The organism is Mycolicibacterium tusciae, from assembly GCF_002086795.1.
GTDB lineage: Bacteria > Actinomycetota > Actinomycetes > Mycobacteriales > Mycobacteriaceae > Mycobacterium > Mycobacterium tusciae.
In genome coordinates this window covers 1-115,343 of record NZ_MVIM01000004.1, presented here as the reverse complement: position 1 = coordinate 115,343, position 115,343 = coordinate 1, and the positions used below count along the sequence as shown (strand labels likewise).

General features: G+C 65.7%; 89 protein-coding genes and 1 pseudogene (1 of these 90 running past the window's edge). 39 read left to right on the top strand and 51 right to left on the bottom strand.

Annotated elements, in window-relative coordinates:
• The 3 genes in view from BST47_RS09155 to BST47_RS09145 are tightly spaced (at most 14 nt apart) and all read right to left on the bottom strand, a layout consistent with a single transcriptional unit that may run on beyond the window.
• Positions 1-1,426, bottom strand: partial view of a vWA domain-containing protein gene (locus tag BST47_RS09155; protein ID WP_083125222.1) — the 5' portion only. The gene continues 23 nt to the left of window position 1, outside the view; the window shows 1,426 of its 1,449 coding nt (coding positions 1-1,426); it begins with the start codon at positions 1,424-1,426; its stop codon lies beyond the left edge, outside the window.
• A complete protein-coding gene (locus BST47_RS09150) occupies positions 1,426-2,301 on the bottom strand; it encodes an AAA family ATPase (RefSeq protein ID WP_083125221.1) in 876 nt (291 codons plus the stop codon). The genes BST47_RS09155 and BST47_RS09150 overlap by 1 nt, the downstream gene beginning before the upstream one ends.
• 14 nt (positions 2,302-2,315) lie before the next feature.
• Positions 2,316-3,563, bottom strand: a complete 1,248-nt coding sequence (locus BST47_RS09145; RefSeq protein ID WP_083125220.1) for a glutamate-5-semialdehyde dehydrogenase — start codon at positions 3,561-3,563, stop codon at positions 2,316-2,318.
• Between the two features lie 73 nt (positions 3,564-3,636).
• Between BST47_RS09145 and BST47_RS09140 the strand changes: the two genes are divergently transcribed.
• From BST47_RS09140 to BST47_RS09120, 5 genes are all read left to right on the top strand, one after another.
• A complete protein-coding gene (locus tag BST47_RS09140; protein ID WP_083125219.1) occupies positions 3,637-4,518 on the top strand; it encodes a ribokinase in 882 nt (293 codons plus the stop codon).
• Positions 4,515-5,339: an enoyl-CoA hydratase/isomerase family protein gene (locus BST47_RS09135; RefSeq protein ID WP_083125218.1), complete on the top strand. Its 825-nt coding sequence runs from the start codon at positions 4,515-4,517 to the stop codon at positions 5,337-5,339. The genes BST47_RS09140 and BST47_RS09135 overlap by 4 nt, the downstream gene beginning before the upstream one ends.
• A 92-nt stretch (positions 5,340-5,431) precedes the next feature.
• The gene (locus tag BST47_RS09130; RefSeq protein ID WP_083125217.1) at positions 5,432-5,761 is read left to right on the top strand and encodes an ArsR/SmtB family transcription factor; all 330 of its coding nucleotides are present in this window, start codon (positions 5,432-5,434) and stop codon (positions 5,759-5,761) included.
• A complete protein-coding gene (locus tag BST47_RS09125; RefSeq protein WP_083125512.1) occupies positions 5,761-6,372 on the top strand; it encodes a cation efflux transmembrane domain-containing protein in 612 nt (203 codons plus the stop codon). Before BST47_RS09130 ends, BST47_RS09125 begins: the two co-directional genes overlap by 1 nt.
• Positions 6,373-6,402: 30 nt before the next feature.
• Positions 6,403-7,005, top strand: a complete 603-nt coding sequence (locus BST47_RS09120) for a methyltransferase family protein (RefSeq protein ID WP_083125511.1) — start codon at positions 6,403-6,405, stop codon at positions 7,003-7,005.
• Here the strand turns inward: BST47_RS09120 and BST47_RS09115 are convergent.
• Positions 7,002-9,044 (bottom strand): NAD(+) synthase, encoded by a 2,043-nt coding sequence (locus tag BST47_RS09115; protein ID WP_083125216.1) that lies wholly within the window; start codon positions 9,042-9,044, stop codon positions 7,002-7,004. The two genes, BST47_RS09120 and BST47_RS09115, sit on opposite strands and share 4 nt — an antisense overlap.
• Positions 9,045-9,087: 43 nt before the next feature.
• Here BST47_RS09115 and BST47_RS09110 point away from each other — a divergent pair, with 43 nt between their 5' ends.
• From BST47_RS09110 to BST47_RS09095, 4 genes and pseudogenes are all read left to right on the top strand, one after another.
• Complete coding sequence (locus BST47_RS09110) at positions 9,088-9,627, top strand: cysteine hydrolase family protein (protein ID WP_083125215.1); 540 nt, start codon at positions 9,088-9,090, stop codon at positions 9,625-9,627.
• A 118-nt stretch (positions 9,628-9,745) separates the two neighbouring features.
• Positions 9,746-10,204, top strand: a pseudogene (locus BST47_RS09105) (Hsp20/alpha crystallin family protein); the annotation flags it as partial.
• 123 nt (positions 10,205-10,327) lie between these two features.
• A complete protein-coding gene (locus tag BST47_RS09100; protein ID WP_083125213.1) occupies positions 10,328-11,164 on the top strand; it encodes an NAD-dependent protein deacetylase in 837 nt (278 codons plus the stop codon).
• 8 nt (positions 11,165-11,172) lie between these two features.
• Entirely contained in the window at positions 11,173-11,835 is a 663-nt protein-coding gene (locus tag BST47_RS09095; protein ID WP_083125212.1) for a hypothetical protein, read from the top strand.
• 54 nt (positions 11,836-11,889) lie between these two features.
• Here BST47_RS09095 and proB read toward each other — a convergent pair whose 3' ends face one another.
• The 12 genes from proB to BST47_RS09035 all read right to left on the bottom strand — a co-directional run bounded on the left by proB (position 11,890) and on the right by BST47_RS09035 (position 27,495).
• Complete coding sequence (proB, locus tag BST47_RS09090) at positions 11,890-12,987, bottom strand: glutamate 5-kinase (protein ID WP_083125211.1); 1,098 nt, start codon at positions 12,985-12,987, stop codon at positions 11,890-11,892.
• Positions 12,984-14,429 (bottom strand): GTPase ObgE, encoded by a 1,446-nt coding sequence (gene obgE, locus BST47_RS09085; protein ID WP_083125210.1) that lies wholly within the window; start codon positions 14,427-14,429, stop codon positions 12,984-12,986. The genes proB and obgE overlap by 4 nt, the downstream gene beginning before the upstream one ends.
• Positions 14,430-14,512: 83 nt before the next feature.
• A complete protein-coding gene (gene rpmA / locus BST47_RS09080; RefSeq protein WP_083125209.1) occupies positions 14,513-14,779 on the bottom strand; it encodes a 50S ribosomal protein L27 in 267 nt (88 codons plus the stop codon).
• Between the two features lie 13 nt (positions 14,780-14,792).
• On the bottom strand, positions 14,793-15,116 hold the full coding sequence (gene rplU, locus BST47_RS09075; protein WP_083125208.1) for a 50S ribosomal protein L21: 324 nt from the start codon (positions 15,114-15,116) through the stop codon (positions 14,793-14,795).
• 177 nt (positions 15,117-15,293) lie between these two features.
• Complete coding sequence (gene rne / locus BST47_RS09070) at positions 15,294-18,149, bottom strand: ribonuclease E (RefSeq protein ID WP_234809627.1); 2,856 nt, start codon at positions 18,147-18,149, stop codon at positions 15,294-15,296.
• Positions 18,150-18,460: 311 nt separating this feature from the next.
• On the bottom strand, positions 18,461-18,871 hold the full coding sequence (ndk, locus tag BST47_RS09065; RefSeq protein ID WP_083125206.1) for a nucleoside-diphosphate kinase: 411 nt from the start codon (positions 18,869-18,871) through the stop codon (positions 18,461-18,463).
• Between the two features lie 99 nt (positions 18,872-18,970).
• Positions 18,971-19,372: a DUF4233 domain-containing protein gene (locus BST47_RS09060; protein ID WP_083125205.1), complete on the bottom strand. Its 402-nt coding sequence runs from the start codon at positions 19,370-19,372 to the stop codon at positions 18,971-18,973.
• Positions 19,369-20,793, bottom strand: a complete 1,425-nt coding sequence (folC, locus tag BST47_RS09055; RefSeq protein WP_083125204.1) for a bifunctional tetrahydrofolate synthase/dihydrofolate synthase — start codon at positions 20,791-20,793, stop codon at positions 19,369-19,371. The genes BST47_RS09060 and folC overlap by 4 nt, the downstream gene beginning before the upstream one ends.
• Positions 20,790-23,441, bottom strand: a complete 2,652-nt coding sequence (locus BST47_RS09050; protein WP_083125203.1) for a valine--tRNA ligase — start codon at positions 23,439-23,441, stop codon at positions 20,790-20,792. Before BST47_RS09050 ends, folC begins: the two co-directional genes overlap by 4 nt.
• A gap of 74 nt (positions 23,442-23,515) precedes the next feature.
• Complete coding sequence (locus tag BST47_RS09045) at positions 23,516-24,133, bottom strand: DUF937 domain-containing protein (protein WP_083125202.1); 618 nt, start codon at positions 24,131-24,133, stop codon at positions 23,516-23,518.
• A gap of 103 nt (positions 24,134-24,236) precedes the next feature.
• A complete protein-coding gene (locus tag BST47_RS09040; protein WP_083125201.1) occupies positions 24,237-25,490 on the bottom strand; it encodes a saccharopine dehydrogenase family protein in 1,254 nt (417 codons plus the stop codon).
• A gap of 10 nt (positions 25,491-25,500) precedes the next feature.
• Entirely contained in the window at positions 25,501-27,495 is a 1,995-nt protein-coding gene (locus BST47_RS09035; protein WP_083125200.1) for a S9 family peptidase, read from the bottom strand.
• 93 nt (positions 27,496-27,588) lie between these two features.
• Here BST47_RS09035 and BST47_RS09030 point away from each other — a divergent pair, with 93 nt between their 5' ends.
• Genes BST47_RS09030 through BST47_RS09020 form a run of 3 tightly spaced genes read left to right on the top strand, consistent with a single transcriptional unit; the run spans position 27,589 to position 29,703 of the window.
• Positions 27,589-27,987 (top strand): winged helix-turn-helix transcriptional regulator, encoded by a 399-nt coding sequence (locus BST47_RS09030; RefSeq protein WP_083125199.1) that lies wholly within the window; start codon positions 27,589-27,591, stop codon positions 27,985-27,987.
• A complete protein-coding gene (locus BST47_RS09025) occupies positions 27,984-28,514 on the top strand; it encodes a PaaI family thioesterase (protein ID WP_083125198.1) in 531 nt (176 codons plus the stop codon). Before BST47_RS09030 ends, BST47_RS09025 begins: the two co-directional genes overlap by 4 nt.
• A 22-nt stretch (positions 28,515-28,536) precedes the next feature.
• Entirely contained in the window at positions 28,537-29,703 is a 1,167-nt protein-coding gene (locus tag BST47_RS09020) for an FAD-dependent oxidoreductase (RefSeq protein ID WP_083125197.1), read from the top strand.
• A 14-nt stretch (positions 29,704-29,717) separates the two neighbouring features.
• Here the strand turns inward: BST47_RS09020 and BST47_RS09015 are convergent, their stop codons facing one another.
• The 6 genes from BST47_RS09015 to BST47_RS08990 form a co-directional block, all read right to left on the bottom strand.
• Positions 29,718-30,197 carry a transglycosylase family protein gene (locus tag BST47_RS09015; protein ID WP_083125196.1) on the bottom strand — a complete coding sequence of 160 codons (480 nt, stop codon included), beginning with the start codon at positions 30,195-30,197 and terminating at the stop codon, positions 29,718-29,720.
• A gap of 223 nt (positions 30,198-30,420) precedes the next feature.
• Complete coding sequence (locus tag BST47_RS09010; protein ID WP_083125195.1) at positions 30,421-30,741, bottom strand: transglycosylase family protein; 321 nt, start codon at positions 30,739-30,741, stop codon at positions 30,421-30,423.
• A gap of 1,048 nt (positions 30,742-31,789) precedes the next feature.
• The gene (gene mobA, locus BST47_RS09005; protein WP_083125194.1) at positions 31,790-32,380 is read right to left on the bottom strand and encodes a molybdenum cofactor guanylyltransferase; all 591 of its coding nucleotides are present in this window, start codon (positions 32,378-32,380) and stop codon (positions 31,790-31,792) included.
• Positions 32,381-32,390: 10 nt separating this feature from the next.
• Complete coding sequence (locus BST47_RS09000; RefSeq protein ID WP_083125193.1) at positions 32,391-33,461, bottom strand: 2-oxoacid:ferredoxin oxidoreductase subunit beta; 1,071 nt, start codon at positions 33,459-33,461, stop codon at positions 32,391-32,393.
• Positions 33,458-35,404 (bottom strand): 2-oxoacid:acceptor oxidoreductase subunit alpha, encoded by a 1,947-nt coding sequence (locus BST47_RS08995; protein ID WP_083125192.1) that lies wholly within the window; start codon positions 35,402-35,404, stop codon positions 33,458-33,460. The genes BST47_RS09000 and BST47_RS08995 overlap by 4 nt, the downstream gene beginning before the upstream one ends.
• A 313-nt stretch (positions 35,405-35,717) precedes the next feature.
• Positions 35,718-36,722, bottom strand: coding sequence for a LacI family DNA-binding transcriptional regulator (locus BST47_RS08990; RefSeq protein ID WP_083125191.1), 1,005 nt, complete (start codon positions 36,720-36,722; stop codon positions 35,718-35,720).
• Positions 36,723-36,794: 72 nt separating this feature from the next.
• Between BST47_RS08990 and BST47_RS08985 the strand changes: the two genes are divergently transcribed.
• The 4 genes from BST47_RS08985 to BST47_RS08970 are packed head-to-tail and all read left to right on the top strand — an operon-like array spanning position 36,795 to position 40,799.
• Positions 36,795-37,958 carry a phytanoyl-CoA dioxygenase family protein gene (locus tag BST47_RS08985; protein ID WP_207568576.1) on the top strand — a complete coding sequence of 388 codons (1,164 nt, stop codon included), beginning with the start codon at positions 36,795-36,797 and terminating at the stop codon, positions 37,956-37,958.
• Complete coding sequence (locus tag BST47_RS08980; protein WP_083125189.1) at positions 37,955-38,962, top strand: Gfo/Idh/MocA family protein; 1,008 nt, start codon at positions 37,955-37,957, stop codon at positions 38,960-38,962. The genes BST47_RS08985 and BST47_RS08980 overlap by 4 nt, the downstream gene beginning before the upstream one ends.
• Positions 38,959-39,840 (top strand): sugar phosphate isomerase/epimerase family protein, encoded by an 882-nt coding sequence (locus BST47_RS08975; RefSeq protein ID WP_083125188.1) that lies wholly within the window; start codon positions 38,959-38,961, stop codon positions 39,838-39,840. The genes BST47_RS08980 and BST47_RS08975 overlap by 4 nt, the downstream gene beginning before the upstream one ends.
• Entirely contained in the window at positions 39,837-40,799 is a 963-nt protein-coding gene (locus BST47_RS08970) for a Gfo/Idh/MocA family protein (protein ID WP_083125187.1), read from the top strand. Before BST47_RS08975 ends, BST47_RS08970 begins: the two co-directional genes overlap by 4 nt.
• On the opposite strand, the gene BST47_RS08965 is transcribed toward BST47_RS08970, so the two are convergent.
• Positions 40,796-41,986: a LuxR C-terminal-related transcriptional regulator gene (locus tag BST47_RS08965; protein ID WP_207568575.1), complete on the bottom strand. Its 1,191-nt coding sequence runs from the start codon at positions 41,984-41,986 to the stop codon at positions 40,796-40,798. The two genes, BST47_RS08970 and BST47_RS08965, sit on opposite strands and share 4 nt — an antisense overlap.
• A 125-nt stretch (positions 41,987-42,111) precedes the next feature.
• Between BST47_RS08965 and BST47_RS08960 the strand changes: the two genes are divergently transcribed.
• From BST47_RS08960 to BST47_RS08950, 3 genes are read left to right on the top strand one after another with little or no spacing between them, the layout of a single operon-like run.
• A complete protein-coding gene (locus tag BST47_RS08960; protein WP_083125186.1) occupies positions 42,112-43,347 on the top strand; it encodes a cytochrome P450 in 1,236 nt (411 codons plus the stop codon).
• Positions 43,344-43,751 carry a nuclear transport factor 2 family protein gene (locus BST47_RS08955; RefSeq protein ID WP_083125185.1) on the top strand — a complete coding sequence of 136 codons (408 nt, stop codon included), beginning with the start codon at positions 43,344-43,346 and terminating at the stop codon, positions 43,749-43,751. Before BST47_RS08960 ends, BST47_RS08955 begins: the two co-directional genes overlap by 4 nt.
• Positions 43,748-43,942, top strand: coding sequence for a ferredoxin (locus tag BST47_RS08950; RefSeq protein WP_083125184.1), 195 nt, complete (start codon positions 43,748-43,750; stop codon positions 43,940-43,942). Before BST47_RS08955 ends, BST47_RS08950 begins: the two co-directional genes overlap by 4 nt.
• On the opposite strand, the gene BST47_RS08945 is transcribed toward BST47_RS08950, so the two are convergent.
• The 8 genes from BST47_RS08945 to BST47_RS08910 are packed head-to-tail and all read right to left on the bottom strand — an operon-like array spanning position 43,943 to position 53,283.
• Positions 43,943-45,382, bottom strand: coding sequence for an MCE family protein (locus tag BST47_RS08945; protein WP_083125183.1), 1,440 nt, complete (start codon positions 45,380-45,382; stop codon positions 43,943-43,945).
• 1 nt (position 45,383) lies between these two features.
• Positions 45,384-46,499: a virulence factor Mce family protein gene (locus BST47_RS08940; RefSeq protein WP_083125507.1), complete on the bottom strand. Its 1,116-nt coding sequence runs from the start codon at positions 46,497-46,499 to the stop codon at positions 45,384-45,386.
• A 38-nt stretch (positions 46,500-46,537) separates the two neighbouring features.
• The gene (locus BST47_RS08935; RefSeq protein WP_083125182.1) at positions 46,538-47,854 is read right to left on the bottom strand and encodes a virulence factor Mce family protein; all 1,317 of its coding nucleotides are present in this window, start codon (positions 47,852-47,854) and stop codon (positions 46,538-46,540) included.
• Positions 47,851-49,203 (bottom strand): MCE family protein, encoded by a 1,353-nt coding sequence (locus tag BST47_RS08930; RefSeq protein ID WP_083125509.1) that lies wholly within the window; start codon positions 49,201-49,203, stop codon positions 47,851-47,853. Before BST47_RS08930 ends, BST47_RS08935 begins: the two co-directional genes overlap by 4 nt.
• A complete protein-coding gene (locus tag BST47_RS08925) occupies positions 49,200-50,225 on the bottom strand; it encodes a virulence factor Mce family protein (RefSeq protein WP_107528914.1) in 1,026 nt (341 codons plus the stop codon). The genes BST47_RS08930 and BST47_RS08925 overlap by 4 nt, the downstream gene beginning before the upstream one ends.
• A gap of 51 nt (positions 50,226-50,276) precedes the next feature.
• Positions 50,277-51,641: an MCE family protein gene (locus tag BST47_RS08920; RefSeq protein ID WP_083125181.1), complete on the bottom strand. Its 1,365-nt coding sequence runs from the start codon at positions 51,639-51,641 to the stop codon at positions 50,277-50,279.
• A 4-nt stretch (positions 51,642-51,645) separates the two neighbouring features.
• Positions 51,646-52,461 carry an ABC transporter permease gene (locus BST47_RS08915; protein ID WP_083125506.1) on the bottom strand — a complete coding sequence of 272 codons (816 nt, stop codon included), beginning with the start codon at positions 52,459-52,461 and terminating at the stop codon, positions 51,646-51,648.
• 48 nt (positions 52,462-52,509) lie between these two features.
• The gene (locus BST47_RS08910) at positions 52,510-53,283 is read right to left on the bottom strand and encodes an MlaE family ABC transporter permease (protein WP_083125180.1); all 774 of its coding nucleotides are present in this window, start codon (positions 53,281-53,283) and stop codon (positions 52,510-52,512) included.
• A 545-nt stretch (positions 53,284-53,828) separates the two neighbouring features.
• Between BST47_RS08910 and BST47_RS08905 the strand changes: the two genes are divergently transcribed.
• Positions 53,829-54,221 carry a limonene-1,2-epoxide hydrolase family protein gene (locus BST47_RS08905; RefSeq protein WP_083125179.1) on the top strand — a complete coding sequence of 131 codons (393 nt, stop codon included), beginning with the start codon at positions 53,829-53,831 and terminating at the stop codon, positions 54,219-54,221.
• A gap of 124 nt (positions 54,222-54,345) precedes the next feature.
• On the top strand, positions 54,346-55,575 hold the full coding sequence (locus tag BST47_RS08900; protein ID WP_083125178.1) for a TetR/AcrR family transcriptional regulator: 1,230 nt from the start codon (positions 54,346-54,348) through the stop codon (positions 55,573-55,575).
• Here BST47_RS08900 and BST47_RS08895 read toward each other — a convergent pair.
• The 6 genes from BST47_RS08895 to BST47_RS08870 are packed head-to-tail and all read right to left on the bottom strand — an operon-like array spanning position 55,536 to position 62,742.
• A complete protein-coding gene (locus BST47_RS08895; RefSeq protein ID WP_083125177.1) occupies positions 55,536-56,306 on the bottom strand; it encodes an SDR family oxidoreductase in 771 nt (256 codons plus the stop codon). The two genes, BST47_RS08900 and BST47_RS08895, sit on opposite strands and share 40 nt — an antisense overlap.
• 37 nt (positions 56,307-56,343) lie before the next feature.
• Positions 56,344-57,432, bottom strand: coding sequence for a 3,4-dihydroxy-2-butanone-4-phosphate synthase (locus tag BST47_RS08890; protein ID WP_083125176.1), 1,089 nt, complete (start codon positions 57,430-57,432; stop codon positions 56,344-56,346).
• Positions 57,429-57,947 (bottom strand): flavin reductase family protein, encoded by a 519-nt coding sequence (locus BST47_RS08885; protein ID WP_083125175.1) that lies wholly within the window; start codon positions 57,945-57,947, stop codon positions 57,429-57,431. The genes BST47_RS08890 and BST47_RS08885 overlap by 4 nt, the downstream gene beginning before the upstream one ends.
• A gap of 24 nt (positions 57,948-57,971) precedes the next feature.
• Complete coding sequence (locus BST47_RS08880; protein ID WP_083125174.1) at positions 57,972-59,027, bottom strand: alpha/beta fold hydrolase; 1,056 nt, start codon at positions 59,025-59,027, stop codon at positions 57,972-57,974.
• Between the two features lie 46 nt (positions 59,028-59,073).
• A complete protein-coding gene (locus BST47_RS08875; protein WP_083125173.1) occupies positions 59,074-61,602 on the bottom strand; it encodes an FAD-binding oxidoreductase in 2,529 nt (842 codons plus the stop codon).
• A gap of 30 nt (positions 61,603-61,632) precedes the next feature.
• Positions 61,633-62,742 (bottom strand): LLM class flavin-dependent oxidoreductase, encoded by a 1,110-nt coding sequence (locus tag BST47_RS08870; RefSeq protein WP_083125172.1) that lies wholly within the window; start codon positions 62,740-62,742, stop codon positions 61,633-61,635.
• Positions 62,743-62,991: 249 nt separating this feature from the next.
• Here BST47_RS08870 and BST47_RS08865 point away from each other — a divergent pair, with 249 nt between their 5' ends.
• Genes BST47_RS08865 through BST47_RS31590 form a run of 4 tightly spaced genes read left to right on the top strand, consistent with a single transcriptional unit; the run spans position 62,992 to position 69,412 of the window.
• Positions 62,992-63,888 carry an enoyl-CoA hydratase gene (locus BST47_RS08865; RefSeq protein ID WP_083125171.1) on the top strand — a complete coding sequence of 299 codons (897 nt, stop codon included), beginning with the start codon at positions 62,992-62,994 and terminating at the stop codon, positions 63,886-63,888.
• 3 nt (positions 63,889-63,891) lie between these two features.
• Positions 63,892-65,133, top strand: a complete 1,242-nt coding sequence (locus tag BST47_RS08860) for an acyl-CoA dehydrogenase (RefSeq protein WP_083125170.1) — start codon at positions 63,892-63,894, stop codon at positions 65,131-65,133.
• Position 65,134: 1 nt separating this feature from the next.
• Positions 65,135-66,220, top strand: a complete 1,086-nt coding sequence (locus BST47_RS08855) for an acyl-CoA dehydrogenase family protein (RefSeq protein ID WP_083125505.1) — start codon at positions 65,135-65,137, stop codon at positions 66,218-66,220.
• 21 nt (positions 66,221-66,241) lie between these two features.
• Complete coding sequence (locus BST47_RS31590) at positions 66,242-69,412, top strand: long-chain-fatty-acid--CoA ligase (RefSeq protein ID WP_420094024.1); 3,171 nt, start codon at positions 66,242-66,244, stop codon at positions 69,410-69,412.
• A 275-nt stretch (positions 69,413-69,687) separates the two neighbouring features.
• Here BST47_RS31590 and BST47_RS08845 read toward each other — a convergent pair whose 3' ends face one another.
• The 3 genes from BST47_RS08845 to BST47_RS08835 are packed head-to-tail and all read right to left on the bottom strand — an operon-like array spanning position 69,688 to position 72,560.
• A complete protein-coding gene (locus BST47_RS08845; protein ID WP_083125169.1) occupies positions 69,688-70,512 on the bottom strand; it encodes an ATP-binding cassette domain-containing protein in 825 nt (274 codons plus the stop codon).
• 3 nt (positions 70,513-70,515) lie between these two features.
• On the bottom strand, positions 70,516-71,574 hold the full coding sequence (locus tag BST47_RS08840; RefSeq protein WP_083125168.1) for an ABC transporter permease: 1,059 nt from the start codon (positions 71,572-71,574) through the stop codon (positions 70,516-70,518).
• The gene (locus tag BST47_RS08835) at positions 71,574-72,560 is read right to left on the bottom strand and encodes a substrate-binding domain-containing protein (protein WP_083125167.1); all 987 of its coding nucleotides are present in this window, start codon (positions 72,558-72,560) and stop codon (positions 71,574-71,576) included. The genes BST47_RS08840 and BST47_RS08835 overlap by 1 nt, the downstream gene beginning before the upstream one ends.
• A gap of 156 nt (positions 72,561-72,716) precedes the next feature.
• Here BST47_RS08835 and BST47_RS08830 point away from each other — a divergent pair, with 156 nt between their 5' ends.
• Positions 72,717-73,505, top strand: coding sequence for a TIM barrel protein (locus BST47_RS08830; RefSeq protein ID WP_083125166.1), 789 nt, complete (start codon positions 72,717-72,719; stop codon positions 73,503-73,505).
• A gap of 29 nt (positions 73,506-73,534) precedes the next feature.
• Here the strand turns inward: BST47_RS08830 and BST47_RS08825 are convergent, their stop codons facing one another.
• A complete protein-coding gene (locus BST47_RS08825) occupies positions 73,535-74,266 on the bottom strand; it encodes a GntR family transcriptional regulator (protein WP_083125165.1) in 732 nt (243 codons plus the stop codon).
• Positions 74,267-74,420: 154 nt separating this feature from the next.
• Here BST47_RS08825 and iolC point away from each other — a divergent pair, with 154 nt between their 5' ends.
• The 9 genes from iolC (at position 74,421) to BST47_RS08780 (ending at position 84,981) form a co-directional block, all read left to right on the top strand.
• Entirely contained in the window at positions 74,421-75,425 is a 1,005-nt protein-coding gene (gene iolC, locus BST47_RS08820) for a 5-dehydro-2-deoxygluconokinase (protein WP_083125503.1), read from the top strand.
• Positions 75,418-76,311, top strand: a complete 894-nt coding sequence (locus tag BST47_RS08815) for a Cgl0159 family (beta/alpha)8-fold protein (RefSeq protein WP_083125164.1) — start codon at positions 75,418-75,420, stop codon at positions 76,309-76,311. The genes iolC and BST47_RS08815 overlap by 8 nt, the downstream gene beginning before the upstream one ends.
• Before the next feature lie 2 nt (positions 76,312-76,313).
• Positions 76,314-77,207 carry a 5-deoxy-glucuronate isomerase gene (gene iolB / locus BST47_RS08810; protein ID WP_083125163.1) on the top strand — a complete coding sequence of 298 codons (894 nt, stop codon included), beginning with the start codon at positions 76,314-76,316 and terminating at the stop codon, positions 77,205-77,207.
• Between the two features lie 3 nt (positions 77,208-77,210).
• Positions 77,211-79,160 (top strand): 3D-(3,5/4)-trihydroxycyclohexane-1,2-dione acylhydrolase (decyclizing), encoded by a 1,950-nt coding sequence (gene iolD, locus BST47_RS08805; protein ID WP_083125162.1) that lies wholly within the window; start codon positions 77,211-77,213, stop codon positions 79,158-79,160.
• A gap of 12 nt (positions 79,161-79,172) precedes the next feature.
• Complete coding sequence (locus BST47_RS08800; protein WP_083125161.1) at positions 79,173-80,078, top strand: sugar phosphate isomerase/epimerase family protein; 906 nt, start codon at positions 79,173-79,175, stop codon at positions 80,076-80,078.
• Between the two features lie 8 nt (positions 80,079-80,086).
• The gene (locus tag BST47_RS08795; protein ID WP_083125160.1) at positions 80,087-81,106 is read left to right on the top strand and encodes a Gfo/Idh/MocA family protein; all 1,020 of its coding nucleotides are present in this window, start codon (positions 80,087-80,089) and stop codon (positions 81,104-81,106) included.
• A gap of 1 nt (position 81,107) precedes the next feature.
• The gene (locus BST47_RS08790) at positions 81,108-81,998 is read left to right on the top strand and encodes a sugar phosphate isomerase/epimerase family protein (protein ID WP_083125159.1); all 891 of its coding nucleotides are present in this window, start codon (positions 81,108-81,110) and stop codon (positions 81,996-81,998) included.
• 9 nt (positions 81,999-82,007) lie between these two features.
• Positions 82,008-83,519 (top strand): CoA-acylating methylmalonate-semialdehyde dehydrogenase, encoded by a 1,512-nt coding sequence (locus BST47_RS08785; RefSeq protein ID WP_083125158.1) that lies wholly within the window; start codon positions 82,008-82,010, stop codon positions 83,517-83,519.
• 76 nt (positions 83,520-83,595) lie between these two features.
• Positions 83,596-84,981: an aspartate aminotransferase family protein gene (locus BST47_RS08780; protein WP_083125157.1), complete on the top strand. Its 1,386-nt coding sequence runs from the start codon at positions 83,596-83,598 to the stop codon at positions 84,979-84,981.
• 8 nt (positions 84,982-84,989) lie between these two features.
• Here the strand turns inward: BST47_RS08780 and BST47_RS08775 are convergent, their stop codons facing one another.
• The 8 genes from BST47_RS08775 to BST47_RS08740 all read right to left on the bottom strand — a co-directional run bounded on the left by BST47_RS08775 (position 84,990) and on the right by BST47_RS08740 (position 91,598).
• Complete coding sequence (locus tag BST47_RS08775; protein WP_083125156.1) at positions 84,990-86,336, bottom strand: MBL fold metallo-hydrolase; 1,347 nt, start codon at positions 86,334-86,336, stop codon at positions 84,990-84,992.
• A gap of 20 nt (positions 86,337-86,356) precedes the next feature.
• Positions 86,357-87,130, bottom strand: a complete 774-nt coding sequence (locus tag BST47_RS08770; RefSeq protein ID WP_083125502.1) for a sulfite exporter TauE/SafE family protein — start codon at positions 87,128-87,130, stop codon at positions 86,357-86,359.
• Between the two features lie 36 nt (positions 87,131-87,166).
• Complete coding sequence (locus tag BST47_RS08765) at positions 87,167-87,580, bottom strand: DUF302 domain-containing protein (protein ID WP_083125155.1); 414 nt, start codon at positions 87,578-87,580, stop codon at positions 87,167-87,169.
• Positions 87,581-87,643: 63 nt separating this feature from the next.
• Positions 87,644-88,369 carry a peroxiredoxin gene (locus tag BST47_RS08760; RefSeq protein WP_207568574.1) on the bottom strand — a complete coding sequence of 242 codons (726 nt, stop codon included), beginning with the start codon at positions 88,367-88,369 and terminating at the stop codon, positions 87,644-87,646.
• Positions 88,370-88,379: 10 nt separating this feature from the next.
• Positions 88,380-88,559, bottom strand: coding sequence for a DUF8730 family Cys-rich protein (locus BST47_RS31035; RefSeq protein ID WP_083125154.1), 180 nt, complete (start codon positions 88,557-88,559; stop codon positions 88,380-88,382).
• 25 nt (positions 88,560-88,584) lie between these two features.
• Positions 88,585-88,947, bottom strand: a complete 363-nt coding sequence (gene trxA / locus BST47_RS08750) for a thioredoxin (protein ID WP_083125153.1) — start codon at positions 88,945-88,947, stop codon at positions 88,585-88,587.
• Between the two features lie 47 nt (positions 88,948-88,994).
• Positions 88,995-90,197 carry an NAD(P)/FAD-dependent oxidoreductase gene (locus tag BST47_RS08745; RefSeq protein ID WP_083125152.1) on the bottom strand — a complete coding sequence of 401 codons (1,203 nt, stop codon included), beginning with the start codon at positions 90,195-90,197 and terminating at the stop codon, positions 88,995-88,997.
• A 21-nt stretch (positions 90,198-90,218) separates the two neighbouring features.
• The gene (locus BST47_RS08740; protein WP_083125151.1) at positions 90,219-91,598 is read right to left on the bottom strand and encodes an MBL fold metallo-hydrolase; all 1,380 of its coding nucleotides are present in this window, start codon (positions 91,596-91,598) and stop codon (positions 90,219-90,221) included.
• Between the two features lie 206 nt (positions 91,599-91,804).
• On the opposite strand from BST47_RS08740, the gene BST47_RS08735 reads away from it, so the two are divergent.
• The 3 genes from BST47_RS08735 (at position 91,805) to BST47_RS08725 (ending at position 93,617) form a co-directional block, all read left to right on the top strand.
• Positions 91,805-92,392 carry a rhodanese-like domain-containing protein gene (locus tag BST47_RS08735; protein ID WP_083125150.1) on the top strand — a complete coding sequence of 196 codons (588 nt, stop codon included), beginning with the start codon at positions 91,805-91,807 and terminating at the stop codon, positions 92,390-92,392.
• A 5-nt stretch (positions 92,393-92,397) separates the two neighbouring features.
• Positions 92,398-93,273, top strand: coding sequence for a sulfite exporter TauE/SafE family protein (locus BST47_RS08730; RefSeq protein WP_083125149.1), 876 nt, complete (start codon positions 92,398-92,400; stop codon positions 93,271-93,273).
• A gap of 74 nt (positions 93,274-93,347) precedes the next feature.
• Positions 93,348-93,617, top strand: coding sequence for a metal-sensitive transcriptional regulator (locus BST47_RS08725; RefSeq protein ID WP_083125148.1), 270 nt, complete (start codon positions 93,348-93,350; stop codon positions 93,615-93,617).
• A gap of 116 nt (positions 93,618-93,733) precedes the next feature.
• Here BST47_RS08725 and BST47_RS08720 read toward each other — a convergent pair whose 3' ends face one another.
• Positions 93,734-95,908 (bottom strand): glutamine synthetase III family protein, encoded by a 2,175-nt coding sequence (locus BST47_RS08720; RefSeq protein ID WP_083125500.1) that lies wholly within the window; start codon positions 95,906-95,908, stop codon positions 93,734-93,736.
• A gap of 168 nt (positions 95,909-96,076) precedes the next feature.
• Here BST47_RS08720 and BST47_RS08715 point away from each other — a divergent pair, with 168 nt between their 5' ends.
• Complete coding sequence (locus BST47_RS08715; RefSeq protein WP_083125147.1) at positions 96,077-97,795, top strand: AMP-binding protein; 1,719 nt, start codon at positions 96,077-96,079, stop codon at positions 97,793-97,795.
• Here the strand turns inward: BST47_RS08715 and BST47_RS08710 are convergent.
• The coding region (locus BST47_RS08710) for a non-ribosomal peptide synthetase (protein ID WP_083125146.1) at positions 97,784-115,343 on the bottom strand (17,560 nt) is incomplete at its 5' end. The genes BST47_RS08715 and BST47_RS08710 overlap by 12 nt on opposite strands.

The window sequence follows — 115,343 nt, the reverse complement described above, 5'->3', positions numbered from 1 at the left end:
TGACCGAGGCCAGCTGCTTGGCGGACCGGCATTCGTGCATGGTGATGACGTCCTGATAGCGCGGCACCGCCGAATCACCGCTGCCCCACAGATGCCGCGGCTCGGGATTGAGCCAGTGTGCGTGCCTGCTGGAGTTGACCATGTGCGCCAGCAGATCGATCTCGGGGTTGCGGTAGTTGTTGCGCCCGTCGCCGAGCACCAGAAGGGAGCTGCGCGGCGACAGTACATTCGGCCAGGTGTTCATGAACGAGACGAACGCGTGCCCGTAGTCGGAATGACCGTCTCGGGTGTACACCCCGGCTTCGCGGGTGATGCGCTGCACAGCGACGGCCAGGTCGGCGTCTGGCCCGAACAACTCGGTCACCTCGTCGGTGGTGTCGATGAACGCGAAGACCCGAACCCGGGAGAACTGCTGGCGCAGCGCGTGCACGAGCATCAACGTGAAGTGGCTGAAACCGGCGACCGACCCGGATACGTCGCACAGCACCACCAGTTCGGGCCGCGCCGGATGCGGCTTCTTGAGCACCACGTCGATCGGCACGCCGCCGGTGGACATCGATTTGCGCAGTGTCTTACGCAGATCGATCTCACCTTGTCGCGCCCGACGCCGCCGGGCGGCCAACCGGGTCGCCAACGTGCGCGCCAGCGGCTTCACCACGCGTTGCATCTGGCGCAGCTGTTCGCCTGAGGCACGCAGGAACTCGACGTTCTCCGCGAGCTGCGGCACGCCGTACATCTGCACATGGTCGCGGCCCAGCTGTTCAGCGGTGCGACGTTTGGTTTCCGCCTCAACCATTCGACGCAATTGGTTGATGCGTTGCGCCGCCATCGCTTTGGCGATCTGCTCCTGGGTCGGCGTCGGTTCGTCGCCGTAGGGTGCGAGCAGGCCGGCCAGCAGCCGGCCTTCCAGGTCGTCAAGGTTCATGGCCTTGAGCGCCTGATACGACGAATAAGACGGGCCCCGGCTGGAGTTGTACCGCCCGTGCGCCTCGACGATCTGGGCGATCATTCGCTGGAGCCGCTCGTCCAGATTGGCCAGATCCTCGTTGGCTTCCAACAGGTCCAACAGCGCCTGCCGCATGGCGTCGACATCCTCGGGAGGCAGTCCTTCGGGGTCGCCGCCCGCTTCGTCGTCATCGTCGACGAAGACCGTCTTCGCGCCCAGCGCCGCGGGGAACCACAGATCGAACATCGCGTCGTAGGTCTCGCGGTGATCGGGGCGGCGCAGCACCGCGCATGCCAGACCCTCGCGCAGTTGTTCCCGACTCTGCAGGCCCAGTACCGACATCACCCGCCCGGCATCGACGGTTTCCGACGGGCCCACCGAAATCCCCTGCCCGCGCAGCGCTTCGACGAACTCGACCAGGTGGCCGGGAATTCCGTGCGGCGCCAATGGTTGCGGTGGACGGGTTCGGCGGACGGCCATCAGTTGAGCCTTAACTCTCCGGACGCCTTTATTTGATCGGACTGGTGTTTGAGCACCACTCCGAGAGTCGCCGCGATGGTCGCGTCGCTGATCGTGTCCAGCCCCAGTGCCAGCAGCGTGCGGGCCCAGTCGATGGTCTCGGCCACCGAGGGGAGCTTCTTGAGCTGCATACCGCGCAGCACGCCGATGATGCGAACCAGTTCCTCGGCGAGGTGCTCGGGCAGTTCGGGCACGCGGGACAACAGGATGCGCCGTTCCAGCTCGGCATCGGGAAAGTCGATGTGCAGGAACAGGCACCGGCGCTTGAGCGCCTCCGACAGTTCGCGCGTCGCGTTCGAGGTCAGCACGACGAACGGCTTGCGCTCGGCGACGATGGTGCCGAGTTCCGGCACGGTGACTGCAAAGTCGCTCAGTACCTCCAGCAGCAGACCCTCGATCTCGATGTCCGCCTTGTCGGTCTCATCGATCAGCAGGACCGTCGGCTCGGTGCGTCGGATCGCAGTCAGTAGCGGACGCGTCAGCAGGAACTCTTCGCTGAACACATCGGTTTTGGTCTGGTCCCAGTCACCGGAGCCGGCCTGGATGCGCAAAATCTGCTTGGCGTGGTTCCACTCGTAGAGCGCGCGGGCCTCGTCGACGCCCTCGTAGCACTGCAGCCGCACCAGACCTGAGCCGGTCGCCTGCGCGACCGCGCGAGCCAGTTCGGTCTTACCCACACCCGCGGGACCCTCGACCAGCAACGGCTTGCCCAGCCGGTCGGCGAGGAATACCGCTGTGGCGGTTGCGGTGTCGGGAAGGTAACCGGTCTCGGCGAGCTTCTTGCCGACATCCTCGATGTCGGCGAACAACGGTGCTGGGCGTGCGGGGACGCTCACTCGGCTACTCCTAATCAGGCGGGACGGGTCTGGCCGTCGCCCCACACAATCCACTTGGTCGATGTCAGTTCGGGCAGGCCCATCGGGCCCCTGGCGTGCAGCTTCTGGGTCGAGATGCCGATCTCGGCGCCGAACCCGAATTGCTCACCATCGGTGAACGCCGTCGATGCGTTCACCATCACCGCCGCGGCGTCCACCCGTTCGGTGAACCGTTGTGCAGCGGCAAGATTCGTCGTCACGATGGCTTCGGTATGTCCGGTGCCGTATTCGTTGACGTGCTCGATCGCGGCGTCGAGACCGTCGACCACCGCGACGGCGATGTCCATCGACAGGAACTCCATGCGGAGTTCGTCGTCCGAAGGATTCTCGTGCAGGGTGACGCCCGCGTCGCGCAGCGCTTTCGTCAGCCGCGGCAGTGCGGTGTCGGCGATCGCGGCGTCGATCAACAGCGATTCGGCGGCATTGCACACGCTGGGCCTGCGCGTCTTGGCGTTGAGCAGAATTCGTTCGGCGACATCGAGATCGGCCGATTCGTGCACGTAGACATGGCAATTGCCGACACCGGTTTCGATGGTGGGGACCATCGCGTCGCGCACCACCGCGTCGATCAGTCCTGCTCCCCCGCGCGGGATCACGACATCGACGAGACCGCGGGCCTGGATCAGATGCGTGACGCTGGCGCGGTCGGCGCTGGGAAGCAGCTGAACCACGTCGGATTCGAGCCCCTCACCGACCATCGCTGCCCGCAGCGCGGTGACTAGCGCTCCGTTGGACTGGGCCGCCGACGAGCTTCCGCGCAGCAGCACCGAATTGCCGGACTTCAGGGTCAACCCGAATGCGTCGACCGTGACGTTGGGCCTGCCTTCGTAGACGATGCCGACGACTCCGAGCGGGACGCGCTGCTGGCGCAATTGCAGGCCGTTGGGCAGCGTGCGCCCGCGCAGCACCTCGCCGATGGGGTCGGGCAGCCCGGCGACCTGTCGCAGTCCGGCGGCGATGCCGTCCACGCGCTGAGGGTTCAGCGCGAGCCTGTCGAGCATGGCGCCCGGTGTGCCCGCGGCTCTGGCAGTCTCGAGATCGCGCTCGTTGGCGGCGAGGATCTCGTGCACCCGCGCGAGCACCGCGTCGGCCGCGGCATGCAGCGCGCGGTTCTTGGTTTCGGTGGACAGCGTGGCCAGGGTGCGTGCCGCGACGCGGGCCCGGCGGGCGGCGTCGTGGACCTGCGAGCGCAAGTCGGAAAGCGCTGGGGCCTGCACACTCATTGAGCCAGCGTATCGAACCTCTCTGGACCGTTCGACACATGTCAGGTAGCGGGCCTGGGCTAGCTTGGCTGTTATGGCCGCACGGGTCTGTGTTGTGGGCAGTGTCAACGCCGATCTGACGTTCACCGTGAACGCGTTACCGCGGCCCGGCCAAACAGTGCTGGCGTCCTCGCTGCAGTCCTCACCAGGGGGCAAAGGCGGAAATCAGGCGGTGGCCGCGGCACGCGCGGGCGCATCGGTGCAGCTGGTCGCCGCGCTCGGCAGCGACGCGACCGCCGAGCAGTTGCGCGCGCACCTGTCCGCGAACGATGTGGGGCTCGACGGGGTGGTGTCGGTGGCCGGGCCCAGCGGCACGGCGGTCATCGTGGTGGACGCCGCGGCCGAGAACAACATCGTGGTCGCCCCCGGGGCCAACGCCAAGTTGTCCGTCGACTCCGCCGACATCCCTGCCTCCATCGCCGATAGTGACGTCGTCCTGCTGCAGCTGGAGATTCCGATCGCCACCGCGATCGCCGCCGCACGCATCGCCCGGGCCGCCGGCGCGACAGTCATCGTCAACGCCTCCCCGTCCGGCGCGCGGCCGCACGACCTGCTCGCGCTGTCCGAACTGGCCGACGTCGTCGTCGTCAACGAAGCGGAAGCTCGTGAATGGCACTGGCCCGTCGCCCATCTTGTGATCACCCGGGGCAGGCGGGGCGCCAGTTATCTCGGCGAGGACGAACGCTTCGATGTCCCAGCGCCGCGGGTCACGCCCGTCGACACCACGGGTGCGGGCGACGTCTTCGCCGGCGTGCTGGCCGCCGGCTGGCCGACCGGCCACGAGGTCGCGCTGCGCCGGGCATGCGCGGCCGGGGCCCTGTCCACGCTGGTGCCGGGCGCGGGTGACTGCGCGCCGTACACCGAGGCCATCGATGATGCGGTTTCCAACAGAAAAGCGAGCGAGGGACATCTATGACGAAGACCGGGCCACCGCGGCCACCCGAGGGCGACTGGCTGGGCACCCCGTACCTGCGCTTCACCCGTGAGGGTGCGTTCGGCGTGTGCACGCTGGATCGGCCCGAGGCACGCAACGCGATGACACCCGCGATGTACTTCGGTATTCGGTACGCGGTCAGGCACGTCGACGCCGACCCGGATCTGGCCGGCTTGCTGATCACCGGCACCGGTGATGTGTTCGCCCCCGGCGGCGACATGGGTGGCGGCGACGGCAGCGACAACTGGCTGACGTTCGGTTCGGCGCTCGGCATGGATGTGACGCCGTTCGAGACGCTGCGCCAGTCGGTGAAGCCTGTGGTCTCGGCGGTGAACGGGTTGTGTCAGGGCGGCGGTCTGCAGATCGCGCTGTGCAGCGACATGACGGTGGTGAGCGATCGGGCGACGTTCCGGGTGCCCGAACTGCTGCGCGGTATCGCCGACACGTACTACAGCCAGATGCTGGCGCGCCTGATCGGCCCGGTCCGCACCCGCGATCTGATGTTCACCGGCCGCACGCTGACCGCGCAGGAGGCCCACGACTGGGGCATGGTCGCGAGGATCGTCCCGCACGACGAGCTGCTCGACACAGCGCGCGAGGTGCTCGGTCAATGCTGCCGGACCGCACCCGCGGCCAGGGGCTTGGTCAAGTCCAGCCTGGACAACTACCTGGGCCTGTTCGACCGCATCGGCATGCAGGCCGGCCTGTCCGGGCCCGAGGCCCTGGAGGGGTTCCTGTCGTTCAAGGAGCGGCGCTCGCCGAGTTGGGTGCACCCGGACCTGCGCATCGACGGCCGCCTCTAGATGCGGTTTGTGCACGGTTTCTGGCGCTGAGCGCCGATCTTCGTGCACAGATCACTTTCTGATAGTACAGATTCTGATGTACTGTTCCTCGTATGCAGACGGTGACTCACAGCGATGCGCTCTCGCGGTTCGGATACGCACTGTCCGATCCGACCCGCGCCGAAATCCTGCTGCTGCTGCGCGACGCGCCGGGGTATCCGTCCGACCTGGCCGACAAGATCGGGGTGTCGCGCCAGATCCTTTCCAACCACCTCGCCTGCCTGCGCGGCTGCGGGTTGGTGGTCGCCCAGCCGGAGGGGCGGCGCAGCCGCTATGAACTGGCCGACAACCGGATCGCCCACGCCCTCACCGATCTGCTCGGTCTGGTCCTCGCTGTCGATCCGGCGTGCTGCCCCGCCGCCGAAACCGACGACTGCTGCTGATGACGGCGCTGACCGAGGCACGGCGGGCAGTGCTTACCCGTCGGATCCGACTTCTGGTGTCCGCCACCATCGCCTACAACGTGGTCGAGGCGGTAGTGGCGCTGGCCGAAGGCACCAGAGTTTCGTCGTCGGCGCTCATCGGGTTCGGCCTCGACTCCGTTGTCGAGATCTCGTCGGCGGCTGCGGTCGCGTGGCAGTTTTCAGCCGCCGACCCGGAAGCGAGGGAGAAGACGGCGCTGCGCTTCATCGCGTTCTCGTTCTTCGCGCTCGCGGCCTACGTCACCGTCGACGCGGTGCGCGCGTTGGCCGGCATCGGTGAGGCGCGCCCGTCGACCGTCGGCATCGTGCTTGCGGCGCTCAGCCTCGCGGTCATGCCGGTTCTGTCCTTGACCCAACGGCGCGCCGGCCGTGAACTCGGATCGTTCTCAGCCGTAGCGGATTCCAAGCAGACACTGCTGTGCACGTACCTGTCGGCGATTCTGTTGGCCGGCCTGCTGCTCAACAGCCTGCTCGGCTGGTCGTGGGCCGATCCCGTCGCAGCGCTCGGTATCGCCGCGATCGCCGTGCGCGAAGGCGTCAACGCCTGGCGCGGAGATCCATGCTGTTCATGAATGACCTGAAAGGACCCAACTAAAATGGTCATGCCCACGATCGCCCTGGTGCTCTTCGCGGCGTTCGCGTTACTCGGATTCGGTTGGCGCAGTTGGGAACAGCGGCGGCGCACCGGATCCACCGGATTCCGCGGCATCAGCGGCCGCCCGGGGTCGGTCGAGTGGTTCGCCGGGGTGGGATTCATCATCTCCATGGGTATCGCGGTCTTCGCGCCCATCCTGCAGATGCTCGGCGTGGTGGCGCCGGTGAGCTTCCTGCACGCACCGTGGATCCAGATCGCCGGCGCCGTCGTCGCCGTGATCGGTATCGTCACCACCGTTTACGCGCAGCTCGACATGGGTGAGTCGTGGCGGATCGGCGTCGACAAGAGCGAGACGACGACACTGCTGCGCACCGGCGTCTTCGGGTGGGTGCGTAACCCGATCTTCACCGCGATGATGACGTTCGGCCTCGGATTCGCTCTGATCACACCGAATCCGGTGGCCGTTATCGGATTCGTCCTGCTGATCGTCACGATCGAGCTTCAGGTGCGCGTGGTCGAGGAGCCCTACCTGCTGACCACGCACGGCGAGGCCTATCGCGATTATCTCGCTGGTGTCGGCCGGTTCATCCCCGGAGTGGGCCGCACTTAGTCCTCGGGGATTTCGCGTTCGATCTCGGCGAGCCAGATGCGCGCTGACATGTCCGACGGCGCCCGCCAGTCACCCCGCGGTGACAGCGATCCACCGTGGGACACCTTCGGCCCGTTGGGCAGCGCCGACCGCTTGAACTGAGAGAAGGAGTAGTACCGCTGCGCGAACACTTGTAGCCAATGACGGATCTCCTTCAGCGAGTATGCGGGCCGCTTGTCCAGCGGGAAGCCGGACGGCCAGTCGCCGCGCTCAGGATCACTCCACGCGTGCCAGGCCATGAATGCGATCTTCGATGGCCTGAACCCGTAGCGCAGCACGCTGAACAGCGAGAAGTCCTGCAGCACATACGGTCCGACTTTGGCCTCGCTGCTCTGAATCTCCTCGTCCTCACCGCTGGGCACCAGTTCCGGCGTGATCTCGGTGTCGAGAACCGACTGCAGCACGTCGTTGACGGTGTCGTCGAACTGGTTCGACGAAATGACCCACCGGATCAAATGCTGAATCAGTGTCTTGGGCACTCCGCCGTTCACGTTGTAATGCGACATCTGGTCGCCGACACCGTAAGTCGACCACCCGAGTGCGAGCTCGGAGAGATCGCCTGTGCCCAGCACGATTCCGCCGCGTTGGTTGGCCAACCGGAACAGGTAGTCGGTGCGAAGACCCGCCTGCACGTTCTCGAAGGTGACGTCGTAGACCTTTTCACCACGTGCAAACGGATGATCCATCTCCTTGAGCATCAACTCCGCCGTTGACTTGATGTCGATCTCGGCGAACGTGACTCCGAGTGCATCCGCGAGCCGGCTGGCATTTGTCTTGGTGTGCTCACCGGTCGCGAAGCCGGGCAACGTGAACGCGAGAATGTCACTGCGCGGCCGGTTTTCGCGATCCATGGCGCGGGCGGCGACGATCAGCGCGTGCGTGGAGTCCAGTCCGCCGGAGAGTCCGAGCACCACCTTGGGGTAGTCCAGTGCGCGCAGCCGCTGCTCCAGCCCGGCGACCTGGATGTTGTACGCCTCGTAGCAGTCGTGTTCCAGCCGTGTGGGATCCGCGGGCACGAACGGGAACCGCTCCACCTCACGGAGCAAACCGATGTCCCCGGCCGGCGGATCGAGCGTGAACTCCACTCTCCGGAACGACTCGGGGGTGATGCCCTGATTGATGCGGTTGTCGTCGAACGTGCCCATCCGGAGCCGCTCGGAGCGAATCAGTTCGAGGTCGACGTCGGCCGTGGAGCGGCGCTCTCCCTTGGGAAAGCGCTCGGACTGCGCGAGACAGACACCGTTCTCCCACACCATGGTCTGGCCGTCCCAGGCCAGGTCCGTGGTCGATTCGCCTTCACCGGCCGCGGCGTAGACGTACGCGGCGAGGCAGCGCGCCGACGCGGAGCGGGCCAGCAGGCAGCGGTCATCGGCGCGCCCGATCGTGATGGGGCTGCCGGACAGGTTGGCCAGCACCGTCGCACCCGCAAGCGCGGCCTTTGCGCTCGGCGGCACAGGCACGAACATGTCCTCGCAGATCTCGACGTGCAACACGAAGCCGGGCACGTCGATCGCGGTGAACAGCAGATCCGGACCGAACGGCACATCCGAATCGCTCATCCGGATCGCGCCGCGGATGGTATCGCCCGCCGCGATCTGGCGCTTCTCGTAGAACTCGCGGTAAGTCGGCAGATAGGACTTGGGCACGACGCCGAGCACACGGCCCCGGTGGATCACGACCGCGGTGTTGTAGATCCGGTGCGCGTACCGCAGCGGTGCGCCCACCACGAGGACGGGCAGCAAGTCAGCCGACGCCGCCGTGATGTCCAGCAACGCATCCTCGACCGCGTCCAGCAGTGTGTCCTGCAGCAGGATGTCCTCGATCGAGTATCCCGACAACGTCAGCTCCGGGAACACCGCCAGGCCGACCCCGTCGTCGTGACAGCCCCGCGCGATCCGCAGCGCCGACTCCGCGTTGGCCGCGGGGTCGGCAAGGGTCGTCTGGTGGGTACAGGCGGCAACACGGAAGAAGCCCTGCCCGTACGCCGAGTAGAAATCCATGCTTCATTGTTGCCCGAAAACAGATCGGGGTATGCAAGTCCCCATGAGTGAGACTGCGCTGCTGGTCATCGACATGATGAACACCTATCAACACGAGGATGCCGAACCCCTGGCCGACAATGTCGCCAAGATCGTCGACCCGTTGGCTGAGCTGATATCGCGGGCCCGCGGCCGAGACGACGTCGACGTGATCTTCGTCAACGACAACTATGGCGACTTCACCGCAGACTTCGAGGACATCGTTCGCGCCGCACTCGACGGGGAGCGCCCGGAGCTGGTGAAACCGATCGCGCCGGGAAAGGACAGTCTGCGAGTCACCAAGGTGCGCCACAGTGCGTTCTACGCCAGCTCGCTGGACTACCTGCTCGGCCGGCTCAAGTGCCAGCAGCTGATCATCACCGGGCAGGTGACCGAACAGTGCATCCTCTACAGCGCGCTCGACGCCTACGTGCGGCATTTCTCGTTCATCGTCCCCCCGGACTGCGTGGCGCATATCGATCCCGAACTCGGGGATGCCGCGCTGACCATGATGAACAAGAACATGCACGCCGAGCTCGTACCGGCTGAGAAGTGCCTGCGCTGACGCGTTGACCGGGTTGTTGGCCTTCCGTTCGCCCACCTGCACCACATCTGATCCGGCGATTTTTCCTGCGTCGCGCATCGTGAGTCGTCGACCTTTCGCCCGCGCGCCACCTGGAGGAATCGTGAATAAGCTTGCCGTGCGACGTCAGTCACACCCCTTGCTCCTCGAGCTGTCCGAACTCTTCAGGCCTTTTCCTGGCTTTCCGACCTTTTCCGGCCTGCCGTCGATCGCTGGTCTGCGGCCGTTCTTCGACAACAACCTGCTGCGCATGGAGGACGAGACCAGCGACGGCCGCTACGAGGTTCGTGTCGAACTTCCCGGAGTCGACCCGATCGAGGACATCGAGGTCACCGTCCGCGACGGAGAGCTGACGATCAAGGCCGAGCGCACACAGTCGGCGGGCACCGACGGTCGTTCGGAGTTCTCGTACGGATCGTTCGCGCGTACCATCCCGCTGCCCGTCGGCGCCGACGAGGACGACGTCCACGCCACCTACGACCGCGGCATCCTCACCGTCTCCGTCACCCTGGCGGACGACGCGCCGGTCGAGAAGTACGTCGAGGTCATCGAGACGATCCTGGTCGACGAGGACGAGGACGATGATGATGACGACGACGACGAGCACGACGACGATGCGCAGGCTGAGCTCCCGGCCAGCGAGAATCAGGAGCAGCCCGCCGGCTGAACTACCCTGGACGGGGTGGACGCGCCCGAGCTCGTAGGCCTGCTGAGAGGTCGTCGGGTCGCGGTGCTCACCGGAGCGGGGATGTCCACGGATTCCGGGATTCCCGACTACCGCGGACCCGATTCGCCGCCGAGCAACCCGATGACCATTCGGCAGTTCACGTCCGACCGCGGGTTCCGGCAGCGCTACTGGACGCGCAACCACATCGGCTGGCGCCGCATGCACGAGACGATGCCCAATGCCGGGCATCGGTCGCTGGCCGCACTCGAACGCGCGGGCGTCGTGTCCGGGCTGATCACCCAGAACGTCGACCTCCTGCACACCAAGGCCGGCAGCCGCAACATCGTCAACTTGCACGGCACCTACGCCGGCGTGATCTGCCTGGACTGCGGTTTCACGATGCCGCGCGCCGCGCTCGCCGAACTTCTGGAAGCGGCCAACCCGGGCTTCCTCGAGCGGGCCGAGGCGGTGGGCGGCATCGCGGTGGCCCCGGACGCGGACGCGGTCGTCGGCGACACCGCGACGTTCACGATCGTCGACTGTCCCCGCTGCGACGGCATGCTCAAGCCCGACATCGTCTACTTCGGTGAGAATGTGCCCAAAGAGCGAGTGGAACAAGCGTATTCACTCGTCGAAGAGGCGGATGCCCTGCTGGTTGCGGGGTCGTCGCTGACGGTCTACTCGGGTTTCCGGTTCGTTCGTCATGCGACGTCGCTGGGTATCCCGGTCGCGATCATCAACCGGGGACGCACACGCGGCGACGACCATGCGACGGTCAAGATCGACGCCGGCTGCTCGGAGCTGCTCGCGCTGCTGGCCGATGAACTGCCCACCGTCGCCAACTCCGCTTAGATGAGCTGGTGTCCACAGACACGCAAGACGACGACGCCTCCTGGCTGCAGTCGCTGCTAGAGAGCCACCGGCCCGATTCCGGACCCGTATCCGGCCGATGGGCCCTGGACGTCGGCGACATGATCGCGAATCACTCGTTGACGCCGAGCAAGCTGCGCGGACTGGTCCGCAAGCTCAACTACTTCGGTGGCGTCGCGATCAGCGAAGACACCGTCGAGTTCGACGGCGACAAAGTCGAGTGGGCCGACGTCGAAGAGGTGCGCACCCGCAGCCTCATCGAGTACATGTTCACCGGCGGCCTGGACAGCCAGATCGACAGGCTGCCGGTGCCGTGGTTCCCGTTCCGCAGAAAAGTGATCGGCGCCATCTCGCGCGCGGCGCTCACGCTGCTGCTGGCCGCCGCGAAACAGCAGCTCGAGGGCGGCGCAATGGACATTCGCATACCCGCCGAAGTGCAGTACCCCGGCATGTTGCGCTCCCGAGAGCTCGCGCCGGGCATGCTCGCCGCCTTGATACTGGCCGACCCCGCGGTGCGTGCGTGCTTCGAGGCGACGGCACAGGCAAACGGTGTGAACGTGGTGCCCGCGGAGGACGACGTCATTCAGGACGCCGACGAGCGGGCCGAGCAGATCAAGTCGATGCTGTCCAAGCTGCAAGCCCGCCTCCACTAGCGATTTGTGCACGAATTGGAGCGCTCACCGCTCCTGATCGTGCACAAATCGCAGTTAGACGGCGACTAAGTCGTCGGCGTGGACCGCGGGACGGCGCATCTCGGCGGGCAAATCCGACGTCGACCGGCCCAGCATCGTGGCCAACTCCGCGTGGTCATAGGCCACCACGCCCCGCGCCACCATCGTCGCGTCGTGTGACCGCAACTCGACGACATCGCCGCCGAAGAAGCGGCCTGACACCGCGGTGATACCCGCGGGCAGCAGCGACCGTCGCTGCTTGACGACGGCTCGCACCGCGCCGTCGTCGAGCGTCAGCGCCCCGGAAGCCTCGGCGGCGTAGCGGACCCAGAACCTGCGCGCCGACATGCGTTCGGGTCGCGGAGCGAACACAGTGCCGACCGATGCGTCGACCAGCGCGGTGGCGGCATCGCTCGCCGCGGCCAACAACACCGGAACTCCGGCATCGGCAGCCAGCAGCGCCGACGACAGCTTCGACGCCATCCCGCCGGTACCCAGATGGCTACTGCGTCCCGCGACGACCCCTTCGAGGTCGTCAGGGCCGGACACCTCGGAGATGAAGCGCGCGTTACCCTTTCGCGGGTCGGAGTCGTACAGGCCGTCGATATCGGACAACAGCACCAACGCGTCGGCCCCGACGAGGTGCGCGACCAGCGCGGAGAGCCGGTCGTTGTCACCGAACCGGATCTCGTTGGTGGCAACGGTGTCGTTCTCGTTGACGATCGCGACGGCATGCAGCGCGCGCAGACGGTCCAGCGTGCGCTGAGCGTTGGTGTGCTGCACCCGCATCGAGATGTCGTGCGCGGTCAACAGCACCTGTCCGACGGTGCGGTTGTAACGGGCGAACGCCGCATTCCACGCGTTGACCAACGCCACCTGTCCGACGCTGGCAGCCGCCTGTTTGGTGGCCAGATCGGCGGGCCGTCTGGACAGCTTGAGCGGTTCGATACCGGCGGCGATCGCACCCGACGACACGATCACCACGTCAGAACCGGCCTTCATGCGGGCCTCGATCGCGTCGGCCAGCGTCGCCAGCCGGGCCACGTCGAAGACCCCGGATGGCGTGGTCAGCGCGGTGGTGCCGATCTTGACGACGACGCTTCGTGCGGTCCGGATGCTCTCCCGGTGGGTCACGAATCACCGCCGGGTCTGCGTCGCTCGCGGCGGGCGGCCTTTCGCTCAGAGGCGCCTGGCCGATCCGTCTGCTCCAACCGCACGTCGGTTCCGCGACCGGACAACGGCAGGTCGACACCCGCGGGCGTCTGCGGTTCCCAATCGAACGTCATGTCGCCGATGGTGACCGCGCAGCCCGGCTTGGCGCCCAGGCGCAACAGTTCGTCCTCCACGCCGAGCCGTGCCAGCCGGTCGCCGAGGTAGCCGACGGCCTCGTCATTGGTGAAATCCGTTTGGGCGATCCACCGTTCGGGCCGCGCACCGCGTACGACGAAACCGCCCTCACCGTCGGACTCCACAGTGAAGCCGCTCTCGTTCACCGGGATCGGCCGGATCACCGGCCTGCGGGGCACGGCGGCAGGCTGCGCCTTAAGATATTCGGCCACCATGTCCCACAGCGCAAACGTCAACGGCCGCAATCCTTCTCGCGACACCGTCGACACCTCGAATACCGGCCAGCCGAACCTGCGGATGACTTCCTCGCGGACGAAGTCGGCGAGCTCGCGCGCTTCCGGCACGTCGATCTTGTTGAGCACCACCGCGCGCGGCCGGGACGCCAGGTCGCCCAGGGTCGTATCACCCTGCAGCGTCGGGGTGTACGCGGCCAACTCGGCTTCCAGTGCCTCGATGTCGGATACCGGATCACGGCCGGGTTCCAGCGTCGCGCAGTCGACGACGTGCACCAAGACCGCGCATCGCTCGATGTGCCGCAGGAATTCGAGTCCCAGACCACGTCCCTCCGATGCCCCAGGAATCAGGCCGGGAACGTCGGCGACGGTGAAGGTGTTCTCCCCCGCCGACACCACGCCCAAGTTGGGCGTCAGCGTGGTGAACGGGTAATCGGCGATCTTGGGCTTGGCCGCCGAGATCGCCGAGACGAGCGACGACTTACCAGCTGACGGGAATCCGACCAGCCCTACATCCGCAACCGTCTTCAATTCCAGGGTGAGGTCGCGGACCTGGCCCTTCTCTCCGAGCAGCGCGAATCCCGGCGCTTTGCGCGCGCGAGACGCCAATGCGGCGTTGCCGAGCCCGCCGCGCCCGCCTGCCGCGGCGTCGAAGCGGGTGCCCGCGCCGACCAGGTCGGCGAGCAGCCGGCCCTTCTCGTCGAGCACGACGGTCCCGTCGGGCACCTTGACCTCGAGGTCGGCGCCTGCGGCCCCGTCGCGGTTGCCGCCCATGCCCTGCTTGCCGGACGGCGCATCGACATGGGGGTGGAAGTGGAAGTCGAGCAGGGTGTGCACCTGCGGGTCGACGACCAGCACGACGCTGCCGCCGCGTCCGCCGTTTCCGCCGTCGGGTCCGCCGAGTGGTTTGAACTTCTCACGATGAACCGACGCGCAGCCGTTCCCGCCGTTGCCCGCCTTCGCGTGAATCACGACACGGTCGACGAACCGGGGCATCGGACTTCCTTTCCCTACGAGTGTGAAGCTACTGCGAGAATTCAGCCGAGAATTCGCAGTAGCTTCACATTCGCGGCAGGAAGTTAGGCCTCCGAAGCGACCGGTCGCACGACGCTGACCGTCTTGCGGCCACGCTTTGTGCCGAACGTGACGGCACCGGGAGCCGTGGCGAACAACGTGTCGTCGCCGCCCCGCCCGACGTTAGTGCCGGGGTGGAAATGAGTACCCCGCTGCCGCACCAAAATCTCGCCGGCCTTGACGATCTGGCCGCCGAAACGCTTGACGCCGAGCCGCTGGGCGGCTGAGTCGCGACCGTTACGTGAGCTGGAAGCGCCCTTCTTGTGTGCCATGTGTCGCCTCCTACTACTTGATTCCGGTGACCTTGAGGACCGTCAGCTGCTGACGGTGACCCTGCCGCTTGTGATAGCCGGTCTTGTTCTTGAACTTGTGGATGCGGATCTTGGGACCCTTGGTGTGCTCGAGCACCTCACCGGTGACGGCGACCTTCTCCAGCGCCTTCACGTCGGTGGTCACCTTCGCACCGTCGACCACCAGGGCCACGGGCAGCGACACGCTCGCGCCGGCCTCGGCCTCGATCTTCTCGACCTTCACCACGTCGCCAACCGCGACTTTGTACTGCTTGCCGCCGGTCTTGACGATCGCGTACGTGGCCTTATCGCCTGCCATCAGGTCCTTCTTCTTCTCGTCTCCGGGCGCGCGCTACTGGTGGCTGCGCATGTCTGGGTTGCTGGGTCTTTCATGGCCACCGGCCGTAGGCCTGGCGACAACTGCTCAAGATTACTTGAGTCGCGCGGCGAGGGTCAAATCACCGCAGGTCACGCCACCCCAGGTCAGCGCGTGCGGTCAGTCCTCGTTGATCGGCGGTCCCGCAGGCCTGGCGGCCGCGCGGCGACGGTGCCGACCGGCCGGAACGACGACGTGAGCCGGTTCGGGCTCGTCGAAGTCCTCGTCGTCCTCGTCATCGGAGTCCTCGTCATCCTCGAAGTCCTCGTCGTCGGAGTCCTCATCGTCGTCGTCCTCGAGTGAGTCGTCGTCCTCGGAATCGTCGGAGTCCTCGTCGTCGTCCTCATCGTCGTCGGAGTCAGAGCCGATGACCTCGATATCGTCGTCGTCCTCGTCGTCCTCGTCGTCATCCAGGTCGATGTCGTCCTCATCGGACTCGTCATCCGAATCTTCGTCGGTGTCGTCGTCCGTGTCGTCGAAGTCCTCTTCCGAATCCTCCCCGGGGGCCTCGGCGACGGCTTGACGGATGGTCTCCGAATCGACTTCGGCGACTTCCTCGGGAGAGGTCTCCGAGTCCGTCTCCTCCTCGTCGTCCTCATGCCGACCATTGGCTGCGGCCATCGCCTTGAACATCGGATGCTCGCCGGCGGGATGCGAAGGCACCTTGGCGACGGGGACGTCCTCGGTCTTAGCGCCGCGCTTGCCGCGCTTGCCCCGACGGCCGGACGTCTCCGCCTTGCGGCCGCCGTTGGAGGTCGAGTCGACGGGGTCGCCGTGCAGCAGGATTCCCCTGCCGGCACATTCCGTGCAGGTCGTCGAGAAGGCCTCGATCAGCCCGGTACCCAACTTCTTTCGCGTCAGCTGCACCAAACCGAGCGACGTCACCTCCGAAACCTGGTGCCGGGTGCGGTCGCGCGCCAGTGCTTCGGTCAGCCGCCGCAGCACGAGATCGCGGTTGGATTCCAACACCATGTCGATGAAGTCGATGACCACGATGCCGCCGATATCGCGCAGCCTCAGCTGGCGGACGATCTCCTCGGCGGCCTCGAGGTTGTTGCGGGTGACGGTCTGCTCCAGGTTTCCCCCCGAGCCGGTGAACTTGCCGGTGTTCACGTCGACCACCGTCATGGCCTCGGTGCGATCGATGACCAATGTTCCACCGGACGGCAGCCACACCTTGCGGTCCATGGCCTTGGCCAGCTGCTCGTCAATGCGGTGCACGGCGAACACGTCAGGGCCGTCGGGGGCGGCGGTCTCGTACTTGCTCATCCGCGGAACGAGCTCGGGCGCTACCGAATTCACGTATTCGTTGATGGTGTTCCAGGCCTCGTCGCCGGAGACGATGAGACCGGTGAAGTCCTCGTTGAACAGGTCGCGGATGACCTTCACGAGCACGTCGGGCTCTTCGTAGAGCGCGACGGCGGCGCCTGCCGCCTTCTTCTTGGTTTCGGTTGCTCGTTGCTCGATCTGCGTCCAGCGTTCCTGCAACCGGTTGACGTCGGTGCGGATGTCCTCTTCTTTGACCCCCTCAGACGCGGTGCGGATGATCACGCCCGCATCGGATGGCACGACCTCGCGCAGGATCTCCTTGAGCCGCTGCCGTTCGGTGTCGGGCAACTTGCGGCTGATCCCGGTGGACGATGCGCCTGGCACGTAGACGAGGTAGCGACCGGCCAGCGAAACCTGCGTGGTCAACCGGGCGCCCTTGTGCCCGACCGGGTCCTTGCTGACCTGCACGACGACATAGTCGCCGGGCTTGAGAGCCTGCTCGATCTTGCGGGCTGCGCCGCCGAGACCCGCTGCCTCCCAGTTCACTTCGCCTGCGTAGAGCACGCCGTTGCGACCGCGCCCGATGTCGACGAACGCGGCCTCCATCGACGGCAGCACGTTCTGCACGATGCCCAGATAGATGTTGCCGACCAGCGATGCCGACGCCGCCGACGTCACGAAATGTTCGACGACGACGCCGTCTTCGAGTACCGCGATCTGCGTGTAGCGCGCACCCTCGTGTGGTGGTTCGGTGCGGACCTTGTCGCGCACGACCATCATCCGCTCGACGGCTTCGCGCCGGGCGAGGAACTCCGCCTCGCTCAGGATCGGCGGCCTGCGGCGGCCGGCGTCGCGTCCGTCACGACGGCGCTGCCGCTTGGCCTCCAGCCGGGTCGATCCGTTTATGCCCTGAATCTCGCCGTCGCCGGACTTGCCTGACTTGTCGCCGCGGCCGGACTTACGCGGCTCGCGCTCGTGGACCACGGTGTTCGGCGGGTCGTCCGAGGATCCGCCGTCGCTGTCGTCCCCGGGGCCGGACTTGCGGCGCCGGCGCCGGCGACGGCGACGTGTGCCGCCTTCACCGCCCGCACTGTCGTCATCGCCGCTGTCGTCGTCGGAGTCATCGGAATCATCGGAGTCATCGGAATCGTCGCCGGAGTCCTGGCTGCGACCGTCGGACTCACCTTCGTCAGAGTCGTCACCGTTCTGTTCGCCGCGGCCCCGTCCACGGCCACGACGGCCTCGGCGTCGGCGGCGCGCCGCCGGCCGATCAGACTGCTCGTCGTCGGAATCCGAGCCGGAGTCGTCGCTGTCTTCGTCGTCGTCATCGTCGTCGTCTTCGGAGTCGTATTCGACCCGAATCGGCTGGGGCGCCATGAACAGCGGCTGGTAGTGGGCGCGCTCAGGCACGTGCTGCTGGGCGGCCTCCGGTATCGCCTCGTCGCCGCCGGTCTCGTCGCCGCCGGTCTCGTCGGACGGCTCGTCGCCGCCGGTCGCAGTAGGCGGCGCGGCCGCAGTGTCCTCGGACCCGCCGTCCTCGGACTCCTGCGCGTCGACGTCCTCAGGGGCAACGTCGTCTGCGACAGCGTCCGCACCGATGCCGGGATCGGCCTCAGCGGGCGGCTGGGCGGTCAGCCCCTGGGGCTGAGCGTCCTCCGCGGGCTGCGACTCTTCTGATAGGGCTTCGGTATGGGCATCGTCGGCCACGTATTCTCCTTTAGCCCCCGGGCGCGTCGTGCTTGACGCGGCCACGCGAGGGCTTCCGCTATTGACCCGGGTTCACTTCGCCCGGGCTTGTTATGGTCTCGCTCCGATCAATCCCCTGGTTGGGGACCGTCAGTGCCGGTCTGAATGATGGCTGGACGGTCTGCGCCGCACCGCGCGTGGCGATGGTCGCGCACGTCAAAGTCTTCATTCGGGTATTCGCCCACTGGTTAAACGGCCGATTACCCGTGCCCAGTATCCCACATCACGCCACCACACCCGACCAGGCTGGCCAAGCTGGTCATTTGCGGAGGTTACGCGCCGGGGAACCAGAGCTCGATTTCGCGGGCGGCGGACTCTGGCGAATCCGAGCCGTGCACCAGGTTGTCCTGGGTGATCAGCGCGAAATCCCCGCGGATCGTGCCCGGCACGGCCTTCTCGACCGGGTCGGTGCCACCGGCGATCTGACGAAATGCCGCGATGGCGCGCGGGCCTTCCACGATGGCCGCGACGACGGGCCCGGAGGTGATGAACTCCAGCAGCGACCCGACGAAGGGCTTTCCGTCGTGTTCGGCGTAGTGCTTGCGGGCCAACTCATCGCTGACGAGCTGCAGTTGCAGGGCGGCGACCGTCAGGCCTTTACGTTCGATTCGGCTGAGAATCTCGCCGATCAGCTGTCGCTTGACGCCGTCGGGCTTGATCAATACGAGGGTGCGCTCAGTCACGCGGGCCAGCCTAGCCGGGCGCCGATCAAGCGGCGACGAAGCGCCGCGTTGTGGGGGCACCCCCACGCGGAGCGTAGGGGGAAAGCCCGGCAATTCAACCTAGCTGGACTGGTCCGGGGGGCTCTGCTGGCCGGGCAGCAGTCCCCGCTTCTGCCTGCGCAACACCTCGAAGCGCAGGTAGGCGATCAACAGCCACACGCCGAGGAACACCAGGCCGATGAAGCCGATCGCGCCGTGCACGAAAACTCCTGCGATCACCACCAGCTGCAATGCCAGGTTGGCCCAGATGGCCCACGGCCGCCCCTGGATTCCGGCGAACAGCACCAACACCACGGCGAGCCCGACCAGATATCCGCCGCTGACGGCCGTCAGCCCGCCGCCGATACGCGCCACGACGGGCAACGCGAGCAGTACGACGATCGCCTCCAGGATCAGCGTCCCTGCCATCACGCCGCGAAAACTCTTCCAGGGGTCGGGCTGGCCCTGCGGCTGCCCGGTCATTCGGGGTCCCTGCCGAACAGCGTCCGCGCCGCGCCCGCCGTGACGACCGAACCGGTGATCACCATGCCCACTCCTCCGAAGCCGCCGAGGCCCTCGCCTTCATTTCCGGCCTCCTCGACAAGTGCCGTGGCGGTCTCGATCGCGTCGGGCAACGTCGGTGCGGCGATCACCCGTTCCGGGCCGAACCGCTCCTCGGCGCGCATCGCCAGCGCCTCGACCTCCAGCGCGCGCGGCGAACCATTGTGGGTCACCACGATCTGGTCGAGGACGGGCTCGAGCGCGGCGAGGATCCCGTCGACGTCCTTGTCGGCCATCACCGAGACGACGCCGACCAGGAACCGGAAGTCGAATTCGTCCTGTAGCGCCTGCGTCAATGCGACGGCGCCCGCGGGATTGTGTGCGGCGTCGATGAAAACCGTTGGCGCACTGCGCAGTCGCTCGAGCCGACCGGGGCTGGTGACGGATGCGAAACCGGCGCGGACCGTGTCGATGTCGAGCTGCCGGTGTGCGCCCGCGCCGAAGAAGGCCTCGACCGCGGCGAGCGCCACCGCCGCGTTGTGCGCCTGATGCTCACCGTGCAGCGGCAGGAAAACCTCGCTGTACACCCCGCCGAGGCCCTGCAGTTCGAGCAGCTGTCCTCCGACGGCGATCTGCCTGCCGAGCACCGCGAATTCGGAATCCTCGCGCGCGACCGCGGCGTCGGCCCGCACCGCCTGGGCCAGCAGCACTTCCATCGCCTCGGGGACCTGACGCGCGATCACCGCGACGGTGCTCAGATCTGCGCCCATAGGCACGGGGTCCTGCGCCTGTTTGGTGATGATGCCCGCCTTCTCGCCCGCGATCTCGGCGATGGTGTCGCCCAGGTAGTCAGTGTGATCCACGCCGACCGGGGTGATGACGGCGACGGGTGCGTCGACGACGTTGGTCGCGTCCCAACGACCGCCGAGACCGACCTCGACGACGGCCACGTCGACGGGTGCGTCGGCGAAGGCGGCGAAGGCCATCCCGGTGACGACTTCGAACTTGCTCATCGCGGGTCCGCCGGCCGCTTCGGACTGCTGGTCGACCATGTGCACGAACGGTTCGATCTCGCGGTAGGTCTCGACGTACTTCGCGGGGCTGATCGGCTTTCCGTCGATCGAGATGCGCTCGACTGCCGACTGCAGGTGCGGGCTGGTGGTGCGGCCGGTGCGGCGGCTGAACGCGGTCAGCAGGGCGTCGACCATCCGCGCCACCGACGTCTTGCCGTTGGTGCCCGCGATGTGGATCGACGGGTAGCTCCGTTGCGGTGAGCCGAGAAGTTGCATCAGCGCGGCGATACGGGCCGTGCTCGGCTCGAGCTTCGTTTCCGGCCAACGCTGATCAAGCAGATGCTCGACCTGAAGCAGCGCCGCGACCTCGTCCGGGGTGGGAGCGGTCATGCCAAGCTGGCCAGGCGCGCCGTGATCCGGTCGACCTCTTCGGAGGCCACCTGCTGGCGGTTGCGGATCTTGTCGACGACGTCGGCTGGGGCCTTGGCCAGGAACGCATCGTTGCCGAGCTTGCCCTCGGTGCCGGCGAGTTCCTTCTGCGCGGCGGCCAGATCCTTTTCGAGCCTGCGCCGCTCGGCGGCGACGTCGACGGTGCCCGACGTGTCCAGCTCCACCACGATCGTGGCCTGCGACAGTCTCACCTCGACCGCGGCCGACGGGCTGAAGCCGTCTTCGGCTTCGGTCAGCCAGGCCAGCGCGGCGATGGCGGGCAGTTGGGCCTCCAGATCCGCCTTCGCGACATCGGAGAGCCGGGCGGGCACCCGCTGGCGGTCGTTGAGGCCTTGGTCGCTACGGAACCGGCGGATCTCGGTGATCAGCTTCTGCATATCGGTGATCCGCTGTGTCGCAAGCTGATCCACCGCGAAACCCGACGGCTGCGGCCAGTCGGCGATGACCAGCGACTCGCCACCGGTCAGCGTCTTCCACAGCACCTCGGTGACGAAGGGCATGACCGGGTGCAGCAGTTTGAGGAGAGTGTCGAGGGCGGCGGCCAGCACGGCCGTGGTGTGGGTGATCCCATCGGCGAGCTGCACCTTGGCCAGTTCGACGTACCAGTCGCAGAACTCGTCCCAGGCGAAGTGGTACAGCGACTCGCACGCGCGGCTGAACTCGTAGTCATCCAACGACGAATCCACCTCGGCGCGAACCTCTTCCAGCCGTCCGAGGATCCACCGATCGGCATCGGTCAGCTGGCCGACGTCGGGCAGCGGCGCGGGTGCGGCGCCGTTCATCAGCGCGAATCGGGTCGCGTTGAACAGCTTGGTGGCGAAGTTGCGCGACGCGCGGGCGTGATCCTCACCGATGGACAGGTCGCCGCCCGGGCTCGCACCGCGGGCGAGGGTGAAGCGCAGCGCGTCGGCGCCGAACTTGTCCACCCAGTCGAGCGGATCGATACCGTTGCCGCGCGACTTGCTCATCTTGCGGCCGAACTCGTCGCGGATCAGCCCGTGCAGGAACACGTTCTCGAACGGCACCTGCGGACCGCGCGTCCCCCCGCTCGTGATGGCCGGATCGTCGGCGACGAAGGTGCCGAACATCATCATCCGGGCGACCCAGAAGAACAGGATGTCGTAGCCGGTGACCAGAACCGTTGTGGGATAGAACTTCTCGAGTTCTTTGGTGTGCTCGGGCCAGCCCATGGTGGAGAACGGCCACAGTGCCGAGCTGAACCAGGTGTCGAGCACGTCGGGGTCCTGCTCCCAGCCGGCCGGCGGGGTCTCGTCCGGGCCGACGCACACCATGTCGCCGTCGGGGCCGTGCCAGATCGGGATGCGGTGGCCCCACCACAGCTGACGTGAGATGCACCAGTCGTGCATGTTGTCCACCCAGGCGAACCAGCGCGGCTCCAGGCTCGGCGGGTGGATCACGGTGCGGTGTTCACGCACGGCATCCCCGGCCGCGGCGGCCAGCGATTCGACCTTGACCCACCACTGCAGCGACAGCCGCGGTTCGATGGGCTCGCCGCTTCGCTCGGAATGGCCGACGCTGTGCAGGTACGGCCGCTTCTCGGCGACGACGCGCCCCTGTTCGGCGAGCGCCTGACGGACCTTGACGCGTGCATCGAAGCGGTCCAGACCGTCGAATTCGGTTCCGGTGTCGGCGATCCGGCCCTTGGTATCCATGATCGTCGGCATCGGCAACTGGTGGCGCATGCCGATCTCGAAGTCGTTGGGATCGTGTGCCGGGGTGACCTTTACTGCGCCGGTGCCGAACTCGGGGTCCACGTGCGCATCGGCGACGACGATCATCTCGCGGTCGATGAACGGATGCGGCAGGGTTTTGCCGACCAGATCGCGATAGCGTTCGTCGTCGGGGTGCACCGCGATCGCGGTGTCGCCGAGCATCGTCTCGAGGCGGGTGGTCGCCACCACGATGTGCGGTTCGTCGTCGCGCAGCGAGCCGTACCGGAACGACACCAGCTCGCCTTCGACGTCCTCGTACTTGACCTCGAGGTCAGACACGGCGGTCTCGAGCACGGGCGACCAGTTCACCAGCCGTTCGGCGCGGTAGATCAGCCCGGCGTCGAACAGCCGCTTGAAGATGGTGCGCACCGCGCGCGACAGGCCCTCGTCCATGGTGAACCGGTCACGGCTCCAGTCGACACCGTCGCCGAGGCGGCGCATCTGCCCGGCGATCGTGCCACCGGAGTCGTGTTTCCAGTCCCAGACCTTGTCGATGAACAGCTCGCGGCCGAAGTCCTCTTTGGTCTTCCCGTCGACGGCGAGTTGCTTTTCGACGACGCTCTGGGTCGCGATGCCCGCATGGTCCATGCCGGGCAGCCACAACACCTCGTAGCCCTGCATGCGCTTGCGGCGAGTCAGCGCGTCCATCAACGTGTGGTCGAGCGCGTGGCCCATGTGCAGGCTGCCCGTCACATTCGGCGGCGGGAGAACGATCGAGTACGGCGGCTTCTCGCTGGCGGCGTCGGCCTCGAAGTAGCCGGCATTGACCCAGCCCTCGTACAGATCGCTCTCGACCGCGCCGGGATCCCAGGATTTGGGCAGGGCGTTAAGGCCGGGGCGGGAGCTGTCGGTCACCGCGCCATTCTATGAACTCCAGCGTGGTGGCCGTTCAGGTGGATTGCCGGGCGCACATGCGCCCGGTCGGCGGCCTACCTCTTGCCGCCGAGCAATCCGCCCAGAATCTCGCCAACCGGGTTGCTCTGACCGCCGCTGCCGCCCAGCACGCTGCCCAGGATGCTGCCCAGCGGGTTGTTGCCACCGCCACCGCCACCACCAGCGCCGCCGAGGATGCCGCCGAGGATGTCGCCGAGACCTCCGCCGCCGCCCGCGGGCGCCTGCTGGGCCTCACCCGGCACCGAACCCTTGGTGAGTTGCTTGCCGATGTAGGCCAGCACGATGGGCGCCAGGATCGGCAGCAGTTGCTTGATCAGGTCGCCGCCACCGGCGCCCTGACCGGCGAGCGCGGACGCGACTGCCCCGCTGTCGTTGCCGCCGAAAATCTTCGCGACGTATTGGTCGCCCTGCTTTTCGTCGACCTGGTCGACGCTGACGCCGCCGTCGAGCAGGCCGCTCGCGCCTTGCTGGGCCACCGCGGATTCGAGGTCGCTCGAGTCGATCTGATCGGCCTGCACGTTCTCGGCCAGACCACCGACCAGCGCGGGCACCAGGGTGCGGATCGCGTTGTTCACTTCGCCTTCATCGGCACCGATCTTCTTCGCGATGTCCTGTACCGGGATTTGTGCGAACAGTTCGTCAAGACCAGCCATTACCGCCCACCTTCGTCGCTGAAATATGCTCTGCCGCGGTCAAAACTAGTCCACACACTCTTGGCGCACAGGCGTTCGGTCAATGGGCGGAACAAGGACGAATTCAGGCTAGTCGCGTTGTCTCCAAAAGCACTTCGGCAGCGGGGAATCGCGCGAGCAACGCATCTCCCATCGCTGCCGCAGGTGTCAGGACGCCCCGTAAATCGGTTAGTCGGTCACGGTCGAAGGCCAGCGCCAACGCCGACTCGCCCAACAACACCGATGTGGCCTTGTAGCCCGGGTCACCCTTCTGCGACATGGTCGCCCGATAGCGCGCACCGGTTGTCGTCGTCGTATACGTCTCGACCGTGTAATGCCCGTTGTCACGCGCACGCTCGCTCGGTCCGGTGCCGGGTTTCGGGACGATGCGCTCGATGAGCTTGCTTGGCAGCCGGTTGAAGTAGCGGCTCCCCAGCGCCATCAGCACATTGTTCGCCCCTGCGCTCACTGCGGTCGTCACTGGTGCGGCGAAGGAGCGGCCCATACTCATCTGCTCGGCATACTCGAACCGCCGACCGTAGCCGTAATCCAGTAATGCATTGCTGCGGCGGACAATTCGCGTGTTCGCTGCGGCCATCACGAACGGCCCGGCCCAATAGCCGTCGAGCTCGGGAGCGATGTCACCGCCACGACGCCAGCGCAGGTCCGGCTGGCCGCCGAGTTCCGGTTCGGCGGCGCGATCGGGCGTCAAGGTGTAGGGGTCGTTCATCACACGCCTGGCCTCGGGGTCAGTCGAGGCCGCACGCATCAGCTCCAGCATCGATGCGACCGTGCCACCTGACACTCCTCCCGCGAAGGTTCGAACCACCAGGTTGGTTTCGGCGAGCTCACCCGATTTGTCCTGTTCTGCGCGACGGTGCAGTGCGAATACGGTGAGATCCGAAGGGATCGAGTCGAATCCGCATGAGTGGACGATACGTGAACCGGTGTCGATCGCCTGTTTGTGAAACAGGTCGATGCATTCGTGGATGAAGAGGCTTTCCCCGGTCAAATCGGCGTAGTCGGTTCCCGCAGCAGCGCACGCGGCCACCAACGGCAGCCCGTACTTCAGGTAGGGCCCGACGGTCGTCACCACGACCTGCGTCCGGGCTGCCATGGCGTCAAGTGACGACGGCTGTGAAGCGTCGGCCGCAATCAGCTCCCAGGATTGCGCCGACTCCCCCAACGACTCTCGTACCGCGAGCAGCTTGTCCTCTGACCTGCCCGCCAGCGCGATGCGGGCGTCGGCACCGGCTTTGGCCAGGTATGCGGCCGTCAGCTTGCCGACGAAGCCGGTGGCCCCGTACAGGACGATGTCGAATTCGCGATCGGTACCCATGGGCGCGACGCTACCCGAGCGTCTCCGGCAGCTCGACGTCCTCACCGAGCACGTGACGGCTGAGGAAAGCCAGTACCACCTGGTACCAGATTTTGGCGTGCGCAGGGGTGAGCACCCAGTGGTTCTCGGACGGGAAGTACAGGAATTGGTGCGGGCTGGTGCCGTCGTCGGCGGCGGGCAGCCGCGATTCGGTGAGCAGTTGATACCAGAGGCGCAGCGCTTCGCCGATGGGTACGCGATAGTCCTTGTCGCCGTGGATGACCAGCATCGGGGTGGCGATCTGGCCGACGTGGAGGTGTGGCGAGTTCGCCGCCGCCATCTCCGGGGTCATCTCCCGCACCCAGTAGTACGACGCGTCGGTGGTGGTGCCGAACTGCTCGAGCGCCCAAAGGCTCGCGTGCGTGACGATCGCATCAAACCGATCGGTGTGTCCGGCAACCCAATTGGCCATGTAACCACCGAAAGATCCGCCCATCGCCGCGGTCCGATCGGCATCGACACGCGGATGCTCACACGCCGCGTCCGTAGCCGCCATCAGATCCTCGTACGGCGCGCTTCCCCACGCACCCCACCCTCGCTGGATGAAGTCCTGGCCGTACCCCGTCGACAACCCAGGATCGGGCAGCAACACCGCATAGCCCCGCGCGGCCAACAACCAGGGATTCCATCGCCACGACCAGACATTCCAGCTGCCGAGCGGGCCGCCATGAATCCACAACAGCAGCGGCGCGGGCCTGTCGCCCTCCGGCAGCGCGAGCCATGAACGCACCCGGGTGCCGTCGGTCGCTGTCGCCTCGACCTCGGTCAGCGTGCCGGGAAGCGGCGGCAGGTCGACACAGGGCAACTCGGTGACCGACCCGTCGGGATCGATGCGCACCGGATGAGGCGGCGCCGAATAGGAGCTGCGCAGCGCGTAGATCACCCCGCCGGGCGCGGTGTTGACGTCGCTGTAGGTGTAGTCGTCGTGCGTCAGTTGCATGACGGTGCCATCGGCCGGATCGATCGCGAAGACCGGACCTCGGCCGTCCTGGTCCGCCGTGACGATCAGCGCTGCGCCGTCGCGTGACCACGTCATCGACGTCGCCCAACGGTCCCAGTCCGGCGCGATCTCGATCGGATCATCGCCGAATCTCAAGTGATGCAGTGTGATCCGTGGTGCCATCTCGGGCGTCGAATACCATTCGCGGACGTATACGACCGACGATCCATCCGGTGAGATCACCGGGCTCCACAAGTCACCGTCGGGGTCGTCGGCGATCACCCTTCGATCGCCGCTATCGGTGTCTATTCGCACCAGAACGGCATGTTTGGCAGCACCCGCGGCCGGCTGCTGCCAGCCGGTGACGACGAACCGGCCGTCGGGACTGACATCGAAGTCCGTGTCCCACAAGGCGCTTCCCGGCGCTTCGGTCAGGTCCCTCGGGGTGTCGTCATCGAGACCGGTGCCGAACAGGTGCGGCACGCCCGGTCCGAGGTCCTTGTCCCAGTGGCGAATCGGGTAACCGGTGTGCAGGATGGCCGTGACCTTGGTGTCCTTGCGTAGCTCCCGAAGACGGCGATCGTCGTCGACACTGCGGGCCGAGGGCATCGCCGGCGCGCGCACCACGGCGAGGTCCGCCTCGGCGGCGGTGCGCACGGCCTCGATTCCGCCGGGCAATGCGAGCGCCTCGAAAGCCTCACCGCCCGCCATGGGCAGGCGCCACAGCGCCGCGGGCGGCTTGTCGTCGCCCTCGGTGGGCCGGGAAGCCACGAATAGCACGTCGCCGTCGGCGGTGAACACCGGCGACGACTCACCCTTGGCCCCTCGGGTCAGCCGTCGCGCCGGCTGCCCGGCCGCGGGGTCGAGCTCCCAAATGGCACTGACGTACTCGGTGCGCTTCTCGTTGAGCTCGGCGACGGTGGTCACGACGCGGGTGCCGTCCGCCGACACCGCCAGGCCTGTGACACGGGGCAACGCGACGTAGGCGTCGAGGTCGTCGAACGGCGTCGGCTGCGTCATGCCCATGTTGGTAGCACACGCCGTCGCGTCCCGACCTCCACCAAGACCGCTGGGCACCGTAGGTTTGATTTTCAAACTGACTCGTGGCACGCTGGCGACATGACCTCGCCGCACGCACGTCCGTTGGCAGCACTCCCCGGTCGGCCATGCCCGATCGCCGCGGCGTTGGAGGTCGTCGGAGAACGCTGGGCGCTGCTCGTCATCCGGGAGATCGCGCTGGGCGCCAACCACTTCACCGACATCGTGCGCGGCACCGGCGCACCCCGCGACCGCATCGCGGCCCGACTGAAGGCGCTGGAGAACGCGAATGTCGTCACCCGCTCGCAGTACCAAAGCGCTCCCCCGCGATACGAATACCGTCTCACCGCGCCCGGTGAGGAGTTGATTCCCGTCCTGGACGCACTCCTGGAGTGGGGCAAGGCGCACGCCGTCGCCCTCGATGACCCCGACCGCCAACGCCGCTACCCGTCTATGACCAAATCGAAGGACACGCGATGACCGCAGACCTGACCGATAACGACGCCCGCACCGACTGGGGCCCGCAACGCTCGAAGACCATCACATGGCATGAGCCGGGCCCGAGCACCGCCAAGGGACTGACGATGGCGGGTCTGGACTACCTGCAGGCGATAGCCGAGGGCCGTCTACCGCAGGCGCCGATCAGCGGACTGATGGAGTTCGCCATAGCCGAAGCCCACGAAGGTCGAGTCGTATTCACCTGCCAGCCGGACGAATCCGCGTACAACCCGATCGGCGCGATTCACGGCGGGCTGATTTGCACGCTGTTGGACTCGGTGACAGGCTGCGCCGTCCACAGCACCCTTCCCGCGGGCAAGGGCTACACCTCGATCGAGATCAAGGTCAACTACCTCAAGGCGGTACGCCTGAGCAGCGGCGTCCTCACCGCGGTGGGCACAGTGGTGAAGACCGGATCGCGCGTCGGCTTCTCCGACGGTGTTGTGACGGACGAATCCGGCGCGATTGTCGCCACCGCGACCAGCACGCTCCTCATCTTCGATCTCTAGGCGCGCGCGCTACGTTCGACGGATGCCGAAGCGGATCCTGGTGATCGGGGCGGGCATCGCCGGACTGGCGACCGCCAACGCGCTCCAACAGCACGGCCACGACGTCTCGGTCATCGAGGAGCGCACCGACACCTCATCCGGCGCGGGCATCAGCATCTGGCCCAACGCACTGGCCGCCCTCGACGAAATCGGCCTGGGCGACGCGGTCCGCGGCGCGGGCGGCCGGATCACCGCTGGGGCGATGCGCTGGCGTGACGGGACCTGGCTGCGCCACCCGTCGCCGCAGCGACTGGTCGAGGCGCTCGGTGAACCGCTGGTGGTGATCCACCGGAATGTCCTGACGTCGGTGCTGGCCGGCCGGCTTGCCGAGGGCACCCTGCGATACGGGCTCGCGGCCCGCTCCCTGGTGGCCACCGCCGACGGTGTACAGGTGAGCCTCTCGGACTCGACCACCGTTCAGGCCGATGCGGTCGTCGGCGCGGACGGCACGCATTCGATGGTGGCGCGCCATCTGAACGGCCCGTTGGGTAACCGCTATGTCGGTTACACGGCGTGGCGGGGGGTGGCCGAGTGCACGATCGACCCCGACTTCGCAGGCGAGGTCCTCGGCCCCGCGGTCGAGTTCGGCCACGTGCCCCTCGGCGGGGACAGCACCTATTGGTTCGCCACCGAACGCACGTCCGAAGGACGCAGCGCGCCGCAGGGCGAGCTCAACTACCTGAAGGCCAAATTCGGTGCGTGGGCGGAGCCCATCCCCGCAGTGCTGGCCGCCACGGATCCGGCCCGTGTGTTGCGCAACGACCTTTACGACCGTGACCCGGCACGGCAGTGGGCCAGGGGAACCATCGTGGCGGTCGGTGACGCGGCTCATCCGATGCGGCCACATCTGGGTCAGGGCGGCTGCCAGGGGCTCGAGGACGCGGCAATCCTGGCTTCCTTCGTCGACAGGAGCGCCGATCTGAGCACCGCGTTCAGCCGGTTCGCGGCGTTCCGCAGCCCTCGGGTGCGCTCGCTGGTGCGGGAGTCCAAGACGATCGGCCGGATTGTGAACCTGCCGCCGCTGCTCAGCGCTGCGTTCGCCCGCGCGAGCGTCCTGGGCCCCGAAGCGCTGGTCACGCGGCACTTGGCCACGGTCGCGGCCCGCTCGGCGTTCGCGCTACCTACCGACCGCGACGTCCAGCCGGTCTGAGATCAGCCTCGAGGTCAGCCGCCGAGCAGCGTGGCGCACATCTGGCGCGGATTGAGGAAGCCGAGGAACGCGCTCGACGGCATCGCGGCGCACCCGCCCGCGGCCGCGGGCACAGCCGGCACCGACGGCGCGGAGCCCGGGGTTTTCCAGACGGCAGGCGAGGCTCCACGGGGGCCGCACTTCGGCCACGCCTTGAGGCCCTGGGTGCGCAGGACGTTCTCGGCCACGCGGATCTGCTCGGCGCGAGAGGCCGTCGCGGGGTTACCCCTGCCGCCGTTGGAGTTCCACGTCGCCTGCTTGAACTGCAGGCCGCCGTAGTGGCCGTTGCCGGAGTTGATGGACCAGTTACCACCCGACTCACATTCGGCGATGGCGTCCCAGTTGACCGAATCCGCATTCGCGGTGGCGGTGGACATGGCCATCGGCACGAGGGCGAGCGCGCCGGAGATGGCGGCGGTCAGCAGGCCCTTGGCGACAAGCTTCGAAAACTTCATTTCTGCGGTCCTTCCCCGACCGTTTGGAACTCAAGGCCCGCGCGAAGCGCTGTGCTTGCTTCGATGCGGCTATCCGGTGTTTCGGGTGAGGAAGGTCACGTGTTACGTAAGCGTCAAAAGTTTTAATCGTTACTTAATTGGCGTAAGAGGCCTCTGAGAAAGAAGAGGCGGTGTCCAGGCCTTTCGCCTGAACACCGCCTCAACGGGGGGTCCTACCCAATTACTAGCCGCGTCCGCCGCAGCTCGGCCATGCGCCGATGCCCTGCGACTGCAAAACGTTCTCCGCGACGCGGATCTGCTCTTCACGGCTGGCGTTGTGCGGCGAGCCGCTGCCGCCGTTGGAACGCCAGGTGCCCATGCTGAACTGCAGGCCGCCGTAGTAGCCGTTACCCGTATTAATCGCCCAGTTGCCGCCGGACTCACAAGCCGCGACCGCATCCCAGTTGACGCCCTCCGCATTGGCGGTTCCTGCCAGCGCCATCGGCGTCACGGCGAGCGCGCCGGCGAAGGTCGCCAGACCAATCGTCTTGCGGATGTTCTTCAACTTCGATCCTTTCGACGTGCGCGCGCCAACCAAACCCGTGCGAGGACGCACGGGGCACGTGCCTGATCACAGGCCGGGGTTTTGGGCCGCACCGTCTCGGGTAGGTGCAGCAGTGGGAAGCGGAAAGCGCCTCACCGGACGAACGCGTCCGGTGGCCGTCGGTTGCGTAATGACCGCTCGGCCCCACTCACACGCAGGTTTCGTGGTTTTTGAGTTATTTGCTCCCTGAGAAGCCGATTAGGACCGTACAAACCGATTGGGCGAAAGTAATTTCGGTCAAGATCGTGTCGCGGTCAGATCACGGACTGATCACGCTGGGCTAAGCCGAACGTCTGCGCAGGTCATCCGCACGTTTCCCGAAGCTGAGGATTTCACAGCTTCGGCTGATCACCGTGAGCCATCTCACTGGTAATTTGTGACCCAGCCCACCATCTCTGACGCTCAGAACCCCCACTTTCGCAGCGAAACATCCAGCATGAGTGGAGAAGTCGCTGGTGCACGCCATCATCGGTCGATCGGTTCGCTGGTATCACCGATGACGCGAGAGTGCAGCGCATTAGCGCCAATGCCCAGCCCCCCTTGACATTTGATGCACAGCGTCGTCTCGCAGCTGCACACACCAATCGATGGGCATTCCGGAATTGAAAGCGCTCGATAGCTTGAAAGTACTGTGCTACAGCACATTACGCGTGTCTCGGATGCCCAGCCTGGACCGCAATGTGCCGAGAACACCCTTACCGTTGCCCGCCGCCGGCGGGAAGGGCAAAGGGACGTCACGGGTAGCGACGTCCCATTCACCCACGGCGCTGCCCGAGAACGAAATTCGACCCGATCCGCGATCGAATTGGCGCGTACCGCCCAGTCGATGAATTCGAAAGTTCCTGTTGGACAAGATATCTGAGTTGCCGCCCGGCGATACTCGACTTTCCTCGGCTACCGGGTGCCACTGTCGATGGGGTCTATATCACGGAGAAATATCGACGCAATTCGGTGCACCGAATTGCTTCCGATAGGTGGCGAATTAAATGGACTTGAATTTTCGAATTTGCTAGGCGATTCGAGAGGACGCCGTGGCCCGAAGCTCGGCGACCGTGTTGACGTTGGTCAGCGACGCCTGCTCGGGCATGACCACCCGCTGGGTGTCGACGCTCTCGACCAGGGCGCGCATGCTGCGCTCCCCCGCGTCGACGAGTTCGGACACCCGCTCATGCAGGCTGGTGCGGTAGATCCCGGCGAGATAGTGGGTGCGACCGTCCCACGGCAGCACGACGTCGGCCCCGAGTCGGACGGCCGGACCGTCGAGTTCGTCGATCAGATCGGCCGACAGCAGGGGCATGTCGACGGCGCAGACGAAGGCGAGCTCGAGGCCGGCGTCCGCGGCGGCACGCAACCCGCGGCCTGTTGCCAGCAGTGGCCCCACGCCCCGGATGTCGTCCCGCAGGATGTGCGCGTCCAGGGTCGGCAACGCCTGACCCGGGGCGGCGACGACGAACACGGGTGCACATCTCGGGCTGACGGCTGACACCATCCGCTCGACGAGGGTTTGGCCGTCGAACATGACGGTGGCCTTGTCGCGGCCCATTCGACGGGAAGCCCCGCCGGCCAGAATGACCGCTGCAAGCGGTACGGGGGACGTCACGTCAGTGAGATTAGTCGACGGTCCAGGTGTCTTTGCCCCGGAGCAGCGACTGCAACGCGGCCGTGTCGTGCGGCTTGGCATCGCGCGCCGCGGCGACCTGCTGGCGGGCGGCGTCGTCGTAGGTCGGCTTGCTGACCTTCCGGAAGATCCCCATCACCATGTGGTCGAGGTTCTGCTCGGAGAGCCGCGACAGCGCGAACGCGTATGCCGGATCCTCCAGCTGCGCGTCGTGGACGACGATCTCGTCGGCCGACACATCGGCCGTCTTGGCGACCTCGAGCCCGTAGCCCGACTTGACGACGCAGTATTCGCCATCGCCGCCGAAGGTGATGGGCTCGCCGTGGGTCAGGTTGATGAGCCGCTCCTCGGCGCCTTCCTTGCGCAGCGCGTCGAACGAGCCGTCGTTGAAGATCGGGCAGTCCTGCATGATCTCGACGAGCGCGGCGCCGCGGTGCTCGGCAGCGCCACGAAGCACCTCGGACAGGCCCTTGCGGTCGGAGTCCAGGGCGCGGCCAACGAATGTCGCCTCGGCACCGAGCGCCAATGACACCGGATTGAACGGGTAGTCCAGCGAACCCATCGGGGTCGACTTGGTGACCTTGCCCGTCTCTGACGTCGGCGAGTACTGCCCCTTGGTCAGACCGTAGATCCGGTTGTTGAACAGCAGGATCGTCAGATTGACGTTGCGACGTAGCGCATGGATCAGATGGTTGCCGCCGATCGACAGCGCGTCGCCGTCACCGGTGACGACCCACACCGACAGGTCTTGGCGGGCCAGCGCCAGTCCCGTCGCGATCGTCGGCGCGCGCCCGTGGATCGAGTGGAATCCGTAGGTCTGCAGGTAGTACGGGAATCGGCTCGAGCAGCCGATACCGCTGACGAACGCAATGTTCTCGCGACGCAGCCCGAGCTCGGGCAGGAAGTTGCGGATCGTATTGAGGATGACGTAGTCGCCGCAGCCAGGGCACCAGCGGACTTCCTGGTCGCTGGTGAAGTCCTTCGACTTCTGCGGCTCGTCGGTCGTCGGGACCAGGCTGGTTCCAGCCGTCAGTCCGAGATCTGCACCAATTAGGTCGGTCATGCGATTGCTCCCACGCCAGTTTCGGTTTCGATGGTGGCCGCAGCGAGCCGCGCGAATTTGGCCTTGTCAATTTCCTTGTCGCCCAGCGTTCCGTCGAGCGCGGCATCGATGATGCCCTCCACCTCGTCGGCGAGGAACGCCATACCCTCCACCTTGGTCACGGACTGAATGTCGACCAGGTACTTGCCGCGCAGCAGCAGCGCCAGCTGGCCGAGGTTCATCTCCGGCAACACCACGTTGGGGTAGCGCCGCAGCACCTCGCCCAAGTTGGCGGGGAAAGGGCTCAGATTGCGCAGGTGCGCCTGGGCCACTTTGATGCCCTTACGCCGCGCGCGACGGCAGGCTTCGCCGATGGGGCCGTAGCTGCTCCCCCAGCCGAGCATCAACAGCTCCGCGTCGCCGGTGGGGTCGTCGACCTCGAGGTCCGGCACGGTGATGCCGTCGACTTTGGCTTGGCGCAGCCGCACCATCAGGTCGTGGTTCTTCGGCTCGTAGGAAATGTTGCCCGAGCCGTTGGCCGCTTCCAGCCCGCCGATGCGGTGCTCGAGGCCTGGAGTGCCCGGCACCGCGAACTGGCGGGCCAGCGTCTCGGGGTCTCGCGCGTACGGCTGGAAGGGCTCACCCGTCTTGGCGAAGGTGTGCTCGATCTTCTCGTAGGTGCTGACGTCCGGAATCTGCCACGGTTCAGAGCCGTTCGCGATCGCGCCGTCGGACAGGATGATCACGGGAGTGTGGTAGTTGATGGCGATGCGGACGGCCTCGACGGCGACGTCGAAGCAGTCCGACGGGGACCTCGGCGCCACCACCGCGACCGGCGATTCGCCGTTGCGCCCGAAGAGCACCTGAAGCAGGTCGGCCTGTTCGGTCTTGGTCGGCAGACCCGTCGAGGGGCCGCCGCGTTGCACGTCGATGACGATCAGCGGCAGCTCGGTCATCACCGCGAGACCCATGGCCTCCGACTTCAGTGAGATGCCGGGTCCGGAGGTGCTGGTGACGCCCAGCGCACCGCCGTACGACGCGCCGATGGCCGCACCGATGCCGGCGATCTCGTCCTCGGCCTGGAAGGTCAGCACGTTGAAGTTCTTGTGCTTGGACAGCTCGTGCAGGATGTCCGACGCCGGGGTGATCGGGTAGGTGCCGAGCACCACCTGCAGATCACTCAGATGACCCGCAGCCACGATGCCGTAGGCCAGCGCGGTGTTACCCGAAATCTGGCGGTACTCACCGCTCTTGAGCTTGGCGGGCGCGACCTCGTAGACACTGCCCGCGAACGCCTCGGTGGTTTCGCCGTAATTCCAGCCGGCCTTCAACGCCAGCACGTTGGCCTCGGCGATGTCGGGCTTGCGGGCGAACTTGTCGCGGATGAACGCCTCGCTGTGCTCGAGCTCACGGCCGTACATCCACGACAGCAGACCGAGAGCGAACATGTTCTTGGCGCGCTGGCCGTCCTTCTTCGACGCGCCGATCTCCTCGACCGCACCCAGTGTCAGCGTGGTCATCGGCACCGCCTGCACGACGTAGTCGGACAGGTCGTCGTTCTCCAGGGGATTGCCCTCGTAGCCGACTTTCGCCAGATTGCGCTTGGTGAATTCATCGGAGTTTGCGATGATCAGCCCGCCGCGGGGCAGGTCGGAAACGTTGGCCATCAGCGCAGCGGGGTTCATCGCGACGAGAACGTCGGGACGGTCGCCCGCGGTCAGGATGTCGTAGTCGGCGATCTGGATCTGGAAGGACGACACCCCGGGCAGCGTGCCCTGTGGTGCGCGGATCTCCGCGGGGTAATTCGGTTGCGTCGCAAGGTCATTGCCGAAGAGTGCGGCCTCGGAGGTGAAGCGGTCACCAGTGAGCTGCATGCCGTCACCGGAGTCGCCCGCGAAACGAATGACGACCTTTTCGAGCTTCTGTCTGGTGCCCGGGTTGGCCCCGTTGCCGTTGGCCCCCACTGCGACCGCCTTCCGTCCTGAGTCAAGCCGTTCCGGCGAACATCCTCGGAGTCGCGGTGCAAGCGTCGCGCCGTCGTTGGACGTCCACAGAAAATTGATGTCACTGGCAGTACCGATTATGGCACTTCTCTTAGGTGGCCCTTCACGCGACTCGCGGGGTACCCACAGGTAACCACCACGCGAACGCGCTGATCAGCGCGTATACCGATGCCCGCGGCGAGACAAAAATGTGTTTTGCGTCACGTGGCACTCAGTGTCATTAATAAGGAAATTGCTACCGATCAGTAGCCCGCTGCTAGCACTCGCGCGTCCCCTAGGGCGGCAAGTTGTAGGGCGTGATGACCTGGATCGGCACCGGGCGCGCCGGCTCGACCGGCAACGCGCCCTGCTGTTGGAGAATCAGCCGCATCGCCAGCCGCGCGTCGGCGCGAAGATCGTTGTGCAGGACGACCGAGATGCGCCCGTCACGCAGGAGCTGTCTGTTGTCGACGTCCAGATCATGGGCAACGAAAACCCTGCACACCCGCCCTAATCGTTCGAAGGCCGCGATCGTCGCGGTGTTGCCACCCCCGACCGAGTAGACCGCTCCGACGTCTGGATGGCGCTCGAGCGCCTGGAGAACCAACCGCTCGTTCGTCGAATCCAGCCCGTCGCTTTCGCTGACTTCCACGATCGTGCGGCCAGTACCGCGCATCGCCGAGCGGAAGCCGACCTCGCGCTCACCCTCGCCGCGGAACACCGCGCGGCTCAGCGTGATGAGGATGTCCGACGGCGCCGACCCCAGCCATTCCCGCATCAGATAGGCCGCCGTCACCCCGGCACCGTGGTTGTCGATGCCCACGTACGCACAGCGCGCGCTCGCGGGAATGTCGGTCGTATACGTCACCACCGGCACACCCCCTTCGACCAGGCGGTCGACGGCCTCGACCACCGCTGGGTCGTCCTGGGCCTTGAGCACGACGCCGTGGCTGCCCTTGATACGGCCGAGCGCCTCCACCATCTGTTCGGGTGACCCGGACTCCCACAGATGGAAGCGGGCGCGCAGCGCGGCGGGCGCGAAGGCGGGCAGCTCGGCCTCGATGGCTGCGCGAAACGCATCGGAGAACCGCTCCGGCGTCTGCATCACGACGTCGATGAGGTAGCGGCGGCCGTTGAGGCGCAGCTGGGCCCGCTGCTTGTCGAGATCCGCGATCGCCTGCTCGACTTCGGCCCTGGTGTTCGCGCGGACGCCGGGCCGTTGGTTGAGGACGCGATCGACAGTCGCCTCGCTCAGCCCCGACTGCTGGGCGATCTCGCGGACCTTGTAGCGGTGCGGCATCGATTTCCCTGAGGTGTTTTTGATGGATTTCTGGCGTTGATTGCGGCGACTGTCACAGCAAGACTAACTGGCATGACCGCATCAGTGAGGACCACAGACCCGCCGTGGATCGGCGAGTCCGAATGCCGGATCGACGACTTCCGGACACAGGTGCTCTGCGACACCGAACGCGCCGACTACCCGAACGCCACCGATGTGCGGAGCAACGTGCTGGTGTACTCGGCGGCCGCGGTGGCCGGCGGCAACCGGCGCGAGGTGCAGGCGGAGTTGATCCGCGCGCTCGCCGACGGGCCGGGCGTCGTGCTGTTCGAAAACGCCTTCTCCCCCGACCTCGTCGACCGCGCGAACGAGGGCTTCTTCGCGATCATCGCCGCTCAGCGCGAGGCGGGCACGGCCGCGGGCGACCACTTCGGCAGGCCCGGCGCCAACGACCGGATCTGGAACGCCGCCCAGAAACTCGCGCTGCACGCGCCGGATGTGTTTGCCGAGTACTACGCGAACGACACCCTCGCCATCGTCTGCCAGGCCTGGCTGGGTCCCCGCTACCAGGTCACCTCGCAGGTGAACGTCGTCAATCCCGGTGGCAACGCCCAGGTTCCGCACCGCGACTATCACCTCGGCTTCGTCCCCGACGAGCACCTTGCGCAGTATCCGGCGCATCTGCACCGGACCTCACCGGTGCTCACGCTGCAGGGCGCCGTCGCCCACTGCGATATGCCGGTGGAAAGCGGCCCCACGATGCTGCTGCCGCATTCGCAGCGGTTCGCGGGCGGCTACATCGCGTTCAATCGGCCCGACTTCGTGGAGTACTTCGCCGACCATCACGTGCAGCTGCCGCTGAACAAGGGCGATGCGGTGTTCTTCAACCCGGCGCTGTATCACGGTGCGGGAACTAATGTTTCGGGTGACATCCGCCGGATCGCGAACCTGCTCCAGGTGTCCTCGCCGTTCGGCCGGGCGATGGAGGCGCTGGACCGCACGGCGATGGTCCGCGCGATCTACCCCGCACTGCTGGCGATGAAGGCTGCCGGACGCCCGCAGCGCGAACTACACAATGCGGTGGTCGCCACCGCGGAGGGCTACGCGTTCCCCACCAACCTCGACAGCGATCAACCCATCGGCAGCCTCGCCCCACCGAGTCAGGTCGACTCGGTGCTGGCGGCGCTGGACTCGAACCTCAGCGCGGACGAACTCGACGTCGTACTGCGCGCCCAACAAGAACGGAGAATGCCATGACCACGCTCGGCGTCATCGGACTGGGCCGAATCGGCGCGTTCCACACCGAAACCCTCTCGGGCCTCGACAGCATCGACGGGTTGGTCATCACCGACGAGCGGACCGACGTCGTCGCGGCCGTCGCCGCCAAACACGGTGTGAAAGGCGTTGATTCGGTCGATGCCCTGTTGGCGTCCGGCGTGGACGGGGTCGTCGTGTCCGCCGCGACACCCGCACATGCCGAGCTGACGCTGGCCGCAGTCGAGCGCGGCCTGCCCACGTTCTGCGAGAAGCCGATCGCCTCGACGGCACTCGAGAGCGCGCGGGTTGCCGACGTGATCGCGCGGTCGGGTGTGCCGGTCCAGGTCGGATATCAGCGGCGGTTCGACGCCGCCTTCGCGGCGGCCAAGCGGGCGGTCGACGACGGCTCGCTGGGCGCCCTGCACACCGTGCGCAGCACGACGATGGACCCGGCTCCCCCGCCGATGGATTACATCGCCGGTTCGGGTGGCATCTTCCGCGACTGCGCCGTGCACGATTTCGACGTGATCCGCTGGATCACCGGTCAGCAGGCGGTCGAGGTGTACGCCACCGGCAGCGTCCAAGGAGACCCGAAGTTCTCCGAGTTCGGCGATGTGGACACCGCCGCCGTGGTCGTCACCTTCGAAGGCGGCACGCTCGGCGTGGTGTCGGCCGCGCGCTACAACGCACACGGTTACGACTGCCGCCTCGAAGTGCACGGCTTCCACGACACGGTGGTTGCCGGCTGGGATCAGGGAGTTCCGGTACGAAATGTCGACCCCGGCAACAGCTTTCCCGAGGGACCGGCGCACCACTTCTTCATGGACCGCTTCACCGAGGCGTTCCGTGCGGAGCTCAGCGCGTTCGTGGAGGTGGTCAACGGAAACGCCGCCCCGGCATGCACGGTGGCCGACGCGGTCGAGGTCGCGTGGCTGGCCGAAGCGGCCACCGAGTCGTTGCAGCGCCGCGTGCCGGTCAGCATCGAGGAAGTGAGATCACGATGAAATCCCTGAAGATCGCCGGTGCACCGATTTCGTGGGGCGTGTGCGAGGTGCCCGGCTGGGGTCACCAGCTCAGCGCCGAACGGGTACTCACCGAGATGCGGGATGTCGGCCTGTCCGCCACCGAGTTGGGCCCCGAGGGCTTCCTGCCATCGGACCCCGAGCAGTTGACCGCACTGCTCGCGTCGAACGGTCTCAGCTGTGTCGGCATGTTCGTACCGGTGCTGTTGCACGACCCCGGTTACGACCCGCTCGCCGATATCCAGGGTCCGCTAGACGCGCTGATCGCATGTGACGCCGACGTTCTCGTGCTCGCTGCGGCGACGGGTGCCGACGGCTATGACTCGAGGCCGACGCTCGACGACAGCCAATGGACCACGCTGTTGGCCAATCTCGACCGACTCACCGCTGCGGCCGCCGACCGCGGTGTACTCGCCGTCTTGCATCCACACGTCGGGACCATGGTCGAGACCCGCGGCGACGTCGACCGAGTGCTGCAGGGTTCGACCATCAAGCTGTGTCTGGACACCGGTCATCTGCTGATCGGCGGGACGGATCCCCTTGCCCTGACACTGCAGGTACCCGGCAGGATCGCGCACGCGCATCTCAAGGACGTCGATGCGGCGCTCGCCGCTCGCGTTCAGGCCGGGGAACTCACCTATACCGAGGCGGTGCGCGCCGGCATGTACACGCCGCTGGGCGCGGGCGACGTCGATATCGCGGGCATCGTGACTGCACTGGGCGCCAACGGATTCGACGGCTGGTTCGTCATGGAACAGGACACGATCCTCGACGGTGAGCCCGCCGACGAGGGACCCGTACGCGACGTGCGGACCAGCGTGGCTTTCATGCACGACGTCAGCGGCCGCGTGAGCGTGTGAGCCTGCGCATCGGCGTGCTCGGGGCTTCCCGCATCGCCGAACCTGCGATCGTCGGGCCCGCACACGAGCTGGGGCACCGACTGGTCGCGGTGGCCGCGCGCGATCCGCAGCGCGCGCAGGTGTTCGCCGACAAGTACGGCGTTGAGCGCGTCGTGCCGTCGTACCGGGACGTGATCAACGACCCCGAGGTCGACGTCGTCTACAACCCGTTGGCGAACGCACTGCATGCGCCGTGGAATCTCGCGGCGGTTGCGGCGGGCAAACCGGTGCTTACCGAAAAGCCGTTCGCCCGCAACCGGATTGAGGCAGAGAAGGTCGCCGAGGCCGCCGAGAGTGCGGGTGTCCCTGTGGTGGAGGCCTTCCATTACCTGTACCACCCCGTGACGCGGCGAGCCTTGGAGCTCGCGGGTGACGGCACCCTCGGTGACATCACACATGTCGAGGTCCGCATGACGATGCCCGAGCCTGCCGTCGGGGATCCGAGGTGGTCGCTCGAGTTGGCCGGCGGCGCGTTGATGGACCTCGGCTGCTACGGGCTACACGTCATTCGCCAGCTGGGGCGTCCGTCGATTGTGCGAGCGAGGGCGAAGGAGCACAGTGCGGGAATCGACGCACGGTTCGACATCGAGCTCACCTTCCCCAGCGGCGCAACGGGCTTGAGCATCAACTCCATGGTGGGCGAGAGTTACTCGTTCACTATCCAGATCTTCGGCACTGAAGGAGATGTCCTGGTGCACAACTTCATCAAACCTCAGGCGGACGATCGGGTCACCATTCGGACTCCTGTCGGCACCACCGTCGAACAGCTGGGCACGCGCACGTCCTACACCTATCAACTGGAGGCGTTCGCCGCGCACGTCCTGCACGGCGCACCACTGCCGGTGGACAACACCGACGCGGTGGAGAACATGGCTTACGTCGACGCCGCGTACCGAGCGGCCGGAATGGACCCCCGCTAGCCGCCGAGGGCCGGCACACTGGCCAGCCGCACGTACGCCGAGGCCGCCTCGGCGCGGTTGGTGGCGTGCAGCTTTCGCAGCACTCGTTTGACGTGGGACTTCACCGTGCCCGCGGAGATCACGAGTTCGTCGGCGATCTGCTGATTGGTGCGGCCGGCCGCCATCAGACGAAGGACCTCGATTTCGCGTCGGGTCAGGATCGCCATCACCCGCGTCTGCACCTCGGCGAGCGACTGCGCCGCCGGGCTGCGTTCGACCGGCTCGATCTTGGCGAGGTCCAAATCCGCGTCCTGCAGCGCACGGGCCGCCTCGTCCGCAGACGCCAACGCACGCCTGACCTCTGCGCGCTGACGGCGCATGCGCTCGAGGAGGACGGTGCGTTCGTACGCATAGCCGAAGCCTTCCGCGAACGCCCACACCGTGTCTCGATCGATCTCGTCGACGAGACGGCCCGAGTAGAGCCGGTCGGCGTGCAGGAACCCGATCACCTTGCCGGTCGGCATCACCGGTGCTGCCACATACGAATGAGTCAGCGAGAAATCGACGATCGGCCGATTGACGCGTGGATCGTTGCGGGCATCACGCACAATCGCCGGGGCCCGGCGGCGGATCATCTGCGTTTCGAGCAGCATGTGATTCAGCGGGGGCGCCACCGACTGGGCGAAAGTGACCATCTTCTCGGCCCCTTCGCTGTCGTCGCCGAAATAGGCTGCCTCCATCACCATCCGGCCCTCGTGGACGCGGAAGAGCACGGCACGATCGAAGCCACACGACTCAACGAGCTCGCGTGGCGCACGGTCGACGATCTTCGCGACGTCGTCCACGACGCGCAGCTTGCTCAGTGCCTCCTGCACAGCCAACAGCGCGAAGGTACGCCGCCGTGCCCCGTCCTCGATCAATTCGCGCTCGAGTGAGGCCAGGTCGAGCACCGCTTCGAGCGCATTGATTGCGTCCTCGTCACCGAGCCCCTCCAGCGCGTTGCGCACGAGGGTCGCCTTGGCATCGACCGCCTCTGCCACCACCGCGATGGGGTCCTCGGTCGGGTCGATCTCGCAGCCCGCAAATGCCTCTCGGTAACGGCGCGCAGCCTCGGTGTCCTTGGCGGGGCGCGACGCCCAGCCCGGGTGATCACCGTCGATCAGCGTTCCGAGCGCGGGCGTATCGGATTTCTCGCTGACAACACTCACAATGGAGACTGTCCTCCGATCGGCGCCCGGAAGGGGTCGGAACCGGCAATTCACCTCATAAGGGGGCAGGAGTCCTCCCCATCGGGGGATCGATTTGCTCCGATGGCTGGCAGAGGCTAATTGCCATGTCATCCACGACCGTTTCGGCCCTCGAACTGCTGACCACCCCCCAGGGCATCGCCAATCCGTATCCGCTGTATGACCAGCTCCGCGCGCTGTCGCCCGTGCCCGGCTACCGCGACTGGCCGCCGGGAACCATCCCCGGCGCCGACGAACCCGTCACAGCGTGGGCGCTGTTCCGCTACGACCAGATCTTCGAGGCAGCCAGGGATAGCGCGACGTTCTCGTCGCGGGATCCCCTGCAGGAGGCGTCGTCGGCGCCGAGTCTCATGCTCGTCAACACCGACCCGCCCAAGCACGAGGTCGAACGGAAACTGGTCAGCCAGGCGTTCTCACCGCGCCGGGTCAAGCGACTGGAGGGCTGGCTGGACGAACTGGTGCCACGCCTGCTCGACGACCTCGGCGACGGCGACGTCGAGGTGATGGAGTTCGCCGCCGAGATTCCCACGCGCGCGATGGTGCGGCTGTTGGGTTTGCCCGACGGCGACCACGTCCGATTCAAGAAATGGGCCAACGCGTTCATGCTCTCGTCGTCACTCACACCCGAGGAGCGCATTGCGAGCAATGAGGAAATGGTGACGACATTCGCCACGCGGCTCGCCGAGCACACGGCGCGGTTGGCGGAGCGCACGCCCACGGACGACGTCGAGGACGCGGAGGACCTCATCTCCGCGTTGCTGCGCGCCGCGGTCGATGGGCAGCGGCTCACCCCCGAGGAGATCGTCCGGTTCTGTGTGACGCTGGTGGTGGCGGGCAGTGAGACCACGACGTTCCTGATCGGCAATCTGCTGCATGCGATGGCGCGTGAACCCGAGATCACCGCGCGGATGCGCGCCGATCGCACACTGGTGAACGTCTTCGTCGAAGAGGCGATGCGGGTCGACGGACCGCCTCAACGCCTGTTTCGCATCGCCACCCGCGATGTCGAGGTCGGCGGCAAGCTGATCCGCAAAGGCGACTGGGTGGCACTGTTTTTCGGGTCCGCCAATCGAGACCCAGACGTCTTTGCAGACCCCAACAGATTCGACATGGACCGGCCCAACATCCGCCAGCAGCTGTCGATGGGACACGGTCTGCACTTCTGCCTTGGCGCGTCACTTGCCCGCCTGGAAGTCGTGGCGGTGGTGAACGCGGTGCTCGATCGGTATCAGACGATCACGCTTACCGACGACCCCGGCACCAAGCAGACCGCGAGCCTGCTGACCCACGCCTATGTCCGTCTCCCCCTTCACCTGTCATGACCCCCAACGAGTCAACCAATATCGCGACGACGAAAGCCATCTACGCCGCAGTGCCCGCCGGTGATCTCCAAACCGCCCTGGATCTCCTGGACCCCGAGGTGCGCATCACCTACTACGGAACCGACGGGATTCCCTACGCCGGTGACTACCGTGGCTTCGACGAGGCCGTGACGTTCTTCACCAGGGTTGGGGAGTCGATCGCCATCACCGAGATGGAGGCCTGGAAGTTCATCGCCCAGGGCGACGAGCTGGCGACGTGGGGCCGCCAAAAGTTCCGGCGCCTGGACACGGGATATGAATGGGAGTCGGAGTTCGCGCACATCATCACGCTGCGCGCCGGTCGCTGGCTCTACTTCCGCGACTTCATGAACTCGGCGCTGACCCTGCAGGCGTTCACCGCATGAGAATCGCGGGCGACCGCGAGATCTGCATGGCCGCAGGGGTTTGCGTGATGACAGCCGACAAGACCTTCGATCAGGACGAGGACGGCATCGTCATGCTCGCCTCCGATCATGTGTCCGCCGGCGAGGAGAGCATCGTTCGCAACGCCGTCAGGATGTGCCCGTCGGGCGCACTGCGCATCGTGACCGACTGATCAGGCTCCCGGTGGCAGCAGCATCGTCTGCCAGGTCTTGTCGGGCGCGCCCTCGGCGAGATCCGATTGCGTGTACCGGCGGCCGTCCGGCCCGATATAGCTACCGGTCGCGGGATCGTATTCGGCCGCAGCGATCGGCGGTGGCGCTGCGGGCGGCGGCGGCGCAGCTTCTGGCGGCAACTGTGGAATGGGCTGGCCCGACAGCGTCGCGTTGGGATCCCCCTTCCAGTTGAATCCGTCGTTGAGCGGGATGTAGGTTTCGTCGCTTTCGCACAACTTGACCGTGGGCGCGCGTTTTCCCGGCACCGTTTCGCACGGAATGTTGCGTGCGCCACGCACATTGAACGGCGAATCCTGCGGGGTCCGGCAATAGAGGTCACCGGGCGGCCGCTGTGGATAGTCCTCGAGCGCGGCGACGCGCTGCTGTTGGGCCGGCAAGAACCCTGTGGTGCAGGGTGGCGGCAGGTTGAGGTTCAGGTTGAAGCTCAGGTATTGGCCTTTGTAGTCCTGTTTGGTGTTGAGGTTGGCGAGAATGCCCGCCTGGTTCGCTGCGACGGATTGGGGAAACACCACGAGGATTTGTTCGATGTCGTTCTGATAGGTGAGCGCGACCTGTCCGACACTGACGAGGTTGGCCATCAGGATCGGCAAGGTGGGCTGCAGCCGCTCAACCAGTTGGCGCACCTGCGCGGCCGCCGGGCCACCTTTGACGATGACGCCGGCGACTGCCTCGTCGTGGGTCTTCAATTCGGCGGTCACCGTGGCCACCTGGGACGCCCACGCCTGGATCGCATCGGAGGTGTTCGTCTGCGAATCCAACACCGGATCGGCCTTGTCGATCAGCGTGGTCAGCGGATCGAGATTCTTGCGAGCGTCGATCGCCAGCGTGGATGCGCCTTCGATCACACGCGACAGTTCTGGGCCGAGCCCTCCGACTGCCGTGTAGGCCTCGTCGATCACGGTCTTGAGGTCGTCGCGGGGTATGGCCTGCAGACCGGTGTTCGCCGCGGCGAGCAGAGCGTTGACGTCCGGCGGCACCGACGAGTCAGCGAGGGTGATCACGTCACCGTTCTTCAGCGGCGCCGAGGTGCCGTTACGGGGCAACAGCAGGACATAGGATTCGCCGACCGCGGATTGGCTGTGCACCTCGGCTTTGAGGTCTGAGGGGATGTCGATGCCGGATTGCAGCGACAGCACCGCTTCCACGCCGGTATCGGTCAGACGCACCGATTCCACCCGGCCGACCTTGGTGCCGCGATAGGTCACGTTGCCCGATTCATAGAGCCCACCGGATCTCGGCAGTTCCACCGTCACCGTGTACCGGCCGACGCCGAACATGGCGGGCAGGTTGATGAAGTGCAGGGCCATCACCGCCACCGTCGCAAGGGCAACGATCGTGAAGATGGCCAGCTGAATTCTTACCCGTCGGGTCAAATGCATGCTAGCGGCCCTGATTCCACCGATAAGGGATCGTCAGGGGATTCCCGGGACCGTTCGGGCCACCAGACAAGCAGGGGCTGGGGAACTGACCGATGGTGCGGCCCCACTGCAACTCGAGCCAGGTCAGATCGCACTCCCATCGAGTGCCGGTGAAGATCCCTTGGTCGATACGGCTGAGCGTGAGGTCGACGATGGCGGTCAAATTGGCATAGTCACCGCGTTGAAAGTTTTCGAAGGTCTCGTTCGGAAACGGGAAGGTGGCAAGCAAGCTCAGGGATCGCGTCAGGCTGGGACCGGCGTTGGCCAGCGACTCCAACACCGGGCCGACTTGCCTCAACTCCTTCACGAGGTTTTCCTTCGTCTGATTCACCGTGTCCACGGTCAGGGCGCTGAACTTGCCGAGCTGATCGGCCGCCTGCACCAAGTTGTCTCGTTCGGAAGCGAGCACCGCCAACGCGTCGGGGACGGTGGCCAGTGCCCGGTCCAGAACCGGCTGCTGTGCACTGAATTTCCCGACCAGGCGGTTGAGGCTCTCGGTGGCCGCGATGATGTCGCCGGTCTGGTCGTTGAGGTGGCCGGTGAATTCCCTCAGCTGCGTGATCAAGCTCCGCACGTCCTGCTCGCGGCCCCGAAACGCGGTCGAAAATGCCTCGGTGATGTCCTGAACCTGGCCCAGCCCACCACCATTGAGCAACATCGACAGCGCGGCCAACGTCTGCTCGGTACTCGGGTAGGCGCCGCCGTCCGGCAGCGGGATGACCGATCCGTCGCGCAGCCGTCCTTGTGGCGCTTCGCCCGTCGGCGGCGCAAGCTCGATGTGCAAGGAACCCAGCAGACTTGTGGTGCCGATCTTGGCAGTCGCGTTGGCGGGCAGGTCGACGTCGCCGTTCAGGCGCATGGTCAGCAGCGCGTGCCAGCCCTGGCGCTCGATTTTGGTGACATGGCCGACCGTGACGTCTGCGACACGCACACGCGAGTTCGGCTCAATGTTGTTGACGTCAGGCATTTGTGCCTGGATCACGAAAGAACCGGCGCCGGCGCCCTGGGTGCCGGGCAGGGACAGTGAGTTCAGCCCGCGCCAACCGCAGCCGGGTATCGCGGCCACGATCAGTACCATCGTCACGTTCGCCGCGACATGTTGCCAGCGTCGCCGAGTCACGGGCCACCTCCGGGAGGCACCATCAAGCCCCGCAGACCGTGGGTGGGGTCCGTGGCCAGCGGCGCGGTGATTGCTGGGTCAGGCGCCGACGCTTCGGCGGCCAAGGGGACGCCCGGCGGCGGATCGACGGCAGGCGGTACGTAGTCGGGCCGCAGCCAGGGCTCGCTGTAGGTCACTTCGTTGGGCCGGGTCTGCGCGCCGACGAACAGGTTCTCTCCCAACGGCGGGAAGTTGTATTGACGGTTCTTCACGATGGGCGCCAAATACTGCGCGCACAGTTTCGCCGATTGCTCACCACCGCGGCGGGATGCGGACTGAATTGCACCGCACAGGAACGAGATCGGGTTCGCGAAGTTGTTGATGGCCAGGGCGCCGGTCAACGAACCGTTGGCCGGCTCGTAGATGTTGTTGTAGTTCTGCAACACCGTCGGGGCGATGTGCAGCGTTTGTTTGATGTCGTCGAGGCTCTCTATCAGCACGCGCGTGATCGAGGTCATCTTGTCCGATGCCGTACCGATCGCCTCCGTGTTGTCGGCGGCGAAGTCCTGCACGTCGCCGACGACCGCGTTGAGATCCTCGAATGCCTGACCGACTTTGTTCGGATCGTCGGCCAGCAGCGACGTCACCTCCGCCAGGTTGCGGTTGAGCGATTCGAGCAGATCGGCGCTGTCGCTCAGCGCAGATACCAGCGTCGAGAGGTTCTTGAACGTGGCGAAGATGTCGTTGCTGTGGTCACCGAGGATCGAAACCGCCTGCGACAGTTTGATGATGGTGTCCCGGATCGAGGGGCCCTGGCCGCGCAGGTTGTCCGCGGTGGTGTTGATGAGTGCACCCAACGTACTCACACCATCGGGCCCGGTGGGCTTGAGCAGGTCAGTCAGCCTCTCGAGTTGCGCGCGTAAGTCGTCCCATTCGACAGGCACCGCAGTGCGGTCCTCGGGAATCACCGCGCCGTCGGCCATCGTCGGTCCACCGGTGTACGGGGGCGTGAGCTGGATGGTGCGGCCGGTTACCAGCTGCGGTGACAGGATCACGGCCTTGGCATCGGCAGGAACCTGGTACCTGCCGTCGAACCAGAATGTGATCTTGGAACGCTCGGGCTGCGGTTCGATCGATTCGATCTTGCCGACGGGCACACCGCGAACAAGCACGTGGTCGCCGGCGAATACCCCTGTGCTGTTCTCGAAGTAGGCGACCACCACCGTCCGGGCGATCTGCGCGGGCATACGTGCCGCGACGATCAGGCCCGCACCCAACACCAGCACAAGCACCACCGCCAAGACGAGCCTCGCGGTACGTGGCGACCTCATCATGGCCGGGCTCCCGGTTGGAGGGGCGGCGCCTCGCCCGGCGCCGGCAGGAAGACCGGCGCTGGAGTCGGCTCGGGCACCGAGGCCATCGCCGGCGGCGGCAGCGCGGGCGGCCCCGGTGGCGGGCCGCCGGGCGGTGGTGGCGGGGGCGGCTCGCGGTAGGGGTAGCAGCCGGGGCCAGGCAACGCAATGCCCGGCGGCCCGCACGCCTGATCGCCGGGTTGGCCGGTGATCGCGTCGGGCAGATGCAATCTCGGTTCCCCACCCTGACCGGTCCGCGGGAAGGGCACCGGCAACGCGGGCGTCCCCGGTTGGCCGGTCTGCGGGTCCGTCAGCTGTGAGGGCAGCAGCGTGGCCGGATCCAACCCCAGATCCGAAAACGCTGCGTCGACGAACGGTTGCACGAACTGACCCGGAAAGAGGTTGACCACATAGGCTTTGAAGAACGGGCCGGAGGAAAGCGATTCACCGAGAGACATGACATACGTGTTGATCAGTTTGATGGACTGCGCCACACGCTCCTTGCGGTCATCGACTATCGCCAACACTCCGTTGAGCTTTTCCAACGCCGGCCGCAGCTGCTCACGGTTCTCGGCGATGAACGCGTGCAACTGTCGCGAGACCGCCGAGATGTTCGCCCAGATCTGGTCCAATGCCGCGCTTTGCGTCCGCAGCGCCGCCAGGAGTGCATTGGTGTCTTTCACCAGACTCACGATGTTGTCGGTGCGTTTGGCCAGCACCCCCGTCACTTGGGCCGCGTTGTCCAGCAACCTGCGCAATTCGGCATCGCGAGTGTCGAGCACTTGTGCAAACCGCGCCACGCCCGCCACCGCATCCTTCAGATCCGCCGGTGTGCCCGAAAAGGTCTGGGCCAAGGTGGCCAGCGAGTTCGAGAGCTGGTCGGTGTTCACGCCGCTGATCGTGGTGGCCAGGTCACCGAGGGCATCGGGCAGCTGGTAGGGCGAAACCGTACGGTCGAGCGGAATGGTGCCGTCGAGCTGCCCGCTACCGCGCGGCGTCACATCGACGATCTTGGCGCCCAACAGGCTCTTGGTCTTGATCGCGGCCTCGGTGCGGTCCCCCAGTCGCACATCGGTGTCGATCTCGAACGTGACGAGCACACCCGTCTCGTCGAGTTCGATGTCCGAGACGTTGCCCACCACGAAGCCGGAAACCTCCACGCCGGCACCGGTGTTCAGCCCGCCGGCGTCGGCGAAGTACGCCGAGTACTCCCTGCCCGAGTTGAGGAAGGGCAGGTTTTGGTACTGCAACGCGGCCAGCACCATCACGGCAACGGTCACGACGCCGACGGTGCCGATGACCAAGGGGCTGCGTTCGGAGAATGACTTCATTTGGGCGCGCACCGCCCCGTGCTCTGGCCGGCCACTTTGACGTACACCGGCTGGCCCCCTTTGCCGTTGAGCTTGAGCACGACATCGCACAGGTAGAAACTGAAGTAGTCGCCGTACATGCCCTGCCGCACGAGGGCCTGGTATCTGTCCGGCAGCGTGTTGAGCAGGTTGTCGAGATATTCGTGGTCAGCCACGGCGATGCCCGCCACCCGATCGGTCTGCGCGACCACCTCTCGAAACGGCGCCCGGGCTTGGGTCAACAGGTCGGCGAGCGAACCGGTGGCGGCGTTTGTGTAGGCCACCGCGTTGGAGATGTCGGTCCTGCGTTCGGCCAGCCCGCCGATCAGCTCCGAAAGTGATGTCACGGCTTTGTCCAGCCGCTCGCTCTGCCCGCTCAACGACCCCAGCACCACGTTGAGGTTGTCGATGACCTGCCCGATCAGCAGATCGCGGTCGGCCAACGTGTTGGTGACAACCGCGGCCTGCTGCAGGAAAGACCCGATTGCGGGGCCCTGACCCTCAAACGCCTCGATCAACTGCTGAGTCAGGTCGTTGACCTGCTGCGGGTCCAGCGCCCGAAACAGCGGCTTGAAGCCACCGATCACCGAGTCCAGATCCAGCGCGGGTTGCGTGTGAGTCAGTGGGATGGTCTGCCCGGGACTCAGCGTCTTGAGTCCGCCGGTGCCTTCCTCCAGGGCCAGATACCGGTCGCCGAACAGGTTGTCATACCGGATCACCGCCCTGCTGCCCTGCGTGAGCACGACCGACTTTTCGGCGAAAAACTGCACGCGCACAGTCGCATCCGGGTTGATGGAGATGTTCTCCACCTTGCCGACCTCGACGCCCGCGATCCGCACTATCGTGCCGTTCCTCAGGTTGGACACGTTGCTGAACTCGGCGTAGTAGCTGTTGCCCGCGCCAAAGCGAAACTGTCCGAAGATCGTCAGCGTCAGGAATGCGACGAACAGGCAGACAGCCAGGAAAACGCCCAGGCGCCAGATGGTGCCCCTGAAGTCAGCCACGGAGGCTCTCCTCCTTGTGCGGATCGTCGGCGGTGATGATGACCAGCGCGATCACGGGGGGCCCTGCCCGTTGTCGTCGAGCGGCGCCGGGGCCGCCGGGGGGACCCCCGGCCATAGCGGCACCCCGCCCGGCCCGTAGAGCGGCGCACCGTATGGTGGCGCCCCCGGGTATGGAACCGGCCCGATCGCCGGGCCCGGAAGGCACTGACGAATGCTCGGCGGCTCCGGCACGGCACGGGTCGTCGGGAAGTAGTTCGCCCAGCACGGATGTCCGATACCGGGGTTGGGCCGAATGTCCAGGCCGGTGCCCCAGCCGGTGTTGGTGATCAGCTGGCGCACCGGGAAGTTCTTGGTCGCATCCGGAAGCGAGCCGCACCCCGGCGCACCGCCGGGCCCGCCCTTGGCGGCCACTATCGGCAGATTGTTCGGGTAGGCGTAGGGATCGTTTCCCAGCAACAAGGCGACGTCGAGCTGAAGGGTGCGGCCATCGCCGCCCCACGCCGCATAGCCGCCGTTGTCGAGATACCACGTGGCTCCCTTCAGAAAGCACTCGTACACGGGGCTGTGCTGCAGCAGCAGGTTCGTCGTCGGTTCGAGGGTGTTGACCGCCTCGACGAGATCGTCCTTGCTCGTGGCAAGCAGGTTCGTGCCTGCCGTCGACAAACCGATGACGTTCAACAGCAAGCCATCTAGTGCGCTCGCCTGGTCGGTGATCGTTGTGCTGGTGGTACTGACGGCGTCCAGGATGGACACGATGTCGTCGGCTGCCGCGTCATACGTGTCGGCGACGTTCCCCAGCGAGCGCCAGTTCTCTCGCATGGTTTCGGCGCGCGCGTTCAATGCCAGCAGGACCTCATTGAGGTCCGTGGTGGCCTGACCCATCCGCTGGCCCTGTCCGCGCACGCCATCGGCGACTGCGGTCAGCACGGCGTTCAGCTTCAGCGGGTCGATCATCTTGAGCAGCTCAACGACGTTCTCGAAGACCGTGTTGATCTCTGTGCTGACGTTCTTGGATTGCAGCACGGCGCCCGCGGCCAGCCGTTTGGGGCTCGGATCCGGCGGATACACCAGCTCGACGAACTTGGTGCCGAACGCGGTTGTGGCACTGATCTGAGCGTCCACGTTGGCCGGGATGTAGCGGATCTGGTGGGGGTCGATCTCCAGCCTCAAGCTGGCTCGATCACCCCCGCCGCCGATCTGGCTGACCCTGCCGACTTGGACACCACGCATCATGACATCTGCGTTGGTCTCCATCACCAAACCTGCTCGATCCGATGAAAGCGTCACGGGCACATACGATCTGAACGTTTCCCCGAACGATGCCGCCGCCGCGGAAAGGAACAGGACGATTGCCGTCAACAAGATCAGCGTCCACCACCCAGTGGCGATGCGGTATGTACCAGCCCTGCGCTTCATGCCACTATCCGGCCAAATGGAAGTCGCCGGACTGGCCGTAGATGGCCAGCGTCATGATCACGATCAGGACCGATGCGACGACCATCGAGGCACGCACCGCCCGGCCCACGGCCTCACCTACGCCTGCGGGCCCACCGCGCGCGGTGTAGCCGTAATAGGTACACAGCAGCATGATCATCAACGCGACCGCGGCCACCTCGGCCAACGACCACAAGACGTCGGATGGACTCAGATAGGTATAGAAGTAATGGTCGTAGACACCTGACCCCTGGCCGTACACAGCGGTGGTGCCGAGACGAGCGGCCCAGAAAGCCGTCATCAGTCCGATGCAAAACAACGGGATCGCCACAATCACTCCGGCCACCACCCGGGTGGAGGCCAAGTAGCTCACACTGCGGATACCGATGGCCTCGAGCGCGTCGATCTCCTCGTTGATTCGCATCGCCCCGAGCTGAGCGGTACTGCCGGCGCCGACGGTGGCGGCCAACGCCACCATCACCGTGCCCGGCTGAATCTCGCGGGTATTGAAAAACGCCGATGCGAAGCCCGTGAGCGCCTCCACACCCACCGACGCCAATTGGTTGTATCCCTGCACCGCGACGATCGCACCCGTCGTCATCGTCAAGAACGCCACGATGACCACCGTCCCGCCGATCACCGCGAGCGCCCCGCTACCCAATCCCATCTGTGCGATCACTCGCAACAGCTCGCCGCGGTAGTTGACGACGGCATCCGGAATGCCAGCCAACGTGGTGGCGTAAAACCTTGTCTGCGAACCAATCTGGTCCCACCCGGCCACCACTGCATTCCTCGCCCGCAGTAAGCGGGGATGAAGTCCGCTCGGAACACTCGACGTCACGGCTGCACCTCAAGACACCATGAAGGGGACGCCGACAGCGGTGACGATGATGTTGATCAAGAACAACACAAGGAAGGCGAACACCACCGTTTCGTTCACCGCCCTGCCGACACCGGCGGAACCACCATCCACCGAAATACCTTGGTAGCAAGCGATCAAGCCCGCCATCAACCCGAACAGGGTCGCCTTGACCATCGAGATGACGACGTCGGCCATATGGGTCAGCGTGGTCAACCCCGCCACCCAGGCGCCCGCCGAAACGTCCATGAGGTACACCGAGCAAACGAATGCCCCGACCAGGCCCGTCATGATCACCACCGAGCTCAGCGCCAGCGACACGGTCGTGGCCGCCAGCACGCGAGGGACGACCAGCGCCTGAATCGGGTTGATACCCATCACCCGCAGCGCATCGAGTTCCTCGCGAATCGTTCGCGCGCCCAGATCGGCGCACATCGCCGTGGCACCCGCACCCGCCACCACCAACACCGTCACGATCGGACCGCTCTGAGACACCGTGAAGATCGCAGCGCCGGTACCGGAAAAATCCGCCGCACCGATATCGGCCAGCAAGACGTTGAAAAGAAACCCTGAAATCACTGCCCACGGAATCGTCATCAGTATCGCGGGCAGCGTCGAAACCCTTGCCACGAACCAGCACTGAGCCAAATACTCGCGCCACGCGAACGGCGGCTTGAACATCAACACCAAGGTGTCCAGCGACATGGCCAAGAACCCGCCGACCGCACGCACGGGCCTGGTCGCCGCTTGCGCGGAGATCACCATGCTGGGCCCAACCGAGCGGCTGCCGGGAGGCGGCGCTCCGGCAAACAACCGGCCGAGGCTCCGACCGCCGGTGCCCTGTGCGTTTGCGGGAAATCGCCATCGATGGAGGGCATAGACGGAACGCTATCGACCCCTGCGGCCCGATTGCTGCTTCCAAAAAGAGGTATAAGTCTCTCCCTTACGAGGCATGAGCGGCTGTAGACGACGGTCAGCGAAGTTTGCTGTGGTGCCCGCGCGGCCACTGCGGCAACGACTGGCAGCACCCGCGCGACCCGCATGGGTTCGGCGCCGCGGCGACGAGTGGAGCTGCTCATGTTGGCCATCCCGACAGGTCGAAGTTGGGCGGTGACAACGGAGAGGGTACGCGGCCGACGTCGTTTATGTCCATAGTCAATACGCCGATTAGAGATCGTTATGTAGACAAAAAACGATTACAACTGCGACTTGTACTCATAGATGTATCTTGATAGTACTGTTCTGTATGTCACACTGGAGATGGTGGGCGTGGGGGCGACCTCGCGCAGTGATACCCGAGGAGGCAACTGATGACCGATACCAAAGAGGCCAGCGAGAAGCTTGTCCGCGACTTCCTGGGCTCCTGGGAGGGCCGTGATCTTGAAACGATCTGTGGTGCTTTCGCCGCCGACGCCGTTTACCACAACACGCCGGTGAAGCCGATCGAGGGCATCGACGGTATCCGGGCGATCTTCCGCGCCTTCCTCGACGCGTTCTCGTACGCCAAGCTCGACGTCGTGACGCTGGCGGCCGAACCCGGCCTGGTGCTTGCCGAACGGATCGACTACTTCACCATGAACGACGGCCGCAAGGTCGAGTTACCCGTCACCGGTGTTTTCGTCGTCAAGAACGGCGAAATCACCCGCTTCACCGACTATTTCGACCTTGCCGACTTCGAGCGCCAGAGCGGATTCAAGCTGTAGGTCCGCGGCAACCGACATGGTCAGCGACTCGTCCACCCCTCTGCCGCAGGTCACCTCCGCCGCAAAGCAGGGGCGTCTGGCAGGATTTGGTGGTTCGAGAAAGCAAGAAGGGGGGCGGCGGGCGGTGGAGACCGCGGTTTCAACCGTCAAGCGCAGGCCCAAGGATCGGAAGCAGCAGATCCTGGAGCAGGCCGTTCGGCTGTTCATCGAACGTGGCTTTCACTCGGTCAAGCTGGAGGACATCGCCGAGGCGGCGGGTGTCACCGCCCGCGCGGTCTATCGGCACTACGACAACAAGCAGGCCCTGCTCGCTGCCGCTATCCGCACCGGCCAGGAGCAGTACCAGAGCGCCCGGCAGCTCTCCGACGGCGAGACAGCGTCGGCACCGCGGCCGTTGAGCGTCGAACTGCCCGACCTGACGGCGGCCGCCGTCGCATCGCGGTCCTTGACGGTGCTGTGGCAGCGCGAGGCCCGCTACCTCGACGATGTCGAGCGGTCCGAGGTGCGCCATCGCATCAACGCCATCGTGGCAGGCATTCGCGACAGTGTGCGGCTCGAGGTGACCGAGCTCAGCCCGCAGCATCTCGAACTGCGCGCCTGGGCGGTGTCCAGCACCATCACCAGCCTGGGTAGACACAACCTGAGCCTGCCGGGCGATGAGCTGTCCGAACTGCTGAACCGGGCCTGCATGGCGGCTGCGCGGACTCCTGTCGTCAGCGCGCTGAAACCTCTCGACCCGACGCCCGATGACGGGCGCGCATTGTTCTCCCGGCACGAAACCCTGCTGGAAACCGGTGCGCGTCTCTTCCGCGCTCAGGGCTATCCGGCCGTCAGCACGAGTGAGATCGGCAAGGGCGCCGGCATTGCGGGTCCGGGCTTGTATCGCACGTTCTCGTCCAAGCAGGCCATCCTCGACGCCCTCATCCGGCGTCTGGACGACTGGTGGAGCCTGGAAACCATTCGCGCATTGCGCAGCGACAAAGACACGGCGGACTGCCTGCGCACGCTGGTCGCCGGACGGGTCCGCATCAGCCTCGACGATCCCGACCTGGTGGCGGTGTCGATCACCGAACTTTCCCACGCTTCGGACGAAGTCAGCGAGACATACACGCGCAACCAGGCCGACCGCGAAGCGGTATGGATCGACCTCATCTGCAGACTGGTGCCCGAAACCACGGCTGCGCAGGCTCGACTCCTCGTCGCCGCGGCCATCAGCTTCATCGACGACACCGTGCGCACGTGGCACCTGACCCGGTATTCGGGCGTGGCGGAGGAAATCACCGCGATCGTGTTGTCGATCCTGACCAGCCGCGGTCACCAGAGCGCGGAAATGGTTCCGCCGTCCGCGATCTGAGCTGTCCCGTTCACCATCGACGCGTCGTCGGACAGCAGGAAGGCGACGACTCCGGCGATCTCCTCGGGGCCGGCCATGCGGCCCTGCAGTCGGGCGATCATGTTGTCCGCGCCCCCAACGCCCAGCACCTCGTCGAACGTCGCCATCGCGGTCTGCTGCATCGGTGTGTCGACGAACGCGGGCAACACTGCATTGGAACGCACGTTGGCCGAACGTAATTCGGCGGCGGTCACGCGGCTGAGATGGATGATCCCCGCCTTGGACATGCCGTACGCCGCCGACCCGGCCGCCGCGACCTGACCAGCCAGCGACGACATGTTGACGATCGCTCCGCCACCGCGCTCGATCATCTTCGGTGCGGCATGTTTGGTGCACAACCACGCGCCGCGCAGGTTGATCCTGATGACCCGGTCGAAGTCCTCGACGGTCGTTTCGGTCAGCGGCGCGAAATGGACGACTCCGGCGTTCGCGACGAGTTTGTCGACTCCGCCGAACTCGGTGGTACAGGCCTCGACCATCCCGATCACCTGTTCCTCGTCGCTGACATCGGCCCGGAAACCGACCGCGCCGCAGCCGATTTTCATCGCCGCCGCGTCGGCGGCAGCGCCGTCGATATCCGCGCACAGCACGTGACAGCCCTCGTCGGCGAGGCGCGCTGCGATCGCGAGACCGATGCCGGCGCCCGCGCCGGTGACAATGGCGGCCTTGCCCGCAAGGTCCGGATGCGTCATGTGACTCCTCGTGAGTGTGTTTGAGCCATAACGATTCTCACCCCGCGACCGCAAGAACCCTGCGCTGCCCGGCGACCAAACCGTGTTCGCGGATCGCCCCGAACATCACCAGGCCGAACCCCGGAGCATCATCGGACAGCCGGACCGAATGCACGCCCAGATCGCGCAGTATCCATGCCACGATCTGCGAAACCCGCTCCGAACCCAACGCGCCGCGGGTCGACAGGCCGCACGCGCCCACCGGGCCCGGTGCGCGCAGGTACACGATCATGCCGCTGCCCCGAGCAGTCATCGTCGTCACCGCGCGATGGAGATCCTCGCCGCAGCGACAACCCAACGACCCGAACACGTCTCCGGTCAGACATTCGACGTGCACGTGCAGCGGCATCGGGCGATCCGAATCTGCGGTGCCGATGATCGCCACGAGATGTTCGCCGCCGCCGTGGGTGTCACGAAAACCGATGGCGCGCGACGTCCCTGCAACCAGGGGCAGCAGGGTTTCGGCCGACCGGACGACCTGCGGTTCGGTGCGCCGCCGGAACTGTGCGAGATCGGGGATCGAGATCACGCCGAGCCCGTGCCGCTCGGCGAACTCGATCGACTCGGCCTCGTCGGCGATCGCCCCGATGCGCTCGCCCGAGACGATCTCGCAGAGGACACCGGCGGGTCGCCGGCCCGCAAGCCGGGCGAGGTCCACGGCCGCCTCCGCCACTCCCGGTTGTGCCAACACGCCGTCCGCATCGGCCAGGACGGGCACGACGTGGCCGGGACGCCGGAAATCCGAGGGCGACGACGCCTGCGCGGCGAGGGCCACGATGGTCGCGGCGCGGTCGGTCGCCGAGATGCCGGTGCCAACCCCGAACCAATCGACCGCGACACGTTGCGTGGCGCCGAGGCGGTCGCCGTTGCATACCGGCGGCAGGTCGAGCCGATCGCACTCGGTGCCCGGCAATGCAACTCGGACGTAGCCGGAGGTGTGCCTGACGGTGAAGGCGAGCAGTGTGGAGGTCGCGCTCTCGGCGGCGAAGACCAGGAAGCCCTGCGCGGCATCGTCTGTCACCACGACGGGACGGCCCGCACCCACGGCCGCGATCGCGCGCCTCACCCGTACATCTGCGGTTCTCATCCGCGCTCCCCCGCTGTTGCCGCGACGGCGAGCCGACGAAACCGGCTGCCGTGAAAAACAAGTGGTGGGGTGTCCGGATCGGCGCTGAGTTCGCAGATTTCCAGCAGCGCGATGGTGTGGTCGCCCGCGGGGAGCTCGGAGTGCAGGCGGCAGTCCAGCCACGCCGTGGCCCCGTGGACGAACACCACCCCCTTGGACAGTTCCGTCCACCGCACCCCGGCGAACCGGTCCCCGACCTTGCGTGACAGCGAAAGGCAGGCGTCACTGTGGTGCTCGGCCAGCACACTGACCCCAAGCCTCTCGCGCCCGCGCAACCTCGGCCATGTGGTCGAGGTGTTCTGCACGCAAATCGACACCAGCGGCGGGGCCACCGAAACCGTGGTGAACGAGCTGGCCGCCATGCCGACCGGTTCACCGTCGATGCTCGCGCAGACGGCGATCACCCCGGACGGGAAACACCCGAAGACGCGACGCAATGTCGCGTCGTCGAGTTGGCGTGAGTGGACGGGATGCATGTCTTTTTTTTCCGTGCCTTGCCCTTAACGCAGCCCGTGCACGAAGTCGAGCAGCAGCCGGTTGATCTCCTTGGGCTCTTCCTGCTGAATCCAGTGTCCGACCTCGGCCACCATGTGGGTGCCGCAGTAGTTCGGCATCATTTCCTCGGCCCGTTCGGTCGCTTCGGCTCCCCATGTGGTGCCGACGTCGTACTGCCCACCGATGAAGACAGCGGGCGGGGTGAGTGGCTTGCCGGCCTGCTCGGCCAGGTCGTGCCAGTCGTTGTCGATGTTGTGATAGAAGCTCAGCGGCCCGCCGAAGCCGGAATGCTCGAATTCGCCTGTGTAGAAATCGAGATCCTCATCGGTGAACCAGTCCGGCATCTTCTCCGGATACACGAAGGCGTCCTTGAGGCGCGCCCCCTCGGGCATGCACAACGGGCCGGCGCGGATCACGTCGAGCGGATCCATGGCCGCCAGATCGATCCCTTCCGCCTCGGCAGCACGGGTGGCGGCGCTCACGGCATCGCCGGACACCGTGTAGGTGAGTCCGAGAAGCCAGGTGCGCAGGTCCTCTTCGATCTCCGCGATGATGCCGTCCTGCGCTGAGAAGTAATCCTGGTACCACACCCTGCCCGGCCCGGCGATCTCGAGGTGATAGTCGTTCGGGCGTTGCTCTCCGAAAGGACTGCCCGGCAGGGCAATAACACCACGTCCGGCGAAGGGGCAACTGAGCCCGGCAACTCCGGCACATCTGTCTGGGTGCAGCCAGGCGAACGTCCACGCGACCGGGGCGCCCCAGTCGTGTCCGACCACGATCGCCTGCTTCTCGCCGTACGCATCGATCACGCCGAGGATGTCGCCGACGAGTTCTTTGATGCGGTAAGCGGACTGCACGCGGAACTTCGACGATTGGCCGTAGCCTCGCTGATCGATCGCCACCACGCGGTACCCGGCAGCCGCGAGCGCGGGAATCTGATGGCGCCACGAGTACCACGACTCCGGAAATCCGTGGACCAGCACCACCAACGGACCCTCACCCTCTTCCACGGCGTGGATCCTGGTGCCCCGGCAGTCGAGCATCCGATGAATCTGCGGCATGCGAGTCGCCTCTCCTTGTTGACGTTCAGTGTGTGGGCGTTACTGCCTACCCGACGGCGATTTCCTCGGGACGGTCCAGCCGATCGGCGACGGGCACGGTCCGGTCGGAGTAGTTGCGGGCGATCAGCGTCTGCTGACCGGACAATCTCGTGCGCGCCCATTTGCCGAGCACACGGCCTGCGACCTTCGGCATCATCAGGGCCGCGGGCGGCTTGACCAGGTGAACGACCGCGAGGAACTCACGATAGGTATCCAGGTCGTCGTGAACCAGCTCGAGGACGCGGTCCATGTACCAGGTGAGCGCACCGAAATAGAACGGGCGTTTGTCACGCACGCCTTTGATCCAGTCGAAGCGCAGGTTCTGCTCGCGGATCACGAACCAGGCCGTATCAGCCATCTTGCTGATCTTGCGGTAGTAGCGGCGCGGCAGGTCGTGATGTCCCGCGCCGTATTTGGCGAGCAACAGCTGCATCTCGCGGACTTCCTTGAGCGCCAGGCTCATTCCCAGCCCCGACACGGGGTCGGCGCTGGTGTAGGCATCGCCGACCACCAGCAGGGCACGCGGGAGGTTGCGCATCTTCTCGTACCGCAGCCGCAGCATGTTGGGGTAGCGGAAGTTGTAGATCGGCGACGCGGGCTCCAGCCCGTCGATGTTCTCACCCACGACCGGTGAGGGCATCAGGTCGGCGAACTCGCGGAACTCGCGTGCGGTACGTGGTGGCGAGTAACAGTTGTAGGCGACAAGAGACGTGGACAAAATGGTGCGTGAGCTGTCCGTGTAGTACTGCGCGGCGTAGGTGTCCTCGTAAGGCCGGTACGCGTAGCAGATCACCATCACCTTGTCGTCCCACTGCCGTTCCGGCGGGACGTGGTGGTGCATGGTGGAGTAGAAGCAGTTGATGATGTCCTGCTCGACCTCAGGGGCGCCGATCCCCATGTGTTCCAGGAACTCGGGTATGCGCGTGTTCTTCCCGGATGCGTCGACAACGAACTCGGCAGGCACCACATCCAGTACGCCGTCACGGTCCACCGCGACACCGATGACGCAATTGGCGTCGCGATCGTAGACGAGGTCACCGACCTCGGCCTCGTAACGGAACTCGATGCGGGGTTCGTCATCGAGCCGACGCCGCACACACCATTCGAGCAGCGGGCGCCCGGCGCACACGATCTGAATGTCACTGGTGCCGGGCTTCTTCCAGGTGCCACCGAGTCGGATGCGGTATTGGTCGGCCATGTCGACCTTGAATGCACCCTCGGCCACCATGTCATCGACGATGCCCGGAAAAATCCGTTCCAGCTCGATCTGTCCCGCGGTGAGCAGATGATGGAGGTGCCAGCCTTGGGCCGCGCCAGGCCGGCCCTCGCGGCGGGAGTGACGGCCGTCCTTCTCCAGCACGATCACCCGGTCGAACGTCTCGGTCAGCACCTTGGCCGCCGCGATACCGGCGATGCTACCGCCGATGACAACGGCGGTGCCGCGACCGTCACGTCGCACCTGCGTCAGGTCGAGCTCGGCGTAGTCCAGGCGCGCCGGGGTACGCCTACGCGCGGCCCCACTCGCCACGAACTTCTCGTAATACAGACCGATACGATGAATACCTTTGTTGTCTAGCCAGTTTCGCGTCGCCTCGACCATCGGTGCAGGGCCGCATAGGTAGACGTCGGCGTCGCCAGCCCGACCATCATCGCTCAGCATGGATTCGTCAAGCAGATCGGTGACCAGCCCGACGGGACCGTCCCAGCCGGCGTCGGATCGGGACACGATGGTGTGCAGCTGAAGGCCGGGGATGCGTCGCGTGAGTTCGTCGAGTTCGTCTTGCTTGCACAGGTCCTCGGCGGCGGTCACGCCGTACAGCAGGTGCACCGGTTGCCCGATGTCACTGTCGAGGCTCTGAGCCATTGCCAGGATCGCCGACAGCCCGGTGCCGCCGGCAACGAGGATGACGGGCCGCACGATCGGCCGCAGATAGAAGCCGCCCTTACTGCACCGCAACGCGATTCGGTCACCCGGTTTGGCGCGGTCGCGCACATAGTTCGACATCACGCCGTCAGGCAGCAACCGGATGATGAACTCCAGCTCGGTGCGGCCGTCGTCGGGATGCGCGAAGGAGTAATTTCGCCACGCATCGGTTCCCGGCACCTGCAGCTGCGCGAATTGGCCCGCCTTGAACGTGATCGAGTCGTCGATGCCTGAGACATCGATCCGCAGAATCGCGGTGGTGCCCGACAATCGCTGCACGCTGGTCACCACACCCTCTCCGGTGACCAGTCGCGCCGCGTTGTCATCGGCCGGGTACTGCAGATCGATGACGCAATCGGTATCGGCGAACGTCTGGCACGTCAAGACCTTTCGGGCTGAGCGCTCGACGTCCGACAGGCCTTCGGTGCGCCCCATCTGATAGTCACCTGAGGCGCACGTGGCGACGCACGTTCCGCAGATGCCGCTCTGGCACTCGTTGACGATCGAGACGCCGTGCTCTTCCGCCACATCGAGAATCGACTGGTCCGGCCGTCCCGGCATCGTCTTCTGCGTGCCGTCCGAAAATCGGACCGTGATCTGATGAGCTTCCACGCCAGTGCCCTTTCCTACCCGTGCTCGACGTCAGACGACCGCGCCCGCCGGCTTTTTCGCGATGCGCGCGTTCAGCCGTGGCATGACTTCCTCCGCGAGTAGCCGCATCGAGTCCTTCCACGGTCCTGGGTCCTCGCTGTAGTCGAACCCGAGGACGAGCAGGTGACCGAAGCCGCCGACCTGGTCGTAGGTGGCCTCCAGTTTGTCGACGACGGTCTCGACCGAACCCACCACAAATGTGTTCTCGGCCAGGTATTCCGGCGTGACATCGGCATCGGGCACCGCGGGGTCGTGCTTGTAGAACTTCGTCATGCCCATCGTCTTGAAGGTCGGCAGCACGTACTCGCGCATGTTGCGGCCGAGCATGCCGTCGACGGCGTAGCGGAACGCCTTCTCGTCCGTCTCCGCCACGATGACCTCGCGCACCAGTCGCCAATCACGGCGATCGGGAGTACGCCCGCTGCGGGCCGCCCCTTCGAGCACGGCATCCCAGTGCGTGGCCACGTAATCGGTGTTCAGATCGAGGCTCATCGGTATGTAGCCGCGTTCGCCCGCGAGTTTGAGGGTTTCCGATCCGGCGCTGAAGCCGGTGACGCCGATCGGCGGGTGCGGCGACTGGAACGGCTTGATGTGGCGGCGCATCAGACCGTCGTACATCGGCGCAATCCCGTTGGCGTTCCAGTACTTTCCGCGGTGCTCCCACGGTCCGTCCTCGGTCCAGATTCGCAGCATGATCTCGAGCGCCTCACGCGTCATCTCGCGATGCTCACCGTTGTGGCCGTCCACGTCGAACAGGGCCCAGTCCCCTGGGATACCGCTGGCGCCCACGCCGAGCATGAACCTGCCCTGCGCGAGATGGTCGAAGTATGCGACGCGATGCGCCAATTCCACGGGGTGGTGGTACGGCAACAGGTGCGCACCCGGCGCGAGCTTGATCCTCTTCGTGCGCTGTAGCGCCTGCGCCAGCAGCAGGTCCGGCGCACAGATCGGCTCCCAAGGCACGGTGAAGTGCTCACCCACCCACGCCTCGACGTAACCCAGCTGGTCGGCGAGCTCGATGATGTCGAGATCCCATTGGGTGGCGTCGAACAGGCTTCGTTCCGGCGGGTGTGCCGGCATGAGGAAAATTCCGATCTCCATCTTCAACCCTTCTGGGATGCTTCGGTACCGCCGACTGCGATGTACAACACAGTACTAGCAAGATACATCATTGAGCGCAAGCATCAGTTTGCATCGTGATTTACGTCTCTGAAGTTTTCTATAGCGCGTATTGGCTATGGACATATTGCGGTCGCGCCGCGTAATCTCGCCAACGTCAAGCACCCAAACGCCTGGTCACCGCGATCGAGCGGCCGCGCGGCCTGATGCACCGAAAGAAGGGAGTGATCCGTGTCGGATTTCGACTACATCGGATACGAGGTCATCGACGGGGGGCAGATCGCCGTCATCACCCTCGATCGGCCCAAGCAGCGCAACGCGCAGAACCGCGGAATGCTCGTCGAGCTGGGCTGCGCATTCGAGCTGGCCGAATCGAACGACGAGGTGCGGGTGGTGCTGCTGCGGGCCGAGGGGACGTCGTTCTCCGCCGGTCACGACCTGGGCTCCACCGACGATGTCCGGGAACGCTCCCCAGGCCCCGACCAGCACCCCTCCTACCAGTGCAACGGCGGAACGTACGGCGGAGTCGAGTCACGCAACCGCCAGGAGTGGCACTACTTCTTCGAGAACACCAAGCGCTGGCGCAATCTGCGCAAGATCACTGTCGCCGAGGTCCACGGCATGGTCCTGTCGGCCGGACTGATGCTGGCGTGGTGCTGTGACCTCATCGTCGCCGGTGAGGACACTGTTTTCGCCGACGTCGTCGGCACCCGGCTCGGCATGTGCGGGGTCGAGTACTTCGGCCACCCGTGGGAGTTCGGGCCCCGCAAGGCGAAGGAACTGCTGCTCACCGGCGACTCACTGGACGCCGACGAAGCCCACACCATCGGCATGGTGAGCAAGGTGTTCCCCAACGACGAGCTGGCCGAGCGCACCCTCGAGTTCGCCCGCCGCATCGCCAAGTTGCCGACGCTCGCGGCCCTCCTGATCAAGGAATCGGTGAACCAGACCGTCGACGCGATGGGCTTTTCGACGGCGCTCGACGCCTGCTTCAAGATCCACCAGCTCAATCACGCGCACTGGAGCGAGGTGACCGGCGGCGAGTTGTCCTACGGGACGGTCGACTACGGACTCGAGGACTGGCGCATCGCACCCGAGATCCTGCCCGCGGCCAAGCGTCGGCCCTGATCGATGGACGTCGAGTACCCGCAACAAGCCGAGGCGTTCCGGGACCGGATCCGCACGTTCCTCGCCGAGAATCTTCCGCAGAGCTGGCCAGGCGGCGGTGCGCTGCCGCCGGAAGAGCGGGAGACTTTCGCACATCGTTGGCGCCAGATCCTCGCGGATTGCGGACTGGTCGCCGTGTCCTGGCCGAGGGAATATGGCGGAGCCGGCCTGTCCGTCATCGAACAGGTCGTGCTCGCTGAGGAGTTCGCCCGCGCCGGCGCACCCGAACCTCCGGAGAACGACCGGTTCGGAATCGAGCTGATCGGCAACACGCTGATCGCCCTTGGTTCCGAGGAGCAGAAGAGGCACTTTCTGCCGCGCATCCTGTCCGGCGAGGACCGTTGGTGTCAGGGTTTCTCCGAGCCCGAGGCGGGCTCCGACCTGGCGTCCGTGCGGACGAGGGCCGTGCTCGACGGCGACGAGTGGGTGGTCAACGGACAGAAGATCTGGACATCCGCAGGCGCATGCGCGAACTGGATTTTCGTTCTGGCGCGCACAGATCCGGATGCGCCGAAGCACAAGGGACTTTCACTGCTGCTGGTGCCGATGGACCAGCCGGGCGTCGACACGCGCCCGATCGTCAATGCGGCCGGGCATGCCTCGTTCAGCGAGGTCTTCCTGACCGACGCACGAACCCCGGCAGCCAACGTGGTCGGCGGGATCGGCCGCGGGTGGCCGACCGCGATGACCCTTCTCGGCTTCGAACGCGGCGCGCAGATCACCACCGCGGCCATCGACTTCGGGAGGGACCTCGAGCGCTTGAACGACCTCGCCAGAGCGCGTGGGTTGCACACCGACCCGCATATCCGCGACGGTCTGGCGTGGTGCTATTCGCGGGTCCAGATCATGCGTTACCAGGGCTACCGCGGTCTGACGCAGCTGCTGGGCGGCCGGCGTCCCGGCCGCGACGCCGCGATCAGCAAGGTCATCTGGAGCGAGTACTTCAGGCGGCACACCGAGCTGGCCGCCGAGATCCTCGGCGTCGAGACGCTCGGGCCGGAAGGTCCGGGCAACGGTGCGGCGCTGATAGTTCCAGAGGCGGGCACACCCAACTCGGCGGCCTGCTGGATGGACGAACTGCTCTACGCGCGCGCCGCCACCATCTACGCCGGCAGTTCTCAGATCCAGCGCAATGTGATCGGTGAGCAGCTCCTCGGACTACCCAAAGAACCACGGCCTCATGCGGCCGCAGGCGGGAACCGGTGACATGGACTTTCGTTACAGCACAGAACAAGACGACTTTCGCGCATCACTGAACGGTTTTCTCCGTGACGCCGCACCGCCGGTCATGGTCCGCGCCGCTGCGGGCCATGACCCGCAGCTCTGGAAGCGCGTGTGTAACGAGCTGGAGCTGCCGGGGCTACACGTTCCGCTCGACTACGGCGGTGCGGGTGGCACCCTGATCGAATCGGCGATCGCGTTCTCCGAGCTCGGCCGGGCCCTGACGCCGGTTCCGTTGGCGGCCACGACCTTTGCGATCGAAGCGGTGTTCCGCGCCGGCGACGAGGAGCAGCGTCGCAGGTTGCTGAAGGGAATGCTCTGCGGAGACCAGGTCGGCGCACTCGCGGTGGCAGCCCATGGCGACACCGACCCCGCGACGGCACGGGTGCGCGCCGACCGGAAGGGGGGCACCGTCCTCACCGGCGTATGCGGGCCGGTCCTGCACGGTTCGGTCGCGGACCTGTTCATCGTGCCCGCGGTGGCCGACGGTGTAGTCGCCCTGCACGTGGTGGCGGCCGATGCGCCGGGCGTGACTCTCGTGAACCTGCCGTCCTTCGACGTCACCCGACCCGTCGCCAGGCTGGAGCTGGCACAAGCCCCCTCCGAAGCGCTGTCCGCGGGGTCACCCGAGGATATCGAACGGGTGGTGGACATCGCACGGGTGCTACTCGCCGCGGAGATGCTCGGCGGCGCCGAGGCCTGTCTCGCGATGGCGGTCGAATACGCCTGCACCCGAAAACAATTCGACCGCCCAATCGGCTCCTTTCAGGCGGTGAAGCACGCCTGTGCCGAAATGATGATCGAGATCGATGCGACGCGCACCGCCGTGATGTACGCCGCAATGAGCGCAGCGGACGAGGCGGAACTGCGGATCGTCGGCCCGCTGGTGAAGGCGCAGGCCGCCGACACCTTCGCGCTGTGCGCCGGTTCCGCCATCCAGGTGCACGGCGGTATCGCATTCACCTGGGAGCACGACCTGCACCTGTACTTCCGACGCGCCAAGACGACCCAGGCGCTGTTCGGTGGAAGCACACATCATCGCCGGCTGCTCGCCGACCGCGCGGGCCTTTGATTCCACACTCGCAAAGGAGCAATGATGACCACGCTCGTATCCCCCTGCACCGGCATCACGCTCAGCGATGTCCTGCGCAGGCATGCCTGTGTCCGGCCGGACAAGGTCGCGTTCGTCGATCCGCGACGACGGTGCACCTTTTCAGAGCTGGACGACCGCGTGACACGGCTGGCCAACGCGCTGTCCGCCCGCGGAATCGGCCACGGCGATCGGGTGGCCGTCCTCGGATACAACAGCATCGAGCTCGTCGAGTCCTGGCTTGCCGTATTGCGTCTCGGCGCCATCGCGGTTCCGGTGAACTTCCGGATGGTGGCCGACGAGATCGCGTACGTGCTCGCGGACAGCGGTGCGGCCGCCGTGTTGGCGGACGTCGCGCTCGCGCCGACGGTGGAAGAAGCGTGTGCCAAGGCTCCGTCGGTGGACACCGTGATCACGATCGGCGGCGATATGGACGACATCATTGCCGCCGCGGACAGTGCTGTCACTGAGCTCACGGTCGAAGACGAGGCGCCCGCGTTCATCATGTACACGTCGGGCACGACGGGCTTCCCCAAGGGCGCTGTGCTCACCCACCGCAACCTGTATCTGCACGCCTTCAGTTCGATCGCCACCCTGGGAAACCGCGATGACGACGACTGTTGGATGGCGGTGGCGCCGCTGTTTCATACGGCCGGCGTATCCGGGATGCTGCCGATGTTTCTCAACGGCGGCAGCGCGGTCATACCGCCCTCGGGTGGGTTCGACCCCGCCGCGATCGTCGCCACGATCGTCGAGGAACGCGTCACCTCGTGCTGGATGACGCCGGCTCAGTGGCAGATCGTTTGCGCGATGCCCGATCTCGGTTCCCGGGATCTGTCCCGCTTGTGCCGCGTGTGGTGGGGCGCCGCACCCGCGTCGACGACGCTGCTGCGAACCATGATCGACGCGTTCCCGCACGCCGAGATCATCGCGGCGTTCGGTCAGACCGAGTGCAGCCCCATCACCTGTCTGCTCCGTGGCGAGGATGCGCTGCGCAAGATCGGGTCGGTGGGCACGCCGATGCTCAACGTGGAGACGCGGATCGTGGACGACCAGATGAATGATGTCGCCCACGGCGAGGTCGGCGAGATCGTCTACCTGGGCCCACTGGTCATGAAGGAGTACTGGAACAAGGCCGACGAGACGGCAGAAGCGTTCCGCGGCGGATGGTTTCACTCCGGCGACCTGGTCCGCCAAGACTCCGATGGCTACATCTATGTGGTCGACCGCAAGAAGGACATGATCATCTCCGGTGGGGAGAACATCTACTGCGCCGAGGTTGAGAACGTGCTGGCCACCTGTCCCAAGGTCGCCGAGGTGGCGATCATCGGGGTACCCGATGTGAAGTGGGGCGAGACGCCTGTGGCCGTGATCGTCCCGCGCGACGCTGCCGATCCCCCGACCGACGACGACATCGAAGCGCACTGCCGGCAGCACCTCGCGCCCTACAAGCGCCCGCGGCGCGTCGCGATCGTCGACGCGTTGCCGCGCAATGCAAGCGGCAAAGTGCTGAAGACCCGGCTGCGCGAGGAACACGGTGCCGCCGCGTCCGATACCCAGGCGTATGCCCTGGGACCGACCGACACTCCCCTGCTTGATGAGACGATCGGGGCGAACTTCGAGCGCACCGCCGCGGCGTATCCCGACGCGGAGGCTCTGGTCGACGTCGCCGGCGGCCGCCGCTGGACCTATGCCGAACTGAACGCCGAAATCGACGTGGTCGCGCGGGCGTTGATCGCCAGCGGTATCGAGCGCGGTGATCGCGTCGGTATCTGGGCGCCCAACTGCCCGGAATGGACCATCCTCCAGTACGCGACCGCCAAAATCGGCGCCATCCTGGTCGCCGTCAACCCCGCCTACCGGACCCACGAGCTGGCCTATGTGCTCCGTCAGTCAGGAACGCGACTCTTGGTGTCAGCGAGCGCGTTCAAGACCTCCGACTACCTCAGCATGGTCGCCGAGGTGCTGCCGGAAACACCCGACGTGACCGGGGTCGTCTTCCTGGACACCAGCGACTGGGACGCCCTGCGGGCCCGCGCCGGTCAGGTGTCGGCGGCCGACTTGCGGACGCGAATGGACAGCCTGCAGCCCAGCGACCCGATCAACATCCAATACACCTCGGGGACAACGGGTTCACCCAAGGGCGCCACCCTGTCACACCGCAATATCCTCAACAACGGGTTCTTCGTCACCGAGCTGATCAACCTCGGCCCCGGCGAACGGCTCTGCATACCGGTGCCCTTCTATCACTGCTTCGGCATGGTGATGGGCAATCTCGGGTGCACCACCCACGGCGCCACGATGGTCATTCCCGCAGCAGGATTCGACCCGGCCGCGACGTTGGAGGCGATCGAAAAGGAACGCTGCACAGCCCTTTACGGCGTACCGACGATGTTCATCGCGATGCTCGGCCACCCCGATCTCGGCGAGCGTGACCTTTCGTCGCTGCGGACCGGGATCATGGCCGGGGCGACCTGCCCGATGGAGCTGATGAAGCGGTGCGTCAACGAGCTGAACATGTCCGAGCTGGCGATCGCCTACGGCATGACGGAAACGTCGCCGGTGTCCTGCCAGACGTTGATCGACGACGACCTGGACCGCCGCACCTCCACGGTGGGGCGGGCGCATCCGCACGTGGAGATCAGGATCGTCGACCCCGAGACCGGCCACACCGTGAAACGTGGTCAGCCGGGCGAGTTTTGCACCAGGGGCTATTCGGTGATGCTGGGCTATTGGAACGACGACGACCGCACGCGTGAGGCCGTCGACGTCGACGGCTGGATGCACACCGGTGATCTGGCGGTGATGCGGGACGACGGGTACTGCATGATCATCGGTCGCATCAAGGACATGGTGATCCGCGGCGGCGAAAACGTCTATCCGCGCGAGGTCGAGGAGTTTCTGCACACCCACCCCGACATCGACGACGCGCAGGTGATCGGCGTTCCCGACGAGAAGTACGGCGAAGAGATCTGCGCCTGGATCAGGATGCGGGCCGGCCGCACACCACTGGACGCCGACGCCGTGCGGGCGTTCGCATCCGGAAAGCTCGCGCACTACAAGATTCCGCGCTATGTACGCGTCGTCGACGATTTCCCGATGACGGTGACCGGCAAGGTCCGCAAGGTCGAAATGCGGGCCGAGACGGTACGGCTGTTGGGGTTGGAAACCTAGTTCGAAGGCTGCTGCGGCTGGGCAGGCGCGTCGCGGCGCGCATGCCAGCGCAACCGGAGCATCAGCAAGCCCCGGTGCGCACGCCACCCCGCAGACAGCGGGTCGCGCCAAACCGGCGCGTGCCGTTTCGGATCGGGTTCGATGTGCACGAATCCATTGTGCCGTCTGGGTCCGCAGCCGTCATTCGCGGCGCACTGCCTTCCAGGTGAACAGCGACCGAACTGTAATCCGAGCAGCGCCCCGCGACCTCGGCCGCGGGGCTCTGCTGAGCGCGGTTATGCGCCTTTACCGCGCAGTTCGTGCGACAACGCCTCGAGCTCGTCACCGCCGGCCATCTCCTGTGTGAGGTGCTCGAGCGTGATGTCGTCGTATGTGCAGTCCAGCTTCTGGCGACCGCGGTTGAGCAGCACGAAGTGGTCACCCACCATGTGCGCGTGGTGCGGATTATGTGTGATGAACACCACGCCGAAACCGGCCTCTTTGGCCGCGGTGATGTACTTCAGCACCACCCCCGACTGCTTGACGCCGAGGGCGGCGGTCGGCTCATCGAGGATCAGCACTCGCGCGCCGAAGAACACGGCCCGCGCGATCGCCACGCATTGCCGCTGACCACCGGAGAGCGAGCCGATCGGCACGTCGACGTCGGGCAGTTCGATGCCCATCTTCGCAAGTTCGGACAACGTGGTGGCACGCATCGCGTTCGAGTCCAACGAAAACGGAAAGGACTTCTTCCGAAGCTCTTGGCCGAGGAAGAAGTTGCGCCACACCGGCATCAGCGGCACGACAGCCAGATTCTGATAGACCGTCGCGATCCCCTTGCCCAGTGCGTCTTTCGGTGATGCGAGGCGGGCGGGCTCACCGTCGACGAGCAATTCGCCCTCGCTCGGCGGATGATACCCGGCGATGATCTTGATCAGCGTCGACTTGCCCGCGCCGTTGTCGCCGAGAATCCCCGTCACCTCACCGGCGTGCACACGCAGCGAGATGTCCTTCAGCGCAGTGATGTTGCCATACATCTTGCCGACGTTCTTCAGCTCGACCAGCGGAACCTTGCCTCCGGACGGAGCTTCTTCGACATGATGATCAACAGTTGCGGTCATGGGTCACCTCTTTGCGGCGTAGTTGCGGAATGCGTTGTTGGCGATGACCGCGAACAGCAGCATCACGCCCATGAAGAACTTGAACCAGTCCGGTTCCCAGCCCGCATAAACGATGCCCTGCTGCACCATGCCGAAGATGAACGCGCCGATCGCGGCGCCGATGGCCGTGCCGTATCCGCCCGTCAGCAGACACCCGCCGATGACGGCGGCAATGATGTAGATGAACTCCTGCCCCACGCCCTGGCCAGACTGAACAGTGTTGTACGAGAACAGAAGATGCATGCCGGAAAACCAGGCCGCGAACCCGACGAACATGAAAAGCCCGATCTTCACCGCGGTGACGGGCACGCCGACCGCACGCGCACTTTCCGCGTCGCCGCCGACGGCGAAGATCCAGTTACCGATCTTGGTCTTGAACAGCACGTAGGTCGCGATCAAGGTGAACAGCAGCCACCACAGGACCGTGATCCGCACAGGCACCCCGAAGATCGTCAGCGTCGACGCGAACACGGCGCGGGCGGACTCCCAGCCCTGCATATCGCTCACGCTGGGCGTGGCGACGGCCCCGGAAACCCATTTGGTAACGGCGATGTTCGCACCGGTCAACATCAACAGGGTCCCGAGCGTGATCAAGAAGCTCGGAATCTTGGTTCTCATCACCATGTACCCGTTGAAGAATCCGACGGCGAGCGACAGGATGAGCGCCAAACCCGCTCCGGCCCAGAGGTTCAGATGAAAGTTCCAGGCCAGCATGGACGCCGCCAGGGAACCTGTGGTGACCGCGACGCCGGCCGACAGGTCGAACTCACCGCCGATCATCAGCAGGGCGACTGCGCACGCCATGATTCCGATGGTCGAGCTGCCGTAGAGCACTGTCGCCAGCGATTCGGCCGACCTGAACGGCGGCGCCATGATGAAGAAGAAGATGAAGATGACGACCGCGCCGATCAGCGCACCCATCTCGGGGCGAATCAGCATTCGCTGTATGCGGTTTCGCTCTTTGACGCGTTCGTCGTGAACGACCTTGCGTTGGCCGAGGTCGACTTCGGTACTCGTACTCATCAGCGCGTTCCACCCTTCGCATACTCGGCCACGGCGTCGACGTTCGTCTTGTCGATGAACGCCGGACCGGTCAGAGTCTCCTTGCCGCCCCCGATCACGTTGCCGTTGTTCAGGTACAGCCACAGCGAGTCGATCGACAGGTAGCCCTGCAGGAACGGCTGCTGGTCGACGGCCCATTGCACGCTGCCGTCCTGGATCGCGCCGACGAGGGCGGCGTTGGTGTCGAAGGTGCCGATCCTGGCGTTGCTGCCCGCGTTCTTCGCCGATTGCACAGCGGTCAACGCGAACGGAGCCCCCAGCGTCACCACGTAATCGACGCTCGGGTCCTGTTGCAGCTTCGCGGTGATCGTCGACTCGACCGACGGCATGTCCTTGCCGTTGACGTTGAGGTTCTCGGTCGCGGGGAAATTGCTCTTCACACCGGCACAGCGGTCTTCGAGGCCGACGTGCCCTTGTTCCTGAATGACGCAGAGCGCCTTCTTCGCGCCGTCCTGCTTGAGCCGGTCCCCGGCGGCCTGGCCAGCGATGAACTCGTCCTGCCCGAAGAACTCCTTGACGCCCATCTGCTGCCATGCGTCACCGCCGGCGTTGAAGGCGACGACGGGGATGCCCTTGGCCTCTGCGGCCGCGACAGCGGCCCGCATCGCATCGGGCTTGGCAAGCGTGAGCGCAATGCCATCGACGCCGCTGTCGATCGCGGTCTGTACGAGGTTGGCCTGGTTGGGCGCTTCAGGGTCGTTCGAATAGCGCAGCTCGATGTTGTCCTTCTTCGCCGCGGTCTCTGCGCCCTTGCGGATCAGATCCCAGAACGAGTCACCCGGCACTTCGTGGGTGATCATCGCGATCGTCGCGCGCGGCGTGTCGACGGTCCCGCCGCCCATCCCGCCTTCGCTCTCCCGCGGCTTCCCGCCGGTGGACGAGCACGACGCGATTCCCAGTACGAGCACGGTCACCCCGGCGATCGCCGCGAGCCGACTAATCCTCATCACTTCTCCTTGCCCTTTGCGTGCGACGCAGCACACCTCAAGGATCGATGTAATACGCCTCACAGCAGAAAGTCAATAGTTTGTCCTGACATTAGGACTGCACATCAAATGTTAGGGTTCCGGTCGTGGTGCCCACAGCGAGGAGGCGAGGTTGCCATGGCGGAGTTTGAGCTTGCGGTCTGTTCGGAGATGGTCTTCACGGAGCTACCGATCCTCGAACGGGTGCGCCGAATCCACGAGATGGGCTTCGCCGTCGAGATCTGGAGCTGGCACGACAAAGACCTCGCTGCGCTCGCCGCCACCGGCGCCCGCTTCACCTCGATGACGGGCTATCTGCGCGGCGATCTGATCGATCCCGCCAGCGCCGACGAGGTGGTCCGCACCGCGGAGCTCTCCATCAAAGCTGCTGCGATACTGGGCGTTTCGCGACTCAACCTACATACCGCCGAACTCGACGGCGAAGGAAACGCCGTGCGACCGCGGCAGCGCGCGACCGGCGAGATGTGGCTGACCGCGCTGCGCACCCTCGAGCGCATCGGCGATCTCGGAGCTGAGGCAGGCGTGCAGTTCTGCGTCGAGAACCTCAACACGATCGTCGACCATCCCGGCATCCCGCTGGCCCGCGCCAAGGACACGTTGGCGCTGATCGAGGGTGTGGCGCATCCGAACGTGAAGATGATGCTCGACCTCTATCACGCACAGATCGGCGAGGGCAATCTCATCGAGCTGATTCGGCGCTGCGGCGACGCGATCGGCGAGATCCAGGTCGCCGACGTCCCGGGACGCTGCGAGCCCGGAACCGGCGAGATCAACTACCCCGCCATCGCGAAGGCGCTGTGCGAGATCGGCTTCGCCGGCACCATCGGCATGGAGGCGTGGGCATCCGGAGATAGCAGCGAAGGCGGTGAAACGGCGCTGGCAGCCTTTCGGGCGGCGTTCAGTTAGTCGCGAGACGGCCCATGCGCAGCCGGGGACTAGCGGTCGACCAGGGTCGTGTCGAAGTAGTACCGCGACGCGCGGTAGCAGTGTGTACCGAACTCGACCGCGGTGCCAGAGTCGTCGAATGCGGTCCGCGCCATGGTCAGAAGGGGAGCGTTGAGTTTCTCGTCGAGCAGGCGAGCCTCGGTCCGCGTCGCACCCCTTGCCCCGATGCGCTGGCGCGCCAGGCGGATGTGCACGCCGCGCGACCGCAGCGACTGATACAGGCCGACGCTCTCGAGCTCGTCCGCTTCGGGCGCGATCTCCACGGGCAGATGGTTGATCATCACCGCGAGCGGTTCACCGTTGGCGCAGCGCAACCGCTGAATCGAGACCACGTCGCGATCCTCGGAAATGCTGAGCTCGCGCGCGACCTCCTCGTCGGGGCGCCCGACCGTGTAGTCCAACAGCTGCGTTGTCGGTTCCTGGCCGGCGCGGGCGAGATCGTCGAAAAGGCTTGTCAGTTCGACACGCCTGTGCACGGGATTCTGTACGACCTGGGTACCCACGCCGCGCTTGCGGACCAGCAGACCTTTGTCGACGAGTTCCTGTATCGCACGCCTCGTCGTCGGCCGCGACAACGTCAATCGCTTCGCCAATGCGAGCTCGTTCTCAAACCGGTCACCGGGTGAGAGTTCGCCATCGCGTATCGCGGCCTCGATGGCCTGGGCGAGCTGATAGTAGAGGGGAACAGGGCTTGACCTGTCGAGCTCCACCGTCAGGGGCACGTCGTCTCCGATCTCCTCATGGACCAGTCAAAGAGTAGCTGAATACTAACACTCTATGATCGAAAGATAGAATGTCAGGACAAACTATTGACATGGTCGACCGGCGGCAGGCACAGTCATAGACAGCCGTCCCCTACTCGTGGAGAGCCGACCCTTGACGACTACACAGCCACATGACGTACTCGCCATCGGGCGCTGCGGCGTCGACGTCTATCCCCTACAGGTGGGGGTCGGACTCGAGGATGTCGAGACTTTCGGCAAGTTCCTCGGCGGCAGCGCCGCCAACGTGGCGGTGGCCGCCGCGCGGCTCGGAAATCGCTCGGCCCTGATCTCCGGTGTCGGCGCCGACCCGTTCGGGAAGTTCGTCAGCAACGAACTGGCCCGCCTCGGCGTCGACAACCGCCACGTGGTGACCAACGACGAATACCCGACGCCCGTTACCTTCTGCGAGATTTTTCCACCCGACGACTTCCCGCTGTACTTCTACCGTCGCCCCAAGGCACCGGACCTCCAGATCAGCGCCGACGACATCGATGCCGACGCCGTACGTTCGGCGCGGCTGTACTGGTCGACCGTGACCGGGCTGTCCGAAGAGCCAAGCCGCAGCGCGCATTTCGCGGCATGGTCGGCTCGCGATGAGCGCTCGCGCGAAGAGGATCAGCACCGCGACAGGGCACCGCTCACGGTCCTCGACCTCGACTACCGCCCGATGTTCTGGGACTCCCCCGCCGCCGCCACCGAGCAGGTCCAGCGGGCCCTGCAGCATGTCACCGTCGCGGTGGGCAACCGCGAGGAGTGTCAGATCGCGGTCGGGGAATCCAACCCGCACAAGGCCGCCGATGCGCTACTGGACCTCGGCGTTGAGCTGGCGATCGTGAAGCAGGGGCCGCGCGGTGTCCTCGGCAAGACCAAGCACAGCTCGGTGACGGTGCCACCCAACGAGGTCGACGTCGTCAACGGCCTCGGCGCCGGGGATGCGTTCGGCGGCAGCCTGTGTCACGGCCTGCTACACGACTGGCCGCTGGAGAAGACCCTGCGCTACGCCAACGCCGCGGGCGCCATCGTCGCGTCCCGGCTGGAGTGCTCGACCGCGATGCCGACCGCCGCCGAGGTCGCCGAGCTCGCCGAACGAACAGCGGCGGAGGCGGTCAATGTCTAGGTCACCGTCTGGCGCACTCTGCACCGACTATGCGGCGATCACCGAGCTGCGTGCCAGCGATCCCGGGGCGATAGCCCGCGCCTGGCAGAACCGCAACACGCGGCCGACCATCCGGGGCAACGGTCGCCTGATGATCGTCGCCGCCGACCACCCCGCCCGCGGCGCTCTCGCCGTCGGCACCCGCCCGACCGCGATGAACAGCCGCACCGACCTGCTCGACCGGCTGCGCGCGGCGCTCGCCGATCCCGGCGTCGACGGCGTCCTTGCCACCTCCGACATCCTCGACGACCTGGTGTTGCTCGGCGCGCTCGAGGACAAGGTCGTGTTCTCGTCGTTCAATCGCGGCGGGCTGGCCGGCGCGTCCTTCGAACTGGACGACAGGATGACGGCCGCCACAGCGGCGTCCACCGCCGCGGCGAAGATGAACGGCGGAAAGATGTTGTGCCGCATCGATCTCGATGACCCTGGCACCGTCGCGACCATGGCGGCGTGCGCACGCGCCGTGGACGAGCTGGCCGCAAACGGACTAATCGCGATGTTGGAGCCGTTCATGTCCGCCCGCGTCGACGGGAAGGTCCGCAACGACCTGTCCCCAGACGCGGTGATCAAGTCGATCCACATCGCCCAGGGCATCGGTTCGACCTCGGCCTACACCTGGATGAAGCTACCGGTGGTCGACGAGATGGACAGAGTGATGGACTCCACCACACTGCCCACGCTGCTGCTCGGCGGCGATCCCACGGACCCCGACGAGGCCTTCGCCGGTTGGGAGAAGGCCCTCGGACTGCCCTCGGTGCGCGGACTAATTGTCGGGCGCACGCTGCTCTATCCCCCGGATGACGACGTCGCGTCTGCCGTCGCCGCCGCGGTTTCAATGGTGAGGTGACGATGCACAGCAAGCTCTACATTCCGGCCCGCAGCGCCGTGCCGCCGTACACGGTCGACATCACGCCGGAATCCGCGGGTTGGACCGAATCCTCGCTGCAGGTGCTCGAACTGGACAACAGTCAACGCGCCGAGCTCACCACGGGCGGCACCGAGGTGATGATCCTGCCGCTGGCGGGCGGCGGCGCCGTTGCGTGCGACGGCACGACGTTCGCGCTGACGCCGCGCGCGTCGGTGTTCGACGGACCGTCCGACATGGTGTACATCGGCATCGACAAGACGTACGTGATCGAGGGCGAAGGCCGTTTCGCGATCTGCGGCGCCCGGGCCAAGACGTCGTTTCCCAACCGCCGCGTCGCCGCCGCCGATGTGTCGGTCGAACTACGCGGGACCGGCAACTGCAGCCGCCAGGTCCACAACTTCGGCACCGCAGGGGTTTTCGAGGCGGATTCGCTGATCGCCTGTGAGGTCATCACGCCCGGCGGCAACTGGTCGAGTTATCCGGCGCACAAGCACGACGAAACCACCCCCACCGAAACCGAACTCGAGGAGATCTACTACTTCGAGATCGCCGGTGGTCCCGACCGTTCGCGCGGCTTCGGGTACCACCGGGTGTACGGGACACCGGACCGTCCGATCGAGGTACTCGAAGAGGTGCGGACCGGCGACGTGGTGCTGGTGCCGCACGGATACCACGGACCGTCGGTCGCGGCGCCGGGGTATCACATGTACTACCTCAACGTCATGGCCGGACCCGGCGCCGAACGTGCCTGGAAGATCGTCGACGACCCGGAGCACGCCTGGCTCCGCGGCACCTGGGAAGACCAGGCCGTGGATCCCCGCCTGCCCCTTCACAACCCAATTGCCGGCTCAGCCGGCGCGCCGACAGGAGGCTGATTCGTGGTTTCCACCGCACCCAAGCGGGCCGAGAAGGCCGCCGACACCGAAGGCACCGTCCGACTCACCGTGGCGCAGGCGACCATTCGCTTCCTGGCCGCCCAGTACGTCGAGCGCGACGGCGAGCGCACCAAATTCTTCGCGGGCGCCTTCGGCATCTTCGGGCACGGCAATGTGGCCGGCCTCGGCCAGGCGCTGCTGCAGGACGAGATGGAGGCAGCCGAAGCCGACAGAGACCCCGGAGTGAAGTACGTACTCGGCCGCAACGAACAGGCCATGGTGCACAGCGCCGTCGCGTACGCGCGGCAGAAGGACCGATTGCAGACCTGGGCCGTGACCGCGAGCGTCGGACCAGGGTCGACGAACATGCTCACCGGCGCTGCGCTCGCCACGATCAACCGCCTGCCCGTGCTGCTGCTGCCCGCCGACACCTTCGCGACCCGCGTGAGCGCACCCGTGCTGCAGGAGCTGGAATTGCCGTCGTCCGGCGATGTGACGGTCAACGACGCCTTCAAGCCGTTGTCCCGCTACTTCGACCGGGTGTGGCGCCCTGAGCAACTGCCCGCCGCGCTGCTCGGCGCGATGCGCGTGCTCACCGATCCCGTCGAGACCGGCGCGGCGACGGTGTCCATCCCCCAGGACGTGCAGGCCGAGGCCCACGACTGGCCGGAATCGCTTTTCGCCGAACGCACCTGGCATGTCCCGCGGCCGCTGCCCGAGACGTCGGTCATCGCACGGGCGGCCGAGGTGATCCGTACGGCCCGCAAGCCGCTGATCGTCGCGGGCGGTGGCGTCGTATATTCCGGTGCGACAGAGGCGCTGGCCGCGTTGTGCGAGCAGACCGGCATCCCCGTGGGCATGAGCCAGGCCGGCAAGGGCGCGCTGTCGTATGACCATCCGCAATGTGTCGGCGCCATCGGATCGACCGGCACGACGGCGGCCAACGCACTGGCCACCGAGGCGGATGTCGTGATCGGAATCGGCACGCGCTACAGCGATTTCACGTCCGCATCGCGTACCGCGTTCAACAACCCCGATGTCAGGTTCGTCAACATCAACGTGGCGTCGCTGGACGCGGTGAAACAGGGCGGAATCAGTGTGGTGGCCGACGCCCGCGAAGGCATTGAGGCACTCGGCCCGGCGCTCGGCGACTACCAGGTGTCCGACGATTATCGGACTCGCGCCGCGGCACTGGCCAAGGAGTGGGACGACACCGTCACGGCCGCGTACGCGGTCGAGGACGGCGCGACGCTCAATCAGAGCCAGGTCATCGGTTTGGCGAACACGCTGAGTGACCCTCGCGACGTCGTCGTCTGCGCCGCCGGATCGATGCCCGGTGACCTGCACAAGCTCTGGCGGACAAGGGATCCCAAGGGATACCACGTCGAGTACGGCTACTCCTGCATGGGCTACGAGGTCGCGGGAGGCCTCGGCGTGCGGATGGCCGACGAAACCCGCGACGTGTTCGTCATGGTCGGCGACGGCTCCTACCTCATGATGGCCACCGAGTTGGTCACCGCAGTACAGGAGGGCATCAAGGTCATCGTCGTTCTGGTCCAGAACCACGGCTTCGCTTCGATCGGATCGTTGTCGGAGGCATTGGGATCTCAGCGCTTCGGTACGGCGTACCGTTACCGCACCGGTGACGGTCGTCTCGACGGCGACAAGTTGCCGGTGGATCTCGCGGCGAATGCGGCCAGCCTGGGCGCCGACGTCATCAAGGTCGGCACCGCCGCGGAGTTCGCCGATGCCGTGAAGGTGGCCAAGGCCAGCGAGCGCACCACGGTGATCCACGTCGAGACCGATCCGCTGATCGGCGCACCGGACAGCGAGTCCTGGTGGGACGTACCGGTATCCGAGGTATCCACTCTGGAATCCACCCAGTCCGCCTACCAGACCTACGCGGACTGGAAGAAGATTCAGCGCCCCCTCATCCGCCCCTCCGATTCCTGAGAGCCGAAGTCCATGAGCACAATTCTTGTCGGATCTGCCCCCGACTCCTGGGGCGTATGGTTCCCCGACGATCCAGGCCAGACGCCGTACACCCGATTTCTCGACGAGGTCGCCGAGTCCGGCTACCAGTGGATCGAACTGGGACCCTTCGGATACCTGCCGACCGATCCGAAGCAGTTGTCGGACGAGCTGGCCAAGCGCAACCTCAAACTGTCGGCGGGCACGGTGTTCGAGCATCTGCACCAAGACGGTTCGTGGGACGCCGTGTGGAAGCAGATCGAGGACGTCGCCAAGCTGACTGCGGCAGTCGGCGGCAAGCACGTCGTCGTGATCCCCGAGATGTGGCGCGACCCGTCCACCGGCGCTGTGCTCGAGGACCGCAACCTCACGACCGAACAGTGGCGCAAGAAGACCGAGGGCATGAACGACCTCGGTAGGGCGATGTTCGAGAAGTACGGCGTGCGTGCGCAATACCACCCGCACGCGGACAGCCACGTCGATACCGAGGAGAACGTCTACCGCTTCCTCGACGGCACCGACGGCGAGTTCGTCAACCTCTGCCTGGACACCGGCCACATCAGCTACTGCGGCGGCGACAACATCGCGATCATCCGACGTGCCCCGGAGCGCATCGGCTACCTGCACCTCAAGCAGGTCGACCCCGAGGTCCGCGCGAAGGTGGAGGCCGAGGACCTTCCGTTCGGCGAAGCCGTCAAGCTCGGCGCGATGATCGAACCACCACTCGGCATTCCGGAGATGCCGCCGCTGCTGGCCGAGATCGAGAAGCTCGGCATCGACGTGTTCGCGATCGTCGAACAGGACATGTACCCCTGCGAGATCGACGCACCCCTGCCCATCGCCCAGCGCACCCGGTCCTATCTGGGTTCGTGCGGCGTCCCGACCGTTCGATTCAGCTAGGAGAACCGGTGTCAGACTTGCGTGTGGCCGTCCTCGGGGTCGGCGTGATGGGTGCCGATCACGTCGCCCGCCTCAGCAGCAGGATTTCAGGGGCCCGCGTCTCGGTGGTCAACGACTACATCACCGAGAAGGCCGAACAGATCGCGGCGGGCATCCCAGGGTGCCGTGCCATCGTCGACCCGCTCGACGCGATCGCCGACCCGGACGTCGATGCTGTCGTCCTCGCCACGCCGGGTCCGACGCACGAGAAACAACTGCTGGCCTGCCTGGAGCACGGCAAGCCCGTGCTGTGCGAAAAGCCACTGACCACGGACATCGAAACCTCGCTGGCCGTCGTGAAGCGCGAGGCCGAGCTCGGCAAGCGGTTGATCCAGGTGGGTTTCATGCGCCGGTTCGACCACGAGTACGCCCGGCTGAAGGCACTGCTCGACGGCGGCGAACTCGGCCGCGCACTGGTACTGCACTGCGCACACCGCAACCCGGCTGTACCCCCGACGTTCGACAGCGCCATGGTGGTGCGTGACTCCCTTGTCCACGAGGTCGACGTGACGCGCTTTCTGTTCGACGAGGAGATCGCGTCCATCCAGATCGTCAAGCCCGCGGCGAACCCCGCTGCGCCACAGGGGCTTGCCGATCCGCAGATCGCGATCATGCGCACCGCGTCCGGCAAGCACGTGGACGTCGAACTGTTCGTCACGACCGGGGTGGCCTATGAGGTGCGCACCGAGGTCGTGGCCGAAAAGGGCAGTGCCATGATCGGACTCGATGTCGGGCTGGTGCGCAAGAGTGCACCCGGCCATTGGGGCGGCCACATCACCCCCGGGTTCCGGGAGCGGTTCGGACAGGCCTACGACACCGAGTTCCAGCGCTGGGTCGACGCCGTGCATTCCGGAGTCAACGTCGACGGGCCTGGCGCTTGGGACGGCTATGCCGCCGCCGCGGTATGCGAAGCCGGCGTCGAGTCGCTCGACAGTGGGCTGCCAGTCGAGGTCAAGATGGTCGACCGCGCGTCGATTCCGGGAGCCTGACATGAAAATCGCGCTCGACCCCACGCCGTTCCACCACGACTATGAACTGCTCGACTTCCCGAAGCTGGTCGCGGATTTGGGCTATGAGCACCTGCAGCTCACGCCGCACCGGGATTTCATCCCGTTCTTCAATCATCCACGCGCCGACGACGATCTGGTCGCGAAGTTTCGCAAGGCCTGTGCGGCCGCGGGAGTCGGAATCGCTTCGGTGCTGCCGGTGCTGCGGTGGTCGGGGCCCGACGAGGACGCCCGCGAAGCTGCGGTGCGTAATTGGAAGCGCGTCGTGCAGATCACCGTCGACCTCGGGGTCAACGTGATCAACACCGAGTTCTCCGGCCGTCCCGAGAAGCCCGAGGAATCCGAGCGGGCGTTCTTCCGATCGATGGAAGAACTCGTGCCGATCTTCGAACGCGAAGGCATCGACGTCCGAATCGACCCGCACCCAGACGATTTCGTCGAGGACGGCATGGAAGCGCTCCGGATCATCCGTGGCGTCAACTCGCCGAACATCGGATTTGTTTTTGTAGCGTGCCACGCATTTCACATGCAGGGCACGATGGGTTCCAGCATGACCGAGATCATGCGCGCCGCCGGTGACCGCCTGCGACTGGTGCACGTCGCCGACACGATGGACCACCACCGCAGCCACGGCCTGCGCTACATCACGAATCCACCGGGCAATCCGGTGCGGGTGCACCAGCACCTGAAAATCGGCGACGGCGACATCGACTGGGACGAGTTCTTCGGCGGTCTGGCCGAAATCGGCTTCTACGACCGGCCAGACACCGTGATGGTGTCGTCGGTATTCGCCGAGGACGAGGCCGCCCACGAAGTCTCGCGCTACCAACTCAAGACCATGACCGAATACGTCTCCAAAACCACGGAAAGATAGTTCGCAGAAATGACACAGCGCAAGAACATCAGCCACTGGTTCAACAACGAGGCCTTCGCAGGCGCAAGCACCGCCATCGCCCCGGTGACCAACCCGGCCACCGGAGCCGTCACCGGCGAGGTCGCTCTGGCCACCATCGAGGACGCCCGCACGGTGATCGACGCCGCAGCCGCGGCATTCCCCGCGTGGCGCGATACGTCGCTGGCCAGACGCACGCAGATTCTCTTCAACTTCCGCGAGTTGCTCAACGCGCGCAAACAAGAACTGGCCGAGATCATCACCAGCGAGCACGGCAAGGTCGTCTCCGATGCGCTCGGCGAGGTCAGCCGGGGCCAGGAGGTCGTCGAGTTCGCCTGCGGCATACCGCATCTACTCAAGGGCGGTTTCACCGAGAACGCGTCGACCAAGGTCGACGTCTTCTCCATCCGCCAGCCGCTGGGTGTCGTGGGTGTGATCAGCCCGTTCAACTTCCCCGCTATGGTGCCGATGTGGTTCTTCCCCATCGCGATTGCGACGGGTAACACCGTCGTGCTCAAGCCGTCGGAGAAGGACCCGAGCGCGTCGCTGTGGATTGCCGAACTGTGGGCCGAAGCCGGTCTGCCGCCCGGTGTGTTCAACGTGCTGCAGGGCGACAAGACAGCGGTCGACGAGCTACTGACCAATCCGAAGGTCAAGTCGGTGTCGTTCGTGGGCTCCACGCCGATCGCGAAATACGTCTACGCCACCGGCACCGCACACGACAAGCGTGTGCAGGCCCTCGGCGGCGCGAAGAACCACGCCGTCATCCTGCCGGACGCCGATCTGGACCTGGCGGCCGACGCGATGGTCAACGCGGGCTTCGGTTCGGCAGGCGAACGCTGTATGGCGATCTCCGCGTGCGTCGCCGTCGGGCCGATCGCCGACGACCTCGTCGCCAAGATTGCCGAGCGCGCGGCAGGTATCAAGACCGGCGACGGCACAAAGGATTCCGATATGGGACCGTTGGTCACCAAGGCCCACCGCGACAAGGTGGCGTCCTACATCGACGCCGGCGAGGCCGATGGCGCGAAGATCGTGGTCGACGGCCGCAATGTCGGGAGCGAGGTAGGTACCGAGCGGGATCCAGCCGGGTTCTGGCTGGGCCCCACCCTGATCGACAACGTCACACCCGAGATGAGCGTCTACACCGACGAGATCTTCGGCCCGGTGCTGTCGGTGATCCGCGTCGAGAGCTACGACGACGCAATGGAGCTGGTGAACTCCAACCCGTACGGCAACGGCACGGCGATCTTCACCAACGACGGTGGGGCCGCGCGGCGATTCCAAAACGAGGTCCAGGTCGGGATGGTGGGCATCAATGTGCCGATCCCGGTGCCAATGGCGTACTACAGCTTCGGCGGTTGGAAAGCGTCGCTTTTCGGCGACAGCCACGCGCACGGAATGGACGGTGTGCAGTTCTTCACCCGGCAGAAGGCGATCACCAGCCGCTGGCTCGACCCCAGCCACGGCGGGATCGAGCTGGGCTTTCCGCAGAACCAGTAGTCAGTGACGCCGAACGGTGCAGGCGCCGGGCTAGGCTTCCCGCAATACCTACGGGGATACAGAGACAGGCACAGCCATGACAGGGTCCACCGCGCCGGAACAGCTACCCAACGGGCAGGATCTCGCCACAGCGATCGCCGAGGGCGTGCGCGCACACGAACTCGACCGCGCCCATGTCTTCCACTCGTGGTCGGCGCAGGCCGCGCTGAAACCGATGACCGTGCTCGCCGCACAGGGCTCCTACGTCTGGGACGGCGACGGCAACAAGCTGCTGGACTTCTCGTCGCAAATGGTCAACACCAACATCGGTCACCAGCACCCGAAAGTCGTTGCCGCCATCGCCGAACAGGCCGCGAAGCTGTGTACTGTCGCGCCCGCGCACGTCAACTCCGCCCGCTCGGAGGCGGCACGGCTCATCGCGGAACGGACGCCCGGCGATCTCAACCGGGTGTTCTTCACCAACGGCGGAGCCGACGCCGTCGAACATGCGGTTCGCATGGCCCGGCTGCACACCGGCCGCTTTAAGGTGCTGGCCCGCTACCGGTCGTACCACGGCGGCACCGATACCGCGGTGAACCTGACCGGCGACCCACGCCGCTGGCCCAATGACTACGGCACCAGCGGTGTCGTGCACTTCAACGGCCCCTTCCTGTACCGCTCCTCGTTCCATTCGGACAACGAGGAGCAGGAGACGCAACGAGCACTCGAACACCTCGAGCGGCTGATCCAGATGGAGAACCCGCTGTCGTTCGCGGCCCTGATCCTGGAATCGGTGCCCGGCACCGCGGGCATCATGGTGCCGCCACCCGGCTACCTGAAGGGTGTCCGCGAGATCTGCGACCGATACGGCATCGTCTTCATCGCAGATGAGGTGATGGCCGGGTTCGGACGCACCGGAAAGTGGTTCGCCATCCAGCATTTCGACGTCGTGCCTGATCTCATCACGTTCGCGAAGGGAGTCACCTCCGGCTACGTGCCGCTCGGTGGCGTGGCGATCAACGAGTCGATCGCCAAGACGTTCGCCGACCGTCCCTATCCGGGCGGCCTGACCTACTCCGGTCATCCGCTGGCGACGGCCTGCGCGGTCGCCACCATCAACGCGATGGAGGACGAGGGCATGGTCGGCAACGCCGCGCGCATCGGCGGCGACGTGCTCGGCCCGGGCCTGCGTGAGCTGGCGGCCAGGCACCCGTCGGTCGGCGAGGTGCGCGGCCTCGGCGTGTTCTGGGCGATCGAGCTGGTCACCGACCGGGAGACCCGCGAACCATTGGCGCCGTACGGCGGGTCGAGCCCCGCGATGGGCGAAACGCTCGCGGCGTGCAAGGCCAATGGCCTGCTCCCCTTCGCGAACTTCAACCGAATTCACGCGGTGCCGCCGTGCAACGTCAGCGACGCCGAGGTGGCGGACGGGCTGCGCATGCTCGACGCGGCACTGACCGTTGCCGACGGCCACACCACCTGACTGGACGATCAGGTGGTGAGCTGGAGCTTCTCGGCGTTGTCGTACTCGTCGTCGACGAGCACGACGGTGCGCCCCGGCCGGTCGATCAAGGAGGCCGCGATAGAGGACCGGTAGCCCGATGCGCAGTGCACCCAGACCTCGCCTTCGGGCACGTCGGAGATCCGCTCGATGAGCTTGTGCAGCGGGATGTTCACCGCGCCGGGGATGTGGCTGGTTTCGAATTCCGGTTGCTGACGGACATCGAGGATGGTGAGGTCGGCGGAGTCGACGACCTCGGCGAGGTCGGCGAAGGACGCGACGCGGTAGGAGCGCAGCTCGGCCCCGGCGCTCAGGCTGCCGACTTCCCCGACCGCTGCACCTTCGAGCTCGTCGATACCAATACGCACGAGTTCCCTTCTGGCCTCAGCGATCTGGTCGATGCTCTCACCTATCAAGGTGAGCGGTTCGCCCCAGTCATATAGCCAGCCCAGGTAGGCGACGAAGGAGTCCGACAGCTCGAAGCCCCGGGTGCCGGCGAGATGACCGGCAGCGAACGCCGTGCGGTTGCGTAGGTCGACAACCCACTCTCCTGCCTCGATGCGCCCACGCAGTTCGTCAGGGTCTACCGGGTCGGGCAGCGACAGGTCCACCGGCGCTGGCCCGGCCTTGTTGATGACACCCATGTGCGCGTAGTAGGCGGGGTAGTCGGTGAGTCCCGCGAGCAAATCGTCGACGTAGGTCTGCTCGTCTTGGGTCAACGCCGGGTTGGTGACGAGCTCGTCGGCGATGGTGGAGTCGTCACCACTGGCCGGTGTGGCGGAACAGAAGCTGCCGAAGCCATGGGTCGGGAACACCTTTGTCTCCGCTGGCAACTCATCTGCGAGGCGCCGGACCGAGTGGAACTGCGCACGGGTCAGCGCATCGGTGTGTTCGGCGCCGAGCAGGTCGGTGCGACCGGTGGTGCCGTGCAGCATCGATCCGCCGGTGAACACACCGTGGACGTTCCCGGTGGTGTCACGCAACACGTAGCTGACGTGGTGGTGGGTGTGGCCCGGAGTATGCATGACCTGCAACTGAATTGGCCCGGCATCGACGACATCGCCGTCGCGGACGGGCCGGCGGTCGTAGGCGACGTCGTCACCGGCGGGAACCACGTACTCCGCCCCGACAGTGCGCGCCAACTCCAGTCCGCCGGTGACGTAGTCATTGTGGATATGGGTCTCCACCACATGGGTGATCGTCACCCCGCGGTCGCGGGCCAGCGACAGGACTCGATCGATGTCCCGCTGGGGGTCGATGACGACGGCGGTGTCACCTTGGTCGACCAGATAACTGCGGTCGCCCAGCCCAGAGGTTTCGATGATGGATATTTTCATGGGATCTCCTTTCAGAGGTCTCAGCGAAGAACGATGGTGTCCAGCAGCACGTAGGCCGCCACAACGAAAACGAGGTAAGCGAACCAACGCTGGAGTCGGGCCGTTTCTAGCTTGGTGCCGAAATGGCCGGCGACGAGCGAGCCGACAATCGCGGTGCCGACGAACGCGGCAGTGATCGACCAGTCGATGCCGGCCCCGCCCAGATGGGAAATCACACCGGCGGCGGAATTGGCGACGATGATGAGGAGTGAGGTGCCGATGGCGATCGGCATCTCCACACCGAGCATCAGCACCAACGCCGGGATGATCAGGAAGCCACCCCCGACACCGAACAGCCCTGTCAACAGACCAACGGCGAATCCGGCGGGGATCGACCGCGGTGCGCAGTGACGCCAGTTGATTCCGGATTCACCCACACTGCAGGCGGTTCCGGTGTCCCCCGCATCCTTCAGCATCCGAACTCCGGCCACGACCATCACCGACGCGAAGCCGATCAGTAGGACCGACTGCGGTGGGTGCTTGCCGATCGCGGTTCCGATGAACGTTGCCGGGATACCCGCAGCCGCGAAGATTCCTGCCAGTCGCCACTGCACCTGGTGCGCCCGGATCTTGGGTAGCGCACCTACCGCGGAGGCGATGCCGATCACTATCAGGGACATCGGAATCGCCTGTTCGACACCAAGTCCCAGTACGTAGACCAGTGCCGGTACCGCGAGGATGGATCCGCCGCCGCCGAGCAGGCCCAACAACACACCGATCACGGCGCCGAGCGCGAGGGCGATCCCGATGCTCACTTTGTCGGCCTTTGCCCGCACATCGCGGGGCCCCGATTATTTCGCGGGCGCGGTTTGCGACAGCGCGTCGATCGCGGCGTGCAGCTTTCCGGCGGCGTCATCGGCGACCTCACGCAGGCCCGGCTCATCAGCCACCTGAACCATGATCTGGGGGTCCATCGCGTCGACGATCACGGTGCCGTCGTGGGCGGGGTCAGAGCGAACCACGACGTTGCAGGGCAACAACAAGCCGATCTTTCGATCGACGTTGACCGCACGGTGTGCCAGTGGCGGGTTGCACGCCCCGAGAATCAGATAGTTCTCCATGTCCTCGCCGAGCTTTTCTTTCAACGTGGCCTTGACGTCGATCTCGGTGAGAACTCCAAACCCCTGATCAGAAAGTGCCTTTCGGGTCATCTGTACCGCATCTTCGAACGATGCCCGCAGCGTGGTCGATATGGCCAGCGTCATCTATTGCCTCCTTTCGCAGCTTGCACCCACGTTACCCATGGGGGTATTCGATGTCCAGCCTGCCTATTGGTTACCCCGAATGGCGGCCTCGACTTCCTGCGCGGAGATCTCCTTGGTGCAGAAGAACCAGTCCTCGCACTCGACACCGTCGACGTGACCGTCCATCCGCTCCTTGGCGGTTCCGCAAGAGCCGGCAGGCGGCACGATGACGCGGTCGCCCGGGCGCCAGTCGGCCGGTGTTGCGACCGAGAAGTGGTCGGCTGTCTGCAGGGCCTGGATGACGCGCAACAACTCGTCGAAGTTGCGGCCCAGGCTCAGCGGGTAGTAGATGACGGCGCGGATCGTGCCCCTGGGGTCGATGACGAACACCGCGCGCACGGCCTTGGTCGAATCCTCGCCCGGCATGATCATCCCGTACTTGCGCGCGACCTCCATCGAGACGTCCTCGATCAGCGGGAAGGTGACCTCGACGTCCTTCATGTCGCGGTAGGAGATCTTGTCCTTGATGGTCCGCAGCCAGGCGATGTGGCTGTAGAGCCCGTCGACGGACAGGCCGACGAGTTCGGTGTGGTAGGCGGCGAACTGCTCCTGCATGGTGGCGAACGTCATAAACTCGCTGGTGCAGACCGGGGTGAAGTCGGCTGGGTGGGAGAACAAGATGACCCACTTGCCGGCGTAATCGTCGGGGAATTTGATTTCACCCTGGGTGGTTTGGGCGGTGAAGGCCGGGGCCGGATCACCGATGCGCGGCATGGTGGTCACGGGAGCGGGGGTCTCGATGGTGGTCATGTCGGTTCCTCTACCTTGGTCGGCGGTGAAATGGCGAGTCGGTGATGGTGGATCTCGGCTTGAACGCGGAATCGCCGTCGCAGGTGCATCGTTGGGCCGCGGGCACCGAGCGCATCACCTCGTCGACGTGTTGACCGCAGCCGGCCCAGCCCGTCTTTCCGCAGCGGGGGCACTTCTCGGGGTAGCACATTGGTTCGTCCTCCTTGTGAATGCGATCAGGGCTTCGTCGCGGCGATCTTGGCGCGGACCTCGGCCATGTCGAGCGCCTTGACCCGGGTGATCAGGTCCTCGAGCGCGGCCGCAGGCAGGGCGCCCGGCTGGCGGTAGACGAGCACGCCGTCACGGAAGGCCATGACGGTCGGGATCGACTGGATCTCCAACGCCGCGGCCAGGTGTCCCTCCGCTTCGGTGTCGACCTTGGCGTGCACGACGTCGGGATGCGACTGCGCCGAGCGGTCGAAGACCGGGGCGAAGGATCGGCACGGTCCGCACCACGAGGCCCAGAAGTCGATCAACACGATCGGGTTGTCGGTGATCGTGGACTCGAAGTCGGCTCCGGATAGGTTCTTGATTGTCATTGCAGTGTCCCTTCTTATTCGTCTTTACGAGTGGCACAGTCGAATTGCTAGGCAAGTCCCTTGAGCATCAGGTTCCAGTACATGTACGGGAGCCCGTACTTCTTGAGGTACCAGTACGCCCGGTGCGGCTTCGTCGGGTCGAGCACCGGGAACGAGGGTTCGAGGTTTAGGTCGTAGTCGAACTCGGCGAGCAGCATCGCGTGCGAAGAGGTGACGATCGGGCACGACGAGTAACCGTTGTACGACGCCCGCAGCGGCTGGTTCTTCAGGAACGAGTCGACGTTGTCGACCACGACTGGGGCCTGCTTGCGAATTGCGGCGCCCGTCTTCGAGTTCGGCGACGAGCCTGCGTCACCGAGGCTGAACACGTTGGCGTAGCGCACGTGCTGCATGGTGTGCTTGTCGATCTCCACGTAGCCCGCCGCGTCCCCCGTCGACAGCGGGCTGGATTTGATCCAGTCCGGCGCCGACTGCTGCGGGACGGCGTGCAACACGTCGTAGGGCAGCATTATGTCGGTGCCGCCGGGGCCGACGCTGGTGATGCCGACCTTGTGTGACGCTGCGTCGACGGAGGTCACCTCGGAGCTGCTGTGCAGATGGATCCCGTAGTCAGCGATGACGGCATCGAGGCTGTCGGCGATCGCGGGGATGCCGAAGGGCCGCGGTCCCGGCATGACCAGGTGGACGTCGATGTCCTTGAGCACGCCTTGTTTTCGCCAGTAGTCAGCAGCCAGGTACGCGATCTTCTGTGGGGCGCCCGCGCACTTGATCGCCCCGGAGGGAACCGTGAACACCGCGGTGCCCGACCTCAGGGTGCGGATGTAGTCCCAGGTGCGCGGCGCGAGGTCGAACCGGTAGTTCGACGACACGCCGTCGCGGCCCACGGCTTCCTCCAGTCCCTCGGTGGCCTTCCAGTCGAGCTGAATGCCGGGACAGACCACGAGCACGTCGTAGCCGTAGGTGGCTCCGTCCGCGCACGTAACCGTGTTGTTCTCTGGATCAAAGGCGTTGGCGGCCTTCTTGATCCAAGTCGCGCCCTTCGGCATGACCGAGGATTCGGCACGCTCGGTGGTCGAGGCCTTCGCCTGTCCACCGCCCACCAGCGTCCACAGCGGCTGGTAGTAGTGCGTGCTCGACGGCTCGATCACCGCGACGTCGCGGTAACCCTTGCGCATCAAGCGGGCCGCGACGGTGATGCCCGCCGTTCCGCCGCCGACGATCAGAACCTGGTGCTTGGCGGTGGTGTTCATGGTGCTCGTCTCCTTTGTCGCTCAGGCGTTCTGGTGGGATTCGTCCCAGGCGCCGAAGCCGCCCAGGATGTCGCTGACGTCGGCGAAGCCGTTGTGCCGCAGCAGGCTCGCCGCGACCGACGACCGGTAGCCGCCTGCGCAATACACGACGGTCGGCTTGGCGGCGTCGAGCTCCCCCAGCCGACCAGGCAACTGGCCCACCGGAATCGGGATCGCGTTCGGGATCGTGCCTGCCTCGACCTCGCCCGGGTTGCGGACGTCGACGATCTGCAGATCGGTGAGCTCGGATGCCCGCTCGTCGAACGCCTTCGCGGTCAGCCGAGAGGCCACCTGGACGTCGTCCTGGTGGGAGAACATCACTTCGAACGGGTCGGCCAAGTAGCCGATTACGCGGTCGAACCCGATCCGGGCGAGCCGGTTCTTGCCTTCGAGCTCCTGGCCGGGTTCGGTGAACAAAACGACGTCGACATCGGATGGAAGAACCGATCCGGCGAATTCGGCGTAACGGCCTTCGAGTCCGATGTTGATCGCGCCGCGCAAGTGGCCTAGGGCGAACTCTTCGGGGGTCCGCCCGTCAACCAGGACGGCGCCGTCGTCGATCGCGCTGCGGACCTGCTCATAGGTCATCGCCGCCGGCATCTTGGTTTCGTCGAGCAGTTCGCGGTCCTTGCGGTTGAGGATCGCGTCATAGACGAAGTAACCCGGCGCGGGCGGCTGACCCTCGGTGACGAGGTTCATGAAGGTTGCCTTGTCGGGAGCCCGCAGAGCGTAATTCGTCGCCTTCTGATCGCCCATCGTCGACCACAGGTCGGTCGAAAGATTCTTACCGCACGCCGAGCCCGCGCCGTGTGCGGGATACACCCGGGTGGCGTCAGGCAGCGTCATCAACTTGTTGTGCAGCGAGTCGTAGAGCTTGTCCGCCAGTTCCTCGCGGGTGAAGCCGATCGAGGCCAGCAGGTCCGGTCGGCCGACGTCGCCGATGAAGAGGGCGTCGCCGGTGAGGACGCCGTACGGGATCTCGTCGTCGGCGCGCTCGTAGACCACGATCGACAACGACTCGGGCGTGTGGCCAGGGGTGTGCCGGAACTCCAGTGTGACGTCACCGAGCGAATAGCGTTCACCGTCGGCGACCCCCATCGACTCGAACTCGGTTTCCGCGACGGAGGAGAACACGATCTTCGCGCCTGTCGCCTTGGCCAACTCGAGGTGGCCGGACAGGAAGTCGGCGTGGAAGTGGGTTTCGATGACGAGTTCGATCGTCAGACCCAGTTCCTTGGCATCGGCCAAGTACTCGGCGATGTCGCGTTGCGGGTCGACGACGACTGCGCGGCCTGTTGTTTCGTCGGCCACCAGATATGAGGCGTGGGACAGACAATCCAGGTAGTACTGGACGAATTTCATGGCGCGAGTCCTTTCGTTCCGTTGCGGGTAGAGCCATCCTGACATATACCCCTATGGGTATGTCAAGTACCCTAGGGGGTATCTTATTCCGTGCTTGACAATACCCATGGGGGTATGTCTAACATGATGTTGAATATACCCCCGGCGGTATCGAGAGTCCTAGAGGCTTTGGTCACCGCCGGCTAGCCGGAAGGACGCTGAACACCATGACCGCTCCCGCCACCATCGATTCGCAGGACCTCAGCGAACGCCTCACTTCGGCTGCGCCGCCGCGAGTTCTCGACGTCCGAACCCCGGGCGAGTTCGAGACCGCGCACATCGCAGGCGCCTACAACGTTCCGCTGGACCTGCTACGCGAACACCGCGACGAAATCATCAGGCACCTCGACGAAGACGTAGTGCTGGTATGTCGCTCCGGTCAACGCGCCACACAGGCCGAAGAGACCCTGCGCACAGCCGGCCTCAACAACGTCCACATCCTCGACGGCGGCATCACCGCCTGGGAAGCAAAGGGTTTCGCGGTCAACCGGGGCGCGCAGCGCTGGGACCTCGAGCGCCAGGTGCGCCTTGTCGCCGGCTCTATCGTGCTGACAAGTGTCCTCGGCAGCATTGCCGCGCCGAAGCTCAAGTGGCTGGCAGCCGGCGTCGGCGGCGGGCTCGCCTTCGCGGCGCTGTCCAACACCTGCGCCATGGGCATGCTGCTGTCGAAGCTGCCCTACAACCGCGGAGCCACCTGTGACGCCCAGACCGTCGTGTCGCAGCTCGTCGGGTCACCCGACCAGAAGGTCGGGTAGTCGACATGATCGCCTTGACGGTTTCGCTCGCGGTCTTCGTCGGCATCGCACTGGGTCTGCTCGGCGGTGGCGGCTCGATCCTGACCGTCCCGCTGCTCGCCTACGTCGCGGGCATGGACGCCAAACAGGCCATCGCAACGTCGTTGTTGGTGGTCGGCGTCACCAGTGCGGTCGGCGCCGTCTCACACGCACGCGCCGGCCACGTCCAATGGCGAACGGGCCTGATATTCGGCGCCGCGGGCATGGCCGGCGCCTACCTGGGCGGCGTCCTGGCCCGGTTCATTCCGGGCTCAGTGCTACTCATCGGGTTCGCGGTGATGATGATCGCCACCGCCGTCGCCATGCTTCGCGGACGGAAGAATATTGCGGAATCCGATGGCCCGCGTCGCATTCCAGTCGTCAAGGTCGTTGCGGAAGGCCTCGGCGTTGGGTTGGTGACAGGGCTCGTCGGCGCCGGCGGGGGATTCCTCGTCGTCCCGGCCCTGGCGCTCCTGGGAGGATTGCCGATGCCCATCGCCGTGGGCACCTCGTTGGTTGTGATCGCGATGAAGTCCTTCGCAGGACTGGGCGGATATCTGTCGAGCGTCCAGATCGACTGGACGGTGGCGCTGATGGTCACCGCCGCAGCAGTGGCCGGTGCGCTGATCGGCGCACGACTGACGGCAATGGTCAATCCCGATGCGTTACGCAAGGTATTCGGCTGGTTCGTCCTGGCGATGTCCTCGGTCATCCTGGCCCAAGAGATCCACGTCGCGGTGGGAATCGGCGCCGCGGTATCGACCGCCGTCGCCGGTGCGCTGTACCTCGCATGCACCCGACAGGATTTCTGTCCACTGCGCCGACTCGCCGCCCGGAGCCGAATAGGGCTGGCGACAGGCTGACGCGCGACCAGCCGCGGTATACCCCGGAGGGTACGATGGAATGAACCGATTCACGCGAATGAAAGGGCACTTCAATGGTGGGTGATCAAGACAGCATCGCCGCAGTGCTTAACAGGCTCCGGCGCGCCCAAGGGCAACTGGCCGGGGTAATCGCGATGATCGAGGACGGCCGCGAATGCAAAGACGTGGTCACGCAGCTGGCCGCGGTGTCCAAGGCCCTCGACCGTGCAGGCTTCAAAATCGTTGCTACCGGCCTACGTGAATGCGTCACCGGTTCTACCGCCGATGGCGATCCGCCGATGAGCGAGGCAGAACTCGAGAAGCTCTTCCTGGCACTGGCCTGACGCGCCTGCCGGGTTGGTCGCCGAGTGTGGGGGTTGCGGTTACCAGTGCCCGAGTGGCTCGGACTGAACCCCCACACTCGGCGGGTCTCATGTCGCCGCCAGTGCGGCTTCGTGCCTCAGAGGATGTAGAGCATCTCCTGATAGGTCGGCAACGGCCAGAGGTCGTCGGCTACAACGCCTTCGAGCGTGTCGACGGCGGCGCGCACCGCGTCCATCTTCGGCAAGAGGCTCTGCGCGTGGGCGGCTTCCTCGGCGGCGGAGTCTCCACCATGCTCGGCCAGTCCCGCTTTCAGCGCTGCCAGCGCCGCCGTCAGCTCCGAGATCGGAGCGCTGACGTCCTGGAGCAGGGTCAGGTCCGGCTCGACGCCCGCCGCCTTGAGAGCAGCGACGTTCTGCGCCAACTCGGTTTGGTAACGGACGGCCGCAGGCAAAATCACCGTCGACCCTAGTTCCAGCGCGAGTTTGGCCTCCACACCGATGGTCAGTGCGTACATCTCGAGGCGGACCTCGTAGCGGCTGTGCAGCTCGCGCTCGCTGAACACGGAGTACTTCTCGAACAGCTCGATCGACTCCGGCTTGATCAGCTCTGGCAGAGCGTCCAGCGTGGTCTTCAGGTTCGGCAGGCCCCGTTCGGCGGCCTCGATCTGCCAGTTCTCCGAATAGCCGTCACCGTTGAACACCACGGCACCGTGCTCGGTGATGATGTCGGTCAGCAGCTTCTGGACAGCCTCGTCGAAGTCCTCGCCCTCCGCTACGGCCTTCTCCAGGATGGTCGCCATGTAGTCGAGCGACTCAGCCATGATCGTGTTCAGCATCATCATCGGCACCGCCACCGTCTGACCCGATCCCGGCGCGCGGAACTCGAACCGGTTGCCGGTGAACGCAAACGGACTGGTGCGGTTTCGGTCACCCGCGTCGGTCGGCAACACCGGCAGCGTGTCACAGCCGATGATCATGCTGCCCTTGCCCTTTGACGAGGTCGCCGCACCCTTGGCGATCTGCTCGAACACGTCGGCCAGCTGATCGCCCAGGAAGATCGAAATGATGGCCGGCGGTGCCTCGTTGGCGCCGAGACGGTGGTCGTTGGTGGCCGACGCCACCGAAACCCGAAGCAGGCCGGCGTATTTGTGGACAGCGCGGATCACCGCGGCGCAGAACACCAGGAACTGTGCATTCTCGTGGGGGGTATCGCCGGGCACGAGCAGCGAGCCCAGGTCCGCGTTGCCCAGCGAGAAGTTCACGTGCTTACCCGACCCGTTGACGCCGGCGAACGGCTTCTCGTGGAACAGGCACTCCATGCCGTGCTTCTTGGCGATCGTCTTGAAGACGGTCATCAACAGCTGTTGGTGATCCGAGGCGACGTTGCCGCGCTCGAACATCGGGGCGATCTCGAATTGTCCTGGCGCAACCTCGTTGTGGCGGGTCTTGGCGGGGATGCCGAGCTTGAACAGTTCACGCTCGGTGTCCATCATGAAGCCGAGCACCCGCTCCGGCACCGCACCGAAGTAGTGGTCGTCGAACTCCTGACCCTTCGGCGGCTTCGCACCGAACAGCGTGCGGCCCGCGTTGACCAGGTCGGGTCGAGCCAAGAAGAAGTGCCTGTCGACCAGGAAGTACTCCTGCTCCGGCCCGCAGAATGCGACGATCTTCGCCACATTGTCGTGGCCGAACAGCTTCAGGATCCGCTCGGCGTGGGTGCCCATCGCCTGCTGACTGCGGAGCAGCGGAGTTTTGTAGTCCAGCGCCTCGCCGGTCATCGACACGAACACCGTTGGGATACAGAGCGTGTTGCCGTTCGGGTTCTCGAGGATGTAGGCCGGGCTCGTGACGTCCCAACCCGTATAGCCGCGGGCCTCGAACGTGCTGCGCAGGCCGCCGGATGGAAAGCTGGAGGCGTCCGGCTCGCCCTGGATCAGCGTCTTGCCCGCGAACTCGGCGAGCGTCTCGCCGTCCGAGACCGGCTCGAGGAAACTGTCGTGCTTCTCCGCGGTGAGCCCGGTCATCGGGTAGAAGACGTGCGCGTAGTGGGTGGCACCCTTCGAGAGCGCCCAGTCCTTCATCGCCGAGGCGACGGAGTCGGCGACGGCCGGGTCGAGCTTGGCGCCCTTCTCGATGGTCGCGACGACGGACTTGTACACCGACTTCGGCAGCCGCAGCCGCATCTCGGCCAGCGTGAAGACGTTCGCGCCGAAGATCTCTCCCGGCGCCTCTGCCGGGTCGAAGCTGATGGCCGGTGGCACGTACGCCTCGACGTTGTTGATGGCCTGAAGGCGCACCGCATTTCCGCTCACTTGTTTTCCTATCACTGCGAGTCCGCACTCTTTGCGGACCATGACCGGCCCACCTTAGGAACTATCGATGGCAAACTTGTTACGCCAGCGTCAACGGCACAATTCGGGGCAGACCCGATTACTCTGTGCTCGACGGACGGCGCCGGGGCGACCGACGACAGGGGGCTTGTGGTGGGATCTTCCATTCGCGACGTCCTGCGCGAGCGGGCGAGTCTGCAGCCCAATGACACGGCATTCACCTACTTCGATTACGACACGGAGTGGGAAGGCGTCGCGGAGAGCCTGACATGGGCACAGCTGTATAGGCGCGTCACCAACTTGGCACATGAGCTCGACACCTGCGGTTCGACGGGCGATCGGGCTGTGATCTTGGCGCCGCAGGGGCTCGAATACATCGTGGCGTTCCTGGGGGCGCTGGAGGCGGGACGCATCGCGGTTCCGCTGTCAGTCCCGGCGGTCGGTGTCCACGACCAGCGCGTCACGGCGGTGCTGAAGGACGCGTCGCCGTCAGCGCTTCTCACCACCTCCGCTGTCGTCGACAGCGTGGTCCCCTATGCCGAGTCGGGAGGCGATACCGGCCCGTCGATTCTCGAAATCGATTCACTGGATCTGGATTCGCGTCGGACATCGACCGCTCGCAGACGCGACTATCCCGACATTGCCTATCTGCAATACACCTCGGGTTCGACGCGCACACCCACAGGCGTTGTGATCTCCTATCGCAATCTGTCGGCCAACTGGGAGCAGATGGTCGAGAACTACGTCGGCGACAACCCGATGCCCAAGTCGACTGTGTCGTGGTTGCCGTTCTTTCACGACATGGGATTGATGTGCGGGGTGTGTACCGGCATCTTCGGTGGTTGGCGGTCGGAGATCACAAGTCCGATCGCCTTCCTCCAGCGTCCTGCCCGGTGGATGCAGATGCTGGCACGCAATCCGCAGGTACTGTCCGCTGCTCCGAACTTCGCGTTCACCCTCGCGGCGGCACGCACATCGGACGACGACATGGCCGGGCTCGACCTGGGCGGCGTATCGTTCATCAACTGCGGGGCCGAACGTGTGAACCCGGCCACGATCAGACGCTTCAACCAGCGGTTCGCACCATTCAACTTTCCCGATACCGCCATCCGTCCCTCCTACGGTCTGGCGGAGGCGACGGTGTTCGTCGCCACGAATGCGCCAGGTGCACCACCAGATTTCGTTTGTTTCGAGCCCGACAAACTTGCCGACGGCCACGGGATCCGAAGCGACGCCGGCACGCGCTTGGTGAGTTATGGCAAGCCGCACTCACCGATGGTCCGGATCGTCGACCCCGACACCGCGACCGAGGCCCCCGCGGACACCATCGGTGAGATCTGGGTGCACGGCGAAAACGTCAGTGCCGGATACTGGCTCAGGCCTGCCGAAACAGAGCAGACCTTCGGCGCCATCCTGAACGCTGCTTCCCCCGGCACACCCGAAGACCAGTGGCTGAGAACAGGCGATCTCGGATTCTTCTCCGAAGGTGAGCTGTTCATCGTGGGCCGAATCAAGGACCTCTTGATCGTGCGCGGGCGCAATCACTATCCCGACGACATCGAAGCCACCGTTCAGGAGATATCACGGGGCCGGGCCGCGGCCATCGCCGTCGTGGATGAGGCCACCGAGAAGCTCGTCGTGATCGTCGAGGTCAAGGTGCGCGGCGAGTCGAGCGAAGAGGTGACCGAGAATTTCCGCAACATCCACGAGCAGGTCACCTCCGCGATAACGAACTCACACGGCGTCGGCGTGCAAGACGTCGTTCTGGTCGCGCCGGGCTCGATACCCATCACGACGAGCGGCAAAGTCAGGCGAGCGGCCTGCGTTCAACTCTATCGAGACGGCGGCTTACAGCACCTAATCCAATGAACGCCTGAGCCGTTCGCTGTAGAGGCTAAGTGATGCGGTGTTCAGCATGTCGTGATGCGTGCAGTCGACCTCATATGAAGTCAGGGCACCGGCGACATGTTTACGCCATTTGCGCACGTTGAGTCCGCCTGCGATTCGGGTGCGCAATCCCGCGATCCGGGACATCAAGGTTTGTGCACCGCCGTTGGCCTTTGCGCTCCGTGTGGCGGAGAAGACGACCATGTTGCCGTCGAATACATCGGGCATGTGCTTGCGGAGATGCCTCTGGTTCGCGTTGACGCTGCGAACCATCAGCTCCAGCAGCTCCTTTGGCGGTAGTGGGAACTCGACCGCATTGCGTTGCTGCAGGATCTCCTCGGCCCGTTCGTACGTGAGAGGGCCAGATAGCACCGCAATGTTGACGCGGTTGGTACGCAGGACGTGCTCGAGCACCTGATTTTCGTCCAGTGTTCTACTCGCCGCGGCGGTGATCAACCCAGCGCTGAATGCGGGGTCTAGAAGCACCAGACGCCCGACATCGCACCCTCGGCGGCGAAGTTCCACGGCGAGTTCGTGCGCTACGACACCCCCGAAGGACCAACCAAGAATGTTGTAAGTCTGTGCCGGATAAGCGGACTGGATCCTGTCGGCATAGCTGGCGGCCATGGCCGCGATCGATTCAGGTTCGGGCTCACCGTCCTGCGCTACCTGGTTGATGCCGATGATCGGACAATCGAGGTACCCGCCAAGAGTCCGATACGACCAGCTCAGCCCCAGCCCGTCGTGGACGCAGATCAGCGGAACTCCCTGCCCTTCCTTGAACACCTCGGTAGGGACGACCTCCAAAACATCGTCGTCTCCGCCTAATTGCCGGCTCAGGCTTCTCACCGACGGCGCATAGAACACCGTCCGCACCGCAAGGTGGGCGTCGAGGGCGGCGTTGATTGCGGCGACCAGCCTCATGGCGGACAGCGAGTCGCCACCGAGATCGAAGAACGAGTCGTCGACGCCGACCCGCTCGACGCCGAGGACGTGGGCGTAGATGTCCGCGATGACCTTTTCGGTGTCGGTCTGCGGCCCCTGGAAGGGCGTGGTGGTGAACACCGGTTCAGGTAGCGCCTTGGTATCGATCTTTCCCGAGGAGGTCAACGGGAATTCGTCGAGCACGACAATCTGCGCCGGAACCATGTACTCCGGCAGCCGTGCGCTCAACCGCTGCCGGATCGCGCCGATCTTCGTGTTGGTCTGCGGGTTGTTGGCGTGCGCGCCGCGAACGCGATCCTCGGCAGACGCCAGATAGACGTCGGTCAATCCCGCGGGGCGGTCTGACTCGGCCGCGGAGATGAAAACGGCATCGAGGGTGCCGGGTTGCGCCCCCCATGTGACGGCGACCCGGTATCCGTTGGATTCGCCGAGGCGGTGCAGTTCCTCGGGCGTCGCGGCATCGCGAATCGCTTCGGCGCCGGCGACGGCGTCGGCCAGCGGTACGCCCGCGGCGAGGGCAGCGTCGATCTCGACGTCGGTGGATACCCCGGCGCGGGCGATCCCGGTGACCCGGACGATGTCGGGACGCTGCGCGGTCAACCGTCTGTGCAGTTCGCTCAAGCCGGTGCACTCCTGCCACCGCCAGCATGGCGCAGCAGCCAGCGAGAGCAACGGTGCGGACGACTTGTGGAGAACCGCGTCGTAGCGATATCGGGTCAGTTCGTTGTCTGACGATCCGCGCTTCACCTGGATGTCGAGCCCCACCTCTGTCGCGCTGCTCGCAACCAAGCTGGTGAAGAATCCTGGCGCCACAAGCAATTCGGACTCACTCAGGATGGCTCGCTGAACTCGTTGCCGGATCTCGGCCGCATCGGCGTCGGTGGCGCGCGCCAATGCGACGCCGGTTTGGAACGCTCCCTGCAGGCTGAGATTGCGGATGTCTCCGATGAACAGCGAGCCACCGGGGGCGAGCAGCTCCATGGCGCTGCCGATGACGTCGGCCAGGTATGCCGCGTTGGGGAAGTACTGGATGACCGAGTTGAGCACGATCGTGTCAAAGTAGCCGTGGGGCAATGCCTGGATGTCGTGAGCTGGTCGGGCCAGCAGCTGCACCCGCTCACGCCACGGAATGTGTAACTGCTCCATCTCGCGGGCAAGGTTGTCGATGGTCACCGGCGACATGTCGGTCGCGACATAGCGCTCACACTCCGGGGCGATCTGCGACAGCAGCAGGCCCGATCCGACGCCGATCTCCAATACGAAACGCGGCTTCAGTGCCCTGATGCGATCCACTGTCGCAGCACGCCATTCCGCCATCTCCGCAAGCGGAATCGCGTCATCGCTGTAGCTGCTGTTCCACCCGCGGAAGTCGGATCCGAAGTCGGTCGACCCGAGCTCGGCGCCGTACAAGTCGTCGTACATCTGCTGCCACTCTTCGACGAACTCAGCGTCGCCCTCGTCGGTGGTGGCGTGATCGAGGGTCACGTAACCAACGAGCTGAACCCCGGCGTCGCCTTCATACACAGTGGCGACGGCCTGAGTCACCTCGGGCGAGGCGGCGAGGGCGTTCTCGATCTCACCGAGTTCGATGCGGTAACCGCGCAGCTTGACCTGATGATCGGCGCGACCGACGAACTGCAGCTGTCCGTTGCTGTCCCACGACACCAAATCGCCCGTGCGATACATTCTTGTTCCCTGCGCCCCGAACGGGCATGCGACGAAGCGCGTCGCGGTCAACGCGGTCCGACGCAAGTACCCATACGCGAGCCCGGCGCCGGCGACATACAACTCACCGATCACCCCGGTCGGAACCGGTCGCAACGACCCGTCGAGCACAAAGAACGCAAGATGCGCAAGCGGAGCCCCGATAGGGCTGCCGCCGATGTGGACGTCATCGCCGACGATCTCCCGGAAGGACGCGTGCACCGTCGTCTCGGTGATGCCGTACATGTTGATCATGCGCGGCGTCGCAGGGTGGTTGCGCAGCCAGGACTGAAGACGTTGTGGCTCAAGGGCTTCACCGCCGAACACCACAGCTTCGAGCTTCAATTTGTCGCCCTGCTCGGGGTTCAGCGCGTCAACAGCCAGTAACGCGTAGAACGCCGACGGGGTCCGGCTCAGCACGCTCACCTGTTCGGCGACCAGCAGGGCGTGGAACTCCTCCGGTGACCGGCCGACCGCCTCGGACACCACCACCAATCGGCCACCACCGAGCAACGCACCCCAGATCTCCCAGACCGAGAAGTCGAAGGCCAGGGAATGACACTGCGTCCACACTCCCGTGCGGGGCACGTCGGCGTCCAGTGAGTCCAGCAGCTGCACCACATTCCGGTGCGCGACGGCCACTCCCTTTGGCTGACCCGTCGTGCCTGAGGTGTAGATGAGGTAGGCGATGTCGTCGCCCCCCGGCGCGGGCAACACAGTGCCGTGCCGGGCTTCGACGACAGGATCGGCAATGTCGACAACAGTGAGGCCCGAATTGGCCAGCCGTGACCGCAAAGTCGCGATCGTCACCGCCACGACCGGCGCGGCGTCGGCGAGCATGAACGCGATGCGCTCGTCGGGGTGCGACGGGTCGATCGCCAGATAGGCTGCGCCGGTCTTGAGCACCGCCAGGATTGCGACGATCGCCTCAGCCGAGCGGGTGAACAACAGCGCCACGAACTGTCCCGGACCCGCACCGTGCGCGATCAACAAGTGCGCCAACCGGTTTGCGGCCTCCTCGAGATCGCGGTAGGTCAGCGATTGGTCGCCGAACGTCACCGCGACCGCTTCGGAGGTGCGGGCCACTTGATCGGTCCACAGCGAAGGGATCGATGTCGCGGCAGGCTCCGGCAGGGTCAACACCTCCCGGTTGCCCCATCGATCCAGGCAAGCGTGCTCGTCGGCGTCGAGGATGTCGGCCGACGACACCCGCTGCTGGGGGTCGGTGGTCAGTGCCACCAATACCCGCTCGAGCCGCTCGATCAGCGTGGCGATGGTGGCGGCGTCGAACACATCGGTACGGAATTCGACCATTCCGCCGATCCCGTCGGCCTCACCCGTGTCGGTCCAGCGTTCGGACAGGTGAAACACCAGATCCATGCGTGCGGTGCGGGTGTCCATCGGCATTTGCGAGACCTGTAGATCACCCAACGTCACCGCCGAACCGGCGGCGCCGTCCTGGCCCAGGATGTTCTGCCACGCCAGCATCACTTGGATCAGCGGATGATGAGTCAGGCTTCGGGTCGGGTTGAGCCGCTCGACAAGCACCTCGAACGGCACGTCCTGATGGTCGAACGCGGCGACGCTGCGCTGCCGCACCTGGGCGAGCAACTCGGCAAATGTCGGATCCCCAGCCAACTCGACCCGCAGCACCAGAGTGTTGACGAAGAATCCGACCAGCTCGTCAAGCGCCGGATCGCGGCGGCCCGCAATCGGAAATCCAACGGCGACATCGCTGCTCGCGCTGATCTCGGAGACCAGCGCGGCGAGTGCAGCCTGGATCACCATGAAGCTGGTCGCGTTGTGCTGATGTGCGACGTCGCGGACCCGCTGCTGAAGTTCCGCGGGCCAGTCCACCGCCACACCGGAGCCGTGGTAATCCGCGACGGGCGGATAGGGCCGATCGGTCGGTAGATGCAGCCGTTCCGGCATCCCTGCCAACGCTGCCTGCCAGTAGGCAAGTTGCGCGGCGATGGGGCTGTCGCTGTCATCGAGATCGCCGAACTGCTCGCGCTGCCACAGCGTGTAGTCCACGTACTGCACCGCTAGTTTCGTCCAGCCCGGCGCCTGTCCCTTGGTCCTGCTGGCGTAGGCCTCGCCGATATCCCTGACCATCGGTCCCAGCGACCAACCGTCAAAAGCAATGTGGTGCACCACAATTGCTACCACATGCAGCTCAGGACCGACCGAAAACACTTGAACGCGAATTGGGATCTCGGCCGACAGATCGAAGCGGTGAACGGCCAGCGCCATCAACTCGCCGAGCACATCTTGTTCGGGCAGGGACACCACCATCGGCGCGTCCGCAAGCCGCCAGATTCCCGCCTCGGCAGGCACAACCTTCTGGAACGGCGCGCCATCGATGTCGGGGAATATTGTCCGGAGGGACTCGTGACGGGCGATGACGTCGTCGAAGGCCGCCGTCAACGCCTCGACATCCAATGGGCCGCTGATACGCAACGCGTTCGGCATGTTGTACGTCGCCACCCCGCCCTGGAAGCGGTCGAGGAACCACAACCGACTCTGCGCAAAGGACAGCGGAACGACGGCCGGTCGTTGTCCGGCCATCAATGGCTTGCGGCGACCCGCTTCGCCACTGACATGCAACGCCAACCGCGCCACGGTCGGCGCGTTGAACAGCGTGTGCACCGAAACCGTCGCGTCGAGGCCGGTGTTGATAGCGGCCACGAGACGCATCGCCGACAGGGAGTCCCCACCAAGTTCGAAGAACGAGTCATCGACGCCGACCCGCTCGAGGCCGAGGACGTGGGCGTAGATGCCGGCGAGGATTTCCTCGACTGGTCCGGCCGGAGCGCGATAGCTGTCGCCCGCGGCGTATTCGGGAGCGGGAAGTGCACGTCTGTCGAGCTTGCCGTTTGGTGTCAGCGGAAGTTCGTCGACAACCACTAGTGCGCTCGGGACCATGTAGGACGGCAACCGCTCAGCCAGCGCGCCGCGCATCACGGCCGGATCTGCCGTGCCGGTAACGTAGCCCACCAGTCGCTTGTCACCGGGGCGGTCTTCACGGGTGATGATCACCGCTTGTCGCACACCCTCCAGCGCGGCCAGTTCCGTCTGGACTTCCCCAAGTTCGATGCGGTAGCCGCGGATCTTGACCTGCTCGTCGGCGCGGCCCAGATACTGCAGCTGACCGTCGTCGCCCCACCGCACGAGATCACCGGTGCGATACATCCGCACGCCGGCGCCACCGAACGGGCACGCGACGAAACGCGATGCGGTCAACCCGGCCCGACGGACATAGCCGACTCCGACGCCGCGGCCTGCGATATACAGCTCGCCGACCGCCCCGGGCGGCACCGGCCGCAGCCAGCCGTCGAGCACGAACAGCGTCGCGCTGGGCACGGGCCTGCCGATCGGGACGATATTTGACCCCGCCGTGAGCGGTGCGCTGATCGCCGCATACACCGTGGCCTCGGTCGGACCGTACGCGTTGATCATCACCCGCCCGGGCGCCCACCGATCAACCAGCTCGGTCGGGCAGGCTTCACCGGCCACGACCACCGCAAGCGACCCCAGTTCCTGCGGCGAAAGCATTCCCGTCGCAGAGGGTGTCTGACTCAAGATCGTGACGCGTTCCCCCGTCAGCAGGTTGTGCAGGTCTTCAGGTGAGCGGGCGACGGATTCGGGGACTACTACGAGTCGGCCACCGTGCAGCAGCGCACCGAAGATCTCCCACACCGATACATCGAAGGCCAGTGAATACCATTGCGCCCAAACCTGTTCAGTATGCAACTCCAGGCCGGCATCCATGTCGTCGAACAGTCCGATGACGTTTTTATGGGTGATCGCGACACCTTTGGGGACACCAGTGGTACCCGATGTGTAAAGGATGTACGCGACATCGTCCGGGTCCGGCGCGGACAGTCCGGTGGATGGATAGCCATCGATTCGGGCATCCTGGACACTGATGACGGGAAGATCACATCCGTCGAGCAGGTCGCGCAGCTCGGGCGTCGTGATCGCCACGATCGGCGCGGAATCGGTGATCATGAACTCGATCCGGGCCCGTGGATGCGCCGAGTCGATCGGTAGGTACGCAGCTCCGGTCTTGAGCACCGCAAGGATCGCCACAATGGCATCGGCGGAGCGCTCAAGCAGCAGTGCCACACTCTGCCCCGCGGCCGCGCCCCGCTCGGTAAGCATGTGCGCCAACCGATTCGCCGCCTGATCGAGCTCGCGATAGGTCATCGACCGGCCGCCGAACGTCAGCGCCAACACGTCGGGCGTGCGCGCCGCCTGCCGGGCGAATGCCTCCGGAATCGACACCGAGCTTGCCGGACGGCTCAACGCCGCACGGTTGCCGATCTCGTCGAGCACAGCGTGTTCGGCGGTGTCGAGCACGTCGAACGACGAGAGCCGGTGGGCCGGATCGGCCGCCATCGCCGCCAACGCGCGCTGCAATCGCGTGGCGAGCTTCTCGATGCCCTTTGCGTCGAAGACATCGGCGTCGAACTCGATCCGAACTCCCAGTTCCCGACCCGAAAGCGCTTGTAACGTCAGCGGATAATGGGTGGACTCAGTGGTGCTGAACTCGGTGATGGCTAATTCGTCCCCGCCGGCCATCGCCCCGGTGTCCACCGGATAGTTCTCGAACACGAACAGAGTGTCGAACAGCAGATCGTGCCCGGTGGCACGGTGGATCTCGGTGAGCGCCAGGTGTTGATGGTCCAGTGTGTGGGCGTGGGCGTTTCGCAATTGTTCGAGCAGGTCGGCGGTCGTCGTCGTCGGGCTCATACTTGCGCGGACCGGCACGGTGTTGATCAACAACCCCACCATCGACTCCGCGCCGGATAGGTCGTCCGGCCGGCCGGATACCGCTGTGCCGAACACGACGTCGTGTTGACCCGTCAGCCATGTCAGCACCTGCGCCCAGGCGCCCTGCAACACGGTGTTGAGAGTGGTATGGCACGAGCGCGCCAATTCGCCGAGCGCGCTTGTGGTCCCCTCCGTCAGTCGGAAGTAGTGGGTTTCCCGCGTTCCAAGACCCAGGCGGCCCGGCGGACCAACGAGCGTAGGGTTGTCGAATCCCGCCAACATGTCGCGCCACGCCGCCCGGGCGGCCTCGAGGTCGCGGTCGGCCAACCAGGTGACGAAGGTGCGGTAGGGCGTCGCCGCAGGCAACCGCTGCCCGTAGTAGCCGGCGAAGATCTCTTGCAGCAGGATCGGCATCGACCAGCCGTCCACCACAACGTGGTGGTAGGTCAACACGACCCGGTGCCGGTCCGGATCGGTGCGGATCAACGCCGCGCGCGCGGCTGGCGGATTGGCGAGATCGCAGACGGCGGCACGTTCGGCGGCGCACAGCTCCACGATCTGCTCGTCGGAGTCCAGCTCGACGTACCGCCAGGGTATGACGGATTCGAGAGGGATGATCTGCACCGGCTGGTCGAAACGTTCGCAGAATCGGGCGGCCAGGTTGGGATGACGGTTGATCGTCGTCTGCACCGCTTGACGCAAACGCTCGGGGTCCAGCGTCCCGGTGATGGTGATGTCGATCTGCATCGCGTACAGATCACCGAAATCCTGTGCCGTGCTGGCGTGGAAGAGCAGTCCCTGTTGCAGGGGGGTGAGCGGCAGCACGTCGGCGACCTGGTACTGCTGCTGCAGCTCGTCGATCTGCTGTTGCGTCAGTACTGCTGGAGCGATGTCGGAGGGGGTAAACCCGCCGCCGCCGTTTCGGACGTGCGCGCAGATCCCGATCAGTGCGTCGAACCACAGCTGGCTGAGCCGGTTTATCTGAGCGTCGTCGAGGGCCGACCGCGCCCAGGTCCACGTCGCATGCAGTTGCGGTCCGGTGTCGGCGTCGACAGTGGCCGCGTTGAGTTCCACCGTGTGGCCCAACGGCATTGGGACGGTGGTGGCGGCGTCGGCGATCGACAGACCGTCCTCGCTGACCAACCAGAGATGGCTGGACATGTCCGGCGTCACCAGGCCACTGGCGCCCGTGCGTCCGAGGTAGTTGAATCCGATCGAGGGGTCGTCCCCCGGCAGGTCGACATCGTCGTTGAGGTAGCGCAACAGACCGTAAGTCAGGCTGTCGGGCAGAGCGCGCAATTGCTCCTTGGCGTCCTTGATCACGGCACCGAGCGCACCGTCGCCGGTGACCACCTGCGCCCAGCGCAGTCCGTCGACGGCCAGGGATACGGGGTACTTCGCAGTGAACCAGCCGACTGTGCGCGATAGATCGACGCCCGGTGCCAGCTCCTCATGACGGCCGTGTCCCTCGACATCGATACCGATCGGTGCGTCGGTGTTCAGGAACTCGCTGAACGCCAGCGCGTAGGCGATGACCAGGATGTCTTGCACCCCGGCGTGAAACGCTGCAGGAACCTCGCTGAGCAACAGTCGAGTGGTCTCGGCGTCCAGAGCTGCCGTCAGGTGTCCGGCGCTGGCATAGGTATCCGCCGCGGGCTGCACCGCGGGTAGCGCGGTGGCACGCGCGATGACGCCCCTCCAGGCGTCGGACTGCTGAACCACCGCCGGGGACTTGGCATGGTCTGCAAGCAGTGATGCCCAGCGCGCGAACGACGTTCCCGTCGCAGGAAGCTCTATCGCCTGCCCGTTGCGGTGCTGGCCCCAGGCGATGTTGAGATCTTCGAGCAGAATGCGCCATGACACCGCGTCGACAGCAAGATGGTGAATGATCAACGCCAGCTGGTCGGTTGATGGCACCCACAGCGCGCTGAGCATCGTCGCCGCCGGGTCCAACCGCTCGCGCGCCGCCACCAGGGCGTCGGCGCTCAGTTCGTCTGTGGTGCGCAGGCACTCGGCGGCGTCGACCGCGCCCGGTTCGGGTACCTCGAGTGACCATCCGCCAGACCCGTCGTCTGCGGCGCGTAGTCGTAGTGCTGCGTGCCTGTCGACGAGGGCCTGTAGCACGGTGATCACGTCGGCATCGGTGACGCCGGCGGGCGCCTGCACGACCATCGTCTGGTTGAACAAGTCGACCGGACCGTCGACGGACTGCAGCCAGCGCATGATCGGCGTCGCCACCACCGGACCGACACCCTCATCGACGAAGCCGGGTTCACTGCCGGCCACCCCGGCGATTCTGGCCAGTCGGGCCACGGTCTGTTCGACGAAGATGTCGCGCGGCCGGCACCGCAGGCCGGCTGCCCGCGCGCGGGCCACGACCTGCATCGACAAGATGCTGTCTCCACCGAGGTCGAAAAACGAGTCGTCGACCCCGACCTGTTGGAGACCAAGGACCTCGGCGTAGATGCCGGCCAGAATCTCCTCGACGGCGGTGACCGGCTCGCGGTACTGAAGGGTCTTCTGAAGGCGCGGTGCTGGCAGCGCGCGGGTATCGAGTTTGCCGTTGACCGTCAGCGGCAGCGCATCCAGCCCCACCACGGCCGAGGGCACCATATAAGCAGGCAGCCGGTCGGCAAGTGTAGCCCGCAGTACGGCGGGGTCGGCCGCCCCCGTGATGTAGCTGACGAGGCGCGTTGTTCCCGGATTGTCTTCGCGGGCAATGACGACCGCCTGCTCGACACCATCCAATTCGGCTAATGCGCTTTGGATTTCGCCGAGCTCGACGCGGTAGCCGCGAATCTTCACCTGTTCGTCGGCCCGCCCGAGGTACTGCAGCTGCCCGTCGGCGCGCCAGTGCACCAAGTCGCCGGTGCGATACATCCTTGTTCCCTGGGTGCCGGCACCGCCGAACGGGCAGGCGACGAAACGCGACGCGGTCAATCCGGTCCGACCGAGATAGCCGAGGGCGACACCGCGGCCTGCGACATACAGCTCGCCCACCACGCCGGGGGGCACCGGGCGTAGCAGCTCGTCCAGGACGAAGACTGCAGACGTCGATACCGGTGCGCCGATGGGCGCAGCACCGGACCCGGCGCTGAGGGGCGCGCTCATGGAGGCGTACACCGTCGCCTCGGTGGGGCCGTACGCATTGATCACCACGCGGCCAGGAGCCCATTGATCGACGACTTCGGCCGGGCAGGCCTCACCGCCGAGCAGCACGGCCATCGATTCCAGTCCCTGCGGCGACAACGCCGCCACCGCTGACGGCGTCTGGGTGAGCACGGTCACCTGTTCACGCACGAGCAGCGCGTGGAAGTCCTCAGGAGAACCCGCCACCTCTTCGGGGACGACCACCAGGCGGGCTCCCCCGAGCAGCGCAGCCCAGATCTCCCACACCGAGAAGTCGAACCCGTACGAATGACATTGCGTCCACACCTGATCGGCGGGCAGGTGGGTGGGCGTCGATCGCGCCAGATGGCTGGTCAGGTTCGCGTGGGTGATGGCCACGCCCTTCGGCACACCGGTCGTGCCTGACGTGTAGATGAGGTAGGCGACGTCGTCGGCTGCGGGCGCCGCCACCGGGGTGCACGGTCGGGTATTCAACGTGGGATCGTCGATATCGATGACAACGATCGACCCGTCGAGTCGCGAACGGTGATCCGCTTTGGTGATGACGGCGGCCGGCGAGGCATCGGCGATCATGAAGTCGATGCGGGCGTCGGGATGTGCAGGGTCGATCGGTAGGTAGGCCGCGCCGGTCTTGAGTACCGCCAGCATCGACACGATCGCCTCGGTAGAGCGCTCGAGAAGCAGCGCCACGCGGTGTCCCGAACCCACACCCTGCTCAACCAGTACGTGCGCCACCCGATTAGCGGCCTCATCGAGTCCTCGATACGTAAGACCACGCCCGTCGAAACTGACGGCGGTCGCATGTGGGATGCGGGCCACATGTGCGCCGAACAACTCGGGCACCGACAGCGGTGCCGCCGCCGGTTCGGTCAATACCGCACGATTACCGATCTCGTCCAACCGGGCCCGCTCCCCGCCGTCGAGGACATCGATCGCCGACAACCGTGCTGTCGGATCGGCGGTCATTGCCGCGACCACGCGCCGCAATCGTTCGACCAGCGTCTCGATGGTGGCGGCGTCGAACACATCGGTGCGGTATTCCACCGCGCCCCAAATCCCTGCGGGCTCAGACGTATCGGTGAAATGTTCTGAAAGCGAGAATGTCAGATCCATTCGGGCGGTCTCGGTGTCTACCGGCATCTGGGTGGCCTTCAAATCGCCCAATGCCAGTCCCGCGGCCGGGTCGCTGGTGTGCCCGGGCAGGTTTTGCCAGGCAAACAACACCTGTACCAGCGGATGGTGCGTCATCGACCGTTGCGGATTGAGCCGCTCGACCAGGACCTCGAACGGCACGTCCTGATGCTCGAATGCGGCAAGGCTTCGCCGCCGTACCTGATCCAGCACTTCAGACACCGTCGGATCGCCTGCAAGGTCGATGCGCAACACCAGCGTGTTGACGAAGAAGCCGATCAGCTCGTCGAGCGCGGGATCGGTGCGTCCGGCGATCGGAAAACCCACCGCCACATCGCTGCTTGCGCTCAGCCGCGACAACAAGACCGCCAAGGCAGCCTGCATCACCATGAAGTTGGTCGCGTTGTACTGAGCAGCCACTTGCCGCACCTGCTCCTGCAGTTCTGCCGGCCAGTCGACCATCACGCGCGCGCCACGCTGATCGGCCGCAGGCGGATACGGTCGATCGGTGGGAAGTGCAAGTCGCTCAGGCATACCCGCCAGGGCGTCCTGCCAGTATCCGACCTGCGCGGCGATCAAACTCTGGCTGTCATCGAGTTCGCCGAACCTCGCGCGCTGCCACAGCGTGTAATCGATGTACTGCACCGGCAATTCGGCCAACCCCGAGGTGTGGCCCGCGCACCGGCGGGCATACGCCTCACCCAGATCACGCACCAGCGGACCGATCGACCAGCCGTCGGCCGCGATATGGTGCGCCACACCGACCAGCACATGGTCGTCGTCGGCGGTACGGAAAAGCCGGGCTCGCAAAGGGATCTCGATGGTCAGGTCGAAGGCGTGACGACCGGTCTCCGCGATCGCCTCAGTCAGGTCTTCCTCAGACCATCGGGTTGCGTCGACGACATCCCAGCCGAACTCGGCCCGCTCGGCAGGCAACACCACCTGCTGGGGAATTCCATCGGGCGCCGTAATCAGGGTGCGCAGGCTCTCATGACGCCGCACCACATCGGCCAGTGCAACGACCAGTGCGTCGGCGTCGAGCGGACCACGCAGTCGCAGCGCAACCGGCATGTTGTACACCGGAGAGGGACCCTGCAACTGGTCGATGAACCAAAGTCGGCTCTGCGCGAAGGACAGCGGCACTACAGCGGGCCGCTCGCCGGCCACCAATGGCTCACGCCCGCTCGCCCCGCTGACATGAGGCGCGAGCTGGGCGACCGTTGGCGCGTCGAACAAGGCGCGCACCGACAGGTCCGCGTCCATGCCGGCGTTGATCGCAGCCACGAGACGCATCGCCGATACTGAATCCCCACCGAGGTCGAAAAACGAGTCGTCAACGCCGACCAGTTCGACATTGAGGACTTGAGCGTAGATGCCGGCAACAATCTCCTCGACCGCGTTGCCCGGGGCGCGGTAACGATTGACCTGCTTGAATCCCGGTGCGGGCAGGGCGCGGCTATCGAGCTTGCCGTTGACCGTCATAGGCAACGCATCGAGGACGACCACCGCGGCCGGGACCATGTAGGGCGGCAGCCGATCGGCGAGCGCGTTGCGGGCCTCGGTCGGGTCGACATCGCCCGGCCGACTCTCGGTGACGTACCCGACCAACCGCTTGTCACCAGGATTGTCTTCACGGGCGATGACGACCGCTTGCGCAACCCCGTCGAGATCGGTTAGCGCTGACTGTATTTCGCCGAGTTCGATCCGATAACCGCGGATCTTGACCTGCTCGTCGGCGCGCCCCAGATATTGGAGTTGGCCGTCACTTCCCCACCGCACCAGGTCCCCGGTGCGATACATCCGCGCCCCGGGCCGGCCGAACGGGCACGCCATGAACCGCGACGCGGTCAGCCCCGGCCGGCGCCAATATCCAATGCCGACTCCACGGCCGGCAAGATACAGCTCACCGACCACCCCGGTCGGCACCGGTCGCAGCCACCCGTCCAGCACGAAGCAGGCAGCGCCCGTCACCGGTGAGCCGATCGGAGGCGCACCCGACCCCGCCGCCAGCGGCGCGCTCTTCGACGCCCACATGGTGGTTTCGGTCGGGCCGTACACGTTGATCATCAGCCTGCCCGGTGCCCATCGTTCTACGAATTCGGGCGGACACGGCTCTGCGCCGATCACCAACGCCGCCGAGTCCAAGCCCTGAGGCGACAAACCTCTAACCGCAGAAGGGGTTTGGGTGAGTACCGTGACGCGCTCGCCGACCAGCAGGTCGTGGAAGTCTTGCGGTGAACGGGCCACAGACTCCGGCACGACCACCAGCCGCCCACCGTGCAGCAGAGCACCCCAGATCTCCCATACCGAGAAGTCAAACGCATAGGAGTGGAACTGCGTCCACACCTGATCCGGTGTCAGCGCCAACCCGGTGTCGAGTGATTCGAACAGCTGAACCACGTTGTATTGCGTAACTGCAACACCTTTGGGCACGCCGGTGGTGCCCGAGGTGTAGATGATGTGGGCGATGTCATCGGGGGCAGGCGCAGGCAGCGCCGTGCTGGGCCGACCTTCGATACGGGGATCATCGATGTCGATGAGGGTCACGTCACACCCGTCGAACCGGTCCGCCAAGGCCACCGTGGTGATGGCGGCGATCGGCGCGGAATCCTCGGTCATGAACCTGATCCGGGCCTGGGGGTGCGCCGGATCGATGGGCAGGTAGGCAGCGCCTGTCTTCAGCACCGCTACGATCGCCACGATCGCCTGGGCAGAGCGGGTGAACAGCAGTGCAACACACCTACCGGGACCCGCGCCGTGGTCGACGAGCAGGTGCGCCAATCGGTTAGCCGCCTCGTCGAGCTCGCGATACGTCATCGACTGGCCGTCGAACGTCAGGGCAGCCGCGTCGGGGGTGCGCGACACCTGAGAGGTGAACGACTCCGAAAGCGCTACCGGCTCCGATGGCAGGCTCAGGACCGACCGGTTGCCGAATTCGTCGAGCCGGGCATGTTCGTCGTCGTCGAGCAGGTCGACCGACAACAACCGACGGGTGGGATCGGCGGTCATCACGCCCACCAATCGGGTGAATCGCGCGATGAGCTTTTCGACGCCTGCCGGGTCGAAAGCTTCGCTGTCGAATTCGAGGCGAAGGCTCAGTTCCTGGCCCGGCTGGGCTTGCAGTGTAAGCGGGTAGTGGTTGCGTTCACGGGTCGTGAACTCGCTGATGCCCAACCCGTCGGCGCCCATCATCGCGTCGGTGTCGACGGGAAAGTTTTCGTAGACGAACAGGGTGTCGAAGAGTTGATCGACACCGGCGATGCGGTGAATCTCGTTGAGCGGCAGATGTTGATGGTCGAGCGTGTTCGTATGGGCGGTCTGCAGCTGATCGAGTAGGGCGACGGTGGTGGTGGCCGGCGTGACGCGCGCACGTACCGGCAGGGTGTTGATCAACAGGCCGACCATCGATTCCGCACCGACTACGTCAGCCGGACGCCCGGATACCGCGGTGCCGAACGCGACATCGTGCTGGCCCGTCAGCCACATCAGCAGCTGCGCCCAGGCGGCCTGCAGGACGATGTTCACGGTCGTGTGGTTCGACCGCGCGAGCTCGCCGAGAGCGCCCATGATCTCCTCGGGCATTCTGAACGACTCGACTCCCCGCTGGCCCTGGCGTTCCGGCTGGCTGACAAGTGTGGGGGTGTCGAAGCCGGCCAGCACTTCGCCCCAGGCCTCTACGGCCACGTCGAGGTCCTGATCGAGTAGCCAGCTGACGTACCGGCGATACGACGAGGCCGCGGGCATGCGGTGCCCGTAATACCCGGCGAAGATCTCCTGCAACAGGATCGGCAACGACCAACCGTCCATCACGATGTGGTGGAACGTCAGCACACACCGGTGCCGGTCCCCAGCGGTGCGGATCAGTGCCGCGCGAAAGGCCGGCGGGTCGGCGAGATCACAGACGGCGGCGCGTTCGGCGGCAGCTACCTGCTCGATCTGGTCCTGGAGGTCCGCGCCGGCGAGGTCGAGATACGTCCACGCGGCCGCAGGATCGGCCGGGATGATCTGCACCGGTTGGTCGAACTGCTCGCAGAACCTGGCGGCCAGGTGGGGGTGCCGATTGGCCACCTCCTGCACGGCGTCGCGCAGACGGTTCGGGTCGAGTGGCCCGGTGACCGTGACGTCGAGCTGCATCGCGTACAGGTCGTCGTCGGAGGCACGAGACGTGCTGGTGTGGAATAGCAGTCCCCGCTGCATTGGGGTAAGGGGTAATACGTCGGCGATGCGATTGTGTTGCGCCAACTCATCGATCTGCTGCTGACTTAGTGTGGCCGGAATGATGTCGGAAGGGGTCAGCCCGCCGCCGCCCTGCTGGACGTGGGCGCAGATGCCGGTGAGGGCGTCGAGCCAGAGTTGGCTGAGCCGGCCGACCTGCGCGCGATCGAGAGCCGACGGCGCCCATGTCCAGTCGGCGTATAGCTGCGGACCCGTATCGTTTTCCATCGTGCCGGCGTTCAACGCAACGGTGTGAACCAGCGGCATGGGCACCGCGGCGACGGCGTCGGCGATAGAGACGTCGTCTCCGCTGATCCGCCACATGTCGTCGGGCATTGCGGCGGCGCTCGCGGCAAGCCGCCCGAGGTAGTTGAATCCGATCGTCGGGTCGGATCCGGGCAGAGTGACGTCGGTGCTGAGGTAGCGCAGCAGACCATAGGTCAGGCCGTCCGGCAGAGCGCGCAGTTGTTCCTTGGCATTCTTGACGATGTCGCCGAGCGCGGCGTCACCGGCGACTACCTGCGCCCAGCGGAGCCCACCAACGGTCAACGAGACCGGGTATTTGGCGGTGAACCATCCCACCGTGCGCGACAAGTCGACGTCGGGGTCCAGGTCCTCTTCCCGGCCGTGGCCTTCGACATCGATGCCGATCGGCGCATCACCGCTACCCAGATATTCGGCCAACGCCAGACCGAATGCGATCAACAGAATATCTTGCGCCCCAGCGTGAAACGCCGCGGGGACCTCACCAAGTAGACGGCGGGTGGTGGTGGTGTCCACTGACAACGACAGGTGACCGGCGCTGGCATAGGTATCCATGTCAGATCGGACGGCAGGCAGCGCCAGCGGGACAGCAGTGATCTGCCTCCAGGAATCGGCCGTCTCGAGCACCGCAGGGGTCTGCGCGTGCTCCGAGAGCAGCGAAGCCCAGTGCGAGAACGATGTTCCCGTCGCCTGCAACACGATCGGCTGCCCGCTGCGGTGCTGAGCCCATGCGATGTTGAGGTCTTCGAGCAGGATTCGCCACGACACCGCGTCGACAGCAAGATGATGGACGATCAACGCCAATTGACCCGTGTCCTCGGCCCAGAGTGCGCTGACCATCGCCCCGGCTGCCGGGTCTAGCCGCGACCGGGCCGCGACCAACGCATCAACGGTCAACTCGTCGACACTGCGCAGGCACGCTTCCGCATCGACCGCGCCCGGCTCGTGGGTTTCGAGCGTCCATCCGCCTGCGCTGTCTTCGGTCGCGCGTAGCCGCAGCATCGCATGCCGATCCAGGACAGCCTGTAAGACGACCACGATGTCGCTGTGGCCGCTTCCGAAAGGGGTTCGCACCACAACTGTTTGGTTGAACTGGTCGATCGGCCCGTCCACGGTGTGCAGCCACCGCATGATCGGAGTCGCCACCACAGGGCCGACACCCTCGTCTACCACGCCCGTCGCACCGTCTGCCGCCCTGGCCACCCGAGCCAACCGGGCCACGGACTGCTCGACGAAGATGTCGCGCGGTCGGCACAGCAGACCAGATGCACGGGCCCGCGCCACCACCTGCATGGCGAGGATGCTGTCGCCGCCGAGGTCGAAGAAGGAGTCATCGATACCCACGCGGTCCAGTCCCAAGACCTGG

Excerpts from the sequence above, each read along its gene's own strand:
- BST47_RS09145 (WP_083125220.1), bottom strand. The coding sequence starts at position 3,563 with ATGAGTGTGCAGGCCCCAGCGCTTTCCGACTTGCGCTCGCAGGTCCAC.
- BST47_RS09140 (WP_083125219.1), top strand. The coding sequence starts at position 3,637 with ATGGCCGCACGGGTCTGTGTTGTGGGCAGTGTCAACGCCGATCTGACG.
- BST47_RS09135 (WP_083125218.1), top strand. The coding sequence starts at position 4,515 with ATGACGAAGACCGGGCCACCGCGGCCACCCGAGGGCGACTGGCTGGGC.
- BST47_RS09130 (WP_083125217.1), top strand. The coding sequence starts at position 5,432 with ATGCAGACGGTGACTCACAGCGATGCGCTCTCGCGGTTCGGATACGCA.
- BST47_RS09125 (WP_083125512.1), top strand. The coding sequence starts at position 5,761 with ATGACGGCGCTGACCGAGGCACGGCGGGCAGTGCTTACCCGTCGGATC.
- BST47_RS09120 (WP_083125511.1), top strand. The coding sequence starts at position 6,403 with ATGCCCACGATCGCCCTGGTGCTCTTCGCGGCGTTCGCGTTACTCGGA.
- BST47_RS09115 (WP_083125216.1), bottom strand. The coding sequence starts at position 9,044 with ATGGATTTCTACTCGGCGTACGGGCAGGGCTTCTTCCGTGTTGCCGCC.
- BST47_RS09110 (WP_083125215.1), top strand. The coding sequence starts at position 9,088 with ATGAGTGAGACTGCGCTGCTGGTCATCGACATGATGAACACCTATCAA.
- obgE (WP_083125210.1), bottom strand. The coding sequence starts at position 14,429 with ATGCCCCGGTTCGTCGACCGTGTCGTGATTCACGCGAAGGCGGGCAAC.
- rpmA (WP_083125209.1), bottom strand. The coding sequence starts at position 14,779 with ATGGCACACAAGAAGGGCGCTTCCAGCTCACGTAACGGTCGCGACTCA.
- rplU (WP_083125208.1), bottom strand. The coding sequence starts at position 15,116 with ATGGCAGGCGATAAGGCCACGTACGCGATCGTCAAGACCGGCGGCAAG.
- BST47_RS09060 (WP_083125205.1), bottom strand. The coding sequence starts at position 19,372 with ATGACCGGGCAGCCGCAGGGCCAGCCCGACCCCTGGAAGAGTTTTCGC.
- folC (WP_083125204.1), bottom strand. The coding sequence starts at position 20,793 with ATGACCGCTCCCACCCCGGACGAGGTCGCGGCGCTGCTTCAGGTCGAG.
- BST47_RS09045 (WP_083125202.1), bottom strand. The coding sequence starts at position 24,133 with ATGGCTGGTCTTGACGAACTGTTCGCACAAATCCCGGTACAGGACATC.
- BST47_RS09040 (WP_083125201.1), bottom strand. The coding sequence starts at position 25,490 with ATGGGTACCGATCGCGAATTCGACATCGTCCTGTACGGGGCCACCGGC.
- BST47_RS09035 (WP_083125200.1), bottom strand. The coding sequence starts at position 27,495 with ATGGGCATGACGCAGCCGACGCCGTTCGACGACCTCGACGCCTACGTC.
- BST47_RS09030 (WP_083125199.1), top strand. The coding sequence starts at position 27,589 with ATGACCTCGCCGCACGCACGTCCGTTGGCAGCACTCCCCGGTCGGCCA.
- BST47_RS09025 (WP_083125198.1), top strand. The coding sequence starts at position 27,984 with ATGACCGCAGACCTGACCGATAACGACGCCCGCACCGACTGGGGCCCG.
- BST47_RS09020 (WP_083125197.1), top strand. The coding sequence starts at position 28,537 with ATGCCGAAGCGGATCCTGGTGATCGGGGCGGGCATCGCCGGACTGGCG.
- BST47_RS09015 (WP_083125196.1), bottom strand. The coding sequence starts at position 30,197 with ATGAAGTTTTCGAAGCTTGTCGCCAAGGGCCTGCTGACCGCCGCCATC.
- BST47_RS09000 (WP_083125193.1), bottom strand. The coding sequence starts at position 33,461 with ATGACCGACCTAATTGGTGCAGATCTCGGACTGACGGCTGGAACCAGC.
- BST47_RS08990 (WP_083125191.1), bottom strand. The coding sequence starts at position 36,722 with ATGCCGCACCGCTACAAGGTCCGCGAGATCGCCCAGCAGTCGGGGCTG.
- BST47_RS08985 (WP_207568576.1), top strand. The coding sequence starts at position 36,795 with ATGACCGCATCAGTGAGGACCACAGACCCGCCGTGGATCGGCGAGTCC.
- BST47_RS08980 (WP_083125189.1), top strand. The coding sequence starts at position 37,955 with ATGACCACGCTCGGCGTCATCGGACTGGGCCGAATCGGCGCGTTCCAC.
- BST47_RS08975 (WP_083125188.1), top strand. The coding sequence starts at position 38,959 with ATGAAATCCCTGAAGATCGCCGGTGCACCGATTTCGTGGGGCGTGTGC.
- BST47_RS08960 (WP_083125186.1), top strand. The coding sequence starts at position 42,112 with ATGTCATCCACGACCGTTTCGGCCCTCGAACTGCTGACCACCCCCCAG.
- BST47_RS08955 (WP_083125185.1), top strand. The coding sequence starts at position 43,344 with ATGACCCCCAACGAGTCAACCAATATCGCGACGACGAAAGCCATCTAC.
- BST47_RS08950 (WP_083125184.1), top strand. The coding sequence starts at position 43,748 with ATGAGAATCGCGGGCGACCGCGAGATCTGCATGGCCGCAGGGGTTTGC.
- BST47_RS08945 (WP_083125183.1), bottom strand. The coding sequence starts at position 45,382 with ATGCATTTGACCCGACGGGTAAGAATTCAGCTGGCCATCTTCACGATC.
- BST47_RS08940 (WP_083125507.1), bottom strand. The coding sequence starts at position 46,499 with ATGGTACTGATCGTGGCCGCGATACCCGGCTGCGGTTGGCGCGGGCTG.
- BST47_RS08935 (WP_083125182.1), bottom strand. The coding sequence starts at position 47,854 with ATGATGAGGTCGCCACGTACCGCGAGGCTCGTCTTGGCGGTGGTGCTT.
- BST47_RS08930 (WP_083125509.1), bottom strand. The coding sequence starts at position 49,203 with ATGAAGTCATTCTCCGAACGCAGCCCCTTGGTCATCGGCACCGTCGGC.
- BST47_RS08920 (WP_083125181.1), bottom strand. The coding sequence starts at position 51,641 with ATGAAGCGCAGGGCTGGTACATACCGCATCGCCACTGGGTGGTGGACG.
- BST47_RS08910 (WP_083125180.1), bottom strand. The coding sequence starts at position 53,283 with ATGGTGATCTCCGCGCAAGCGGCGACCAGGCCCGTGCGTGCGGTCGGC.
- BST47_RS08905 (WP_083125179.1), top strand. The coding sequence starts at position 53,829 with ATGACCGATACCAAAGAGGCCAGCGAGAAGCTTGTCCGCGACTTCCTG.
- BST47_RS08895 (WP_083125177.1), bottom strand. The coding sequence starts at position 56,306 with ATGACGCATCCGGACCTTGCGGGCAAGGCCGCCATTGTCACCGGCGCG.
- BST47_RS08890 (WP_083125176.1), bottom strand. The coding sequence starts at position 57,432 with ATGAGAACCGCAGATGTACGGGTGAGGCGCGCGATCGCGGCCGTGGGT.
- BST47_RS08885 (WP_083125175.1), bottom strand. The coding sequence starts at position 57,947 with ATGCATCCCGTCCACTCACGCCAACTCGACGACGCGACATTGCGTCGC.
- BST47_RS08880 (WP_083125174.1), bottom strand. The coding sequence starts at position 59,027 with ATGCCGCAGATTCATCGGATGCTCGACTGCCGGGGCACCAGGATCCAC.
- BST47_RS08870 (WP_083125172.1), bottom strand. The coding sequence starts at position 62,742 with ATGGAGATCGGAATTTTCCTCATGCCGGCACACCCGCCGGAACGAAGC.
- BST47_RS08860 (WP_083125170.1), top strand. The coding sequence starts at position 63,892 with ATGGACGTCGAGTACCCGCAACAAGCCGAGGCGTTCCGGGACCGGATC.
- BST47_RS08855 (WP_083125505.1), top strand. The coding sequence starts at position 65,135 with ATGGACTTTCGTTACAGCACAGAACAAGACGACTTTCGCGCATCACTG.
- BST47_RS31590 (WP_420094024.1), top strand. The coding sequence starts at position 66,242 with ATGATGACCACGCTCGTATCCCCCTGCACCGGCATCACGCTCAGCGAT.
- BST47_RS08845 (WP_083125169.1), bottom strand. The coding sequence starts at position 70,512 with ATGACCGCAACTGTTGATCATCATGTCGAAGAAGCTCCGTCCGGAGGC.
- BST47_RS08840 (WP_083125168.1), bottom strand. The coding sequence starts at position 71,574 with ATGAGTACGAGTACCGAAGTCGACCTCGGCCAACGCAAGGTCGTTCAC.
- BST47_RS08835 (WP_083125167.1), bottom strand. The coding sequence starts at position 72,560 with ATGAGGATTAGTCGGCTCGCGGCGATCGCCGGGGTGACCGTGCTCGTA.
- BST47_RS08830 (WP_083125166.1), top strand. The coding sequence starts at position 72,717 with ATGGCGGAGTTTGAGCTTGCGGTCTGTTCGGAGATGGTCTTCACGGAG.
- BST47_RS08815 (WP_083125164.1), top strand. The coding sequence starts at position 75,418 with ATGTCTAGGTCACCGTCTGGCGCACTCTGCACCGACTATGCGGCGATC.
- iolB (WP_083125163.1), top strand. The coding sequence starts at position 76,314 with ATGCACAGCAAGCTCTACATTCCGGCCCGCAGCGCCGTGCCGCCGTAC.
- BST47_RS08800 (WP_083125161.1), top strand. The coding sequence starts at position 79,173 with ATGAGCACAATTCTTGTCGGATCTGCCCCCGACTCCTGGGGCGTATGG.
- BST47_RS08790 (WP_083125159.1), top strand. The coding sequence starts at position 81,108 with ATGAAAATCGCGCTCGACCCCACGCCGTTCCACCACGACTATGAACTG.
- BST47_RS08785 (WP_083125158.1), top strand. The coding sequence starts at position 82,008 with ATGACACAGCGCAAGAACATCAGCCACTGGTTCAACAACGAGGCCTTC.
- BST47_RS08780 (WP_083125157.1), top strand. The coding sequence starts at position 83,596 with ATGACAGGGTCCACCGCGCCGGAACAGCTACCCAACGGGCAGGATCTC.
- BST47_RS08775 (WP_083125156.1), bottom strand. The coding sequence starts at position 86,336 with ATGAAAATATCCATCATCGAAACCTCTGGGCTGGGCGACCGCAGTTAT.
- BST47_RS08765 (WP_083125155.1), bottom strand. The coding sequence starts at position 87,580 with ATGACGCTGGCCATATCGACCACGCTGCGGGCATCGTTCGAAGATGCG.
- BST47_RS08760 (WP_207568574.1), bottom strand. The coding sequence starts at position 88,369 with ATGACCACCATCGAGACCCCCGCTCCCGTGACCACCATGCCGCGCATC.
- BST47_RS31035 (WP_083125154.1), bottom strand. The coding sequence starts at position 88,559 with ATGTGCTACCCCGAGAAGTGCCCCCGCTGCGGAAAGACGGGCTGGGCC.
- trxA (WP_083125153.1), bottom strand. The coding sequence starts at position 88,947 with ATGACAATCAAGAACCTATCCGGAGCCGACTTCGAGTCCACGATCACC.
- BST47_RS08745 (WP_083125152.1), bottom strand. The coding sequence starts at position 90,197 with ATGAACACCACCGCCAAGCACCAGGTTCTGATCGTCGGCGGCGGAACG.
- BST47_RS08740 (WP_083125151.1), bottom strand. The coding sequence starts at position 91,598 with ATGAAATTCGTCCAGTACTACCTGGATTGTCTGTCCCACGCCTCATAT.
- BST47_RS08735 (WP_083125150.1), top strand. The coding sequence starts at position 91,805 with ATGACCGCTCCCGCCACCATCGATTCGCAGGACCTCAGCGAACGCCTC.
- BST47_RS08730 (WP_083125149.1), top strand. The coding sequence starts at position 92,398 with ATGATCGCCTTGACGGTTTCGCTCGCGGTCTTCGTCGGCATCGCACTG.
- BST47_RS08725 (WP_083125148.1), top strand. The coding sequence starts at position 93,348 with ATGGTGGGTGATCAAGACAGCATCGCCGCAGTGCTTAACAGGCTCCGG.